The organism is Thauera sp. ZXT1-4 (assembly GCF_052598215.2).
Map to the genome: position 1 here is coordinate 114,049 of NZ_JBQWSN020000004.1, position 100,816 is coordinate 214,864.

General features: G+C 65.4%; 116 protein-coding genes, 1 tRNA gene and 1 riboswitch (1 of these 118 cut by a window edge). Of the genes, 53 read left to right on the plus strand and 64 right to left on the minus strand.

Annotation, left to right across the window (positions count from 1 at the left end):
* From gspD to ACUH78_RS05175, 11 genes are all read right to left on the minus strand, one after another.
* Positions 1-1,570: the 5' portion of a type II secretion system secretin GspD gene (gene gspD / locus ACUH78_RS05125; RefSeq protein ID WP_445332897.1), read on the minus strand. The gene continues 752 nt to the left of window position 1, outside the view; only the first 1,570 of its 2,322 coding nucleotides appear in the window; the start codon lies at positions 1,568-1,570; its stop codon lies beyond the left edge, outside the window.
* Between the two features lie 35 nt (positions 1,571-1,605).
* Entirely contained in the window at positions 1,606-2,163 is a 558-nt protein-coding gene (locus ACUH78_RS05130; RefSeq protein WP_445332898.1) for a hypothetical protein, read from the minus strand.
* The gene (gene gspM, locus ACUH78_RS05135; protein WP_445332899.1) at positions 2,160-2,729 is read right to left on the minus strand and encodes a type II secretion system protein GspM; all 570 of its coding nucleotides are present in this window, start codon (positions 2,727-2,729) and stop codon (positions 2,160-2,162) included. Before gspM ends, ACUH78_RS05130 begins: the two co-directional genes overlap by 4 nt.
* Positions 2,726-3,784 carry a PilN domain-containing protein gene (locus ACUH78_RS05140; RefSeq protein ID WP_445332900.1) on the minus strand — a complete coding sequence of 353 codons (1,059 nt, stop codon included), beginning with the start codon at positions 3,782-3,784 and terminating at the stop codon, positions 2,726-2,728. The genes gspM and ACUH78_RS05140 overlap by 4 nt, the downstream gene beginning before the upstream one ends.
* 6 nt (positions 3,785-3,790) lie before the next feature.
* Complete coding sequence (locus ACUH78_RS05145; RefSeq protein WP_445332901.1) at positions 3,791-4,690, minus strand: type II secretion system minor pseudopilin; 900 nt, start codon at positions 4,688-4,690, stop codon at positions 3,791-3,793.
* Entirely contained in the window at positions 4,687-5,340 is a 654-nt protein-coding gene (locus ACUH78_RS05150) for a prepilin-type N-terminal cleavage/methylation domain-containing protein (protein WP_445332902.1), read from the minus strand. The genes ACUH78_RS05145 and ACUH78_RS05150 overlap by 4 nt, the downstream gene beginning before the upstream one ends.
* Entirely contained in the window at positions 5,337-5,753 is a 417-nt protein-coding gene (locus ACUH78_RS05155) for a PulJ/GspJ family protein (protein ID WP_445332903.1), read from the minus strand. Before ACUH78_RS05155 ends, ACUH78_RS05150 begins: the two co-directional genes overlap by 4 nt.
* On the minus strand, positions 5,750-6,256 hold the full coding sequence (locus tag ACUH78_RS05160) for a GspH/FimT family protein (protein WP_445332904.1): 507 nt from the start codon (positions 6,254-6,256) through the stop codon (positions 5,750-5,752). The genes ACUH78_RS05155 and ACUH78_RS05160 overlap by 4 nt, the downstream gene beginning before the upstream one ends.
* The gene (gene gspG, locus ACUH78_RS05165; RefSeq protein ID WP_445332905.1) at positions 6,253-6,687 is read right to left on the minus strand and encodes a type II secretion system major pseudopilin GspG; all 435 of its coding nucleotides are present in this window, start codon (positions 6,685-6,687) and stop codon (positions 6,253-6,255) included. Before gspG ends, ACUH78_RS05160 begins: the two co-directional genes overlap by 4 nt.
* A 120-nt stretch (positions 6,688-6,807) precedes the next feature.
* The gene (locus ACUH78_RS05170; protein ID WP_445332906.1) at positions 6,808-8,052 is read right to left on the minus strand and encodes a type II secretion system F family protein; all 1,245 of its coding nucleotides are present in this window, start codon (positions 8,050-8,052) and stop codon (positions 6,808-6,810) included.
* Positions 8,045-10,000: a GspE/PulE family protein gene (locus ACUH78_RS05175; protein WP_510497552.1), complete on the minus strand. Its 1,956-nt coding sequence runs from the start codon at positions 9,998-10,000 to the stop codon at positions 8,045-8,047. The genes ACUH78_RS05170 and ACUH78_RS05175 overlap by 8 nt, the downstream gene beginning before the upstream one ends.
* A gap of 51 nt (positions 10,001-10,051) precedes the next feature.
* Here ACUH78_RS05175 and ACUH78_RS05180 point away from each other — a divergent pair, with 51 nt between their 5' ends.
* The 5 genes from ACUH78_RS05180 to ACUH78_RS05200 all read left to right on the plus strand — a co-directional run bounded on the left by ACUH78_RS05180 (position 10,052) and on the right by ACUH78_RS05200 (position 15,691).
* Positions 10,052-10,981, plus strand: coding sequence for a glycosyltransferase family 2 protein (locus tag ACUH78_RS05180; RefSeq protein WP_510497553.1), 930 nt, complete (start codon positions 10,052-10,054; stop codon positions 10,979-10,981).
* Positions 10,982-10,984: 3 nt separating this feature from the next.
* Positions 10,985-11,392: a GtrA family protein gene (locus tag ACUH78_RS05185; protein ID WP_445332909.1), complete on the plus strand. Its 408-nt coding sequence runs from the start codon at positions 10,985-10,987 to the stop codon at positions 11,390-11,392.
* Positions 11,386-13,311, plus strand: coding sequence for a hypothetical protein (locus ACUH78_RS05190; RefSeq protein WP_445332910.1), 1,926 nt, complete (start codon positions 11,386-11,388; stop codon positions 13,309-13,311). Before ACUH78_RS05185 ends, ACUH78_RS05190 begins: the two co-directional genes overlap by 7 nt.
* A 120-nt stretch (positions 13,312-13,431) precedes the next feature.
* Positions 13,432-13,845, plus strand: a complete 414-nt coding sequence (locus ACUH78_RS05195; RefSeq protein ID WP_445332911.1) for a hypothetical protein — start codon at positions 13,432-13,434, stop codon at positions 13,843-13,845.
* A gap of 1 nt (position 13,846) precedes the next feature.
* Complete coding sequence (locus ACUH78_RS05200; protein ID WP_445332912.1) at positions 13,847-15,691, plus strand: trypsin-like serine peptidase; 1,845 nt, start codon at positions 13,847-13,849, stop codon at positions 15,689-15,691.
* A 49-nt stretch (positions 15,692-15,740) separates the two neighbouring features.
* Here ACUH78_RS05200 and ACUH78_RS05205 read toward each other — a convergent pair whose 3' ends face one another.
* The 3 genes from ACUH78_RS05205 to ACUH78_RS05215 form a co-directional block, all read right to left on the minus strand.
* Complete coding sequence (locus tag ACUH78_RS05205) at positions 15,741-16,661, minus strand: glycosyltransferase family 2 protein (protein ID WP_445332913.1); 921 nt, start codon at positions 16,659-16,661, stop codon at positions 15,741-15,743.
* Positions 16,662-16,714: 53 nt separating this feature from the next.
* A complete protein-coding gene (locus ACUH78_RS05210) occupies positions 16,715-17,839 on the minus strand; it encodes a glycosyltransferase family 4 protein (protein ID WP_445332914.1) in 1,125 nt (374 codons plus the stop codon).
* A gap of 205 nt (positions 17,840-18,044) precedes the next feature.
* Complete coding sequence (locus ACUH78_RS05215; RefSeq protein WP_445332915.1) at positions 18,045-21,287, minus strand: glycosyltransferase; 3,243 nt, start codon at positions 21,285-21,287, stop codon at positions 18,045-18,047.
* A gap of 137 nt (positions 21,288-21,424) precedes the next feature.
* Here ACUH78_RS05215 and ACUH78_RS05220 point away from each other — a divergent pair, with 137 nt between their 5' ends.
* The 3 genes from ACUH78_RS05220 (at position 21,425) to ACUH78_RS05230 (ending at position 25,351) form a co-directional block, all read left to right on the plus strand.
* Positions 21,425-22,357: an NAD-dependent epimerase/dehydratase family protein gene (locus tag ACUH78_RS05220; RefSeq protein ID WP_445332916.1), complete on the plus strand. Its 933-nt coding sequence runs from the start codon at positions 21,425-21,427 to the stop codon at positions 22,355-22,357.
* Positions 22,354-23,421 carry an MraY family glycosyltransferase gene (locus ACUH78_RS05225; protein WP_445332917.1) on the plus strand — a complete coding sequence of 356 codons (1,068 nt, stop codon included), beginning with the start codon at positions 22,354-22,356 and terminating at the stop codon, positions 23,419-23,421. Before ACUH78_RS05220 ends, ACUH78_RS05225 begins: the two co-directional genes overlap by 4 nt.
* 67 nt (positions 23,422-23,488) lie before the next feature.
* Positions 23,489-25,351, plus strand: coding sequence for a polysaccharide biosynthesis protein (locus ACUH78_RS05230; protein WP_445332918.1), 1,863 nt, complete (start codon positions 23,489-23,491; stop codon positions 25,349-25,351).
* An 84-nt stretch (positions 25,352-25,435) separates the two neighbouring features.
* Here the strand turns inward: ACUH78_RS05230 and msbA are convergent, their stop codons facing one another.
* Genes msbA through polA form a run of 3 tightly spaced genes read right to left on the minus strand, consistent with a single transcriptional unit; the run spans position 25,436 to position 30,895 of the window.
* Positions 25,436-27,289, minus strand: coding sequence for a lipid A export permease/ATP-binding protein MsbA (gene msbA, locus ACUH78_RS05235; protein WP_445332919.1), 1,854 nt, complete (start codon positions 27,287-27,289; stop codon positions 25,436-25,438).
* Positions 27,290-27,329: 40 nt separating this feature from the next.
* Positions 27,330-28,130 (minus strand): BUD32 family EKC/KEOPS complex subunit, encoded by an 801-nt coding sequence (locus ACUH78_RS05240; RefSeq protein WP_418364538.1) that lies wholly within the window; start codon positions 28,128-28,130, stop codon positions 27,330-27,332.
* Complete coding sequence (gene polA, locus ACUH78_RS05245) at positions 28,130-30,895, minus strand: DNA polymerase I (RefSeq protein ID WP_418364537.1); 2,766 nt, start codon at positions 30,893-30,895, stop codon at positions 28,130-28,132. The genes ACUH78_RS05240 and polA overlap by 1 nt, the downstream gene beginning before the upstream one ends.
* A 23-nt stretch (positions 30,896-30,918) precedes the next feature.
* Here polA and ACUH78_RS05250 point away from each other — a divergent pair, with 23 nt between their 5' ends.
* The 11 genes from ACUH78_RS05250 to rng all read left to right on the plus strand — a co-directional run bounded on the left by ACUH78_RS05250 (position 30,919) and on the right by rng (position 39,002).
* Positions 30,919-31,644: an LOG family protein gene (locus ACUH78_RS05250; protein WP_445332920.1), complete on the plus strand. Its 726-nt coding sequence runs from the start codon at positions 30,919-30,921 to the stop codon at positions 31,642-31,644.
* Positions 31,645-31,737: 93 nt separating this feature from the next.
* Positions 31,738-32,061, plus strand: coding sequence for a DUF2782 domain-containing protein (locus ACUH78_RS05255; protein WP_418364535.1), 324 nt, complete (start codon positions 31,738-31,740; stop codon positions 32,059-32,061).
* Positions 32,058-32,708: a DNA-deoxyinosine glycosylase gene (locus ACUH78_RS05260; protein WP_445332921.1), complete on the plus strand. Its 651-nt coding sequence runs from the start codon at positions 32,058-32,060 to the stop codon at positions 32,706-32,708. The genes ACUH78_RS05255 and ACUH78_RS05260 overlap by 4 nt, the downstream gene beginning before the upstream one ends.
* A 35-nt stretch (positions 32,709-32,743) precedes the next feature.
* The gene (locus tag ACUH78_RS05265) at positions 32,744-33,700 is read left to right on the plus strand and encodes a homoserine kinase (protein ID WP_445332922.1); all 957 of its coding nucleotides are present in this window, start codon (positions 32,744-32,746) and stop codon (positions 33,698-33,700) included.
* A 27-nt stretch (positions 33,701-33,727) separates the two neighbouring features.
* Positions 33,728-34,540 carry a BPSS1780 family membrane protein gene (locus ACUH78_RS05270; RefSeq protein WP_445332923.1) on the plus strand — a complete coding sequence of 271 codons (813 nt, stop codon included), beginning with the start codon at positions 33,728-33,730 and terminating at the stop codon, positions 34,538-34,540.
* 18 nt (positions 34,541-34,558) lie between these two features.
* Positions 34,559-35,359 (plus strand): BPSS1780 family membrane protein, encoded by an 801-nt coding sequence (locus ACUH78_RS05275; RefSeq protein ID WP_418364532.1) that lies wholly within the window; start codon positions 34,559-34,561, stop codon positions 35,357-35,359.
* The gene (gene nadD / locus ACUH78_RS05280; RefSeq protein WP_435750969.1) at positions 35,349-36,053 is read left to right on the plus strand and encodes a nicotinate-nucleotide adenylyltransferase; all 705 of its coding nucleotides are present in this window, start codon (positions 35,349-35,351) and stop codon (positions 36,051-36,053) included. Before ACUH78_RS05275 ends, nadD begins: the two co-directional genes overlap by 11 nt.
* A gap of 30 nt (positions 36,054-36,083) precedes the next feature.
* Positions 36,084-36,434, plus strand: a complete 351-nt coding sequence (gene rsfS, locus ACUH78_RS05285) for a ribosome silencing factor (protein WP_418364530.1) — start codon at positions 36,084-36,086, stop codon at positions 36,432-36,434.
* Position 36,435: 1 nt separating this feature from the next.
* Positions 36,436-36,906 carry a 23S rRNA (pseudouridine(1915)-N(3))-methyltransferase RlmH gene (gene rlmH, locus ACUH78_RS05290; protein WP_435750970.1) on the plus strand — a complete coding sequence of 157 codons (471 nt, stop codon included), beginning with the start codon at positions 36,436-36,438 and terminating at the stop codon, positions 36,904-36,906.
* Between the two features lie 10 nt (positions 36,907-36,916).
* Positions 36,917-37,534: a Maf family protein gene (locus ACUH78_RS05295; protein ID WP_445332924.1), complete on the plus strand. Its 618-nt coding sequence runs from the start codon at positions 36,917-36,919 to the stop codon at positions 37,532-37,534.
* 13 nt (positions 37,535-37,547) lie between these two features.
* Entirely contained in the window at positions 37,548-39,002 is a 1,455-nt protein-coding gene (gene rng, locus ACUH78_RS05300; protein ID WP_435750973.1) for a ribonuclease G, read from the plus strand.
* Between the two features lie 73 nt (positions 39,003-39,075).
* On the opposite strand, the gene ACUH78_RS05305 is transcribed toward rng, so the two are convergent.
* From ACUH78_RS05305 to ACUH78_RS05325, 5 genes are all read right to left on the minus strand, one after another.
* Positions 39,076-39,789 (minus strand): ABC transporter ATP-binding protein, encoded by a 714-nt coding sequence (locus ACUH78_RS05305; RefSeq protein ID WP_435750974.1) that lies wholly within the window; start codon positions 39,787-39,789, stop codon positions 39,076-39,078.
* A 76-nt stretch (positions 39,790-39,865) separates the two neighbouring features.
* Complete coding sequence (locus ACUH78_RS05310; RefSeq protein WP_435750975.1) at positions 39,866-40,621, minus strand: ABC transporter ATP-binding protein; 756 nt, start codon at positions 40,619-40,621, stop codon at positions 39,866-39,868.
* A complete protein-coding gene (locus ACUH78_RS05315; RefSeq protein ID WP_435750976.1) occupies positions 40,618-41,571 on the minus strand; it encodes a branched-chain amino acid ABC transporter permease in 954 nt (317 codons plus the stop codon). Before ACUH78_RS05315 ends, ACUH78_RS05310 begins: the two co-directional genes overlap by 4 nt.
* 8 nt (positions 41,572-41,579) lie before the next feature.
* A complete protein-coding gene (locus ACUH78_RS05320) occupies positions 41,580-42,500 on the minus strand; it encodes a branched-chain amino acid ABC transporter permease (RefSeq protein ID WP_435750977.1) in 921 nt (306 codons plus the stop codon).
* Between the two features lie 21 nt (positions 42,501-42,521).
* A complete protein-coding gene (locus tag ACUH78_RS05325) occupies positions 42,522-43,688 on the minus strand; it encodes an ABC transporter substrate-binding protein (protein ID WP_445332925.1) in 1,167 nt (388 codons plus the stop codon).
* 307 nt (positions 43,689-43,995) lie between these two features.
* Here ACUH78_RS05325 and ruvA point away from each other — a divergent pair, with 307 nt between their 5' ends.
* The 3 genes from ruvA (at position 43,996) to ACUH78_RS05340 (ending at position 46,081) form a co-directional block, all read left to right on the plus strand.
* Positions 43,996-44,595 (plus strand): Holliday junction branch migration protein RuvA, encoded by a 600-nt coding sequence (ruvA, locus tag ACUH78_RS05330; RefSeq protein ID WP_418364521.1) that lies wholly within the window; start codon positions 43,996-43,998, stop codon positions 44,593-44,595.
* Between the two features lie 64 nt (positions 44,596-44,659).
* Positions 44,660-45,721, plus strand: coding sequence for a Holliday junction branch migration DNA helicase RuvB (gene ruvB / locus ACUH78_RS05335; RefSeq protein ID WP_445332926.1), 1,062 nt, complete (start codon positions 44,660-44,662; stop codon positions 45,719-45,721).
* A 9-nt stretch (positions 45,722-45,730) separates the two neighbouring features.
* Entirely contained in the window at positions 45,731-46,081 is a 351-nt protein-coding gene (locus ACUH78_RS05340) for a hypothetical protein (protein WP_445332927.1), read from the plus strand.
* 82 nt (positions 46,082-46,163) lie between these two features.
* On the opposite strand, the gene ACUH78_RS05345 is transcribed toward ACUH78_RS05340, so the two are convergent.
* From ACUH78_RS05345 to ACUH78_RS05370, 6 genes are all read right to left on the minus strand, one after another.
* Complete coding sequence (locus tag ACUH78_RS05345) at positions 46,164-46,706, minus strand: helix-turn-helix domain-containing protein (protein ID WP_445332928.1); 543 nt, start codon at positions 46,704-46,706, stop codon at positions 46,164-46,166.
* A gap of 167 nt (positions 46,707-46,873) precedes the next feature.
* Positions 46,874-47,794, minus strand: coding sequence for a tyrosine recombinase XerC (xerC, locus tag ACUH78_RS05350; protein WP_445332929.1), 921 nt, complete (start codon positions 47,792-47,794; stop codon positions 46,874-46,876).
* A 59-nt stretch (positions 47,795-47,853) separates the two neighbouring features.
* Positions 47,854-48,519: a DUF484 family protein gene (locus tag ACUH78_RS05355; RefSeq protein WP_445332930.1), complete on the minus strand. Its 666-nt coding sequence runs from the start codon at positions 48,517-48,519 to the stop codon at positions 47,854-47,856.
* A 119-nt stretch (positions 48,520-48,638) separates the two neighbouring features.
* A complete protein-coding gene (gene dapF / locus ACUH78_RS05360; RefSeq protein WP_418364515.1) occupies positions 48,639-49,472 on the minus strand; it encodes a diaminopimelate epimerase in 834 nt (277 codons plus the stop codon).
* Between the two features lie 21 nt (positions 49,473-49,493).
* Entirely contained in the window at positions 49,494-50,366 is an 873-nt protein-coding gene (locus ACUH78_RS05365) for a lysophospholipid acyltransferase family protein (protein ID WP_445332931.1), read from the minus strand.
* Positions 50,363-51,244 carry a lysophospholipid acyltransferase family protein gene (locus ACUH78_RS05370; protein WP_435750983.1) on the minus strand — a complete coding sequence of 294 codons (882 nt, stop codon included), beginning with the start codon at positions 51,242-51,244 and terminating at the stop codon, positions 50,363-50,365. The genes ACUH78_RS05365 and ACUH78_RS05370 overlap by 4 nt, the downstream gene beginning before the upstream one ends.
* Positions 51,245-51,646: 402 nt before the next feature.
* Here ACUH78_RS05370 and metK point away from each other — a divergent pair, with 402 nt between their 5' ends.
* Positions 51,647-52,810, plus strand: coding sequence for a methionine adenosyltransferase (metK, locus tag ACUH78_RS05375; RefSeq protein ID WP_435750984.1), 1,164 nt, complete (start codon positions 51,647-51,649; stop codon positions 52,808-52,810).
* 161 nt (positions 52,811-52,971) lie between these two features.
* Positions 52,972-54,051, plus strand: coding sequence for a calcium/sodium antiporter (locus ACUH78_RS05380; protein ID WP_445332932.1), 1,080 nt, complete (start codon positions 52,972-52,974; stop codon positions 54,049-54,051).
* A 15-nt stretch (positions 54,052-54,066) separates the two neighbouring features.
* On the opposite strand, the gene ACUH78_RS05385 is transcribed toward ACUH78_RS05380, so the two are convergent.
* Positions 54,067-55,701, minus strand: coding sequence for a methyl-accepting chemotaxis protein (locus ACUH78_RS05385; RefSeq protein WP_445332933.1), 1,635 nt, complete (start codon positions 55,699-55,701; stop codon positions 54,067-54,069).
* Between the two features lie 233 nt (positions 55,702-55,934).
* Positions 55,935-56,039: riboswitch (S-adenosyl-L-homocysteine riboswitch) on the plus strand.
* A 99-nt stretch (positions 56,040-56,138) separates the two neighbouring features.
* Between ACUH78_RS05385 and ahcY the strand changes: the two genes are divergently transcribed.
* From ahcY to ACUH78_RS05420, 7 genes are all read left to right on the plus strand, one after another.
* The gene (gene ahcY / locus ACUH78_RS05390; protein WP_445332934.1) at positions 56,139-57,554 is read left to right on the plus strand and encodes an adenosylhomocysteinase; all 1,416 of its coding nucleotides are present in this window, start codon (positions 56,139-56,141) and stop codon (positions 57,552-57,554) included.
* Between the two features lie 70 nt (positions 57,555-57,624).
* Positions 57,625-58,281 (plus strand): GNAT family N-acetyltransferase, encoded by a 657-nt coding sequence (locus ACUH78_RS05395; protein WP_418364508.1) that lies wholly within the window; start codon positions 57,625-57,627, stop codon positions 58,279-58,281.
* The gene (locus ACUH78_RS05400) at positions 58,278-59,153 is read left to right on the plus strand and encodes a carbon-nitrogen hydrolase family protein (protein WP_418364507.1); all 876 of its coding nucleotides are present in this window, start codon (positions 58,278-58,280) and stop codon (positions 59,151-59,153) included. The genes ACUH78_RS05395 and ACUH78_RS05400 overlap by 4 nt, the downstream gene beginning before the upstream one ends.
* Before the next feature lie 7 nt (positions 59,154-59,160).
* Positions 59,161-60,012, plus strand: a complete 852-nt coding sequence (locus ACUH78_RS05405; protein WP_418364506.1) for a TlyA family RNA methyltransferase — start codon at positions 59,161-59,163, stop codon at positions 60,010-60,012.
* Between the two features lie 32 nt (positions 60,013-60,044).
* Complete coding sequence (gene metF / locus ACUH78_RS05410; RefSeq protein ID WP_445332935.1) at positions 60,045-60,884, plus strand: methylenetetrahydrofolate reductase [NAD(P)H]; 840 nt, start codon at positions 60,045-60,047, stop codon at positions 60,882-60,884.
* A gap of 20 nt (positions 60,885-60,904) precedes the next feature.
* Positions 60,905-63,271 (plus strand): ATP-binding protein, encoded by a 2,367-nt coding sequence (locus tag ACUH78_RS05415; protein WP_445332936.1) that lies wholly within the window; start codon positions 60,905-60,907, stop codon positions 63,269-63,271.
* 105 nt (positions 63,272-63,376) lie between these two features.
* On the plus strand, positions 63,377-65,278 hold the full coding sequence (locus ACUH78_RS05420; RefSeq protein ID WP_435750992.1) for a diguanylate cyclase: 1,902 nt from the start codon (positions 63,377-63,379) through the stop codon (positions 65,276-65,278).
* Positions 65,279-65,299: 21 nt separating this feature from the next.
* Here ACUH78_RS05420 and ACUH78_RS05425 read toward each other — a convergent pair whose 3' ends face one another.
* Both ACUH78_RS05425 and ACUH78_RS05430 read right to left on the minus strand, forming a co-directional pair.
* Positions 65,300-66,811 (minus strand): helicase HerA-like C-terminal domain-containing protein, encoded by a 1,512-nt coding sequence (locus ACUH78_RS05425; RefSeq protein ID WP_445332937.1) that lies wholly within the window; start codon positions 66,809-66,811, stop codon positions 65,300-65,302.
* A 38-nt stretch (positions 66,812-66,849) separates the two neighbouring features.
* Positions 66,850-67,494 (minus strand): hypothetical protein, encoded by a 645-nt coding sequence (locus tag ACUH78_RS05430; protein WP_445332938.1) that lies wholly within the window; start codon positions 67,492-67,494, stop codon positions 66,850-66,852.
* A 132-nt stretch (positions 67,495-67,626) separates the two neighbouring features.
* Between ACUH78_RS05430 and ACUH78_RS05435 the strand changes: the two genes are divergently transcribed.
* From ACUH78_RS05435 to ACUH78_RS05460, 6 genes are all read left to right on the plus strand, one after another.
* Complete coding sequence (locus tag ACUH78_RS05435) at positions 67,627-68,352, plus strand: YebC/PmpR family DNA-binding transcriptional regulator (protein ID WP_418364500.1); 726 nt, start codon at positions 67,627-67,629, stop codon at positions 68,350-68,352.
* Positions 68,353-68,593: 241 nt separating this feature from the next.
* Positions 68,594-69,466, plus strand: a complete 873-nt coding sequence (locus ACUH78_RS05440; protein ID WP_445332939.1) for a DMT family transporter — start codon at positions 68,594-68,596, stop codon at positions 69,464-69,466.
* A 35-nt stretch (positions 69,467-69,501) separates the two neighbouring features.
* The gene (locus ACUH78_RS05445) at positions 69,502-69,819 is read left to right on the plus strand and encodes a heavy metal-binding domain-containing protein (protein WP_418364498.1); all 318 of its coding nucleotides are present in this window, start codon (positions 69,502-69,504) and stop codon (positions 69,817-69,819) included.
* A gap of 1 nt (position 69,820) precedes the next feature.
* Positions 69,821-70,369, plus strand: a complete 549-nt coding sequence (gene ruvC, locus ACUH78_RS05450; protein WP_418364497.1) for a crossover junction endodeoxyribonuclease RuvC — start codon at positions 69,821-69,823, stop codon at positions 70,367-70,369.
* Positions 70,370-70,511: 142 nt separating this feature from the next.
* Positions 70,512-70,587, plus strand: a tRNA-Lys gene (locus ACUH78_RS05455).
* A 389-nt stretch (positions 70,588-70,976) separates the two neighbouring features.
* The gene (locus ACUH78_RS05460) at positions 70,977-71,357 is read left to right on the plus strand and encodes a hypothetical protein (RefSeq protein WP_445332940.1); all 381 of its coding nucleotides are present in this window, start codon (positions 70,977-70,979) and stop codon (positions 71,355-71,357) included.
* A 9-nt stretch (positions 71,358-71,366) separates the two neighbouring features.
* On the opposite strand, the gene ACUH78_RS05465 is transcribed toward ACUH78_RS05460, so the two are convergent.
* From ACUH78_RS05465 to ACUH78_RS05540, 16 genes are all read right to left on the minus strand, one after another.
* Positions 71,367-72,077 carry a hypothetical protein gene (locus ACUH78_RS05465; protein WP_445332941.1) on the minus strand — a complete coding sequence of 237 codons (711 nt, stop codon included), beginning with the start codon at positions 72,075-72,077 and terminating at the stop codon, positions 71,367-71,369.
* 12 nt (positions 72,078-72,089) lie between these two features.
* Positions 72,090-72,251, minus strand: a complete 162-nt coding sequence (locus ACUH78_RS05470) for a hypothetical protein (protein ID WP_445332942.1) — start codon at positions 72,249-72,251, stop codon at positions 72,090-72,092.
* 27 nt (positions 72,252-72,278) lie between these two features.
* A complete protein-coding gene (locus tag ACUH78_RS05475; protein WP_445332943.1) occupies positions 72,279-72,491 on the minus strand; it encodes a hypothetical protein in 213 nt (70 codons plus the stop codon).
* Positions 72,488-72,652, minus strand: a complete 165-nt coding sequence (locus ACUH78_RS05480) for a hypothetical protein (RefSeq protein ID WP_445332944.1) — start codon at positions 72,650-72,652, stop codon at positions 72,488-72,490. The genes ACUH78_RS05475 and ACUH78_RS05480 overlap by 4 nt, the downstream gene beginning before the upstream one ends.
* Positions 72,640-72,855 (minus strand): hypothetical protein, encoded by a 216-nt coding sequence (locus ACUH78_RS05485; protein WP_445332945.1) that lies wholly within the window; start codon positions 72,853-72,855, stop codon positions 72,640-72,642. Before ACUH78_RS05485 ends, ACUH78_RS05480 begins: the two co-directional genes overlap by 13 nt.
* Complete coding sequence (locus ACUH78_RS05490) at positions 72,852-73,286, minus strand: DUF5681 domain-containing protein (protein ID WP_445332946.1); 435 nt, start codon at positions 73,284-73,286, stop codon at positions 72,852-72,854. The genes ACUH78_RS05485 and ACUH78_RS05490 overlap by 4 nt, the downstream gene beginning before the upstream one ends.
* Entirely contained in the window at positions 73,279-73,764 is a 486-nt protein-coding gene (locus tag ACUH78_RS05495; RefSeq protein WP_445332947.1) for a VRR-NUC domain-containing protein, read from the minus strand. Before ACUH78_RS05495 ends, ACUH78_RS05490 begins: the two co-directional genes overlap by 8 nt.
* A complete protein-coding gene (locus ACUH78_RS05500) occupies positions 73,731-74,102 on the minus strand; it encodes a hypothetical protein (RefSeq protein ID WP_445332948.1) in 372 nt (123 codons plus the stop codon). Before ACUH78_RS05500 ends, ACUH78_RS05495 begins: the two co-directional genes overlap by 34 nt.
* 170 nt (positions 74,103-74,272) lie before the next feature.
* Positions 74,273-76,282 (minus strand): AAA family ATPase, encoded by a 2,010-nt coding sequence (locus ACUH78_RS05505; protein WP_445332949.1) that lies wholly within the window; start codon positions 76,280-76,282, stop codon positions 74,273-74,275.
* 9 nt (positions 76,283-76,291) lie between these two features.
* Entirely contained in the window at positions 76,292-76,528 is a 237-nt protein-coding gene (locus tag ACUH78_RS05510; protein WP_445332950.1) for a hypothetical protein, read from the minus strand.
* Complete coding sequence (locus ACUH78_RS05515) at positions 76,525-76,722, minus strand: hypothetical protein (protein WP_445332951.1); 198 nt, start codon at positions 76,720-76,722, stop codon at positions 76,525-76,527. The genes ACUH78_RS05510 and ACUH78_RS05515 overlap by 4 nt, the downstream gene beginning before the upstream one ends.
* Positions 76,719-76,952: a hypothetical protein gene (locus ACUH78_RS05520; protein WP_445332952.1), complete on the minus strand. Its 234-nt coding sequence runs from the start codon at positions 76,950-76,952 to the stop codon at positions 76,719-76,721. The genes ACUH78_RS05515 and ACUH78_RS05520 overlap by 4 nt, the downstream gene beginning before the upstream one ends.
* A 121-nt stretch (positions 76,953-77,073) precedes the next feature.
* The gene (locus ACUH78_RS05525; protein WP_445332953.1) at positions 77,074-78,000 is read right to left on the minus strand and encodes a hypothetical protein; all 927 of its coding nucleotides are present in this window, start codon (positions 77,998-78,000) and stop codon (positions 77,074-77,076) included.
* Between the two features lie 96 nt (positions 78,001-78,096).
* Positions 78,097-79,470 carry a tyrosine-type recombinase/integrase gene (locus tag ACUH78_RS05530; RefSeq protein WP_445332954.1) on the minus strand — a complete coding sequence of 458 codons (1,374 nt, stop codon included), beginning with the start codon at positions 79,468-79,470 and terminating at the stop codon, positions 78,097-78,099.
* 440 nt (positions 79,471-79,910) lie between these two features.
* A complete protein-coding gene (locus ACUH78_RS05535; RefSeq protein ID WP_445332955.1) occupies positions 79,911-80,219 on the minus strand; it encodes a HigA family addiction module antitoxin in 309 nt (102 codons plus the stop codon).
* Positions 80,220-80,229: 10 nt separating this feature from the next.
* A complete protein-coding gene (locus tag ACUH78_RS05540) occupies positions 80,230-80,508 on the minus strand; it encodes a type II toxin-antitoxin system RelE/ParE family toxin (protein WP_445332956.1) in 279 nt (92 codons plus the stop codon).
* Positions 80,509-80,734: 226 nt separating this feature from the next.
* Between ACUH78_RS05540 and ACUH78_RS05545 the strand changes: the two genes are divergently transcribed.
* The 7 genes from ACUH78_RS05545 (at position 80,735) to ACUH78_RS05575 (ending at position 85,264) form a co-directional block, all read left to right on the plus strand.
* Positions 80,735-81,403: a methyltransferase family protein gene (locus ACUH78_RS05545; protein WP_445332957.1), complete on the plus strand. Its 669-nt coding sequence runs from the start codon at positions 80,735-80,737 to the stop codon at positions 81,401-81,403.
* A 33-nt stretch (positions 81,404-81,436) separates the two neighbouring features.
* Positions 81,437-82,537, plus strand: a complete 1,101-nt coding sequence (locus tag ACUH78_RS05550; RefSeq protein WP_435750996.1) for a VanZ family protein — start codon at positions 81,437-81,439, stop codon at positions 82,535-82,537.
* Between the two features lie 95 nt (positions 82,538-82,632).
* Complete coding sequence (locus ACUH78_RS05555; protein WP_418364493.1) at positions 82,633-82,956, plus strand: (2Fe-2S) ferredoxin domain-containing protein; 324 nt, start codon at positions 82,633-82,635, stop codon at positions 82,954-82,956.
* A complete protein-coding gene (locus ACUH78_RS05560; RefSeq protein ID WP_445332958.1) occupies positions 82,953-83,609 on the plus strand; it encodes an alpha/beta hydrolase in 657 nt (218 codons plus the stop codon). The genes ACUH78_RS05555 and ACUH78_RS05560 overlap by 4 nt, the downstream gene beginning before the upstream one ends.
* A gap of 179 nt (positions 83,610-83,788) precedes the next feature.
* The gene (locus ACUH78_RS05565) at positions 83,789-84,400 is read left to right on the plus strand and encodes a glutathione S-transferase (RefSeq protein WP_435750999.1); all 612 of its coding nucleotides are present in this window, start codon (positions 83,789-83,791) and stop codon (positions 84,398-84,400) included.
* Between the two features lie 184 nt (positions 84,401-84,584).
* A complete protein-coding gene (locus ACUH78_RS05570; RefSeq protein WP_445332959.1) occupies positions 84,585-84,836 on the plus strand; it encodes a type II toxin-antitoxin system Phd/YefM family antitoxin in 252 nt (83 codons plus the stop codon).
* Positions 84,836-85,264 carry a type II toxin-antitoxin system VapC family toxin gene (locus ACUH78_RS05575; protein ID WP_445332960.1) on the plus strand — a complete coding sequence of 143 codons (429 nt, stop codon included), beginning with the start codon at positions 84,836-84,838 and terminating at the stop codon, positions 85,262-85,264. The genes ACUH78_RS05570 and ACUH78_RS05575 overlap by 1 nt, the downstream gene beginning before the upstream one ends.
* Before the next feature lie 24 nt (positions 85,265-85,288).
* Here the strand turns inward: ACUH78_RS05575 and ACUH78_RS05580 are convergent, their stop codons facing one another.
* The 5 genes from ACUH78_RS05580 to ACUH78_RS05600 all read right to left on the minus strand — a co-directional run bounded on the left by ACUH78_RS05580 (position 85,289) and on the right by ACUH78_RS05600 (position 86,839).
* Positions 85,289-85,543: a Txe/YoeB family addiction module toxin gene (locus ACUH78_RS05580; protein ID WP_445332961.1), complete on the minus strand. Its 255-nt coding sequence runs from the start codon at positions 85,541-85,543 to the stop codon at positions 85,289-85,291.
* Complete coding sequence (locus ACUH78_RS05585; protein ID WP_004361138.1) at positions 85,533-85,799, minus strand: type II toxin-antitoxin system prevent-host-death family antitoxin; 267 nt, start codon at positions 85,797-85,799, stop codon at positions 85,533-85,535. Before ACUH78_RS05585 ends, ACUH78_RS05580 begins: the two co-directional genes overlap by 11 nt.
* 118 nt (positions 85,800-85,917) lie before the next feature.
* Complete coding sequence (locus ACUH78_RS05590) at positions 85,918-86,196, minus strand: Txe/YoeB family addiction module toxin (RefSeq protein WP_004361139.1); 279 nt, start codon at positions 86,194-86,196, stop codon at positions 85,918-85,920.
* Entirely contained in the window at positions 86,180-86,461 is a 282-nt protein-coding gene (locus ACUH78_RS05595) for a type II toxin-antitoxin system Phd/YefM family antitoxin (protein ID WP_445332962.1), read from the minus strand. The genes ACUH78_RS05590 and ACUH78_RS05595 overlap by 17 nt, the downstream gene beginning before the upstream one ends.
* A gap of 153 nt (positions 86,462-86,614) precedes the next feature.
* Positions 86,615-86,839, minus strand: coding sequence for an AbrB/MazE/SpoVT family DNA-binding domain-containing protein (locus ACUH78_RS05600; protein WP_445332963.1), 225 nt, complete (start codon positions 86,837-86,839; stop codon positions 86,615-86,617).
* Positions 86,840-87,125: 286 nt separating this feature from the next.
* Between ACUH78_RS05600 and ACUH78_RS05605 the strand changes: the two genes are divergently transcribed.
* Positions 87,126-87,554, plus strand: a complete 429-nt coding sequence (locus ACUH78_RS05605) for a pilin (RefSeq protein ID WP_445332964.1) — start codon at positions 87,126-87,128, stop codon at positions 87,552-87,554.
* A 298-nt stretch (positions 87,555-87,852) separates the two neighbouring features.
* On the opposite strand, the gene ACUH78_RS05610 is transcribed toward ACUH78_RS05605, so the two are convergent.
* The 11 genes from ACUH78_RS05610 to ACUH78_RS05660 all read right to left on the minus strand — a co-directional run bounded on the left by ACUH78_RS05610 (position 87,853) and on the right by ACUH78_RS05660 (position 92,383).
* Complete coding sequence (locus ACUH78_RS05610; protein ID WP_445332965.1) at positions 87,853-88,074, minus strand: type II toxin-antitoxin system RelE/ParE family toxin; 222 nt, start codon at positions 88,072-88,074, stop codon at positions 87,853-87,855.
* Entirely contained in the window at positions 88,067-88,312 is a 246-nt protein-coding gene (locus ACUH78_RS05615; protein ID WP_445332966.1) for a type II toxin-antitoxin system ParD family antitoxin, read from the minus strand. The genes ACUH78_RS05610 and ACUH78_RS05615 overlap by 8 nt, the downstream gene beginning before the upstream one ends.
* A 110-nt stretch (positions 88,313-88,422) precedes the next feature.
* Positions 88,423-88,857: a putative toxin-antitoxin system toxin component, PIN family gene (locus ACUH78_RS05620; protein ID WP_445332967.1), complete on the minus strand. Its 435-nt coding sequence runs from the start codon at positions 88,855-88,857 to the stop codon at positions 88,423-88,425.
* Positions 88,858-88,859: 2 nt separating this feature from the next.
* Entirely contained in the window at positions 88,860-89,153 is a 294-nt protein-coding gene (locus ACUH78_RS05625; protein WP_445332968.1) for a type II toxin-antitoxin system Phd/YefM family antitoxin, read from the minus strand.
* Between the two features lie 97 nt (positions 89,154-89,250).
* On the minus strand, positions 89,251-89,652 hold the full coding sequence (locus ACUH78_RS05630) for a PIN domain-containing protein (protein ID WP_445332969.1): 402 nt from the start codon (positions 89,650-89,652) through the stop codon (positions 89,251-89,253).
* Positions 89,653-89,658: 6 nt separating this feature from the next.
* On the minus strand, positions 89,659-89,889 hold the full coding sequence (locus tag ACUH78_RS05635) for a type II toxin-antitoxin system Phd/YefM family antitoxin (RefSeq protein WP_435751444.1): 231 nt from the start codon (positions 89,887-89,889) through the stop codon (positions 89,659-89,661).
* Positions 89,890-90,001: 112 nt separating this feature from the next.
* A complete protein-coding gene (locus ACUH78_RS05640; RefSeq protein WP_435751443.1) occupies positions 90,002-90,388 on the minus strand; it encodes a type II toxin-antitoxin system VapC family toxin in 387 nt (128 codons plus the stop codon).
* 2 nt (positions 90,389-90,390) lie between these two features.
* Positions 90,391-90,624, minus strand: a complete 234-nt coding sequence (locus ACUH78_RS05645) for a type II toxin-antitoxin system Phd/YefM family antitoxin (protein ID WP_445332970.1) — start codon at positions 90,622-90,624, stop codon at positions 90,391-90,393.
* Between the two features lie 101 nt (positions 90,625-90,725).
* A complete protein-coding gene (locus ACUH78_RS05650; RefSeq protein ID WP_435751441.1) occupies positions 90,726-91,142 on the minus strand; it encodes a type II toxin-antitoxin system VapC family toxin in 417 nt (138 codons plus the stop codon).
* Positions 91,142-91,381, minus strand: a complete 240-nt coding sequence (locus ACUH78_RS05655; RefSeq protein WP_039921103.1) for an antitoxin — start codon at positions 91,379-91,381, stop codon at positions 91,142-91,144. The genes ACUH78_RS05650 and ACUH78_RS05655 overlap by 1 nt, the downstream gene beginning before the upstream one ends.
* A 354-nt stretch (positions 91,382-91,735) precedes the next feature.
* A complete protein-coding gene (locus tag ACUH78_RS05660; RefSeq protein WP_435751440.1) occupies positions 91,736-92,383 on the minus strand; it encodes a hemerythrin domain-containing protein in 648 nt (215 codons plus the stop codon).
* Between the two features lie 230 nt (positions 92,384-92,613).
* Here ACUH78_RS05660 and cutA point away from each other — a divergent pair, with 230 nt between their 5' ends.
* The 6 genes from cutA to nusB all read left to right on the plus strand — a co-directional run bounded on the left by cutA (position 92,614) and on the right by nusB (position 97,732).
* Positions 92,614-92,982 (plus strand): divalent-cation tolerance protein CutA, encoded by a 369-nt coding sequence (cutA, locus tag ACUH78_RS05665; protein ID WP_435751439.1) that lies wholly within the window; start codon positions 92,614-92,616, stop codon positions 92,980-92,982.
* A gap of 70 nt (positions 92,983-93,052) precedes the next feature.
* Positions 93,053-94,915, plus strand: a complete 1,863-nt coding sequence (dsbD, locus tag ACUH78_RS05670; RefSeq protein ID WP_445332971.1) for a protein-disulfide reductase DsbD — start codon at positions 93,053-93,055, stop codon at positions 94,913-94,915.
* A 58-nt stretch (positions 94,916-94,973) separates the two neighbouring features.
* Positions 94,974-95,585 (plus strand): riboflavin synthase, encoded by a 612-nt coding sequence (locus ACUH78_RS05675; RefSeq protein WP_445332972.1) that lies wholly within the window; start codon positions 94,974-94,976, stop codon positions 95,583-95,585.
* Positions 95,586-95,623: 38 nt separating this feature from the next.
* Positions 95,624-96,715 (plus strand): bifunctional 3,4-dihydroxy-2-butanone-4-phosphate synthase/GTP cyclohydrolase II, encoded by a 1,092-nt coding sequence (gene ribBA / locus ACUH78_RS05680; protein WP_418364472.1) that lies wholly within the window; start codon positions 95,624-95,626, stop codon positions 96,713-96,715.
* A gap of 19 nt (positions 96,716-96,734) precedes the next feature.
* A complete protein-coding gene (gene ribH, locus ACUH78_RS05685; protein WP_418364471.1) occupies positions 96,735-97,238 on the plus strand; it encodes a 6,7-dimethyl-8-ribityllumazine synthase in 504 nt (167 codons plus the stop codon).
* Positions 97,235-97,732: a transcription antitermination factor NusB gene (gene nusB / locus ACUH78_RS05690; RefSeq protein WP_435751435.1), complete on the plus strand. Its 498-nt coding sequence runs from the start codon at positions 97,235-97,237 to the stop codon at positions 97,730-97,732. Before ribH ends, nusB begins: the two co-directional genes overlap by 4 nt.
* A gap of 50 nt (positions 97,733-97,782) precedes the next feature.
* On the opposite strand, the gene ACUH78_RS05695 is transcribed toward nusB, so the two are convergent.
* Entirely contained in the window at positions 97,783-98,772 is a 990-nt protein-coding gene (locus ACUH78_RS05695; RefSeq protein WP_445332973.1) for an META domain-containing protein, read from the minus strand.
* A 266-nt stretch (positions 98,773-99,038) separates the two neighbouring features.
* On the opposite strand from ACUH78_RS05695, the gene ACUH78_RS05700 reads away from it, so the two are divergent.
* Positions 99,039-100,199: a hydrogenase small subunit gene (locus ACUH78_RS05700; protein ID WP_435751433.1), complete on the plus strand. Its 1,161-nt coding sequence runs from the start codon at positions 99,039-99,041 to the stop codon at positions 100,197-100,199.
* A 1-nt stretch (position 100,200) separates the two neighbouring features.
* Positions 100,201-100,779: a hydrogenase 2 operon protein HybA gene (gene hybA / locus ACUH78_RS05705; RefSeq protein ID WP_445332974.1), complete on the plus strand. Its 579-nt coding sequence runs from the start codon at positions 100,201-100,203 to the stop codon at positions 100,777-100,779.
* Positions 100,780-100,816 lie beyond the last annotated feature (37 nt).

The following is a 100,816-nucleotide window of genomic DNA, read 5'->3' on the forward strand; positions in this document are numbered from 1 at the left end:
GCTGACCGATGCCGAAGCGGCCGCCGCCGTCGGCGCCGCCCTTGAAATACCACTGCAGGCCGTAGCGCAGCTGGTCGTTGAGGGTGACTTCAACGATGCTGGCTTCGATGAGCACCTGTACCGGGGCCACGTCCAGCTGGCGCAGCGCATCGGCAAGGCGGCGGTAGTCGTGGCCACTGGCGTAGATGAGCAGGGCATTGGTGCGGTCGTCAGCGACGACGCGAATGCTGGAGGAGAGGTCCACGCGGGTCAGCGCGGGCCCCGCACCTGCAGCCGTGCCCTGCGCGCTGCCGACACGCCCGCTTGTGCCGACCCCCGTCGCCGACGCACTGCCGCCGCTGACACCCGCGCTCCCGAGGCGCCCCACCTGGCCGAGCCCGGGCGCAACGCCGCTGTCCTGCTGAACCGACGCCGGGGCGCCCCCTTCCGCGCCGCCGTAGAGGGCATTGAGCAGACTGGCCAGATGCTGGGCATTGCCGTTTTGCACCGGATAGACGTAAAGGCGGGTGTCGGCCCCCAGAACACCGGGGCGGTCGAGGCGGTCGATCCATTGCCGCGCCAGCTGCAGGTAATGCGCACGCGGGGTGACGACGAGCAGGGCATTGAGCCGCTCGAGCGGCAGGATGCGGACCAGACCCGTGAGCGGACCAAGGCCGTGCGCTGCCCCCGCGCGCACTACCGGCGGCGCGCCCGACGGATCGGTCCCGCCCGCGGGGGCGCCGATGGATGAGGCGCCAGCCGCCCCACCCCCCTGCTCGCCGAACAGGGTGCGCAAGGTGGTCTCCGCGTCGGCAGCGCTGACATTGACGAGCGGGAACAAGCCGACAGAGAGCCCCTTGAGGAAGTCCACGTCGAAGGTGGCGACGAGTTCGAGCCAGCCTTCGATCTGGTTGCGGGAGCCTGCAAGCATGATGAGGTTGCGGACCGTGTCAACACGCACGATCGCCGCCTCACTGGCCACCGGACGGAGAATGTCGGCCATTTCGGCCGCACCGACGTATTGCAGCGGGACGATGACACTGCCGGTGCCAGCAGGCAGCGTCGCGGGCCGGCTGGGGGGCGGAATGCTGCCGCTCACGAGGTCGATCTTGCCGATGCGGTAGCGCCCGGCCGCATCCTGGGCGATGCCGAGCCCGTTGGCCTGCAGCAGCGAATCGATGAGGTCGAGCACCTGATCGCGGGCCACCGGGCGCTGGGTGTAGACGGTGATCTCTCCGGCAAGCGGGCTCACGATCGCATAGTCGAGACCGAGCAGGTCGCCAAACACGGCATGCACGACCTCTTCCACGGGCGCCTTTTCGAAACGCAGGCTGACCTTTTCGCCCTTGCCGCTGATTGCGCCACGCGAGGAGGGCGTGGCGATCATGATGTCGTCTCCGGTGACAAGCAGCGGCTCCATGCGGGGAGCGAGGAACTCGCCCGCCGGAAGCGGGGCCGCCGCGCTGCGCGCAACGGGGAGGAGTTCCTGCGCGCTGGCCACGGGCCGGTCGATCGGCCGGTCGGTGGCGCACCCGGCAAGCAGGGCTGCGATCAGCACGGCGCAACAAGAGGAGGAGTGCGAATGGGTCATGAACGGGGTCTGTATACGACGGGTGATTGGGACCGTCAACGGTGCGGTCGTGGCGGCTTGCCTACGAGCGGTTCCGGTTTGCGGACGAAGGGCAACTGTCGTTCTTCGATTCGGGGCTTCTCGCGATCTCCGATCTCCCGCTCGAAGCTCGCCCCGAGCGTATCGATCGATACCAGCCGCCAGCCGCCAAGCTCTTCGCCGATGCGCAGCCGCCTGCTGCCTGCGGGAAGATGCACGACCGCGACGCTCTCCACGCCCACGCCAAGAACGCCAACCAGCTTGGCCTGGTCGAGCAGTTCCGGAGCACGCTTGACTTCGGCCACAGGCGCCGGAGTCGGTTCCGCTGCGGGCGGACGGCGGTCGGGGGCGAACAGCGGGCGGGCGGAAACGGCACCCTGCGCATCCGGCAGTGCCGGGCGGACGAACAGACGTCCTGCCGCAAGGGCAGAGCGTTCGGGCAGCAGCGCCTCGGGTGCCTGCCAGCGACTTCCGGCGGACCAGGCGAGCGCGATCAGGGCGGATACAGCGAGTGCCGCAATGGGCAGGAGCCGATGCGCCGCAAAATATCGACGAACGTTTGCGCGGGGCTTCATTCGATCACCCGAAAGGCGATGAGCCTTGCCTGGACGTTCAGCCGCTGCCCTGCATTCGCGCCGCGGACGGGCTGAATGCCCAGACTTTCGACATGTATCGCGGGCCGCTGCTGCCGTAGCGCGTCCAGCATGCCCTGCAGCGCGGGGAGGTCGGCTTCGAAGTTGATATTGACGATGATGCGCTCGAAGGGCTCTGGCGGTGTGCCCTCGCGAGCGACGGGCGGCGGGGCGGCGACGATCTGGCTGCCCTGGATGCTGAGACCCGCCTGCTGAGCCGCTGCACGCAGGCGTTGCTGCAAATCGGCACCAGCACGGTCGGCATCCAGGCTGGCAGGATAGGCCTGCTCTGCCAGCACGCCCTCCGCCTGCACGCGGGCGCGCTCGATACGGTCGGCCATTTCTTCCAGCCCGAGCAGACGCGCGTAACGGGGCTCGACCTCTTCAAGGACGCCCCTGGCCCAGAGGTGCTTGTTCAGCAACAGGCTCAGGGGCACCGCCAGCATGCCAGCGCAAAGGATGAGTGCAAGCCCGAAGCTCATGCTGGCGCGCATTCGACTGCGGTTCATTGTGCGCGCCCTCCTTCGGTATCCGCGGTGTGGTAACGGAGCTGGATGACGAAGGTTTCACGGCCGCTCGCCGGGTTGCGGACGATGGCAGAGGCCGGACGAACCTCGCTGATACCGGGGGCGGTACCGAGCAACTCGATCAACGCGCCCGCATTGTCTGCGGTGCCACGGATGGTCGCTTCGACGCCCCGCGTGTCGAGCTGGGTCAGATGAACACTGTCGGGGAGCAGGTCGGTGAGCGTGACAAGCAGCCAGCTTGGGTCGGGCAGCACGTCGATATGCTGCTGCAAGGATTCAATACGGGCGTTTGCGCGCCCGAGCGCCTCGCGGGCCGCGGCGACCGGCGCGGTTCGTTCCGCCAGCCCCTGGTAGTCGGCATGGGCATCGATGGCGCGCTGGCGGCTGTGGAGCACAGGTACGGCGGCCAGAACGAGGAGAAGAGACGCCAGCAGGACGACGAGCGCGCCAACCTTGAGCAAATACCGCCGCCGGCTTCGCTGGCGAAGATGCTCGCCATACCCGGTGAGCACGACCGGCGCGCCCGCAACCCAGGCCCATGCTTCGGCATCAGCGGGATGTCGCTGCGCCTTCCAGCGCTGGGCCAGGCGGCGGCGGGAGGCAATTGCGTAGTGTACGACCGGGCCGACCGCGCCTTCACCAGCCGTTTCGATACGAAGTCCCGAGGCCGTGTCATCGGCCGGAAACGGGCTGTCGGCCTGGATCGCGAGCATTGCGGCGCGGACGCAGTCGTCGCGGCTGGCATCGGCAGGCAGGCGCAGCGACGCGGCCAGGACTTCTTCATCGGGGAGCAGGACGGCCGAGAGCGATCCTGCTGCGCCAGGGGGCTCGGGCGATACTTCTTCAGCCACGCGCCGGCCGGAGGGCAGCATGATGACCACGCGTCCATCGGGCTGATGAACGCGCAGCGGGTCGACCGGCAGCAGGCATTGGAACAATGGCCAGCGCGCCACGTCGGCAAGCCCCTGCCGTGCCTCTTCGTAGAGCCGGTAGAGATCGAATCCGAACAGGTTGAAATTACTGCGATCGAGAGGCATGAATGCTCAGTTGGGTGGTGCGGGCAGGTAACGGGCCGGCTCGGTTGCGACCGCCTGCCACGGCGTGCCATCGGGCCCCGGCCAGATTTCCAGCCAGCGGCTACGGGCAACGCGCGCCCCGTCTTCCATCGTTACCGTGGCCCGCGCATGAAGAACGCTTGCGCCCCCACCACCGACATGGGCGGGATTGAGGGCACTCGTGTCGAGCGTAGCGCCGCCGCGGCTTCGCTGCTCCATGATCGCGGCAACCCGGCCTGCATCGCCCTGCGCCAGCACGAAGAGAACCCGCTCGGGCGCGAATTGGGGGTCGACACGGCCGGACGCTCCCCACACGGTGATCAGCGGCTCGATTCTAGCAAAGAGATCGAGCCCGATGCCGGCCACCTGCAAGAGATCCTCCTTGCCGAGGAAGGGGCCGTTGCGAGGCCTGACCGACAAGCCTGCAGCCAGATAGGGGGCGAGTTCGCTCCCTCCGCCCGGGGATGCGCGGTCGTCAGGATCCCGCCAGTCCACGATGCGGGCGGCGAGCGTTTCTGCTGCAGCCGGGTCCAGCCCGCCCGCAACGACCAGCAGCGCCTGCAACAAATCCAGCGGCGCGGTGCTGATGTCGATGTAGGCGCTCGATGGGATCAGTTCCACATCGACGACCCTGCCGCCGAACACGTAACGGCGGACGAACAAGCGATCGTGCATGGACGGCTCGTGGCGCCACTCGGTGAGGGCGAGCTGTATCCCCGCGTCGCCGATGGCGGTCGCCCGGACCAGTGCGGTGTGATTCTGCGCGCTCTGCGTGCTGCCACGAGAGACTGCAATCACACTGGCCACGAGCAAGGAAAGCGCAGCGACCATCCAGAGCACCGCTACCAGTGCAAGACCACGATGCCATAGGGCGTCCCGGTGCATCATGGCTGCTCCCCCGCGACGATGCGTCCTGCGGCACTCCGCCCGGCAGCGGAATCGAGCGCGATGATGAGCGGCGGACGTGCCTGCCCCGCAATGCTCAGGTCGATGCGGACCCGGCCAGGGAGCCTTTCGGTTTCGGACCAGTGGTCGCGCCATTCGGCAGGCTCGTCCAGGCGGCCAGGCCTGACCTGATAGGCGATACGCAACTGATCCAGCTGATCGCTGAGCAGATGCGCTGGCGCCCTGGACCACTCGGGCGGATCACTGGTTCCGGGATGAGGCAGGTACTGCAGGTAAAGCCTGCCCTGTTCCGCGAACAGCCGCATGTGGTGAATGCCCCCCGCACCGTGGCGGGCGGGAAAATTCCCCAGCCAGCGGAGTTCGCCAACGCTGCCGGCGAAGGGAACGACGGCGCCCGTCGCGGGCGTCTGGATCCGCGGTTGGGGGGTCGCGCGAACGAGCGTTGCACGCAGGAAGTCGGCCAGCAGGCGGGACTCAAGACTTGCTCCACTGCGGGCGTCAAGGCTCGCGGCAGTCCCCCCGAAGGTACGCAGGGCACTGACGAGGCCAAGCATGATCAACGCGACGAGCGCGAGGGCGATGATCACTTCGACCAGAGTGAAACCCGAGGCAGCGATCCGTGCCCTCGTCATTGCAGCACACGCAGACTGTTGGCATTGACCGGCAGCAAGGTGCCTAGGCTGATACGCCCGCTGGCGCTGCCCGCCCATGTAACGGTCACTTCGACATGATGCAGGGGCCAGCCGGGAGCCTGACTGAACGCGGTGGGGTACGGCGCCGACTCGAGCTGCCACTTGAGCCCCCCCTCGCTGCCTTCGAGGCTCAGTCCGGCCACCGGCACCGTGTCATACGCATCCAGCAAGGACTGCGCCAGGAGCAGCGCTTGCGTGCGCTGATCGGCGAGTTGCACACTCCGGACACTGCCGCCTGCAGCCTGATAGAGCGCACCGAGCGATAGCGCCATGATGCTGGTGGCAACCAGCACTTCAAGCAGCGAGAAGCCGTGAATACGGCGAGAGACAGAAGTAAGAGGATGCAGGTTCACTCGGGCCATACCTCATGGCTGATGCGCCCGAGCAGCCAGTCGACGCGAATGCGGACACCATGTCCGTCGGCCCGCGCAAGGATAATGCTTCCCCCCGTCGAGCTGCCGTCTGGATAGAAGCGCAATCGTCCGCGCCCTGCAGAGTCCATGTCCTGCGCGGCGAGCTGCATTTCGACCCGCAGCCCGTCGGGAATCCGCGCCTTGCAGGCGCCGCCGATTCCGTAACACCGCCGGGTGAGATCCAGCGTGAAATGGGTTTCGCGCCCCTGGCGCTGCGCAAGGTTGCGCGCGGCGTGGAGCGTCGAACCCAGCTCCCTCAGTGCGGCTCGATAACCGAGGGTGTCATACAGGCGCGCATAGCTGCCGTTGAGCACGCCGAGCAGCATGGCCGCCAGCGCAAGGGCGACCACCACTTCCACCAGTGTGAACCCCGTCTGCTGGAGCGCATCGGGGCAGGGGTTTCGATCGACCTGCCGCCGGATGCGTCGATGCGCGAGATTCACTGCCAGTTGCCGATGTCGGCACGCTCGCCCTCTCCGCCAGGTGCGTTATCCGCGCCGTAGGTGTAGATGTCGATGTCGCCGCGGCGACCCGGGCTTTCGTAGCGATAGGCATTGCCCCAGGGATCTGCCGGAAGTCCCTTGCGCAGATACGGTCCGTTCCAGCCCGGAACGCTGACCTTCTCGACCAGTGCGTTGAGCCCTTCCGCCGTCGTGGGGAAGCGGCCGACGTCGAGCTTGAAGAGCTCGGCCGCCTGCTCCAGGTCCTTGATCTGGACTGCAGCCGTCTTGCTCTTCGCGCCATCGAGTTGGCCGAGAACACGGGGGCCAACGAGGCCGGCGAGCAAGCCGAGGATCGCCAGCACGACGAGCAGTTCCACGAGCGTGAAGCCCGCGGAGCGGAGCGATCGCGCGGGATGGGTGAAGCAATTCATGGGAGTACCTTCGCGAGGGTGTGCATGGGCGCGGATTTTACCCCCAAGTGACCGGAGCCGCCGCTGCAGATGCTACAGATGATTGCCGGCACGGCCGTAAACCGCCACCGACCGGAACGGTCAGCCTGCGAGGTCGTTCACCGAAAGGATGCCCAGAAGAATGGAGACGATGATTGCTGCAATCACGCCCCCGAGAACCAGGATCAACAAGGGCTCGAGCATGGTAAGTCCCCGCTTCACGCCGGCCTGCACGTCTCCGTCGTAGACACGGGCCAACTCGAGCAGCATGGCATCCAGGCGGCCCGTTTCCTCGCCAAGGCGGACCATGTTCAAGGCGAGCGGCGTCATGAGCCCAGTGGCGGCAAGCGCGTCTGCAAGCCTCTTACCCTGCTTGATGTCTGCCGGGACACGGTCGATGGCTTCACGCAGGATGCTGTTGCCCACGGTGTCTGCGGCGATACGCAAGGACATGACCATGGGGACGCCGTTACCGAGCAAGGTTCCCATGCTGCGCGCGAAACGGGTGAGTTCGTACTTGCGCATGATCGGGCCGAGCAGCGGTAGCCTGAGCAGGAGCGTATCCCGCCACACAGCGCCTTGCGGGGTTCGCAGCCAGCGCCGGGCTCCCCAGATCGCAAGTACTGCCAGACCAAGGAGCAGCCACCATCGACCCGCGACGAAATCCCCCAGCGCAACGATGACGCGGGTAGGCATCGGCAACGCCTCGCCCATGTCCTCGAACAGGGTTTCGAACTGGGGGACGACGAAGCCCAGCATCAGCACCACCGAAATGCAGGCGACGACAATCAGAATGGCTGGGTAGATCAGCGCGGATACGACCGACTCGCGCAGGCTCTTGACCCGCTCGAGATGCTCGGAGAGCCGGGTGAGCACATCGCCGAGCTGCCCACCTGCCTCTCCGGAACGCACCATGCTGATGTAGAAATCGCCAAAATGCTGGTGGTGCGCCTGAAGCGCTTGCGAAAACCCCTTGCCCGCCTTGACCGACTCGAGGATGTCGTGGAGCAGGTCGGCCTGCGCGGGCTTGTCGGCCATGCCGAGCAGAACACGCAAGGCGCGATCGAGCGGCAACCCGGCACGCAGCATCACCGCGAGCTCCGTGGTGATGTTATGAATGTCTTCGGCCTTGATGCCCGCATCCCGCCCAAAAGCCAGACGACGCGAGCGCTTGCCTTGGTCGGGACGATGATGAACGTGCGCCGTGGCGCCTGCACCATCGACACTGACTGGCGTGAGTCCGCGTGCGCGCAACTGGCCGACTGCAGCCTGCAAGTCTGCGGCCTCGATAAGGCCGTCCGTGAAATGGCCACGAGCATCAACGGCGCGATATGCGAACTCAGGCATTGCCCTGATCCTGCGTGACGCGCAGCACCTCGTCGAGCGAGGTCACGCCAGCGGCCACCTTGCGCAAACCATCCTCATACAGCGTGAGCATTCCCTCTTGCCTTGCGACATTGTGCAGGGTAGTTGAGTCGGCACCGCCGAGAATCGCCTTGTGCGCCGCCTCGTTCATGACAAAAAGCTCATGAATCGAGGTACGTCCAACGTATCCGCTGTGCTTGCAGCGCGGACATCCGACCGCCACCTGCACCGCTCTGCTGCCACCCGTCATGAAACGCTGCAAACCCGTCTGGACAAGCACATCTTCGGGGAGCGTTGCCGTGGTTTTGCAGTCGGGGCACAGGGTCCGAATCAGCCGCTGGGAGAGCACGCCATTCACCGTCGATGTGATGAGATAGCGCTCGACCCCCATGTCCTCCAGGCGGACGATCGCCCCGGCTGCAGTATTGGTATGCAGCGTGGAAAGCACAAGGTGGCCTGTGAGCGAGGACTGCACGGCAATCTGCGCGGTTTCGGTGTCGCGCATCTCACCGATCATGATCACGTCCGGGTCCTGACGGAGGATCGAACGGAGGGCGTTTGCGAAACTCATGCCGATCTGGGCATGGACCTGCACCTGATTGACGCCCGCAAGCTGGTACTCGACCGGGTCTTCCACGGTGATGATCTTGTGCGCTACAGCATCGAGCTTGGCAAGGGCCGCGTATAGAGTGGTGGTCTTGCCGGAGCCGGTCGGCCCGGTAACGAGCAGGATCCCGTGCGGGCGGTCGATGAGGCTGCGGAAGCGCGCCAGCGTATCCGCAGAGAAGCCCATGTCCTCGAGCTCCAGCCGGATACTCGAGCGGTCAAGCACGCGCATGACGACGCTTTCGCCATGCACGGTTGGCAGGGTGGAAACCCGCAGATCGATCTCATGCCCCTTTACGCGGGTCTTGATCCGGCCGTCCTGCGGCAGACGGCGTTCAGCAATGTTCAGATGCGCGAGCAGCTTGATGCGGGATGTGATGGCTGCTGCAAGCTCGACCTTTGCCACTTCAGCCCGATGCAGCACGCCATCGACGCGGTAGCGGATGTGGACTCCGTCTTCATATGGCTCGATATGGATATCCGACGCGCGCAGATCGATGACCCGAGAGATGATCTGATTGACCAGGCGTATGACCGGGGCTTCGGTCGCCAGGTCCTTGAGATGCTCCACGAACTCGCTATCGCTTCCGAGCACACCCTCCAGCAGGCCTTCGGCCTCTTCGTCCTCCTCGGGTGTGGCGTATAGCCGCTCGAGCGCCGTGCGGAGTTCAGATTCGAGGGCAAGGCGGGGCTCGATCTGGAGCCCGGTCGCCAGCCTCAGCGCCTTGAGAAGAAACGTGTTCTGCGGTTCGGCAAGGGCGAGCAGCAACAGCCCCTCGTCGAGTGCGAGCGGGAGTACGTTGTGCGCAACCAGATACTCCGGCGCCAGCCCCGGAACCTCAGGCGGCTCCAGAGGAAAGGACGCCGCAGGCACAAAGATGACCCCCAGTTGCTCGGCGAGCGCATCAACGACGTCGCTCTCGGCAACCAGGCCCAAGCGGATCAAAACCTGTCCGAGCAGCCCGCCCATTTCGACCTGGGCGGCGAGCGCCTGCTCGAGGTCGCGCGCGGCAAGGCGCCCTCGTTGCACGAGCAGCTCTCCAAGTCTTGGGCGGCCGGCAGGCGGGTCGAAAGACATGATCTGCATTACGGGCGTGTCTCGATTCATGAAAACTTCGGAGAGGCAGGACAGAATGGGGCGAGCAGAGCCTGATTGGCGCTGCCGCGAGTCTACTGGAAATACGGCCGGATGCATTGATGGGTCTTGCGCGCCGCCACGCGCTAGGCCCCTCCCGTTCCCCACCTGCCGCCGCTCGCCCAGGCGGGTAGGGTAAAATCGCGCCATTCCGCACCATATTGAAGACGCGAAGGTATTGTGACCCACACAGACATCAAGACCACGGCCGGTTCTGGCTGCACGGACTGGCCGCAGGGTTTGCGCGTCGCCGTCCTCCTGCCCTGCTTCAACGAGGCCGCTGCCATTGAGGCAGTCGTGCACAATTTTTCGAGCGCTCTGCCCGGCGCCCGCATCTACGTATTCGACAACGCATCGACCGACGACACTGCCGAGCGCGCGGTCCGGGCGGGCGCGCATGTGCGACACGTTGCCTTGGCAGGCAAGGGCAACGTGGTCCGCAGGATGTTCGCGGACGTCGACGCGGACATCTATGTACTGGCCGATGGCGACGACACGTATCACGCCCCCAGCGTGACCCGGCTGATCGATGCGCTGCTCCAGCGCGGCCTCGACATGGCGGTTGGAACCCGGGTGCACGAGGCCGAAGAGGCCTATCGGCCAGGCCATCGGTTTGGCAACCGCATGCTGACAGGTGCGGTGGGGAGCATCTTCGGCGGGCGCTTCACGGACATGCTTTCGGGCTATCGCGTCTTTTCGCGACGCTTCGTGAAGTCCTTCCCGGCGATGTCGCACGGCTTCGAAATCGAAACCGAGCTGACCATCCATGCGCTGGAACTGCGCATGCCCTACGCCGAACTCCCCACGCCTTATGGTGTGCGCCCCGAGGGCTCAACGAGCAAGCTGCGGACCTACTCCGATGGCATCCGCATTCTATCGACGATCCTGCGGCTGTTCGCCGTCGAGAAACCACTGCGTTTCTACGGCCTGGCGTCGGTACTGCTCGCGATAATCTCATTCGGTCTCGCCGTGCCGCTGATCCTGACCTGGCTGGATACGGGCCTCGTACCCCGCTTTCCGACCGCAGTTCTTAGCGCCGGCGTCGGAATACTGAGTGGTTTGAGCCTGACGGCGGGACTGATTCTTGAAACAGTAACCATCGGTCGGCGGGAGAACCGGCACCTGCATTACCTGTCCAGCGGCCCTGCGCCAGCCGATCTGCGGGAATGATTCGTGCGCGCCTTGTTGTTCTTCGGCCTCGCGGGCGCCCTTGGCTACGTGGTCGACGCAGGCGTTCTGATGCTTGCTGCCCCCGTGGCCGGCCCCTATGTCGCTCGGCTGCTTTCATTCTTTGCCGCGGTGTTCACCACCTGGATTGTGAACCGCCGCCTGACATTTGCCGATCGCCTCAGCGAGTTGCCCCTGCATCGCGAGTTCCTGCGTTATCTGGTCGTCTGTCTGGGCGGCGGAAGCGTGAATCTGGTCGTCTACTTTTTTATCGTGTTCCTGTTCGAACTCGCCGGCTGGTGGTTACTGATCGGGGTTGCGATCGGATCGCTGGCAGGCATGGGAATCAACTTCGTATTCAGCAAACGCTACGTGTTCTCCGCAAAGAAGCCGGCATCAGGTGACAAATGTTGAGCGGAAGCACGCGCAGCCCGATCGGCTTGCGCCTGTTCAGCGTCATGCTCGCAGCAGCGTGCGCCGGGCTGGTTCTGCACGCAAGCTACCCCGGATACCTTAATCCGGACACATTCTGGCAGCTGAAGCAGATTGAGGAGGGGCAATACAACGACTGGCACTCTCCGTTCATGACCTTCGTCTGGTCGCTCGCGCACGATCTGCTGCCCGGGCCGGGGGGCTTCGTCACGCTCGACAACGCCCTGATCTGGGCGGCGCTGGCGACCATTACGGTTGGCGCTGCGCGCACGGCGGGGTCGTGGGCGCTGCTGATCCTGACGGTGCCGTGGCTACCCGGTGTGTTCAACTACCTTGGGCACGTTCACAAGGATGTCATGCTGTCAGCCTGGCTGCTGGCCGGCTTTGCATGCGCATTCTGCGCCAACGATCCCGGCGCAGGCCCACGCGCTCAGAGGATTTGGCAAGTACTGTCTAACCTACTGGCACTGGCGGCCTTTCTGACCCGGTCCAACGCAGTTTTTGCACTCATACCGCTCCTTGTATACGCCAACCTGCGCCTGGGATGGCGTCGCAGCTCCGTTGCTGCCCTACTGGTGATGGCCCTGATGCCTGCGGCTCAGACTGTTCAGAATCGCCTCCTGAACGTCCAAGCCACACATCCCGCGGACAGCATCAAGACCTTCCATCTACTCGCACTGTCGTATGTCGAGGGTCGAAACCTCTTTCCCGGCCGCTGGACTGGCGACGATTCCCGTACGATCGTCAACGCCTGCTATTCGCCGGTGCAGTGGGACACCGCCGCACGCTGGGGCCAGTGCTCCGGCATCCATCGGAACCTGGAGCGCCAAGGGATATGGGGGAGCAGGCAAATGACTGAAGCGTGGATCAGGGCGCTGCTCTCGAATCCACTCGGGGCGTATTCGGTCATGGCCGCCACTTTCGAGCGAAGCATGCATGACCCGAACTCGCGTGCCATGCTTTTCGAACAGCCCGCCTCGGAAACGATCCAGTTCCCATTCAGCACACCGCCACGCAAGACCACGGAGCTTGCCCGGGCCTATATCGAATCCGGGCTCAACGACAGACTAGGCCGCCCTTGGGTATTCAGCGTCGTCTTGGCCCTCTCCTTGGCATGGCTGTTCGCTCTGCGCGTCGAAGCCACCCGGTTCGGTCTGCTGAGCTGCGCCTTGATCGCCAGTGGCTCGATCTATCTGCTGACGTACTTTCCCCTTAATGTTTCAGCGGAGTTCCGCTATTTCCACTGGACAGGCTTTGCTGCTTATCTTGGATTCGTGAGCGCAGCGCTCGCCTGTATCGTCAGGCTGCGCGTGCAGGCGGTCCACGATGGCAGCGATCGGCCTCTGCCCGACCCGATACGGCTTGGGCTGTGTGCGACTCTAGCGTTGATGATCTCGCTTGTTTTTGGTGCAACCCGCTTGCCGCAGGAAACGCGCACCGTGCAGCTCACGCCCATGGGCGATGGCACCATCATCATCATGCAGTTGCGGACAGCCTCTGTTCCACAATGGATGGTGCCGGACATCCAGGGAGAACTGGTGGCGCCAGGATGGGAGCGCGGTGCCGGCCCCGGGCTACGGAGCGGAGACGACGCCCGGCCGCTGATCTCTCGCATCGAAACCCTGCACCACACGATACGGCTGCGCTTTCTCGCGGGGCCAGATGGCGGCCGCGTTTTGCTGCAGGACGGGGCGTACAGCCGTGTCGTCGACACGCACGCGCCCCAGACGGGTGAGTTCGTCGTCGAACTCCCTCCGAACGGCCCCCTGGCCGCGCAGCGGCGCCACGCCTCCTGGCACGGCCCCGCGCGTGCATTGCTGTGGACCCTGCTCCTGACCCCCTTGCTGTTCTTTGTCGGACGTCCGGTTTCTACTCGCCTGCGCGTCCGTTCAGCCTCCTGATCTCGAAGCCCGAACCCCTGACCTCCCTTGACCTCACACCTCATCGTGCCGAATCCAATTGCCTTTCTCCTTTGCTGCTCACTTACCCTGAGTTACAACGCTGCAGAAGGCGCCGAGCCCATGCTGCTGCGCGACGCGGCGTATCTGTATTCGGAGCGCCTCGGTCCGACGCCGGGCATAGAGGTCATCGGGGAAGACTGCGATGTCCTCCAACTGCTGCTGGATGTAGAGGAGGGGTTCTCCGATCTGTCGATGCATGAGGGCCCAGACTCACGCGCCTACCCCGATCGAATTTTCCATGACCACGAGCTGTTCGCTTACGCACTCTACAGCCAGACCGTCCGCTTCAAACGCTTCACCCTGTCAGGCGACAGTACAACGACCGCAGACGCCACAGGCCTTGCAACCATATTCGCCTACTGCTACTCGACGAAGAAAACCGCTCGCGTTTTCAAGTATGTCAGCGACCAGAAAGCCTGCATCCGGGAAGACAGACTCATACCCTGCCCGAATGGCGGAACATGGACCGAATGACATGACTCTCTTCCGTATTCTGATTGCACCCCTGCTGATGTCAGCCGCGGGACTCGCCGTAGCGGATGATCTCTACCCGGCGAGCCGCGCCGAGTCCGCCATTGCCGTTCCGAATACCCGGCCGGCGGAGGATCGGCAGCGCCCTCTGAAATCACTGTTGCCGACAACGAAGCGGTTTTCCGCTGAAACGCCAGGGTCGGAAATACCCGTAATGAAGAAGCGGCCATCAGGCGGCGGCATTGGGCCTGAAACGATAGGTCACAAGCGTCGCGTTCAGGCCCTTCAAACTGCGGCGAGAGTTCGGGAAGAACTCGACTGGCAGCAGACCCCCGAGGGGGGAAGGCTTGCAACACTGGCCATCTCGTCTCCAGGATCAGCGGCGCTACGCCTCGGCGTCCGGATTTTCGCCATGCCCTCAGAGGCACGAATCAGAGTGCACCGACCCGGCGCCACCGATGGAATTGAAGTCACCGGAGCAGAAATTCGGGACATCATCATTCAGAACCAGACCGCAGGCGCCCCCACTGAACTGGCGAATACTTGGTGGTCGCCGATGGTAGAAGGAGACGAAGCATCGATCGAAATCGAGTTGCCACCGGGAGTCGACGATACCCAGGTGCGTTTCGCACTGCCCCAGATTTCTCATCTCACCACCAATGCGACCCGCAATTGGATCACCCAATCTTCAGGCGCCTTGGCCTGCCACAATGACGTGCGCTGCCATCCCGATTGGGACGGCCCAAGCCGGGCGACCGCCCACGTCGTTGTTACGGACGATGGATTCTCGTACCTTTGCTCCGGAACCTTGCTGAACGATAAGGACGACGCCTCCTTCATTCCGTATTTTTTGTCGGCAGAGCATTGCGTCTACAGTCAGAGCGTTGCCTCGACCGTCGAAACGCACTGGTTTCACCGGTCCGCGTGGTGCAATCACTCCTTACCCAGTACGGAGCGAGCTACCCTGATCGGAGGCGCAAGACTGCTGTACACGAGCGCCGCCACCGATACTGCATTCATGCGCCTGAGCGCTCAACCACCACTTGGCGCGGTTTTCGCAGGTTGGCGAAGCGGCACGCCCCGCATCTGGGCGACCGTGGCCGGACTGCACCACCCTCAAGGCGAAATGCAGAAAATCAGCTTCGGCACTCTTCAGTCGTATCAGAATTGCGAAACGATCGATACAGAGAGTTTTGGCTGCATGTCGTCCAGCGCGCTCGACTCCAATCACGTCGAGGTTCAATGGTCATCCGGCACAACCGAAACCGGAAGCAGCGGTTCTGGCCTGTTCGACGCAGGCCAATACCTGATAGGCAGTTTGCACGGCGGCACGGCGAGTTCGTCCTGCAGCGGAACCCGCGCGTATTATGGCCGCTTCGATCTCGCCTATGAGGACAAGCTGCACGAGTTTCTGGCAGCTCCCACGGCGATAACCCAGGAGGTCATGAGCCTGCGTGACGCCATATACCTGTACAACCAACCCATCCGTTCGAACACCTCGCTCCACATTGCGGGGGATAAGTGCGACGTGCTGCAGCTGGTGCTTGATGTGAAATCCGGATTCACAGAATTGCGCATGCAGGACAGCGCCTCTTTTGCATACCCGGACCGGATTCATGACAGCGCAGCCATGTTCGCCTACGCGCTGTACTCAGACGCACAAACGAAGGCCTTCTCGATGCAGGAAAATGCGCCCATAGGAGCCGACCGGGAAATCGGAACTGCGACGGTCTTCGGATACTGTTTCTCAACCAAGGCCGATGCAACCGTGTTCATCTACGACTCGAAAAGTGGCCTCTGCCGCCTCTCCGACGGGACCAGCAATGCCTGCACCCCAGCTCTACACTGACCGCAGGCTGTATTTTTTTGTATCTACAGCGCACGCTGGCAATCGCTGATCAGGATATACGGCCGCCCCTTCCACGCAGTCCATCCTGCCATCCTTTGAGGATGTAGCGGAGATAACTCGCCCTGTTCGAAACGAACACCAGAAACGCCATTACACGAGACACCGAGTAAAAAACCTCGCGGACCTTGTACTTCCATGGAACATAAGGAAGCTTGAGCAGCAGGACACTATTCCTGGCGAGGTAGTATCTCCTGAGGGGGGAGTGAACGCTGATCTCCCTACCGAGCACTTTCAACCTGCTGTCACCAACAGCATGCTCCATCGACACAGCGGGCACACCGTATAGTTTGTAACCCAGCGAGCCCGCCCTCAGACACCACTCGATATCCACGTAGTCGATGAAGAAATCCTCCCGCATCTCTCCCACGACATCCACCGTTTGCAGGTTGATCAGAGACCCAGAGGAAATAAGGATACTGACTTCGACTGGCTCGCTCTCCGGCACAGGATAGAGGCTCTGTAGCGAAAATCCATTGATCCTCGCAAACGGATACTGCCTCCCCGTCCGTGGATCGTGAAAAGCCGGGCCTACGGCAGCAACCCTCGCCCCCGATCGCATCAATGCCGCTTCAGCCTCCAGCAAGGTCTTGACGAGGTCAATAGGGGCCTTGCTGTCATGGTCGAATATGAGCACATGCGTCGCGCCTGCCTTCCTTGACTCGACGATGCCCACGTTGTGCGCCTTCGCCACACCAAGGTTCTCGCCCAACGAGATCAATCGTAGATTGGCGACCTCTTTCTCAAGGGCTGCTGCAGCGGCGATGTTCCTGCTGCCGTTATCGACAAGCAGAATGCAATCGACCTGCCCCTCGACACTGAGAACGAGACTCCTCAGAACGGACAGGTCTGGATTATACGAAACAACGACAGCATATACGCGTGCTAATGCATCAGGCGTTTGAACTTGCATCTCTCTCACTCGAAACCATTCGGCTCGAACTCATTCCTTCAGCACGGCGCATCTCATTGGGAGAGACCCATTTCCTTTTTGATCTTTGCATTACAGGATTTGGCATCAAATTTCTCGAGTGCAAAGCTTTGCGCGGCCGAACCCATAATTGCCGCGCGCGGTGGATTCTGAATAAATACACGCATCGTATCGACAAGAGCCTCGATGCTGCGAGGCTTGATCAGAAATCCGTTTTCTCCGTGCACTACGGTGTCGCGACAGCCAGGCATATCCGTAGTGATAACCGGGCGCCCCATTGCCATTGCTTCCTGGATGCTACGCGGAACACCTTCGCGGTAGTATGAAGGAAGTACGAACACGCTTGCGCGTTCCACTATGGGCCGAACGTCTTCAACGTGGTCGATCCATTCTATGCAGCCATCGCGAACCCATTCTTCAAGCTGCCCGCGTCCGATGGAATTCGGATTTAAATCGGGCCCGCCAAGGAGAATGAACCGAGCCTGTCCTCGAAGCTCCCTTGCCGCCTCGACAAACTCCCGAACACCCTTTTCTTCAATCAGTCGCGCCGCGAGCAGGAAAACAATCGGCTCAAGCGGAACCGGCTGAGGTGCGAAATGCGCCAGATCAACGCCGATGGGCCCCAGCAGAAACGCCTGCTCAGGCACCAAAATGCCCGCTAGAAAAAGCGCCTCGTCCTCACGATTGAGAAAAAAAACCCGCTCCGCTCCCTTCAAGGCGTTTCGGTACAGCAAGGTAACGCCTTTTCTCAAGAATCGACGATACATCGATGGAGGGGTCTCTGCGAAGACGTACCCACCGCCCTCTATCATGGAGAACCTGCGCTGAACCCCTGCAAGGCGTGCAGCCATATTCCCGTAGATCACCGGCTTGACGAAATAGCTGAATACTGCGTCAACGTCCAAGCGCTTGAGTAGCCGAAACAGCGCCCACAAAGCACGGAGGTCGTGCAACGGAGACATCCCGGTACGACGCAACGGATAGTCGACTGGCTCCGCACCGAGCCCCCTGACCTTAGCTCGACTCGCTTCATCATAGTCCGGGGCCAGTGCATGAACTTTCAGACCCAGGTCGGCCCACTCACGGACCAAGCCTCCTCTGAAATTGTAGATTGAAAACGCTTGGCTGCTGATCAGAGCCAGCGACCGGATATTGTTCACTTGAATATTCGGAGGAATCGGATCACCAGATATTTCACTCTGTCACGGTCAAACAGAATGCTCTTCAAGACTCTCGCCCCATAGAAGACCGCATTCCTCACACCAGGAGCAAAACCCGCTCCAGCATGCCTATAGATACGGAAGGGAGCATGCATCAGGACGAGCTTCCATACCGGCAAAATCAGGCGCTTTCTTTCGTCGCTCCTCATGACTCTTTCCCTTTGGCATTGGCGAGGTGGGCTGTTCTGACCACTGCATTGAGTGCGGAAACCCGGAAACGTGCAAATGGGGCATACCGCCACGGAAGATGTCCGAGCTTCTGCATCAACTGGCGCGGGCGCAGCAAATCTCCGAGGCGTAGTTCAGCAGCAGCCAGATCAAGTAGGTGGTCATGTCCGAAATCCTCTGTGTGGGCAAGGCGACCGATGTGCGCCACTTCCGCAACGGAAGGATACACGACAGCACGCTCAGCCATAGCCATGACATACGGCTTGATCTCCTCGAAACGGAATCCGGTAAGGCGCTGGGCTGCAACGAAATGTTCGAGACAGAGCAACGCCCCCCGCTGCATGGCTTCTATATCCGGGTTGGCGCGTAGCTCGGCTTGCCGGTCTAGGGCATCGTCGTCCTTCAACACCGGCTCCACCCCAGACGCGGAGCGCCGATACCCTACGGTGGTTGCGTGTAGCGCCCGCGCGCCCTGCTCGAACAACTCCTCGAAATCGAAGGGCGCACGTTCGTGTGGCGAATTCCGGCTTTGATCAAGGAGGAGCCCTTCCGCCGAGCCATGCCGCAGCGCGGTGCCGTGCATGGCGCTCACAAGCGCGAGATAGTAGCCATCGACATGCGGATACCGGCAGGATGGACGCTCGCCAAACGCCTGCTCCATGAAGCGCTGGATGGTTGCATTCCAGCCAATGTCAACAAGCGCAACGCGGGAGGACGAGAAGAACCCAAGTTGCTCGAAATACTCGAACAGAAGTTGGCTCGAAGCCTCTCCGACAGGCCGAATACGCTCCTGAACCCGTGTGTCACCGAGGAAATCCAACAGGCGTGAATCATGCCAGTCCTGCAATGGCTCATCGAGCTTCTCAAATCCATGCTCGCGTGCGAGGTCTGAAAACGCATCCGGCGCCAGCCCATACGTCTTTAGAATCGACTTCAGCCCACACTGTTTTGGATTGTAAAGGGCAACCAGCGCCTTGACATGATCCAGCCCTCCAGCGACTGCAGCACAAGCAACAACCCTGCGACTCGCGTAGGCGTATTTCGCTGGAGGAAGCTCTGTCCCAGCCAAGGCACTCCAGCGCTCGTACATCCGTTGAAACAGATCACCATCTCGTGCGAGGAAGTAGACACATTCAGGCGCAGTTGCTCGGACGCGCTCCACAAGGCCCAAGGTGAAACAGCTGAATATGGGCCCCAAAACCTCGAGTCCATACTGGAAAAAGAATGCCTCATTGGTTGCGCGCTCATCGTCATGCAAGCGTTCGCCGATGATCTCAGCGAGCATTCGGCCGGGCCACACGCCGCCGCTGCAGGCAAGTTCTGCCGAGATCTGCTGCCGGCGCCTGCGATGACGCTGGTAGGGCTCATCGAGAAATACGCCTGTGACACCGAGTTTAGACGGTGCGATCATATCGGAGTGGAGGTTGTCACCAACATGCAGCAGTTGCGATGGCGTGACACCCTCCGCCTCGAGCACCGCGTTGAACAGACGCCCGGAGTACTTTCCGACTCGATGCTCAGACGAAACGTAGACGCGATCGATGAGCCCTTCATAGCCAAGGCAGTCCAGTAGCATCTTCAAGTGGCGCTCACCGAGATACATATCGGATACGGCGATGAGACGCAACCCGCGGGCATGAGCCCATCTCAGGAACTCGATACCCTCGGGTTTGGCCCTTAAGGCAAGCCGCTCGTATGCCAATTCAACTTCTTCTACTTGAGCAGCAAGCGCCTTTTGCTTCTGCGCTGACAGACCGGGGGCGATACGCGCAACCCACTCGGCGATCAAGTCATCATGATGACACTCATGATCCCCACCGTCCGAGGTGGCTTCCGCGCGCAGCGCAGCCTCAGCTTCGGTCCGCGCAGCAACGAGTGCCTGCGCGTCAGGCCCGTCCGGGAGAAGGGCCGCCACATCCTCCGCAACGCGTTTGACTATCCAGCCCGGAGGCTCGATGCACCGGGATAACAGGGTATCGAACACATCGAACGATATCGTTTTCAGATTCGAAGCCCTAGACTCGACCAGCCGCTTCAGCGCAGGGAAGCTCGTGACGCGGGAAACCGGAGCAGCTGAGAGTTCAGACAGCACTACCTTTCGAGTGCGCCCCCTTCCAATAAAATGGCGGGCCTTGCCAAAATATACGCTAAGCGCGCTTCGCAACGGTCGTCTGATAAACCTCGCCACCTCCGCACCAAGCCTGCTCATTTCCTGACCTTGCTGCGCGATCATCTCTTGCTGTTCCGCAATCAGCGCATCTCGCTCGGCGATCCACCCATCTCGCTCGGCGATCCAACCATCTCGCTCGGCGATCCAACCATCTCGCTCGGCGATCCAACGATCACGATCATCCACCAGGCGCTTCCACTCTGCATCCTTACGGACGAGTGCATCATGTTGGAGGGCAGCAAGTATTTCGTTCTCGTAGCGTTCAATCCGGCCCCACTGCGAATTCAGATGCCGGATTCTCGACGCTAGTCCCCTGCCATCCCCAAGAAGCGCCGCAAGGTGCTCGCGAAGCAGAGCAGATGCCTCGAGGTTCGCCTCCAGAGGACGAGTGCTGATGGTGTTGTAATCATGCAGGCGATAGTTCAGCAATTTCTCTTCAATCCAGCCGAGCTGCCCCCCTCCCGCCAAGACCCTGAGAACAAAGTCATAGTCATGAACGTACCGGTGGGAGCTGAACGGGCCAAAGCGCTCCCATGAAACACGACTGAACACAAAATTCGAGGTAGTCATGAAGACGTTGCCCTCGAGCAAGGTGCCCACCCAATCGCCCGTCTCATTCCAGACGCTTTTCAGCTCCTCGAAGGCATCGACCCACCAGTGCTCGGCAACTGCCTGCCCCGAGGCATCGATCAACTGGATGTCAGTGCCAACAAGATCGAATCCCTCCGACTGTATTAGGGACACACAACGCGACAAGCGGTCGGGCCTGAAGCGATCATCGGAGTTCAGAATCGCAAGGTAGTCGCCTTGAGCGACTTCGAGCGCTCGATGCAGGGTGTAATGAGCCCCCCGGTTTGACGCGTTTCGATACACCCGAACCCTTGGATCGTCGATCGCCGTCAAGATGCTCCAACTGTCGTCCTGAGAAGCATCGTCCCATATGATCAGTTCAAGCGGCACCGATTGCGCCAGCACGCTTTCGATCGCATCCAGAAGGAAGCGCGCATGGTTGAAGGATGGAATGACCACACTGACTAACGGGCAGGACATGCACGATCTACCTATGGCTCCGGCAGGCCGGAAGAGGGCGAATGATACCGCGCCAACGCCAACAATTCCCGGCCAGCCCGCCCTGACAACCATGGAGGGCTGGTAAGCTTGGGCGTTTGCTCGACGGTTAAGCTCGCATGTCCATTCTTGTCACCGGTGCCAACGGCTTCATAGGATCCGCACTTGTCAAGGCGCTCTCCGAGGCAGGGCATACGGTCACTGCAGCGGCACGTTCGGCCGGCAATAGCTCCGGGCTTGTACAGTCTCCTTCGTTGGGCCCGGCAGCAAACTGGCGCCATCTCCTTCGCGGTCAGTCCGCGGTGGTTCACACTGCAGCGCGGGTGCATGTAATGCACGAGAGGGGGTCAGACTCGTCGGATCTGTACCAGGTGGAGAACACGCTTGGCACACTCGCCTTGGCGGATCAGGCCGCTGAGGCAGGTGTCGGGAGATTCCTGTTTATCAGCACCATCAAGGTAATGGGTGAAGCATCAACGCACCCCCTTTGCCCCTCTGAAACGCCTTCACCAGCAGACGCTTACGCGCGCTCAAAGCTCGCGGCCGAGGAGGGCTTGATGAGAATCTGTCGCGAAAAGCGGATGGAGTTCGTAGTCATCCGGCCCCCGCTGGTCTATGGACCAGGAGCAAAAGGCAATTTTCAGACGATGATACGCTGGCTCCAGCGTGGCCTTCCGATCCCCCTGGGTGGATTTACCAGCAATCGGCGCTCATTTCTGGCGCTGGACAACCTTGCAGACCTTGCCGTCACGTGCGTCACCCATCCGGCTGCCGCAAACCAGGTTTTTCATGCCGCTGACGGCGAAGATCTGTCGACAGCAGAACTCCTCCGGCAGCTCGGTTCGGCGATGGGGCTCAACCCTTGGCTACCGTCGATACCGCCTGAGATCATAGGGCGACTCGCTGCACTGGCGGGAAGAAAGGATCTGATGACCCGTCTTTCAGGGAGCCTTCAGGTCGACATCTCCCACGCCTGCACGACGCTTGATTGGCAGCCCCCGATAAACGTCCGCGAAGGCCTCAGGCGGAGCGTTGAAGGATTCGACCGATGATCGACTGGCGTTGCAGCACAGCCATCATCGCAGGCATTGGCGTGGTCGCGATGGTCATGACGGGAGTACTTCGCCGATATGCGTTGGCACGCAATTTGCTTGATATCCCAAATACCCGGAGCTCCCACTCCGCGCCTACACCTCGGGGCGGTGGAGTGGCGATCGTACTCAGTACCCTCCTGGGGGTCGTCTGGCTTCGCTCTTCCGGCTTTATCAGCCCTAACGAGTTCTGGGGGATCCTGGGGGCGGGAGGGCTTGTTGCCTTGATAGGCTTCGTGGACGACCATCGGCACATCGCCGCCCTTTGGCGCCTGCTTGCGCATTTTGTGGCAGCTGCATGGATTGTGCTCTGGCTGGGGGCGCCTTCATCACTCACTGCCTTCTCTGGCCGCTTTGATCTCCTGTGGTTAGGCTACGCCCTGACCGCCGTCTACCTCGTCTGGATGCTCAATCTCTACAACTTCATGGACGGCATCGATGGCCTTGCCAGCATGGAAGCAATCACCGTCGGCTTGGGCGGGGCTCTTGTTCATTTCCTCGCGGGTCAAACCGAGCCGGCAATGCTCCCTCTCTTGCTTGCTGCAGCGGTGGCCGGTTTCGCGATCTGGAACTTTCCTCCGGCGAGAATCTTCATGGGGGATGCAGGCAGCGGTTTTCTCGGAATCATGTTTGGAATCCTATCCGTCCAGGCAGCCAGCACATCCATCACATTATTTTTTGCATGGCTGGTGTTGCTCGGAGTATTCATCACGGATGCTTCTCTTACCCTCCTTCGACGCTTGTTCCGAGGAGAACGAGTTCACCAAGCGCATCGGACCCACGCATACCAGCACGCAGCGCGCCGGTACGGTGGACACCTGCCCGTCACGCTTACGGTCACCGCCTTGAACCTGATCTGGCTGCTTCCGCTTGCGGTAGCCATCACAATGGAATGGCTCGACCCGGTCGTGGCGCTTGTGCTCGCCTACACCCCGCTGCTTGCCTTAGCAGTTCATCAGAACGCAGGAGGGGAAACCCAGGCCGACGATCAAAACAAGAGCAAGTCTTTATTGCGCAAGATGTGACCTGCAGCAGGAGCGAGTAGAATTCTGCATCCCGACAGATGGGCCTATCGCTCCTCGCGGGCTCGACATGATCAACACCAGCCTGCTCTCATCCCTCGTTTTCCTTTTCGACCTGCTCGCGGCTGCTCTTGCTTTCGGAGGGGCTTTGCTGCTTAGCTCAAACCTGCATTGGCCCCCGGGTTACGAGACCCGCCTCATACCTACGGGCTTGCCCCTGCTGGCAGTCCATATCGTAGCCTGTCGGGTGGCAGGTCTCTACCGGGGGATGTGGGTTTTCGCAAGCCTTCCCGATCTAAAACGGGTACTCAAGGCAGTGGCGATGACCTCCGCTGCAATGCTGCTGATGCTTGTCTTGGACCACGCAACTCCGACACTGCCAAGATCCATGGCCGTGTTGTTCCCGATCCTCCTCCTGGTGATCATGAGCGGTGGCCGCGCCACATGGCGCATGTGGAAAGAGTATCGCCTTTATGGTGGGCTCGTAGGTGCCGGCAAACCCGTCATCATCGTCGGGGCGGGCAGCGGCGGTGCGATGCTGGTACGCGAGCTTGAGCGAAGTCCCGATTGGCAAGTCGTAGCACTGGTGGACGACGATTCCAGCAAATGGCGCCGCGAACTTTACGGACACCCGGTGGTGGGCGCAATCGATCTTCTTCCACGTGTTCTGGAGGAAACCAAGGCCCAGCACGTCATACTTGCCATGCCTTCGGCTGCGGGCGCAGAAGTAAAGCGGGCCACGGACCTCGCCGTTCGCGCTGGCGCCCATGTGTTCACCGTCCCAGGGCTGGAAGACCTAATGAACGGAAAGGTCGCAATTCACACCATGCGCCCGGTGGACATCGAGGACCTTCTTGGCCGGGAGCCAGTCTGCATCGACTCAGAGCATGTAAGCAGGATGATCACCGGCAAGACAGTACTGATCACCGGAGCCGGAGGGTCAATCGGCAGCGAGCTTTGTCGCCAACTCGCCCGCTATGAGCCAGCTCGGCTAATCTTGCTGGAATCCAGCGAATTTGCGCTTTACAACATCGAGCAGTGGTTCGCCAACATGCAACAGGCCACGGACATTGTGGCACTTTCGGGCGACGTAAAGGATCCGGAACGGATAGAGACCATTTTCAAGCAATGGAAACCCCAAATCGTGTTTCACGCCGCGGCCTACAAGCACGTTCCGCTCATGGAGGTCGGTAATGCTTGGGAGGCAGTGCGTAATAACGTTCTTGGTACGCTGCGTGTGGCGTCAAGTGCACATCGCCATGGGGTCGAGCGCTTTGTCCTCATATCGACGGACAAGGCAGTGAATCCTACCAACGTCATGGGCGCCACCAAGAGATTGGCTGAAATGGTCTGTGAAGCCCTACAGCGTACGACTCGTAGCGCTTTGGAGACTCACGAAACCGTGACGGGAACCCAGTTCGAAATCGTGCGCTTTGGCAATGTCCTCGGCAGCACCGGAAGCGTGATTCCGAAATTTTCTGAGCAAATTGCACGTGGCGGGCCTGTTACCGTCACGCATCCGGACATTACGCGCTTCTTCATGTCGATACCCGAAGCAGCGCTACTGGTTCTTCAGGCGTCAGCGATGGGGCACGGTGGAGAGATTTTCGTGCTTGACATGGGAAAACCTGTACGCATTGCAGATTTGGCTCGGAATATGATTCGTCTGTCAGGCTACACAGAGGACTCAATTCGTATTGAGTTTATTGGTCTGCGCCCGGGCGAAAAACTGTATGAGGAGTTACTCGCGGATGCCGAGCAGACAAGAACGACACCGCACCCAAAGCTCCGGATCGCGCGTTCGCGGCCAGTGCCCCCTGGCTTCATCGAAGAACTCGAATGCTGGCTGTCGGAGCCTGGCCCCTCGACCGACTGTGACGTCAGGCTGGCATTGAAACGCTGGGTACCAGAGTACAAGCCCACGAGTCATTGATCTTGCAATAACGCAAATAGCAAACATGGTCCCTGTACTCCGACAACTCGAACCAATCCGAGAGCGCTGAGTCAGACCGGAGCCTTACATGCCTCCAACCTCACCCCCGATCGCCTGCAGTCGCGCATACGTCCCGCCCTTCGCCACAAGCTCGGCATGCGTTCCGCGCTCCACGATCCGTCCAGAATCCATAACCAGAATCTGATCCGCCTTCTCGATCGTCGATAGCCGGTGGGCGATGACGATGGTCGTGCGCCCGGCCATCAGCCGCTCGATTGCTGCCTGGATAAGCCTTTCCGACTCGGTATCCAGCGCAGACGTCGCCTCGTCCAGAATCAGGATCGGCGCATTTTTCAGCAGCGCACGCGCAATCGCCAGGCGCTGACGCTGGCCGCCGGAGAGGAGTACGCCGTTTTCGCCGATCTCGGTGTCGAAGCCTTGCGGCAAACGGTCGATGAACTCGCGTGCGTTGGCAGCTTCGGCTGCAGCGACGATCTCTTCGCGGCTGGCGCCGGCAAGCTCGCCGTAGGCGATGTTCTCGGCCACCGAGCCATTGAAAAGCGTGACCTGCTGCGTGACCAGCGCGATATGGCGGCGCAGGTTGGCGAGCGTGTAGTCTTCCACCGCTACCCCATCGACCAGCAGCCGGCCTTCATCGTGCTGATAGAAGCGCGGGATGAGGTTGGCAAGCGTGGACTTGCCGCTGCCCGACTTGCCGACCAGGGCGATCATCTGACCCGGCGCCGCCGTGAAGTCGACGCCCTCCAGAGCCCTGCCCTCGGCGCCGGGATAGGTAAAGCCCAGGCCCTGCGCTTCGACGCGTCCGGTGATGTGGGTGCGCTCGACGCTGCCGGCGTCCGGCTCGGGCGCCTCGTCGAGTTGCTCGAAGATGCTGTCGGCCGCAGCCACGCCGCGCTGGATCTTGGAACTGACCTCACCCAACAGGCGGATAGCACGCGGCAACAGGCCGGCTGCGGTCATGAAGGCGACCACGTCACCCGCGGTAGCGTCGCCTCGCACCTTGAGCACCATGAACAGCAGCAGGCCCATCGCGCTATAGATGATGAGATTCATCAGCGCCGAGAAGACCTCCTCGGTGCGTACCATCTTGAGCTGGCGCTTGGTGTTGTCTAGGCTGGCATGCCCGAAGCGGGCGCGCTCGTAATCCGCGCCACCGAAGCTGCGCACCACACGATAGCCCTGAATGGTTTCGGAGGCCACATGGGTGACCTCACCCATGGCGGTCTGGATGTTCTTTGACAGGCGGCGGAATTTGCGGCTGGCGTTGGACACCAGCCAGCCGATCACAGGCAGCACCACGAGCAAGGTGAGAGTGAGTTGCCAGTTCATCCAAAGCAGGTAGCTCAACAGCGCAATGACGGTGAGCCCCTCGCGGAACAGGGTCTTCACCGCATCGGTGGCGGCGCCGGTGACCATGGTGACGTTGTAGGTGAGCTTGGAGACCAGGTGGCCGGAGTTCTGCGCGTCGTAGAAACGGTTGGGCAGCACCAGGAAGCTCTCGAAGAGCTGAGTGCGCAGGTCATGCACCAGTCCAAGCGACACCTTGGAGATGGCGTAGTTGCCGAGGAACGTGCCCACTCCCTGCCATAGCGCGATCAGCATCACCATGACCGGGATCGCGAACACGATGTCGAGCGCATCCAGCCACGCGATGCCGGTCGCGACCGGTTCGTCGGGCGTGGCCAGCCCGTCGACGAAGAACTTGAACACCGCCGCAAGGCCCGCCTTGGCAGCGCCCGCAATGGCAAAACCCAGAATGCTGAGCAGAAAGAAGCCCAGGTATGGCTTTGTGTAGCCGAGCAGGCGGGTATACACCTTGAGGCTGCTGGTCTGGGCCGCAGCGTCGACCGGCAGGGGTGGCCGCTCACGGGTTTCGGGCGCGGGCGTCGGCTCGGTGTTCGGGGGGGCTGTGTTCATGGCGCTGAATGATATGCCAAGCAAGGGAAGTGCTCGCAGCTCACTCCGGCAAACCGTGCAGAAGCCAGGCAACCGTACGCAGGCGCTGCCCATCCCGCCCGAAGCGGCGCCCGCGCGGCAGATGGCGCAGCCAAGCCAGGCGGCCCGCCGTACGCAACACCTGCGCACGGATCTCGGCATCCAGCCCGGCGAGGGTGTCGCACACCCGGAGGCCCGCAGGATCGAGCAGGTCCCGCTGGTCCAGGATCAGCGCGGTCGAATGCAGGTAGCACAACCAGTCACGCGCCTGGCACTGTGCAAGGTCCAGTGCGCGACCGGGGTCGTCCTCGAAGTCGATGAAGGCAATGCGGCCGTCGGCAGCGCGCACCATGTTGCGGGCGAAGCCTTGGCTCAGATAGCCGCCGCGGCGATGCAGATCGGCAAGCGCCGCAAGGCCCTCGTCGAACAGGGCGAGGCAGGCGGGCACATTCTTGGCAGTGGCCATTTCCTGCTGCAGGCTGAGGCCCGGCTCGCCTGTGCTGCCCAGATCCTTGAGCATCAGGCCGGCGTCGCTCCAGGCCAGCACCTCAGGCACGAACGCGCCCTGCGCAGCCAGGACCTGCAGGCGGCGCACCTCGGTATTGATGGCATCGGCACCGCCAAAATTGGGCACCGGGCTGAGCACTCCAAGACCGAGCGCACGTGACAGGAAGCCCATCGCCAAGTAGCGCCAGCGCGGGTTACGCGGCCCCGCCTTCTTAACCCACACGCGCTGCCCCCCGAAATCATGGGCACCGACATTGTGGGTCTGGCGCGCCAGCGCCTCTGCCAGGAAGCGTTCGGCAGTGGTCTGCACCACCATCAGTGCGCTTCATCCCAGTTGTCGCCCGCACCGACTTCGACCAGCAACGGCACCTTCAGCTCGGCAACGCCGCCCATCAGCCTAGGCAGCGCCTCACGGATGGTGTCGAGTTCGACCGCCGGCACCTCCAGCACCAGCTCGTCATGCACCTGCAGCACCAGCTTCGACTTCAGACCCGACGCCGCAAGCCAGTCGCTCGCCGCGATCATCGCCTTCTTGATCAGGTCGGCTGCGGTGCCCTGCATCGGCGCGTTGATCGCCGCGCGCTCGGCGGCCTGGCGGCGGCCAGCCTGGCTGGCGCGGATGTCGGGCAGGTACAGCCGGCGGCCGAACACGGTCTCGACATAGCCTTGCTCGCGCGCCTCGGCGCGGGTGCGCTCCATGTACTCTGCAACGCCGGGGTAGCGGGCAAAGTAGCGATCGATCCAGGCCTGCGCGGCGGCACGCTCGATGCCCAGGTTCTTTGCCAGGCCGTGCGCGCTCATGCCGTAGATGAGGCCGAAGTTGATCACCTTTGCGTAGCGGCGCTGCTCGCTGCTGACCTCCGCCGGCGGCATGCCGAAGACCTCGCCGGCGGTGGCGCGATGCACGTCCTCGCCTTTCGCGAAAGCCTCGAGCAGGCGGGCATCGTCCGACAGGTGGGCCATGATGCGCAGCTCGATCTGCGAGTAGTCGGCCGACACGATGAGGTGGTCGCGCGGCGCGATGAAGGCGGCGCGGATGCGGCGGCCTTCCGGCGTGCGGATCGGGATGTTCTGCAGGTTGGGCTCGGAGCTCGACAGACGGCCGGTGACGGCAGTGGCCTGCGAGAAGCTGGTATGCACGCGGCCCGTCCTGGGGTTGACCATGCGCGGCAGCTTGTCGGCGTAGGTGCTCTTCAGCTTGGCCAGGCTACGGTGCTCGAGCAGCAGCTTGGGCAGCGGGTAATCTTCGGCGAGCTTCTCCAGCACCTCCTCGTCGGTGGAGGGCTGGCCGGTGGCGGTCTTCTTGACCACCGGCAGGCCGAGCTTGCCGAACAGGATCTCGCCGAGCTGCTTGGGCGAGCCGAGGTTGAAGGGCTGGCCGGCGAGCGCGTGGGCCTCGCCTTCGAGCGCGTGCAGGCGGCGCCCGAGTTCCTCGGAATGCTGGCTGAGCAGGAAAGGGTCGATCAGCACGCCGGTGCGCTCCATCTGCTGCAGCACGGACAGCACCGGTAGCTCGATTTCGCGATACAGCGCGGCGAGCTGCGGCGTGGCCTCGAGCTGCGGCCACAGGCGCTGGTGCAGGCGCAGGGTGACGTCGGCGTCCTCGGCCGCGTACTCGGTAGCGCGGTCCATGGCGACCTCGTCGAAGCCGATCTGCTTGGCCCCCTTGCCGCACACCTCGGTGTAAGGGAGGGTTATCAGCCCGAGGTGGCGCTTGGCGAGCGAATCCATGTCGTGCGGCTTGTCGCTTTCGAGCACGTAGGACTGGAGCAGCGTGTCGTGCGCGATGCCGCGCAGCGTAATGCCATGGTTGGCGAGCACGTGGGCGTCGTACTTCAGGTTCTGGCCAACCTTGGCGTGCTGGTCCGACTCCAGCCAGGGACGGAGCTTCGCCAGCACCTCTTCCAAAGGCAGTTGCGCCGGCGCGTCACCCCCCCGGTGCGCCAGCGGCAGATAAGCCGCCTCGCCCGGTTCAACCGCAAACGACATCCCCACCAGCTTCGCCGCCATCGGATCGAGGCTGGTGGTTTCCGTGTCGAAGGCGGTGAGTTCGGCCGCGAAGATCTTCGCCAGCCAGGCGTCGAAGCTCGGCCAGTCGAGGATGGCAACGTAGCCCGCACGGTGCGCGCCGGGCGGGTCATCGGAAATAGCGGAAATTGGGTTCTGTCCCCTATTTCCTTGGTCATCGAACCGGCGAGCCTCGGTTGCTGCCTTCGACGCAGCGACACTCTCCGCGCCGCCATCCAGATCCTTCAGCCAAGACTTGAACTCGAAGCGCTCGTACAGTGCGCGCAGCGCTGCCTTGTCGTCCTCGCGCGCCGGTAGCTCGTCGAGCGCCACCGGCAGTTCGACATCGGTCGCCACCGTCACCAGCCTGCGCCCGAGCGGCAGGAAGTCCAGGTGCTTGCGCAGGTTCTCGCCCACCTTGCCGCCGACCTTTTCGGCGTTGGCGACGAGATTGTCTAGGGTGCCGTATTCGGTCAGCCACTTTACCGCGGTCTTGGGGCCACACTTTTCCACCCCCGGCACGTTGTCCACCGTGTCGCCGACCAGCGCCAGGTAGTCGACGATACGCTCGGGCGGCACGCCGAACTTCGCCTCGACGCCGGCCGCGTCCAGCACCTCCTCGCTCATGGTATTGACCCAGCGCACCCCGGGACGCACGAGTTGGGTGAGATCCTTGTCGCCGGTGGAAATCACGACTTCCCAGCCACGCTCGAGCGCCTGGCGGGTCAGGGTGCCGATGACATCGTCGGCCTCCACGCCCTCCACCGACAGCAACGGCCAGCCCTCGGCCTGCACCGCTTCGTGCAGCGGTGCGATCTGCACACGCAGATCGTCGGGCATCGGCGGCCGATGCGACTTGTACTCGGGATACCAGTCGTCGCGGAAGGTCTTGCCCTTGGCATCGAACACGCAGGCGCGAAATTCTGCCTTGTAGTCGCTTTCCAGCCGCCTTAGCATCGACAGCACCCCCCGGATCGCGCCCGTCGGCTCGCCTTGCGAATTGCGCAGGTCGGGCAAGGCATGGAAGGCGCGATAGAGATAGCTCGAGCCATCTACGAGCAGCAGCGTGGGCATTCTGGATCCTAGAGAACGACAACATGACCGCGAAAGAAAAACTCCCCCGCAGCGTTCCCGACAGCAGCGCGCCGCGATACAACGCGCGCGAATCCTGGCGGATCTTCGGAATTATGGCAGAGTTCGTCGAGGCGACCGAACGGCTGTCCTCCATCCGGCCGGCCGTTTCGATCTTCGGCAGCGCACGCACGCCGCCCGACCACATGTACTACATTCTCACCGAGCAGATCGCCCGTCAGCTCTCCGACGCCGGCTTCGCGGTGATCTCTGGCGGCGGGCCGGGCCTCATGGAGGCGGCAAACAAGGGCGCCTTCTTCGGCAAGAGCCCCTCGGTGGGCCTGAACATCCAGTTGCCACTGGAGCAGAACGCCAACCCCTACCAGGACATCTCGCAAACTTTCCAGCACTTCTTCGCACGCAAGTTCATGTTCGTGAAGTTCGCGACCGCCTATGTGGTGATGCCGGGCGGTTTCGGCACCCTGGACGAGTTGCTCGAGGCGATGACGCTGATCCAGACCCGCAAGAGCCGCCGCATCCCGATCATCCTGGTGCACCGCCCCTTCTGGCAGGGCCTGATCGACTGGTTCCGCGACCGCTTGGTAAGCGAGGGCATGATCAAGGTCGAGGATCTCGACCTGGTGCAGATCATCGACGAGCCGGGGGAGGTCGTCGAAGCGATCTTCAAGCACTACGAACGCCGCGGCTTCCAGCCCCTGCCCGCCGAGCGGGAGATGATGCTCAACCTGTAAATGTAAAGGGGCTCACAGACCCCAGCCTGCAGCCGGCCCGCGGGCGAAGCGCGCGCATTGCAGCTAGAATTCCACCATCTTCAGGAGATCATCATGCGTCGCACCCTGTTCGCCCTCTTGCTGGCCGCCAGTGCCCCGGTTTTCGCCCAGCAGCCTGCCGGCCTCGAGCCCATTCCCGAGCCGCCGCCGATGCCCGCCGAGGATGCGCTGGCCGACGAGCCGGAGGTCACCATCGTCAAGCGCGGCGACGACACGGTCACCGAATACCGCATCCGCGGCAAGCTCTATATGGTCAAGGTCACGCCGCCGCATGGCGTGCCGTACTATCTGGTCGACAAGGAAGGCAACGGCCAGATGGTGCGCGACGACCGCGGCCCCGAGCTGGCCGTGCCGATGTGGGTGATCAAGTCCTGGTGAGCACGCCGTTCGCGAGCCGCTGCGTTCGGAATGACAGCGAGCCGCCACCGCTTGCTGGCGCCGCGCCCGGCTCTGCCACGCCTCGGCTCTGCCACAGCTTTCCGCCGGTCTGCTCGGCCGATGCCCGGGTGCTCGTGCTCGGCAGCATGCCGGGAGCCGCCTCGATCGCCGCGGCCCAGTACTACGCTCACCCACGCAATGCCTTCTGGCAGATCATGGGCGCACTGTTCGGCGCGAGCCCGGCCCTTCCCTACGAACAACGCCTGCAGCGCCTGGCCGTCGCGGGCGTGGCGCTGTGGGACGTGATCGCATGCGGTGAGCGTGAGGGCAGCCTGGACAGCGCAATCCGCCCGGACAGCATCGAAGCCAACGACTTCGCCCGTCTGTTCAGCGATTGCCCGCGCATCGGTCATGTGTTCTTCAACGGTGCCGCTGCCGAAACCATCTTTCGCCGCCATGTGTCTCCGCGGATGGCCCTGCCTGAGTTGCGCTTCACCCGCCTGCCCTCGACCAGCCCTGCGCATGCAGCCCGCAGCTTCGATGCCAAGCTCGCCGCATGGCAGGCAGTGAAGAGCGCGACGTGTGACGGCGCAGGCCCCCGCCCGTCCAGCGCCCGGGTGCCCGCGGCGATCGCCGCCAGTGCCTGACCCAAACCTCGCCGAACGTCCCTTCCGGAGCCCGCATGTCCGTCTTCACCCCCGTCCCCGAATCCGTGCTCGCCTGCTGGCTCCAGGACTATGCCGTCGGCCGCCTGGAGGAACTCAGGGGCATCTCGGCCGGCGTGCAGAACAGCAACTTCTTTGTCACTACCACGCTCGGCCGCTACGTGCTGACGCTGTTCGAAGGCATCCCGCGCGCCGAGCTGCCCTACTACCTGCACCTGATGGCCCACCTCGCGCGCCATGGCTTGCCGGTTCCGGCGCCGATCGCCAACCGTCACAACGAATACCTCGGCACCCTGCAGGAGCGGCCCGCCGCGCTCGTGGTGCGCCTGTCGGGCAGCTCCGAGATGAATCCGGGCCTGCCCCATTGCGAGCGCGTCGGCGCCATGCTCGCCGGCCTGCACCTGGCCGGCCAGTCCTACGGCCGCCGCCAGGAAAACCCGCGCGGTGCCACCTGGCGCACAGCCACCGCAAGCGTCGTGCGCCCCTTCCTGCCCGCCGACGAGCAGGCGCTGCTTGACGCCGAACTCGCCATTCAGGCCAGGACAGACCTCGCCACCCTGCCCGCAGGCGCGATCCACGCCGACCTCTTCCGCGACAACGTGCTGTGGGACACCGACGCCGATGGCAACGTACGCATCGGCGGCGTCATCGACTTCTACTTCGCCGGTTACGACGCACTGCTGTTCGACGTGGCCGTGACCGTCAACGACTGGTGCTCCGCCGCGGACGGCAGCCTGGACGAAACCCGCACTGCAGCACTGCTCGCCGCCTACCATGCCGAGCGCCCGTTCTGCGACGCCGAGCGCACCGCCTGGCCAGCGATGCTGCGCGCCGCTGCGCTGCGCTTCTGGCTGTCGCGCGCAGCGGATTTCCACCTGCCGCGCGCAGGAGAAATGGTTCTGGTGAAGAATCCGAACGAGTACCGCGACATCCTGCGCCTGCGCAGTGCGGGCGTGCCCGACCTTCCGCGCTGAACCGCCGCCTGCCCCGATCGACACCCAATGGACCAGGATCCGCAAGCGCCCCGCCGCCCCCACCCGCCACCGCCGCCCGCTCCGGGCGACGTCGCGCCCGGCCACGCCCTGAACTGGCTTGCCGAAGGCTGGCGCCTCTTCATGCTCGCTCCCGGCGCCTGGGCCATCCAGGCGCTGATCTTCTTCGTCATCGTCGCCGCACTCGGCATGCTGCCCTTCCTCGGTTGGGCCGCTGCGCCGATCGCGCTGCCGGTGCTGGTCGGCGGCATGCTTTCAGGCGCGCAGCGCCTCGATCGCGGCGAAACCCTGAGCATCGACGCACTCTTCGACGGCATCCGCAAGCAGGCCAGTAGCCTGCTGCTGTTAGGGGTGTTCCACCTTCTCGGCATGCTGCTCGCCGCAATCACCGCCGCGGCCATCGGTGGCAGCGCGGCGCTCACCGGCATCGCGGTCGGGGCGCTTGCAGGGATGGGTATGGCCGCCGGGGGCATGATGCTGGGCGTCGTCGTGTTCACCGTGCTCTGGGCGCTGCTGATGATGGCGCTGTGGTTCGCCCCGGCGCTGGTGATGCTGCACGAGGTGGCGCCGCTCGACGCCATGAAGCTCTCGGCCCGCGCCTGCATGCACAATCTGCTCGCCTTCATCGTGCTCGCCGTGCTGCTCTATGTCAGCGTGTGGGTGGCGATGATTCCCGCCGGGCTGGGCATGCTGGTCCTGATCCCGGTGATCACGGGCGCACTCTACGCCGCCTGGAAGGAAACCTTCTCGCCACTGCTCGCACTGCCGCCCCCGGGCGGGGCGACACCGAGTGAGCCTTCCCCTCCCCCGATATCCGAATAGCGACTACAAGACTCCGACATGCAAGCACGACAACTCCCGATGCAGCGCGGCTGGGCCTGGTTGCGCGAGGGCGTGGCGATCTGGCGGCGCAACCCTGCGCTGGTCACCTTCGCTACCTTCGGCTACCTGCTCTCCATCGTCCTCCTCAGCATCGTCCCCATCCTCGGACAACTGGTCGCCTCGCTGCTGATGCCGGCCCTGTCCGTAGGCGTGCTCAACGCCTGCCGCGCAGTCGATGCGGGGCGCAAGGCCGGGCCGGACGTGCTCTTTTCCGGCTTCAAGAGCAACCTCCCGTCGCTGGTCGCGGTCGGCGGCCTGTATCTGGCTGGCACCATCCTGGTGCTCCTCCTCGTGTCGCTCGTCGATGACGGTAGCCTGTTCGCCCTCATGCGCGGCGAGGACATCGAGGAGCAGATGCGTGGCGACTCCACGCTCGGCTTCACCCTGCTCGTGGCTCTGGTGCTGAGCACGCCGGTGATGATGGCCTACTGGTTCGCCCCGGTGCTGGCCTCGTGGTGGCAGGTGCCAGCGGCGAAGGCCCTGTTCTTCAGCTTCTACGCCTGCCTGCGCAACTGGCGCCCGTTCCTGGCCTACGCCATCGGTCTGGCGATCTTCGGTGCCATCCTTCCGGGCATCGTCATCGGGGTGCTCGGCCTGGTCTCGCCGACGCTGGGCAGCGTACTCTCGCTGCCGATCCCACTCATCATCCTGCCGGTGATCTTCTGCACCTTCTACACCGCCACCCGCGACGTGTTCGGCCTGCCGGAAGGCGAGCGCCGCCGCATCGACACCCGCCCCGAAGACGCCGATGCAGGCTGAGCAAGCCCTCTCCGGCGACACTGCAGCAGACCTGCCCCTGGGCCTGCTCGGCGGCACCTTCGATCCGATTCACTTCGGCCATCTGCGTCTGGCCGAGGAAGCGCGCGAGGCGCTCGGCCTGGGCGAGCTGCGCTTGATGCCCGCAGGCCGACCGCCGCACCGCGGCGAACCCGGCAGCACGCCTGAAGACCGCCTTGCCATGGCCCGCCTGGCCGCTGCCGGCAATCCCGCGCTGCGGGTCGACGACACCGAAGTGCGCGCGCAGCAGAAGAGCTACACCGTGCTCACGCTCGAGCAACTGCGCGCCGAAAGCGGCCCCCTGCGCCCGCTGGTGCTGATCCTGGGTGCCGATGCATTCGAGGGGCTGCCGGGCTGGCACCGCTGGAAAGAGCTGTTCGCGCTCGCCCATATCGCGGTCGCCAACCGGCCGGGCTACGCCCCCCACGGCCGGCGCTGGCCCGCCACACTCTCGGCAGAACTCGCCGCTGCCTGCCGCGACCGCCACAGCACCGACATCGCGGACCTGCGCACCACACCCGCCGGGCGCGTGATCGCCTTCGACATGACGCCCCTGGCAATCTCTGCCTCGCTGATCCGCGACCTGGTGCGGGATGGCCACAGCGCCCGCTATTTGCTGCCCGATTCCGTTCTCGACTATATTGCCGCGCACCGTCTTTACCGCAAGGGAAGATAGGCCCTATTTTCCCGCCTCACCAGGAAGCACATGGACACCCCCACCCTCGAGAAGATCGTCATCAACGCGCTGGAAGACATCAAGGCGCGCGACATCGAAGTCATCGACACTTCGACGCACACCCCCCTCTTCGACCGCATCGTCATCGCCAGCGCAGAATCCGGCCGCCAGACCCGCGCGCTGGCGCAGAACGTGCATGACAAGGTCAAGGAGGCCGGCGGCGAGATCATCGGCACGGAAGGACAGGAAACCGGCGAGTGGGTGCTGGTCGACCTCGGCAACATCGTCGTACACGTGATGCAGCCCGCAGTGCGTGCACACTACAAGCTGGAAGAGCTCTGGAACACGCCCTCCGCGGGCCGTCGCGCCACCGCCCGCTGAAATGAAGCTTTTCGTCGTCGCCGTCGGCCATCGCATGCCCGCCTGGGTGCAGGCCGGCTTCGACGAATTCGCGCGCCGCATGCCGCGCGAGTTGCCTCTGCAACTGGTCGAGGTCAAGGCCGAGCCGCGCACCAGCGGCAAGACGGTGGAAGCGATGATGGCTGCCGAAGCCACCCGCATCGAAGCCGCGCTGCCGCCGCGTTGCCGCCGCGTCATCCTCGACGAGCGTGGCACCGAGCTCACCACCCTGGCGCTCGCGCGCAGGCTCGAAGCCTGGCAAGGCGAAGGCCAGGACATCGCGCTCATCGTCGGCGGGCCGGACGGGCTCGCGCCCGAGTTCAAATCCGGCGCACACGAGGCGATCCGCCTCTCCAGCCTGACCCTGCCCCATGCCCTGGTGCGCCCGCTGCTGGCCGAGGCGCTGTACCGCGCGTGGACGGTGCTGCGCAATCACCCCTATCACCGCGAATAGCCAAGCATCCATGCCGCTCACGCCACGCATCTACCTGGCCTCAAAGAGTCCCCGCCGTCGCGAACTGTTGCGCCAGATCGGCGTGAACTTCGACGTCCTCACTTTCCGCTCCGGCGAGCGCGGAGAGGATGCGGATGTCGATGAAACCCCGTTCCGGGACGAGGCGGTCGACCGCTACGTTGAGCGCCTAGCGCTCGCCAAGGCCGAGGCGGGCACACGCCGCGTGATCTGGCGCAAGCTGATGCTCCGGCCCGTCCTGGCGGCAGATACCACGATCGAGCTCGACGGCGCCATCATCGGCAAGCCCGCCGACGCGGCCGAGGCGCAGGACATCCTCAAGCGCCTGTCCGGGCGCAGCCACCGCGTGCTCACCGCCGTGGCGATGAGCGACGGGGAGCGTACACGCAGTCGCCTATCGGTCAGCGAAGTGCGCTTCCGCACCCTCCCCGAGCAGGAGATTCGCCGCTACGTCGCCAGCGGCGAGCCCATGGACAAGGCAGGCGCCTACGGCATTCAGGGTCACGCCGCCCTGTTCGTCGAGGAGATTCGCGGCAGCTACTCCGGAATCATGGGATTGCCACTGTTCGACACCGGCATCCTGCTCGAAACCTTCGGCTACACCCTGTGAGCGCAGACAGCACATGAGCATCGAATTCCTCATCAACTTCACGCCGCAGGAAACCCGCGTCGCCCTCGTCGAACAGGGCGTGGTGCAGGAACTGCACGTCGAACGCACCGCCAGCCGCGGTATCGTCGGCAACATCTACCTCGGCAAGGTGGTGCGCGTGCTGCCCGGCATGCAGTCCGCCTTCATCGACATCGGCCTGGAGCGCACCGCCTTCCTGCATGTAGCCGATATCTGGAGCGACCGCCAGAACGGCGAATCGGCGCGGCCGATCGAGAAGATCCTCACCGAAGGCCAGAGCCTGATGGTGCAGGTGCTCAAGGATCCGATCGGCACCAAGGGCGCACGCCTGTCCACGCAGATCAGCCTGGCTGGCCGCCTGCTCGTCTATCTGCCGCAGGAAAAGCACATCGGCATCTCCCAGCGCATCGAGGACGAGGCGGGGCGCGAAGCCCTGCGCGGGCGACTTACGGCGCTGGTACCCGAGGACGAGCCCGGTGGCTTCATCGTGCGCACCATGGCCGAGTCCGCATCGGACCCGGAACTCGCCGCCGACATCGCCTACCTGCGCAAGCTGTGGCGCGAGGTTTCCAGTTCCACCGTGGGACTGTTTCCGCCCAAGCTGCTGCACGAGGATCTTGGCCTCGGGCAACGCACCCTGCGCGACCTGGTCAACGACGAAACCGACCGCATCCGCGTCGACTCGCGGGAGAACTTCCAGAAGCTCACCGCCTTCGCCGCCGAATACACGCCCAAGGTGCTGCCCCTGCTCGAGCACTACAGCGGCGAGCGTCCGCTGTTCGAGCTCTACAATGTCGAAGAGGAAATCCAGAAGGCGCTGGCGCGACGCGTGGACCTGAAATCGGGGGGCTACCTGATCATCGACCAGACCGAAGCGATGACCACGGTCGACGTCAACACCGGCGGCTTCGTCGGTGCGCGCAACTTCGACGACACCATCTTCAAGACCAACCTCGAAGCCAGCCAGGCCATCGCCCGCCAACTGCGCCTGCGCAACCTCGGCGGCATCATCATCATCGACTTCATCGACATGGAAAACGTCGAGCACCGCGAGATGGTGCTGGAGGAGTTCCGCAAGGCGCTGTCACGCGATCACACGAAGATGACGATCAACGGCTTCACTGCGCTCGGTCTGGTGGAGATGACGCGCAAGCGGACCCGCGAGTCGCTCGCCCACCTGCTGTGCGAACCCTGCCCGACCTGCAGCGGCCGCGGCGAGGTGAAGACCGCGCGCACGGTGTGCTACGAGATCCTGCGCGAGCTGCTGCGTGAGGCGCGCCAGTTCAATGCGCGTGAATTCCGCGTGCTCGCCGCGCCCAACGTCATCGACCTCTTCCTCGACGAGGAAAGCCAGTCGCTTGCAATGCTGTCCGATTTCATCGGCAAGAAGATCTCCCTGCACGCCGAGGCCAGCTACACGCAGGAGCAGTACGACATCGTGCTGCTGTGAGCAGCAGACGAGCCGAAAACAGATCGGCCCCTTCTGATGCTCCGTGGGCGCAGGCTTGCACGCAAATGGGCGCCTACACCCCGAGATAACGCGTCCACAGCTCGCGCCGGGCATACAGCTCGGTCGAGCCACCCTGCCATGCGATGCACCCGCGCTCCAGGATGAGGTTGCGGTCGGACAGCGGCAGCAGCTTCTCGACGTACTTATCCACCACCAGCGTGGTCTGCCCCTGGGCCTTGAGCAGCGCCAGGCAGCGCCAGATCTCCTCGCGAATCACCGGCGCCAGGCCTTCGGTCGCTTCATCCAGGATCAGCAGGCGCGGGTTGGTCGACAGCGCGCGCGCGATGGCCAGCATCTGTTGCTCTCCGCCCGAAAGCTGATTGCCCATGTGTCCAGCGCGCTCAGCCAGGCGAGGGAAGAGCGCATACAGGCGCGACAGCGTCCACGGCTCAGCCACGCCGTTGCGGCGATCGGCGAAGGCGACCAGGTGCTCACGCACGCTGAGATTGGGGAAGCACTGTCGGCCCTCCGGCACGATCGCCACGCCGAGGCGGGCGATATGGTCGGCGCGCGCGGCGTGGATCGGACGGCCGTCGAACAGGATCTCACCACGCTGCGGGCGCAGGCCGCCGACGATGGTCTTGATCGTCGTGCTCTTCCCCATACCGTTGCGTCCGAGCAGGGCAATGACCTCGCCGGGCTGGATGTCGAAGTCGAGCCCGAACAGCACCTGGCTGACCCCATAGCCCGCCTCGAGGCCGCGGCACCTCAACAACGGCGGGCTCATCGTGCGCCTCCGCGGTCGCGCGTGCGCAGGGATCGCGCCTGCAGGCATGGGCTTGCCCGTTCCCACCGGGAACGCGTCATCCGCATGCCGGCACCTCCGTGCCCAGATAGACCGACTGCACCTCGGGATGCCCCTTCACGTGCGCCGCATCCCCCGTCGTCAGCACGCGGCCATAGACCAGCACCGAGATGCGGTCGGCAAGTTGAAACACGGCATCCATGTCGTGCTCGATGAGCAGGATTGCGGTGTCGGAACGCAGGCTGTGGATCATCGCCACCATTTGCTGCGAGTCTTCCGGCCCCATCCCGGCCATGGGCTCGTCCAGCAGCAGCAGCCTGGGCCGCGCAGCAAGCGCAAGCGCCACGTCCAGCCGCTTCTGCAGCCCGTGCGGCAGGGTGCCGGCGTTGCGGTCGAGCACCTCCGCAAGGCCAGTACGCACGGCCAGCGCCTCGGCCCGCGCAGCCAGCGAGCGCTCAAGCTCGCGCCGGCGCAGGAAGCGGAAGCTCGACCCGGCCTGCGCCTGGACCGCGAGCAGCAGATTGTCGCGCACGCTGTCGTTACGGAACACGCTGGTGATCTGGAAACAGCGCGCCAAACCATGGCGCACACGCTGGTGCGGCGACAGGGTGCTCAGATCGACACCATCGAGCACGACACGTCCGGCATCGGCCGGCAGCAGGCCCGAGATCAGGTTGACCAGAGTGGACTTGCCCGCACCGTTCGGGCCGATGAGGGCATGGATCTCGCCCGCCTCCACGGCAAGCTCGACGTGGTCGGTGGCAAGCAGCCCGCCGAAGCGCTTGACCAGGCCTTGCGCATGGAAAAGGCTCATGTGCGCGCCCCGCGGCGCTCGAGCAGTGCCGCCAGCCCCTGCGGGGCGTGGAACACGACCAGCAGCAGGAGCAGGCCGAGTGGCCAGTGCCAGTAGTCGGTGTACAACTTCAGCACCTCCTCCAGCGTCAGCCACAGCGCCACGCCTAGCGGCGCGCCCCAGCGCCGCCCGGCACCACCCAGCATCACCATCACCAGCAGCAGTGCAGACTGCGTCCAATGCATCATGCCGGGACTGACGAAGGCGTTATGGCTGGCCAGCAACCCGCCCGCCAGCCCTGCAACCGCGCCGGCCGCAACGAAACCCGCGAGCTTGAGCCAGAACACCGGATAGCCGAGCGCCACCATGCGCGTCTCGTTGTCGCGGATGCCGCGCAGCGCATGGCCGTAGCGCGAATGCGCAACCCGGCTGAAGAGGGCAAACACCCCCGCTGCAATCGCCAGTACCACCCAGTAGAAGATCTGCGCATGCGCGGCGTCCAGCCAGGCCCCCATCACCAGCGGCGTATAGATGCCATAGCCGTCGTCCCCGCCCCAGGTACGCAGCGACACCGCCAGGTAGTACAGCATCTGCGCGAAGGCGAGCGTGATCATGATGAAATACACCCCGCGCGTGCGCAGCGACACCGCACCGATTGCCGCCGCGGCCAGGCCGGCGACCAGCGCCGCACTCGCCCACGCCAGCCAGGCCGACGAGAACCCCGCCTCGACCAGCGCCACCACGGTGTAGGCGCCGACGCCGACGAAGCCCGCGTGCCCGAGCGCCGCCATGCCGCCGTAGCCGAGGATGAAGTTGAGACTGGTCGCCGCGATTGCCACGATCAGCACGCGACGCACGAAGCCGACGTAGTACTCGAGACCGAGCGCAGGCGCAGCGAGCGGAAACAGCACCAGCAGGATCAGGACAACCCAGGGCAGACGACGCGCCAGTCCGGGGAAACGTTCGTGCATACCCACCCTCACCCGCGCGCGGGGAACAGCCCCGCGGGTTTGAGCGTCAGCACGGCCGCCATCAGCACGTACATGGCGATGCCGGCGAGCGCCGGGCCAAGGTCTGCCGCCACCGAAGGCGGCAGCACCGCCCGCAGTGCCGGCGGCAGGAAGGCGCGTCCGGCGGTATCCACCAGCCCGACCAGCAGCGCAGCCACGAAGGCACCGCGCACCGAGCCGATACCGCCGATCACGATCACCACCAACGCCGGGATCAGGATCGCCTCGCCCATGCCGACCTGCACCGAACTGATCGGTGCCATCAGCGCTCCGGCCAGCGCCGCCAGCCCGGCGCCGAGCGCAAATACGAAGGAGAACACCGCGCCCACGCGCACGCCCATGAGCTCCGCCATCTGCCGATTCGACGCGCCGGCGCGCACCAGCATGCCGATGCGGGTGCTGTTCACCAGCAGATACAGCCCGAGCGCCACTGCCAGCCCGGCGCCGATCAGCAGCAGACGATAGGACGGATAGGGCAGACCCTCGAACAGCTGCACCGGCCCGGCGAGCGCCGCGGGCGTGGAGGCCAGCAGCGGCGCCACGCCCCAGATCGCCTTCACCGCGTCGTCGGCAATCAGGATGATGCCGAAGGTGGCGAGCACCTGTACCAGATGGTCGCGCCGGTACAGGCGGCGGATGACGAGGAGTTCGAGCACCCCCGCCACCGCCACCGTCAAACCAACTGCGACCAGCACCGCGAGCGCGAACGAGCCGCTCGTTTCATGGACACGCGCGGCCACGTACGCGCCGGCCATGTAGAGCGAGCCGTGGGCGAGGTTCATGGTGTCCATGATGCCGAACACGAGCGTGAGCCCGGCGGCGATCAGGAACAGCATGAGCCCGTAGCCCAGGCCGTTGAGCAACTGCTCGAAGACGAAGATGGCATCCATCGGGCGAAGATAGCGTCCAGCTTACATCTTGCACTCGCTGACGTAGGCGTCCTGGTGCTGCTCGAGCACGGTGCCGACCAGCTTGTTGGTCAGGCGGCCCTCAGCGTCCTTGCCTACCTCGCGCAGATAGTAGTTCTGCACCGGGAAGTTGTTGGCGCCGTACTGAAACGCACCCCGTACCGAGGCAAAGCTCGGGTTCTTCAGCGCCTTCAGCACTGCCTCGCGGTCCTCGAGCTTGCCGCCGACATCGCGCACCGCGGCGTCCATCGCCATCAGCGTGTCGTACGCCATCGCTGCGTACACCGAGGGGTAGCGGCCTTCGTACTTGTTGCGGAAGGCTGCGACGAACTCGGCATTGGCCGGCACATCGAGGTCGTGCGTCCAGTGCGCGGTATTGAGCACGCCGAGCATCGGCTCGCCCACGGCCTGGATCACATCTTCGTCGGCGGAGAAGCCGGGCGCGATGAGCGGAATGTCCTTGAGGCCACCACCGACGAACTGCTTGACGAAGTTGATGCCCATCGCGCCCGGCAGGAAGAAGAACACTGCGTCCGGCGCAGCCGCACGGATCTGCGCGATCTCGGCGGCGTAGTCGATCTGTCCCAGCCGGGTGTAGATCTCGTCCTTCACCGCGCCCTTGTACAGGCGCTTGAAACCGTTCAGGTGGTCCTTGCCGGCCGGGTAGTTGGGCGCGATCAGCACCACGTTCTGGTAACTCTTTTCGTTGGCGACCTTGCCCGCTGCCTCGTCGTAGGTGTCGTTCTGGTACTGGGCGAAGAAGTACGGGCTGCACTTGGCACCGGCGTAGGCGCTCGGGCCGGGGTTGGCAGACAGGTAGGGCACCTTGGCGGCAAACAGCGCGGGCCCGACCGCGAGCGCGGCATTGGAGCCGATCGGGCCAGTGAAGAAGTCGATCTTGTCGCGCTGCAGGTAGCGCGAGACGAGCTGGTTGGCCTGCTCCGGGTTGCCACCGAAATCGGTGCGGATGAACTCCGCCGGCCGCCCGCCGAGCTGTCCGCCGAGCTTCTCGATCGCAAGCTCGAAACCGTCGCGCGCCTCGGCGCCGAGCGCCGAGAACGGCCCGGAGATGTCGAGCGCGATGCCGACCTTGATGTCGTCAGCGTGTGCGGTGGCGACCATCGCACCCAAAAGGGCAAGAGCGGCGGCGAGTTTCTTCATCGGCTGCATGGGAGTCTCCTCTTTGATTATGGCCGTCAGGCATCGGCGGCCCTCCACGGGCTGGCGTGCCGGCCGGCAAATTCGGGCGCTGGCCCGCGAAACCGCTGGATTCTAGCCTGATAAGCGAATGGCTGTGGATGCGCACGCCCCTGCAAGCGCAGCGGTCCCGCTCCGCAGCCACCGGGCGTGGACCGCCCAGGAGGCCCCGCCCTGCTGTCCAGGCGCTGTATGAAATCCCACCCTTGCTGCTGCGGCAGGGCCCAGCCCTGATAGACTTGCGCATCGCGCCATCGAGGCGTTCTTCCCGAAGCCCCCCATGATCGGACGCATCACCGGCACCCTGCTGGAAAAGAACCCGCCGCAGATCCTCGTCGACGTGCACGGCGTCGGCTACGAGATCGACGTGCCGATGAGCACCTTCTACAACCTGCCCGCCACCGGCGGCGCAGTGAGCCTGCACACCCATCACGTGGTGCGCGAGGACGGCCATTTCCTGTTCGGCTTCGCCACCGAAGAGGAGCGCGCTGCGTTCCGCCAGCTGCTCAAGGTCTCCGGCGTGGGCGCGCGCATGGCGCTGGCGGTGCTCTCCGGGCTCTCGGTCAACGACCTCGCGCAGGCGGTGGCCTTGCAGGAGGCCGGGCGCCTGGTGAAAATCCCTGGCATCGGCAAGAAGACCGCCGAGCGCCTGCTGCTGGAGTTGCGCGACAAGCTCGGCAAGGCGCTGCCCAGCATGGCTGGCGCGCGCCTCACCGCAGCGCCGGGCGCCGCACCCGACGCGCGGAGCGACATCCTCAACGCTCTGCTCGCGCTCGGCTACAACGAGCGCGAGGCACTGTCGGCGATGAAGGCGCTGGCCGAGGGCGTCGGCGTCTCCGACGGCATTCGCCAGGCGCTGAAGGCGCTCTCGAAGCCATGATGCACAGGCTCCATGCGTCCCGCGCTGCGGGGCGCCGCCCGGTGATCCCGGTAAGGACACACCCATGATCGAAACCGACAAGCTCAAGGCCGCCCCCCCCGCCGAGCGCCTGATCTCCGCCGCCCCCGCCGACCGCCAGGAAGACGCGATCGAGCGCGCGCTGCGGCCCAAGCGCCTCGCCGAATACGTCGGCCAGGCCAAGATCCGCGAACAGCTGGAGATCTTCATTCAGGCCGCGCGCAACCGCAGCGAGGCGCTCGACCACGTGCTGCTGTTCGGCCCGCCCGGGCTGGGCAAGACCACACTGGCCCACATCGTCGCCGCCGAGATGGGCGTGAACCTGCGCCAGACCTCCGGCCCGGTGCTCGAACGCGCGGGCGACCTCGCCGCGCTGCTCACCAACCTCGAGCCGCACGACGTGCTGTTCATCGACGAGATCCACCGCCTGTCGCCGGTGGTCGAGGAAATCCTCTACCCGGCGCTGGAAGACTTCCAGATCGACATCATGATCGGCGAGGGCCCCGCGGCACGCTCGGTCAAGCTCGACCTGCCGCCCTTCACCCTGGTCGGCGCCACCACCCGCGCCGGCATGCTGACCAACCCGCTGCGCGACCGTTTCGGCATCGTGTCGCGGCTGGAGTTCTACACGCCGGAGGAGCTCGGCTTCATCGTCGGGCGCTCGGCACGCCTGCTCAACGTCGAGATCGACGACAAGGGCGCACTCGAGATTGCCCGCCGCGCGCGCGGCACGCCGCGCATCGCCAACCGACTGCTGCGCCGCGTGCGCGACTATGCCGAAGTCAAAGCCGGCGGCCACATTACCGCGGCGGTGGCGGACGCGGCGCTGCGCATGCTGGACGTGGACACCCTCGGCCTCGACCTGATGGACCGCAAGCTGCTGTCGGCAATGCTGGAGAAATTCGCCGGCGGTCCGGTCGGCCTGGACAACATTGCCGCGGCGATCGGTGAATCCACCGACACCATCGAGGACGTCATCGAGCCCTACCTGATCCAGCAGGGCTACCTGCAGCGCACCCCGCGCGGGCGCATGGCCACGCACGCCATCTGGCAGCACTTCGGGCTCGCGCCGCCGCGCGCGGGCGGCGACCTGTTCGACGCGCGCTGAGAGTGACCGGTGCGTTCGCTGCAGGTGGTGGCACTGACGCTGTGCCTGCTGGGGGGGCTGTATCTGCTCACCCAGGCACCGGCATTCTTCCTGCCCTCGCGCTGGGATCCCTCCATGGGACACGACTTCGACCCAAGCGCTGCGCGCCTGCTGGGCGCCGGCATGCTGGCGCTCGCGCTGGCAGGCATGCGCTACATGAAGGAGATGTACTACAGCGCGGCACGGCATCTGCCCGGTACTGCAGGGCAGCGCCAGTATTTCGCGCTGATCGTGCTCGCCATCGTCCTGATCGCGAGCGCCTTCCAGACAGCCGAACCCGGCCCGAACCCGGACTATCGTCCGCCCTCGCATACGCGCTGATGGCGTGGCCGACCACCCAGGCCTTCACTGCCGCGGGCTAGCGCGGCAGCACCCGCTCAACGGATGACGTGAGCCTGAGACCTCAGGCTGCCGGCCCTTCGATCAAGGCACGCAGGCGGTCCGCGGTCTCAAGCAGTTCGCACAGCGCGCTTGAACTGAGCAGGGCGCCGAACTGCGCCAGCGCCGACTCGGTGATGTACAGGTGGCCGTTCCCGTTGCGGACGATCCAGCCCATCTCGATCAGGCGGGCGATCTTTCGTCGCACGGTCTCTCGCGGCAACCCCGTCGCTGCAGCGATGGAGTAGGCATTACAGGGGTTCATCTTGCGCATGAACGCCTCGGCGAGCACATCCTCGCTATCGGCCTCGTCGTGCCCATTGCCATTGTGCCCGCGCCGGGCAAGGCCATGCTGCAGCGCGCCGACATTGTGGAGCGCGATCTCGCCGAGCAGGATGGCCAACAGGATGTCGCGATCGAACTCCTCGAACCACCGACGCACGCTGCGAATCTCGTGCTGAGCCAGAATGAGCGCTGCAGAACGCAACACGCGGCGCGCGTCGCTGCCTGACGGGCCATTATCCTGCGGTGCATTGTGCAGAGGAGCGGGGAGAACTGGAGGAGGCATGGTTTCCATATTGCTGCCTTGCCCTGCTTTACCACTTTTGCAGGCTTGAGGCGGTATTGGAATAGTTATGGAGTCTTTAGCGACTACTTGGACACCATGAGCATATCCGATCGGAGAATATGCTTACTTTCCAAACTACCCAATATGGGGATTGTCAAGGGCGTAAGCTATTTTTTCGCGCGCGGATGGGTTGCGTCATAGACCTTCGCCAGGTGCTGAAAATCAAGGTGAGTGTAGATCTGCGTACTGCGAATGCTCGCATGACCGAGCAACTCCTGCACCGCGCGCAGGTCGCCGCTCGACTGCAGCAGATGGCTCGCGAAGCTGTGCCGCAGCATGTGTGGATGGACGTGCACGCTGAGCCCCAGCGTCCGTGCCCGCTGGCCGAGCCGGTTGGCAATGCCGCTGATGCTCAGACGGCCGCCGCTGCGGGTGACGAAGAGCGCGGGCTCTCCCGCAGGCGCAAGTTGTCCCCGCACTGCGAGCCAGGCGCGCAGAGCGTGCACGGCCCGGCTCCCCACGGGCACGCTGCGGTTGCGGTTGCGCTTTCCGCGCACCGTGACCATGGCCTCGGCAAGATCCAGTCCGCCCTCGATGTCGAGGCCGGCGAGTTCGGAGACACGTAGACCGGATGAATAAAAAAGCTCGAACATCGCGATATCTCGCGTTTCGAGCAGATTTTCTGCCGCCGGCTCAAGCAATGCCGCCGCCTGGTCGGGCGACAGCACACGCGGCAGCGTGGAGGGCGTCTTGGGCGGCCGGACACCCAGCACCGGATTGGCGCGCAGGCCGCGGTGACGGATCAGCCAGCGGTACAAACCCCGCCAGGTCGAAAGGTGGCGGGCGATACTGCGCCCCTGCAGCCCCTCCCCATGCAGACGGGCGACGAAGCGGCGCACGTCCTGGCTTTCCAGCTCCGCAACCGGGCGCCCGTCAGCCATGCGCAACAGCGCCTGCAGGCCCACCCGGTAGGCCTTGAGCGTAAGCGGTGAAGCCCGCCGCTGCGTGGCCAGCCAGTCGAGCCAGGCCTCACAATCCGCTGGAAGCGGCACGGCCGCATCTTGAGCGCTGCGGAGCGACGCTTTCATCGGCGAGGTACGCAGGTCACGGCGTGCGGCCGGCATCGCCGGACGGCCTGTGCGCACACTCAGCGCGCGCGCGCCGCCAGCGCGGCGGCAGCCATGTCGCCAATGCGGTCGAGGTACAGCGTGCCCATCTCCGCATAGAAACGCTCGGCCTCCTCGCTCCCCAGGGCGAGCAGACCGAAACACCCACCCGCGTCACGCAGCGGCATCAGCGCCAGCGAGCGAATGTGGGGAGCAGCCTCGCCGAACCAGCTCGCCATCTCCATGCTTTCGGGCGCACCGCAATAAGGGTGGCGCAAGGCATCGATCTGCCGGCGCACCGCCTCGCTGACCGCCATGTCGCCCAAGGGCGAGCCCTCGCCTACGGCCTCCGCAACCGCGCCCCACAGCTTGAGGCTGACATGCGGGACTGCGAAGTCGTCGCGCAGCCCATCGACCAACGCGGCACGGACCGAAGCTTGCGAGCCAGCCAGCAGCAGCGCGACCGCAAGCCGGTGCACCTTGGCGCTGATGTCGTCGTTCTCCTCGCCGAAGCGGATCAGTTCAGCCAGCTTGACCTCCAGCGCGCGGATCTTGTCGCGCAGGGCATGGAGCTGACGCTCGGCGAGCGAGATCGCCTGCCCGCCATGCTGTGGATGCGGCACGGTCAACTCGGTGAACAGCTCGTGATGCTCGTTGAGGAAATCGGGGTGCTCACGCAGGTAGCGCGCGACATCTTCGGCATTCATTCTTTTCACTCCAGTGCTGCAAAAGGTACGGCGACAGTCGGCAATCCTCAGTGCTGCCATCCGGCGCGGGGCGGGCCGCAAAAACCGGGGCCCGCGCCTGGTGGGCAGTCCTGCCCCCTTCAGTCGAGCGTCATTTCGCCTTCGAATACGGTCACTGCCGGTCCGGTCATCGACACCGGCGCACCTGGTCCGGCCCAGGCGATTTCCAACTCGCCACCGCGGGTGTGCACCCGCACCGGCGATTCGATCAGGCCACGCAGGATGCCCGCGACCACCGCCGCGCAGGCGCCGGTGCCACAGGCAAGCGTCTCGCCTGCGCCGCGCTCGAACACGCGCAGGCGCACGGCATGGGCGTCCAGCACCTGCAGGAAGCCGGCGTTGACCCGCGCCGGGAAGCGCTCGTGGCGCTCGATCAGCGCCCCTTGTTCGACCACCGGCGCAGCATCGACATCGGCCACGACCTGCACCGCGTGCGGATTGCCCATCGAAACTGCCGTGATCGCAACCACGCGCTCACCCACCGCGAGCGGCTGCACCACCGCATCCGAATCGGACACGAAGGGGATCTTCGCCGGTGCAAGCTCGGGCACTCCCATGTCCACCGTAACCAGTCCGTCGGCACGCAGGCGGGGGGCGATGATCCCGGATTTCGTCTCAACCCGGATCTCATCCTGGTCGGTGAGCCCCTTGTCGTGCACGAAGCGCACGAAGCAGCGCGCGCCATTGCCGCACTGCTCGACCTCGCCGCCATCGGCGTTGAAGATGCGGTAGCGGAAGTCAACGCCGGGACGACTCGCCGGCTCGACCACCAGCAACTGGTCGCAGCCCACACCGAAGTGTCGATCGGAAATCGCCCTGACCCGAGCAGGCGTGAGTTCGACGGGCGTGCGGGTGGCATCGATGACGACGAAGTCGTTGCCCAGGCCATGCATCTTGGTGAAGCGCAATTTCATCTCGCAGGTCTTTCCAGTGTCTCAGTAAATCCGCGGCTGACCCTCGGGCCGGGTCTTGAAGCGGCGATGCACCCAATAGTATTGCTCGGGCATGGTGCGTACCACACCTTCGAGCCAGGCATTCATGCGCAGGGTGTCAGCCTCGACGTCGTCCGTGGGATAGTCGGCCCACGGCGCGCCGAGTTCAAGCAAATATCCGCCACCGCCCGGCAGCATTCGCACCACACAGGGCACCACCGCCGCACCCGCCAGCCGCGCCAGCCGCGGCAGGCCGGTGATCGTGGCCGCCTGCACGCCGAAGAAGGGCACGAAGATCGACTCCTTGCGGCCGTAGTCGAGGTCGGGCAGGTAGTAGAAGGGACGGCCGGATTTCATCGCCTTGACCGTAGCACGCACGCCGTCATGGCGCGAAAGCAGCAACTGATTGTTGAAGCGGCTGCGGCCGTGATGCAGCCAGCGATCGAAGACCTTGTCCTTCTGCGGCGCATACACGCTGACGAAGTCGCCTTCCAGCGTGAGCCGGGTGCCCGCCATGTCGAGACCGAGGAAGTGTGGCGCGAGCAGCAGCACCGGTCGCCCCTCGGCGCGCAGCCTGTGCAGATGCTCGAGCCCGTCGATGCGCACCGTCGCCCGCAGGCGCGCGGGACCGGCCCACCAGGCGAGGCCGCGCTCGAGCATGCTGCGTCCGGCGAACGCGAAGTGACGCCGCGCCAGCCGTCGCCGCTCGGTTTCGGACAGTTCGGGGAAGCACAGGCGCAGGTTGGTCAGCGCCACCTTGCGGCGCGGCACCACCACCCAATACAGCAGCCAGCCAAAGCCCGAGCCCACGCGCGCGAGCACCGCCAGCGGGAGCCAGTGCAGGAGCCAGATCAGGGCGATGACGAGGCGGCTCACGATGCGCGCTCCGCGTCCGCTCCGGGCACATCCTCCTCGCGCTCACGGCGCGGCCCCTTGTAGCGGTTGTAGCCCCACAGGTATTGCTGCGGACACTGCAGGATCATGCGCTCGACCTCGCGATTGATGATCGCGACATCGGCTTCCAGTTCGCCGGTCAGCGCCTCGGTAGGCGCCTGCAGGCGGAACACATAGCCCTCGCCACGCGGCAGGCGCTCGGCCCAGGTGTAGATCACGCGCACGCCCTTCACCGCCGCCAGGCGCGCAGCCAGCGTCATCGTCCATGCCGGCTTGCCGAAGAAGGTGGACCACACCCCCTCGCCCGCGCCCGGTACCTGGTCGGGCAGCATGCCCACCGCCTCATGGCTGCGCAGGGTCTTCACCAGCTTGCGCACGCCCGACAGGTCCGCCGGCGCGGTGCGCATCTGCCCGCGTGCGCGACCGGCTTCCATCAGCGGCTGCAGCACTGCCTTGCGCGGCGGGCGGTAAAGCACGGTAATCGGAATCTGCGCCGCAATGCACTGCGCGGTGATCTCGAAGCAGCCCAGGTGAGGAGTGATGAAGAGGATGCCCGCGCCCTCGGCGCGCGCGGCCTCGACCAGCGCCCAGCCTTCGGTGCGCACGGCGCTCGCCACCACCTCGGATGCAGGCCGCCCCCAGATGAAGGGCAACTCGAGCGCCTGGCGCCCGGCCTCGACAATCGCCGCGCGCAGCACCGCCTCGTCCTCGCGACCGAGCGCGTTGAACAGGTTCTCGCGCAGGCGGCGGGCGTAGGACGGTGAGGCCTTGTAGGTCAGCCAGCCCGCCCAACCGCCGAGGCGGTGCAGCCAGGACAGGGGCAGGCGCGAGAGCAGTCGAAAGAAGCTTTGAAGCAACACGAACGGGATCCCATGAAAGTGCCCGAAGCGTCGCGGCACGACAACGACGAGAGAACGAGAAACGACAGCGACAAGTGACCGCGACAAGAGAGATTGTGGGCGCGGGCGTATCTGCGAACATCGCCTGTTCGGTCGCAGCCATTCGCACGCCAGCCCGCCTCCACAGCCGCTTTCACGGAGAGACGCAAATCACCGTGCGCCCCGAATGCTTACACACCCGGCCGCTTCGGTCTATAATCCGCGACTTGCCGCCGAGTTAACTCGACAACTTGCAGGGCGGCATGGCAGCGGGACTGCCTCACAAATACTGCTAAAGCGTCGGCTGCTCGACGAAATCCCCGGAGCTGGCCGCAGACGCAAGGCCAGAATGGCGGGGATTTTTGCTTTTCAAGGAGCAGCAGCATGGCTGAGTTTCTCTTCACCTCCGAGTCGGTCTCCGAAGGCCATCCCGACAAGGTCGCCGACCAGGTGTCCGACGGCGTGCTCGACGCCATCCTCGCCGAAGACCCCAAGGCGCGCGTCGCCTGCGAGACGCTGGTGTCCACAGGCCTCGTCGTGATCTCGGGCGAGATCACCACCACCGCTCACCCCAATTACCGCGAGATCGCGCAGGACGTGATCCGCCGCATCGGCTACGACAACTCCGACATCGGCTTCGACTACAAGAGCTGCGCGGTGCTGGCCGCGATCAACCGCCAGTCGCCCGACATCGCTCAGGGGGTCAATGCTGCCAACGACGACCCGCTCGACCAGGGCGCCGGCGACCAGGGCCTGATGTTCGGCTACGCCACCAACGAGACCGACAGCCTGATGCCGCTGCCGATCTACTACGCCCACCGCGTCATGCAGCGCCAGGCCGAGGTGCGCAAGGACGGCCGCCTGCCCTGGCTGCGCCCCGACGCCAAGAGCCAGATCACGGTCAAGTACGTCGACGGCAAGCCGGTGGCGATCGACACCGTCGTGGTGTCCACCCAGCACGACCCCGACGTCACCCAGGAGCAGATCCGCGAGGCGGTGATCGAGCTGATCATCAAGCCGGTACTGCCGCCCGAGCTGATGAAGGGCGACGTCCGCTACCTCGTCAACCCCACTGGCCGCTTCGTGGTCGGCGGCCCGCACGGCGACTGCGGCCTGACCGGGCGCAAGATCATCGTCGACACCTACGGCGGCGCGGCCCACCACGGCGGCGGCGCCTTCTCGGGCAAGGATCCGTCCAAGGTCGACCGCTCGGCCGCCTACGCCGGCCGTTACGTGGCCAAGAACATCGTCGCCGCGGGCCTCGCCGACAAATGCGAGGTGCAGGTGGCCTACGCAATCGGTGTCGCGCGTCCGGTGTCGCTGATGGTCAACACCTTCGGCACTGGGAAAGTGGCCGATGAGAAGATCGTCGAACTGATCGGCCACCACTTCGATCTGCGTCCGAAGGCGATCATCCAGGCCCTGGACCTGCTGCGCCCCGTCTATTCCCGCACCGCGGCCTACGGCCACTTCGGCCGCGATGAGCCGGGCTTCACCTGGGAACAGACCGACAAGGCGGCCGCCCTGCGCGCCGACGCCGGGCTGTAAAATACTGCCCCGTACCGCACGCCCCTCTCCGGCAACGGTGAGGGGCGTCTTCTTTTGATCGTCCGCGCAGGACCGCGCAGGATCGTACTCGCGTGCGAACCTCTGGCCTGCGCAACAGTCTGCACTGTCCCGCCCCAAACCAGAACGCAAGACTCTTCCTCATGCTCCAGCAAACCCTGATGTTCGTCCTCGGCCTCGTCGTCCTCGTCATCGGCGCCGACGTCCTCGTGCGCGGCGCTTCACGCCTGGCGGTGTCCTTCGGCGTGTCGCCCCTGGTGGTAGGCCTGACTGTGGTCGCTTTCGGCACCAGTGCGCCAGAGATGGCGGTTTCAGTGGGCTCCGCGCTCTCGGGCAGCCCGGATCTGGCGATCGGCAACGTGGTCGGCAGCAACATCGCGAACATCCTGCTGATCCTCGGCATCTCGGCCCTGATCACGCCGCTACTGGTCGATGAGCAGATCATCCGCCAGGAGATCCCGATCATGATCGGCGCCTCGGCGCTACTGGTGGTGGTTGCGCTCGACGGTCGGATCGGTCTGATCGAGTCGATCACGCTGTTCGCTCTCGTGATCGCGTACACGGTGTTCCTGGTCGTTCAATCGCGGCGTGCCTCGAAGAGTGTTCAGGATGAGTTCGAAACCGAGATCCCCACCTCGAACTGGGACCGCCACTGGAGCGTGCAGATCGGGCTCATCGTGGTCGGTCTGGTGATGCTGGTGGTCGGTGCCAACTGGCTGGTGGATTCGGCGGTCGCCTTCGCACGCGCCTTCGGCGTCAGCGACCTGGTGATCGGCCTCACCGTGGTCGCGGTCGGCACCTCGATGCCCGAAGTCGCCACCTCGATCGTCGCCGCGATGCGCGGCCAGCGCGACATCGCGGTAGGAAACGTGGTGGGCAGCAACGTGTTCAACATCCTCGCCGTGCTCGGCCTCACCGGCATCGTGTCGGGTGCCGGCCTGCCGGTGTCGGAGGCGGCGCGCAATTTCGACCTGTGGGTGATGCTGGCGGTGGCCTTCGCCTGCCTGCCGATCATGATCAGCGGGCGCGAGATCGCACGCTGGGAAGGCGGCGTGTTCCTGGCCTACTACGCTATCTACACCGCCTGGCTCGTGCTGCAGGCGCAACAGCACGACAGCCTGCCGGCCTTCTCGGGCGTGATGCTCGGCTATGTGCTGCCGATCACGGTGATCACACTGATCGTCAGCATGCTCCGCCAATCCGACAGCAACCCGCGCCGCTGAACGCAGCGCCTGCCCTCAGGCCGATACGCGGAAGCGGCGCACTGCCTGCTCGAGCGCGTCCGCGAGCTGGCTCAGCTCTCCGGCGCGCTGCAACGAGTCGCGCGTGGCGCCGTGGCTTTCTTCGCTCATGCGGGCGATGCTCTCGACGCGCTGAGCAATATCGGAGCTGGCCTGACGCTGTTCGCCAAGGGCGGCGTTGATCGACCCGACCACCTCCCGCACCTCGACCGCGCCGCCCTCCAAAGCAGCCACAGCGGCGCGCGCGCGCTCGGCGTTCTCGGCGCCGCGCTCTGCCAGTTGGCGCCCCTCCTCCATCGTCCCCACGGCTTGACGGGCATTGGCCTGAACGCGCTCGATCATGGCATTGATCTCGTGTGTCGACTGGCGGGTACGCTCGGCGAGCTTGCGCACCTCGTCCGCCACGACGGCAAAACCACGTCCCTGCTCACCCGCGCGCGCCGCCTCGATCGCGGCATTGAGCGCCAGCAGATTGGTCTGGTCAGCAATGTCCTGAATGACCTGCGCGATGTTGGAGATGCTCTCCGCACTGATGCCGAGGTCCGCCACCACCGCGGCTGACGCGGTCATGCGTTGCTCCACCAGGCCGATGGTTTCGACCGCCTGGTTGATCACCTTCACGCTGTCGTGCATCTGAGCTTCGGAGTTGCCGCTGAGGCGGTCAGCGTCGTTCGCATGTTCAGCGACGACCGAGATGCTGGTGCTCAGTTCCTCGATCGAAGCCGCGATCGCCTGCGCCGCGTCGGTCTGCGCCAGGGTAGCGGTTGCCACCTTCTCCTCGTTGTTGCGCAGCGCGTCCGCCGCGGCGACGAGCCGCCCGGCGTCCGCGCGAATCCCCCGAATGATGGTTTGCAGTCCGCCCTGCATGTCCTGCATCGCGGCCAGCAGGCTGCGCCCGTCGCCGCCGCGGATCTCGACACGCTGCTGAAGATCCCCGTCCGCGATACGCTGCGCCACCTCCGCCGCGTAGGCGGGCTCGCCGCCCAGGCGGGACAGCACATTGCGCGTCACCAGCACCGAAGCCACCACGCACACCAGCAGCGCAAAAGCGCCCAGCCCGAGAACGACGAGCCGACTGCGCTCCAGTGCCTGTGCCGAATCCGATCGCATTCCGGCGGTCAGCTTTTCGAGATGCGCGATCTGCTTCATCAGCTCGCCGCGGATCTCGCGCCAGGCCGGCGTCTCGCTGCGCACCAGCACCTCGCGTGCAGCCTGCAGGTCCTCGGCGCGCACCCTTTCGATCACCTGCGCCTGCAGCGGCGCCCAGCGCTGGACGATCTCCTGCATGCGTGCGGCCGAGGCCGCACCCCCCTCGAGGACGTGTCCGCGCGCGACGATCTGCGCCAGCATCCCGTCGAACTGGTGCTTGGCCTGATCGAAGTTCTCGTAGGCCTTGGGGTTACCGGGATCGAGCAGGATATTGCGCAAGGCTTGGCCCATCTGCAGGCCTTGCGCATAGGTGCGCGTGACATCACGCTCAACGGCGAGCTCGGTCTCGATGAAGCCGGACAGGCGCTCGCCCGCAAGCTGCATCTGCCACAGCGCGCCGCCCAGGGCGAGCAGGAAAAGGCCGCAGGTCGAAGCGGCCAGCAATACGAGCTGGGATCTTACGGACAGGGTCTTGGAAGCCATCTTCGTTCTCGTGCGTGCAGTCAGGGGGTCGGCCCGGCTTCATCGCCCCGGCCGTCATAAGCGTATCCTGATGAGGATATCGGCAAGGCAACGAAAGCCTTTAGGCACGATGTCACATCCCGGGGGCCGTCCGGCACGGAGCGCCACCACCTCATCGATCACCACCTCATCGTCTCTTCCTGCACCGTCTCTTCCATCACGGTCCACGCGGACATCCATCGGATATAATGACGCGCTACCGAGGAGCGCTGCGAGGCGCCCGCCGGCTTTGCCGGCTGTGGCCCCCAGGCTCGGACCCCGCCGCCCGGCGGGTTGCAGTACAACGGCGCTCACCTGCTAATCGTCTCAACCCCTGCCGGGTCCGGGATGTCGGGTGAGCCGCCTGCAGCGCCATGCTGCCCTCCCCCGTCCCGCCCGGCCATAGCATGGAGCTTTTCATGAACGCTGTGGCTGACACCCGTTTCACCGATTTCGTCGTCGCTGACCTGTCGCTCGCCGACTGGGGCCGCAAGGAAATCCGCATTGCCGAAACCGAGATGCCCGGCCTGATGGCGATCCGCGAGGAATACGCCGCCAGCCAGCCGCTCAAGGGCGCGCGCATCACCGGTTCGCTGCACATGACCATCCAGACCGCGGTGCTGATCGAGACGCTGACCGCGCTCGGCGCCCAGGTGCGCTGGGCCTCGTGCAACATCTTCTCGACCCAGGACCACGCCGCCGCGGCCATCGCCGCCGACGGCATCCCGGTGTTCGCGGTCAAGGGCGAGTCGCTGACCGACTACTGGGACTACACCCACCGCATCTTCGAATGGAAGGACGGTGGCTACTCCAACATGATCCTCGACGACGGCGGCGACGCCACGCTGCTGCTGCACCTGGGCGCACGCGCCGAGCAGGACCTTTCCGTGCTTGCCAAGCCGGGCTCGGAAGAGGAAACCGTGCTCTTCGCCGCGATCAAGGCCAAGCTGGCGCAGGACCCGACCTGGTACTCGACCCGCCTGGCGCAGATCAAGGGCGTGACCGAGGAAACCACCACCGGCGTGCACCGCCTGTACCAGATGCACGCGCGCGGCGAACTCAAGTTCCCGGCGATCAACGTCAACGATTCGGTGACCAAGTCCAAGTTCGACAACCTGTACGGCTGCCGCGAATCCCTGGTCGACGGCATCAAGCGCGCCACCGACGTGATGGTGGCAGGCAAGATCGCCGTGGTGTGCGGCTACGGCGACGTAGGCAAGGGCTCGGCCCAGGCGTTGCGTGCGCTGTCGGCCCAGGTGTGGGTGACCGAGATCGACCCGATCTGCGCGCTACAGGCCGCGATGGAAGGCTACCGCGTAGTGACCATGGAGTACGCCGCCGACAAGGCCGACATCTTCGTCACCGCCACCGGCAACTACCATGTCATCACCCACGACCACATGGCGAAGATGCGTGACCAGGCCATTGTCTGCAACATCGGCCACTTCGACAACGAGATCGACGTCGCCAGCGTCGAGGGCTATCAGTGGGAGGAGATAAAGCCGCAGGTGGATCACATCATCTTCCCCGATGGCAAACGCATCATCCTGCTCGCCAAGGGCCGCCTGGTGAACCTCGGCTGCGCCACCGGGCACCCGAGCTACGTGATGTCGAGCTCCTTCGCCAACCAGACGATCGCGCAGATCGAACTCTTCACCCGCACGGCGGACTATCCTGTAGGCGTCTACACGCTGCCCAAGCACCTGGACGAGAAGGTCGCCCGCCTGCAGCTGAAGAAGCTCAACGTGCAGCTCACCGAGCTCACCGACGCGCAGGCGGCCTACATCGGCGTACCGAAGCAGGGCCCGTACAAGACCGACCAGTACCGCTACTGATGCCGCGCCGGCGCCGCGGGCAGAGCCTCTCCGGGCCGCCCGCCCGCGGCGCGCAACGAGGAGGATCAGCATGCCGTACCCGAGGGTTCGCAACACCCGGGTGGAGGACATCCCCGCCCTGATCGCGCTGCAGGCGCGTGTCTACCCGACCATCCCGCCATGGAGCCAGCGCAAGCTGCGCGAGCAACTCGACGTGTTTCCGCAGGGCCAGATCGTGGTCGAGACCGACGACGGCGTGGCCGGCTGCGCGAGTTCGCTGATCGTGCTGTGGGACGATTGGGCCGAGTCCCACACCTGGCGCGAGATCACCGGCGCCGGCACCTTCGATCAGCACAACCCGGACGGCCGCACGCTGTATGGCGCCGAGGTCTTCGTCGACCCCGAGGTGCGCGGCCTGGGGCTTGGTCATCTGCTCTACGAGGGCAGGCGCAACCTGTGCCGGGCCATGAACCTCAAACGCATCATCGCCTGTGGCCGGCTGCCGGGCTACGCCGCACACGCCGACGCGATGAGCCCCGAGTTCTACGCGCAGAAGGTGGTGTGGGGCGACTTCACCGACCCGGTGCTGAGCTTCCAGTTGCGCGAGGGCTTCTCGTACTGCGGCGTGATCCCCGACTACCTGCCCGAGGACGTCGAGTCGCATGGCAACGCCTCGCTGATCGTTTGGCTCAACCCCGACTACGACCCCACCCGGCCCACCGAAATCAAGGAGGATATCCACCCATGATCGTACGTATCGCCGCCGTTCAATACCTGCTGCGCTCCATCCACGACTGGGCGGGCTTCGAGAACCAGGTGCGCTTCATCATGAAGGCCGCGGGCGACTACAAGCCCCAGTTCGTGCTCCTGCCCGAGATATTCACCACCCAGCTGCTGTCCTTCATGGACACCACGGACGTCTGCGCCGCGGTGCGCAACATGAACGACTACACCCGGCGCTACAAAGAACTGATGCTCGAGCTGGCGCACGAGTGGAACGTGCACCTCATCGGCGGCAGCCACCCCACGCTGCACGAGGATGGCCGCCTGCTCAACACCGCCTACTACTTCACCCCCGGAGGCGAGGTCTTCGAGCAGGACAAGATCCACCGCACACGCTGGGAGCGCGAGAAGTGGAACACCGACGCCGGCGACCAGCTGCGCCTGTTCGACACGCCCTTCGGACGCATCGCCATCCTGATCTGCTACGACATCGAGTTCCCCGAGCTCGCACGCATGGTGTGCGAGGCGGGCGCCGACATCCTGTTCGTGCCCTCATGTACCGATGACCGCCAGGGCTTCCTGCGCGTGCGCTACTGCTGCCACGCACGCGCGATCGAGAACCAGGTCTTCGTGGCCATGACCAGCACCGTGGGCAACCTGCCGGTCGAGGGCCTCGGCCTGCACTACGGCCAGGCGAGCATCATCACGCCCTCGGACTTCCCCTTCGCGCGCGACGGCATCGCCGCCGAGGGCACGCCGAACATCGAGCAGATCGTGGTCGCCGACGTCGACCTCAAGGACCTGCAGAGCAACCGCCTGAACGGCACGACCATCCCGCTCTACGACAAGCGCAAGGACGTATACGAGCACCCCGTCGAAGTGATCAAGATCGGTTGAGGCAGCCTTGAAGTCCTTCCACCGCCGCAGCAGTCGCCCGCCCCCCACGCCGCACCCGCATACCTCGGCCCCGGCTGGGCATGGGCTGCCGCGCGCCGACCATCTGCTCGTCGCGCAGGGCCTTGCGCCCTCGCGCACCGCAGCGCGTGCCCTGATCGAGGCCGGCCGGGTGAGCTGCGAGGGCAAGCCAGTGAGCAAGCCCGCTCAGCTCCTGCCGCCGTCGGCGCGGCTGGCGGTCACGTCCGACCCCGACGACCGCTTCGTGTCGCGCGGCGGGCTCAAGCTCGCCGGCGCGCTCTCCCGCACCGGGCTGGACGTGCGCGGCTTCACCTGCCTGGACGTGGGCCAGTCTACTGGCGGCTTCACAGACTGCCTGCTGCAGGCGGGGGCGGCGAAGGTCGTCGGCATCGAGGTCGGCCACGACCAGCTCCATTCCCGGCTGCGGCAGGATCCGCGCTGCATCACGCTCGAAGGCTTGAATGCCCGCTATCTGCGCGCTGCCGACCTCGGCGAAAACATGCCGGCCCATGGCTTCGGGCTGATCGTCTGCGACGCCAGCTTCATCTCGCTCGCCCTGCTGCTGCCGCAGTGGCCGGCGCTGCTTGCGCCGGGCGGCCACGTTCTCGCACTGGTCAAACCCCAGTTCGAAGTCGGGCCTCAGGGCCTGACCAAGGGTGGCATCGTGCGCGACACCGCCCTGTACTCCGGGGTTGAAACCCGCATCCGCGCCGCCGCTGGGGCAGCCGGCATCGACGTGCTCGACTGGTTCGACTCGCCGATCACCGGCGGCGACGGTAACCACGAATTCCTTTTTCATGGCAGGCTGGCGGACGCCACCCTGTCCCCACGCATTTCCTGACACCCTTCGCGCCCCCTGCGGGCAAAGCCGACATGACCCCCGAGATCTCCATCGAATTCTTCCCGCCCACCACCCCGGAAGGTGCCGACAAGCTGCGCGCCACCCGCGACCGCCTGGCAGCCCTGCAGCCCGCCTTCTTCTCGGTGACCTACGGCGCCGGCGGTTCCACCCGCGAGCGCACCTTCAACACGGTCAAAGAGATCGCCGCCGCCGGCTTCGAGGCTGCACCGCATCTGTCGTGCATCGGCTCCACGCGCGAGAACATCCGCGAGATCCTGCAGGACTACACCGCCGCCGGCATCCGCCGCATCGTCGCGCTACGCGGCGACCTGCCCTCGGGCGTGCAGGATCCGGGCGAGTTCCGCTACGCGAACGAGCTGGTCGAGTTCATCCGCGCCGAAACAGGCGACCGCTTCCACATCGAGGTCGCCGCCTATCCCGAGTGGCATCCGCAGGCGAAAAGCCCCAGGGACGATCTGGCCGCCTTTCAGCGCAAGGTCGAGGCCGGCGCCACTTCGGCGATCACGCAGTACTTCTACAACGTCGACGCCTACCTGAACTTCGTCGACGCGGTGCGCAAGCTGGGCCTGAACGTCCCCATCGTGCCGGGCATCATGCCGATCGGCAGCTTCAGCAAGCTGGCACGCTTCTCCGACGCCTGTGGTGCCGAGATCCCGCGCTGGATGCGCAAGACCTTCGAGAGCTATGGGGACGACACGGATGCCATCCGCGCCCTGGGCCTCGACGTGGTCACGCGCCTGTGCGAGAAACTCCTCGCCGCGGGGGCGCCGGGCCTGCACTTCTACAGCATGAACGCGGCTGGGCCGACGCTGGAGATCTGCAGGCGACTTGGCCTGACGGCCCAGGCCTGAGCGTCGCACACTCCGCACCCATGGAAGAACGCGCCCGCCACGAAGCCCCCGCACGCCGGGTTTCACTCGGTCACGCCTTGCGGCGGGCGAACCTCATCGCGCTCGGCGTTGCAGTAGGCCTGGTCGCCGCCCTGCTGATCGTCGGTAATGTGGTGATCAGCGCCATGGCCCTGAAATCGAACAGCCATGCAATGGCCCGCGTGCTGGCCGGAAACGCCGCAGCCAGCCTCGCCTTCGACGACGCCGACTCGGCGCGCCGCGTGCTGGAAACCCTGCAGCACGCGGCGAGCGTGCTGCAGGCAGAGCTTCACGACAACCGGGGCCTGCGCATCGCCCGCTATCCTCACGAAGAAGGCGATGCGCCTGCGTGGCGGGCCGGGCAGACGGCGGAGGGCTCCGACAGCCGCATCGGTGCTCGCACCCTCCAGGTTTCGGAGCCGGTGACCCTGCATGGCGAGAAACTGGGCGTACTGACGCTCGAGGTAGATCTCGGCCCCATCCACCTGCAGAGCCTCGCCTATGCCACGATCACCCTGTTCGCCGCACTGATCGCGATGGCGGTGGCCGCAGCCCTGCTGCGCAACCTCAACGGCGCGATCCTTGCGCCGCTGGCCAACCTCACCCGGCAGATGGGCCGGGTCGCCGACCACGAGTACGACCAGGGCGCGCGCGCCGACACCAGCCACATCGCAGAACTCGATGCCATGGCGCAGCGCTTCAACTTCATGCTCGAACAGCTTGCAGAGCGCGACATCCGCCTCGCCCAGCACACCGAAGCACTACGCCACGCCAAGGAGGCGGCGGAGGCGGCCAGCCTTGCCAAGAGCAGCTTCCTGGCCACGATGAGCCACGAGATCCGCACACCGATGAACGGCGTGCTCGGCATGACCGAACTGTTGCTCGACAGCAGCCTGAACCCCGAGCAGCGCAGCCATGCCGAAGCCGTCCGGCGCTCCGGCCGCCACCTCCTCAATCTGCTCAACGACATCCTCGATTTCTCCAAGATCGAGTCAGGCCGGCTTGCACTCGAACGCATCGAGTTCGAGCTCGGCCAGGTGCTCGAAGAAGCCTTGGCGCTGTTTGCCCACTCCGCGCGGGAGAAAGGACTGCAACTGTTGCTCGAGCCCGGCTCCGGCGCACCCTGCATGTTCTACGGCGACCCCTTCCGCATCCGGCAGATCGTCGCCAACCTGCTCAGCAACGCGATCAAATTCACCCCGACCGGCAAGGTCGTGCTGAGCGCTCGCTTTGCCGAAGGCGCCGGCGAGGACTGCGCGATAACGATTCGCGTCGTCGACTCCGGCATCGGCATCGCCCCGGAAGCCCACGCGCGCATCTTCGAGCACTTCGCCCAAGCCGACGGCTCCACCACCCGCAGCTACGGCGGCACCGGGCTGGGGCTGGCCATCTGCCGCCATCTGGTGGAGCTGATGCACGGCCGCATCACGGTCGACAGCACGCCCGGCCAGGGCGCGCGCTTCAGCGTGGAACTGACCCTGCCCAGGGGGCGGGCGCTGCCCCTGCCGCCAGCCCCGGTGGCCGAAGCACCAGTCCAAGGCTCCGCCCCGACCGCGCCCACAACCCTCAGCGGCCACGTGCTGCTGGCCGAGGACAACCCGGTCAATCAGTCGCTCGCGAGCGCGATGCTGAACCGGATGGGCCTGCAGTGCAGCGTGGTCGAGGACGGTCTCGCTGCGGTGCAGGCGACACAGCAGCGAGACTTCGACCTGATCCTGATGGACTGCCACATGCCGCGGATGGATGGCTACGAGGCGAGCCGCGCGATCCGCGGCGCACAGCAGCCTGGCGCGCCACGTACGCCGATCATCGCGCTCACGGCCAACGTCATGGAAGGCAATCGCGACCGCTGCATCGCCGCGGGCATGGACGATTTCCTCGCCAAACCCTACACGCTCGCGCAGCTGCGCGAGACCGTCGAGGCATGGCTCCCCACGCGAAGCGAAGCGGCCGGGGCGAAGCGCCCGCCACCCACCGGCCCCGGCGGGGGCGAGGACACTGGCGCCCCTTCCGCATCGGCGATCGACCCCGCCTGCATCGCACAGTATCGCGAACTCGACCCCGAGGGCGGAACACGGCTTGCCGCACGCATACTCCGCATCTACCTCGAATCCACTCCGGCCCTGTTTGCCGAACTCGAAGCCGCCGTCCATGCAGGCGACGCCGCGGGTGTCCAGCGCACGGCGCACAGCCTCAAGTCTGCAGCGGGCAACGTCGGCGCCCATGCGCTGCAGTCCGCGATGCAGGCGCTCGAGCAAGCCGGGCGCACAGACGATCGCGCATCCCTGCCGACCCTGTTCGCCCAAGCCTCGTATCTCAACACCGAAGCGCTCACTGCGCTGGAAGCGCTGGCGCGGACGCTTCGATGAGTCTGAGCAAGCAAACCGTGAACTACGGCGCATGCGTTGCAGCGCAGAGCGTGGCATAGTGCTTCGGAACGCTGAAAAACACACGGCCACACAATACGGGCCAAAATGATAAAAACGCTTGAACACATTCCGCTCGAAGGCGAGTTGCCGAGCCCGAAAGGGGCTGCGCTCGCCATTCTGGAGGCCTGCCGCCGCGACGACACCACGACTGCGGAGATCGCACGCATCTCGCAGACCGACCCCGCACTGGCCGGCCGCCTCATCCGCAACGCCAACACCGCCGCCAATGGCCGGCGCCCTGTGGTGTCGGTCACCGACGCGATCATGAAGCTCGGCACGGGCACGGTGCGCAACCTCGCGCTCGGCTTCTCGCTCATTGACCAACATCATGCCGGCCCGTGCCGCGGCTTCGACTACGACGGCTTCTGGGCACAGTCTCTGCTGGGCGCGCTCGCCATGCAGCATTTCAGCGCCATGGCAGGCATCGGCGTCGCCGAAGAACTCTTCGCCTGCGGCCTGCTGTCGCAGATCGGCAGGCTGGCGCTCGCCACCGCCTACCCCGGCCCCTACGCCGAACTGATCGGCCAGGCCGACGCCCCCGGCCGCCTCGCCACCCTCGAGCGCGAACGGCTGCACACCGACCACAACGAGCTCACCGCAGCCCTGCTCACCGACTGGGGGCTCCCCGGCGCGCTGGTCGAGCCCATTCTGCATCACGAGTGCCCGGACAGCGCGCCCTTCCTTGCCGGTTCGCGGCCGTACCAGCTCACCCGTCTGTTCCACCTTGCCCAGCGCGTGGGCGGGCTCGCCACAGCGGCCGAGGCCGAGCGCAACCGGCTCGTTCCCGAACTGCTGCTGCTGGGCGGAAGAATCGGCCTTGACGCAGAACAGCTGGCCACGCAGATCGACGAGGTCGTGCGCAACTGGCAGACCTGGGGCGAGCTGCTCAACGTGCCCGCCCGCGCCCTGCCGGGATTCGCCGACATGGCGGCCGCGCCATCGCCCGGCAATTCACAAGGTCCGGAACAGTCCGGACTGCGCGTGCTGCTGGTCGATGACGACCCCACCGCCCGCGCCATGCTTGCGGCCGCGCTTGGGGAGACCCTCGGCCATCAGGTGGTCACCGCCTCGAGCGGCGAAGACGCGCTTGTGGCTGCCCTGCAGTTCTCCCCCCAGATCGTGATCACCGACTGGGTGATGCCGGGGATGAGCGGCCTCGATCTCTGCCGTGCCCTGCGTGCGGCCGAGTGGGGAAAGAAGATGTACATCCTCATGCTCACCGGCCTCGATGGGCGCGAGGACGTAGCAGAAGCCTTCGAGGCGGGGGTGGACGACTACCTCGGCAAGCCGGTCGACCTGCGCATGCTGCGCGGACGGCTACGCGCGGCAGCGCACTACGTGCAGCTGCTCGAGGCCTGGGAGCGCGACCGCGCGCAGCTGCGCGAATTCGCCGCCGAGCTCGCGATCTCCAATCGCAAGCTCATGCATGCGGCGATGACCGATCTGCTCACCGAGTTGCCCAACCGGCGCTCAGGGCTGGAGAGCCTGTCCAAGGCATGGGCCGCAGCGAGCCGCTCGGGGCAGCCGCTGTCGGCACTGCTCATCGACGTCGACCACTTCAAGCGCATCAACGACGGTTTCGGCCATGCTGCGGGCGACCTGGTACTGCGCGAGGTTGCGGCAGCCCTGCAGGCGGCCGCGCGCAAGGACGATGTGGTCTGCCGTCTGGGCGGAGAGGAGTTCCTCGTGATCTGCCACAACGCCGACCTGCGCTCGGCGGTAAGCGCTGCCGAGCGTCTGCGCAAGCTGGTGGAGGGCCTGAAGGTGCAGGTCGGCGAACGCAGGCTGGCGCTTTCGGTCAGTGTCGGCGTGGCCAGCCGTGAAGACTCGATGACCGACCCCGACGCGCTCGTCAACGCGGCCGACAAGGCACTCTACGGCGCCAAGGAATCCGGCCGCAACCGCAGCTGCATCACCATCCAGGGCCGTCTGCGCTGCTTCTCCTGAGCACGGGCGGCCCTGGACGCCTCAACGGCGGCTGCTGCCACCGAGCAAAGAGCCCAGGATACCCCGCACGATCTGCCGCCCAAGGTTGCTGCCGATGGTGCGCGTGACCGTTTTGGCGGCGATCTGTACCAGACCGTCGCGCTTGCCGCCGCGCGGGCCGGTGGAGCCGAACAGGATCTCGCTGACCATACCGCCGGTGTCCTCGCCACCGACCTCCTTCGCCGCTTCACGACCGGCTTCGACCGCAGCCTTTGTGGCCGCGCTGGCCTTGAGCATCTCGTAGGCGGATTCGCGATCGACCGCCTTCTCGTAATGCCCGTAGAGCACTGAGCCGGCGATTGCCGTCTTGCGTTCGGCTGCGTCGATCGGGCCGAGGCGCGAATCGGGCGCGATCACGAAGCAGCGCTCGGTGACCTGCGGACGGCCCTTTTCATCGAGGAAGGAGACCAGCGCCTCGCCCACGCCCAGTTCGGTGATCGCCTCCGCCGCGTCGAAGGCGGGGTTCGGGCGCATGGTGTCGGCGGCGGTCTTCACCGCCTTCTGGTCGCGCGGAGTGAAGGCACGCAGCGCGTGCTGCACGCGGTTGCCGAGCTGGCCGAGCACCCCATCGGGCACATCCAGCGGATTCTGGGTGACGAAATACACGCCCACGCCTTTCGAGCGGATCAGGCGCACGACGTGCTCGATCTTCTCGACCAGCGCCTTGGGTGCGTCGTCGAACAACAGGTGGGCCTCGTCGAAGAAGAACACCATCTTCGGCTTGTCGGGGTCGCCCACCTCGGGCAACTGCTCGAAGAGCTCGGACAGCATCCACAGCAGGAAGGTGGAGTAGAGCTTGGGCGAGTGGTAGAGCTTGTCCGCCGCCAGCACATTGATCACACCGCGGCCGTCGGCGCCGGTCTGCATCAGGTCGGCGATGTCGAGCATCGGCTCGCCGAAGAATACATCCCCGCCCTGCTCTTCCAGTGCCAAAAGATTGCGCTGGATGGCACCGATCGAGGCGGTGGAGATGTTGCCGTACTCGGTGGTGAAGCTCTTCGCGTTCTCGCCCACGTACTGCACCATCGCACGCAGATCCTTGAGGTCGAGCAGCAGCATGCCGTTGTCGTCGGCGACCCTGAACACCAGCGTGAGCACGCCAGTCTGTGTGTCGTTGAGATTGAGCAGACGCGCGATCAGCAGCGGCCCCATGTCGGAGATCGTGGCGCGCACCGGGTGGCCCTGCTCACCGTAGACGTCCCAGAACACGACGTTGTTGGCGCGCGGCGTGTAATTGGTGATGCCGATCGCCTCGAGCCGCTGCAGCAGCTTGGGCGAGGCGGTGCCGGCGGCACCGATACCGGAGAGATCGCCCTTGATGTCGGCCACGAACACCGGCACGCCAATGCTGGCGAAGGACTCTGCCAGCTTCTGCAGCGTCACCGTCTTGCCGGTACCGGTGGCGCCGGTGATCAGGCCGTGACGGTTGGCCAGACGCGGCAGCAGGTAGATCTCCTTGTCTGCGGTCTTGGCAATCAGCAGCGCATCGGTCATCGCATCACCTCGGAGTTGTCAGCGTGCGCCCGAGTGTATCAGGGCACCCCGCAGCCCGCGATGCAGGCGGCGTACGCCGACTCGCAGTCGGCACACTGACCAGCCGCGCAGCGCGCCTGACAGCGATAAAGCGGCGCGGCACACGCCCGGACGCAGACATTCCAGCCGGCCTGGCCCGCCGCGGGCGTGCCATAGACCCCACGCCCCGATCCAGCAGCGCAGGCGGCGAGGGCAAAGTCACGGCGCGGCCCGGGTACCCGGGCCCACTCGTCGTCCGCAAGACGCAGGTCGGCCGCCAGCGCGCCCAGCCCTTGCGCATCGAGGAACCCCGCGCGGCGCAGGCTATCGACCGCGGCGCAATCTGCGCGCCGCGCACGGTCGGCATCGAGATCCCCATGTGCCGGGTAGCCGAGGTGGATGCGCGCGCAGGCCTGTGCGAACAGGAAGGCCCGGGTGAGCGGCAACAGGCGCGGAAGCATGCCAGGGTTGTAGCGGATCACCGCAAGCCCCCCTTCCACCCCGGTCGTCACCACGGCCGGCAACTGCTCGTCGCGCAGCGCCGGCACCGGCGCGCCACGCGCATCCACACAGCCGCCATAGACAGGCTCGACGCCATCGGCCGCACACGCGCCGCCCGTCACGAGCGCAGCCATGCACCCCAGGATCCAGATCAACTTGCGCACAGCCTCCCCTCCTCACCTCGTTCGTTGCGCGCCGCGGTCGGCCACACGCAACGCATCGCGCGGATGCAGCCGACCTTCGTCGGGTTGTATACTGCGCCACTTTCAACCGATTACGGCAGTATCGAGGGTCATATGGCGGGTCATTCCAAGTGGGCCAACATCCAGCACCGCAAGGGTCGTCAAGACGAAAAGCGCGGCGCGGCGTTTTCCAAGCTGGCGAAGGAGATCACCGTCGCCGCCAAGATGGGCGGAGGTGACCCGGGCTTCAACCCGCGCCTGCGCCTGGCGGTGGACAAGGCCAAGGGCGTGAACATGCCCAAGGACAAGATCGACAACGCGATCAAGAAGGGCACCGGCGAACTCGAGGGCGTAAGCTACGAGGAGATCCGCTACGAGGGCTACGGCATCGGCGGCTCGGCGGTGATGGTCGACTGCCTCACCGACAACCGCACCCGCACGGTCGCCGACGTGCGCCACGCTTTCTCCAAGTACGGCGGCAATATGGGCACCGACGGCTGCGTGGCCTTCCAGTTCAAGCACTGTGGTCAGCTGCTGTTCGCCCCCGGCACCAGCGAGGACGCGCTGATGGAAGCCGCGCTCGAAGCCGGCGCAGAGGATGTCGTCCCCAACGACGATGGCTCCATTGAGGTCATCACCGGGCCGTGGGAATTCACCGCGGTGAAGGAAGCGCTGGAGGGGGCCGGCTTCACCGCCGAGTTCGGCGAAGTCACGATGAAACCCGAGAACGTGATCGAACTCGCTGGCGACGAGGCCGTCCGCATGCAGAAGCTGCTTGACGCGCTCGAGAGCCTGGACGACGTGCAGGAGGTCTACACTTCGGCGGAATTCTCCGAGTAAGACGACCGGCCCCGCAAGACTCGAAGCGGCGCGCGGCGCCGCTTTTTCTTTTGTGCGGGGCGCAGGGTGCATCGGGTCCCGTTCAAGCGGCCTCTCTGGCTGGGGGGCCTGCCCGCGAGGGCGGCGCCGAGCCCGCGCCAACGAGCCGCCCCTCGATCCGGGCCGCCCCCCCCCAGCGAAACCCTCCCAGCACGATCCTCCCAACGCAACCCGTACAAGCAGCATCCATCCGACCCGCGCCATGTCCGCCCTCTCCCGCCTGCTCCCCCTGTTCTTCGTGCTGCTGTGGAGCACCGGCTTCATCGGCGCAAAATACGGCCTGCCCTACGCGGAACCGCTCACCTTCCTGGTGACGCGCTATGCGCTGGTGATCGCCTTGATGACGCTGGTCGCGCTCGCGATGCGCGCACCCTGGCCGGCAAACGCGCGCGAAGCCACGCACATCGCCGTCACCGGGCTGCTGCTGCACGGCATCTATCTGAGCGGCGTGTTCATCTCCATCGACCGCGGCCTGCCTGCGGGCATCTCGGCACTGGTGGTGGGGATGCAGCCGCTGCTCACCGGCGCGCTGGCCGGTTTGCTGCTCGGCGAGCGCGTATCCCGGCGACAATGGATGGGTCTCGCGCTCGGCTTCGGCGGCGTCGCCCTGGTCGTGGGCAGCAAGGCAAGCGTCGACAGCCTCGCGCCCGAAACGCTCTGGCACATGGTGATGCCAGCGGTCGCGGCGCTGTTCGGCATCACCGCCGGCACGCTGTACCAGAAGCGCTTCTGCCCGCGCTTCGATCTGCGCACCGGCTCGGTCGTGCAGTTCCTGCCTACGCTTGCGGTATCCGCGATCATCGCCCTGAACACCGAGACCATGCACATCGAATGGACGGGCGACTTCATTTTCGCCCTCGGCTGGTTGGTGGTGGTGCTGTCTGTGGGCGCAGTGAGTCTGCTCGGGCTGCTGATCCGCAGCGGCAGTGCGGTGAATGTGGCCAGCCTGTTCTACCTGACCCCGCCCGCAACCGCACTGATCGCGTGGTCAATGTTCGACGAGCGCCTGTCCGCGCTGGCGATCGCCGGCATGGGGGTTGCCGTGGGCGGTGTATGGCTGGCGCGCAAAGGCTAGAATCGGGCCTCCACCCCACCGCGCAGGAGCATGCCATGCTGATGACCACCACCTCGAACCTCGACGGTCGCCCGATCCGCCAGTACCTCGGCGTCGTCAATGGCGAAGCCATCATCGGCGCCAACCTGTTCAAGGACCTGTTCGCGTCGATCCGCAACGTGGTGGGCGGCCGCGCCGGCGCTTACGAGCGCACCCTGGCCGACGCGCGCAACATCGCCATGGAAGAGATGCAGGAGGCCGCCGCCAAGCTCGGCGCCAACGCGGTGATCGGCGTCGACGTCGACTACGAGGTCCTCGGCCAGGACAACGGGATGCTCATGGTGTGCGTCAGCGGCACTGCGGTGCAGATCTGACTTGAGCGCGGCCAGCCAGACCGTCGCCACCCGCATCCTCGGCCTCGATCCCGGGCTGCGCATCACCGGCTTCGGACTGGTGGATCAGCTCGGCAGCCGCCTGCGCTACGTCGCCAGCGGCTGCATCAAGACGCAGGACGGCGAACTCCCCGGGCGCCTGAAGACCCTGCTCGACGGTGTGCGCGAGGTCATTGAAACCTACCGCCCGGACGTGGTTGCGGTGGAGAAGGTCTTCGTGAACGTGAACCCGCAGTCCACCCTGTTGCTGGGCCAGGCCCGCGGCGCGGTGATCTGCGGCGCGGTGTCATGTGACCTGCCGGTGGCCGAGTACACCGCACTGCAAGTCAAGCAATCGGTGGTGGGCTACGGCAAGGCGCACAAGGAACAGGTGCAAGACATGGTGCAGCGCCTGCTGGCGCTGGACGGCAGCCCCGGCGCCGATGCCGCCGACGCGCTCGCCTGCGCCATCTGCCACGCCCACGGCAGCCAAGGACTGGGTGGGCTGGCCGGCGTCGGCAGCCGCCGCCGTGCCGGGCGCATTCTCGGCTGAAACCCGCCAGCGCCGGCTTCACCGTCCCGAGCCTGTACAGGTCAACGAGACCGGTTTGTGCAAGACCTATTGCGCCACCGCGCCCGTCGGAGTAAGATCCGCGCTCTTCGACCGGGCACCAATCCGGTCCGCCGCAAGGCACGGGGGTATAGCTCAGTTGGTAGAGCAGTTGACTCTTAATCAATTGGTCCTAGGTTCGAGTCCTAGTGCCCCCACCAACAAATTCAAGTACTTAGGCCAATCCTCCGGGGTTGGCCTTTTTGTTCTTCGCTTCCATGTAAGCCTTTTGTAAGCGCCAGAAGGAAGTCAGGCCACCGTGTAAGCGGCCTGCCTCGCTGGTGCAAGTCGTAGCCTCGCCCCCCTCAAAGCGGGATTTTCTGCTCAGGCTAGACCACGGCCCCACACTCCGCGCGGCCAGCTATGCGCACGTTTCACCGCCAACGCCAGCCAGACTCCGGGCGAATCGGTGCGTAACCTGCAACCTCCGGTGAGTCTCGGGCAAGGAGCGCAGCGCATCGGTCCGCGCTCGAATCTGGCGGTTTTGTAGCGCACCCCTGCGCCTTATGGCTGCCTACGATTCCCTTCGTCATCAAACGTGGGGACCGCCATGCAGAGCACATCAATCCCGAAAGTCCGGCAGCGGTACGCCGACGTTGCAGCCCTGTTGGTGTTGTCGGTGACGGGCTCGGAGTGGGTTAGCGCGGTTGCTGCTGCGGACAGGGTTGGTTCAGGGTATCGGCCCTTAGCCTTCGCCTTTCGTCGGCTGGTGGAGCGCGGCCTCGCTGTTGAACGGGTTGTGACTTACAAAGGGTCCGCACGCAGCAAAGAGGAGAAGCGCGAATACCGGCTGGCCGATGCGGTGCCGATTACGAATCCGTTCGTTCCTGTCGCGCTCCCCAAGGCGGTCACGGGTCGCATCATCCGCAGCAAGTGGTCGATGTGCGACAGGTGGGGACGCCAAGGGCAGCGCCAGCAATGCCACCCTTGACGATGTGAGTCAGGAAGCCGGCAGCACCCGGTTCTGCGCCAGGGTGGCAGCTTTACGCACCTTGAACTGTTGAGCGCGCGGACCGACGTGCTTCATGCGCTCTTGCTCCATTGCCTCGGCAGCCTCACGGCGGCGGGCTGCACCTTCCTCTGCGATTCGAAGTCGCTCAAGCGAGCGGGCCTCGGTGCCATCGACACGCTCGCGCTTGAGGCGAAGGATGGTTTCATCGGTGCGGACCTCGAACATATCGCGCACGCGGGCGAGTTCGGTAAGGTTGGCGTCGGATGTATCGAGTTCGATGCCAGCAAGGAAGCTAGCCCACCCGGATTCGAGGGAGGCCAGTTCATCCGCCAAGGTGCGCAGCTCGGCGCGCACTTTCAGCACCTCGGGCATGGCGGTGTCACCCTTTGCGACCGCAGCGGCTTCAGCCACACGCAGCGCAGGCTCGCGGCGGGCAATCTCGGCCCTCAGTTCCTCGATGCGGGCGGGCGTCGGGTTCTTGTCGATTTTGGCGCGTGCGGCCTTGGCTGCCTTCAGTTCAGCGGTGGCGGTCGCCAGCTTGTTGCGCAGGTCGATAACCTCGGGGTGGTCATCGAAGGCGTTGTCGGGGATAGCGTCCATCGCGGCCTCAAGTGCGGCCTGTTCGGCGGCTTTCATCGCATCTTCGGCCTCGCGTTCGGCGGCGAGTTGGGCAGGGTTGATGTAATGACCAAGTTGCATGATGTGGTTGTCCTAACGGTTGGTGTCGGGGGTGGGGGGCATGGAGTCAAGCAGCGTCTTGGCAATGTCCAGCCTTACGTCATTGGGCAGGGTGGCGATGATTGGATTGGTGTTCTCTGCGCCAAAAGCGATTAGTTGCAGAATCAGGTCGTCGGGCTTTATTTCGTCGTCCATTGTTTCTATCTCCACAACAATCGGCTGTCAGTACGGGTCCGGCTCTCGCTCGGGCGGCGAAACGAAGTGGATGTTCGTCACGCGATGCCCTTCAAGCGGTCCGTCATACGGCCGGCCCTCGCGCTGCATCCCGGTCAGGTTGCCGTCCATGTAGAAGCAAACGACGCTCGGCAAGTCCCAATGGCTGCCCTGCTCTCGGCCCCCTTCAAGTTTTTGGACGCGGCTCTCAAGTCGGCTCATGCTGGCACCTCGGTTTCGTCGGCCCACCCGATGATGGTCACCGGCCTGTCGGGGGGTATCTCGGCAGACAGGGTGCCGTCCTCGGCCTGCCACAGGAACACATGCTCCTGCTCGGGCTGCCGCGCTTCCAGGCGCTCGATACGGTCGGTCAGGCGGCGCATGTCCGTGTCTCCAGGTGGCGTAGCACATCAACAAACGCATTGCGAACCTCGGCCTCGGTGATGCCATCAGGCAGTGCCGGTGTCGGCAGGTACTCATCCGTCGCACGCAGCACAGCCAGCACATGAGCGGCTGCACGCTCCGCCACATCGACAGGACGGGCGATGCCCTCCAGGGCTTGAATACGGGCGTTCAGGCGGCTCATTTGCGGTTCTCCAATGCAAGGATGCGCTGCTCAAGCTCGTGGGTTTCCAGCGCCTTCCGACGGCTTTCAAGGATGCTGCTGAGTGTGCCGCCTTCGCCGGGCGTAATCCCGCCATCGGCCACAGCCTCAAGGATGCGCTGCTGCGCTTCGGACACGCCCGCGACGTTGTGAGTGCTCGGCAGGTCGGGCAAGTTGATAGGCCGGTCCTTCGGTGCAGGACTCACGCGCTCCAGCACCAAGCGACAGGCTTGCAAGTCGCCTTGCAGGGCTTCATCAATGACGCGCTGCGCCACAGCCTCCGCGTGCTGGCCCATCAGCGCGACGATTGGGCGCTCGATTTTGTTGCGCGTACCCTTGGGCTTGCCTGCGGGATTCCCGCTCACCCCTCTCTGAAAAGCATGGGGCGGGGGCGGTCGTTTTCTCTCACTCACTTTGAATCCTCTCTGAATCGTTCAGAAAATTCTCTGCTTTCAGGCTGAGTAGGGGTGCGCTAGCGTTTGCCGACAACTTTTGATGCACGTCGGCGCAGTTGCGAGCAACGAAGGCGCACCCACCGGCCTGATTCACCGTATCGAGGAACTGCTGCTGCTCGGGACTGAGGCGGCCTTTCGGCGCTTTGCACTCGACCGCCAGAAGGCGACCGTCCCGTAGCTGCCCGATTACATCGCTGCATCCCTTCCAGCCGAATCGCACAAACTGGCCCTCGGGTGTTCGGAAAGCGCCGGAGTTCTGACGCTCGGCCCAAGCCACAGCCGGGTGGTTGCGCAGCGCCCGTAAGACTTCGTACAGCGCAGCGGCCTCTGGTCGGTCGTGCTGTCTCGGTGCGCGCTGCTGCGGGTCGCCAAAGAGGCAGGTCTGCTCTGGTCGCTTCCTGGTCACCGGCTGACCTCCCGCTGCTCCAGAAGCCACGCGGTCGCCTCATTGGCGGCCTTGCTGCTGCCGTGCCGGTCTGGATGACACAGGCGCACCAGTCGGCGCAGCATGTCGGGCGGGATGCCCTCGGGCTTGGCGCGTTGTGCGTCGAGTTCCAGCGCCAGCACACGAAGGCGCAGGCGGTCACGTTCGGCGCGGGCCTCGGCAAGCTCTGCGGTCAGTTGCGCCAGTCGGTCGGGTGCGGACTTCCTTGCGGCCGGGCTCGCCTTCCAGCACGGCAAGCAAAGGCGCTTCCAGCTTTCGCCAGGGGTGCGGGTGAAGGTGTCCCCGCACTCCTCGCAGGTCGCGCGCTCCAGGGTGTCGGCTCGGCTCATCGGCGGGCCTCCTGCATCAAGCGGACAACGAGCGGACAAAAAGCAGACAACGAGCGGACATTTCGGACACCACGCGAGCGGACGGACAGGACAACCCCCTTTAAGGGGTTGTCCGTGTCCTCCCGTGTGTGGGCGTTTGTCCGTTCGCCAGGGTGAAACGGGGTCATTCCTCACCCCCCGCCACTGGCGCATAAACCCCCCGGGCGCATGCCTTGCTCTACTTCCCCGGCGGCCGTCAGGGCGCGCAGGATTCTTTGCATGGCTTTTTCCTTGGCGTCCGGGCTCTTGCCGGTCAGCAGGCCGGCGGCGTCGCATGCCTCGCGCCAGTCCTTTAGCTGCGGTGCCTCGGTAGTCGAAAGCTCGCGCAGCAGGTCGAGGGCTTTGCGCTCTCGGGTGCCGATGGTGCCGGCCTCGCTCTCGGCAAGTTCCGCCAAGCTCAACAGGCCACCCGCTCCACGCTTCAGCCATACCGGCACAAACGCATCCGGCGGCGCAGCGTTGGATTTGGTCAGGGTCAGTTGCACATGCGCCTTGCGCTCGGCGGTGTCGCTGATGCCGTATTTCCGGGCCTCTGCGGCGGTCATCGTGCGCAATGCAAGCTCACCCCTTACCGCGTCCGTAATCGCGCCAGAACCTCGGCTCGTATGGCTCCCGAGTTCGTCGGCTTGGTTCGTCGCCTTGGCGGCATGGCTCGCCAGCACCACGCATGCGCCGGCCTCCAGTGCCAGCCGGTCGGCAAGCTCCCCGAGTCGCCTTTGATGCGCCGGGCTCATTTCGTCGCCTTCGGTCAGGGCCAGAGCGGGGTCAAGGGCGATGAATCGAAGCTCCGGGATTCGCTTTGCAAGGGCGAACAGGCCGGCGGCTTCCTTGGTCTCGTGAAGGGTGCCATTCGGGCCGGCGGCCAGCAGGCGGCAGGCTTGCCCGGCCATCGGGAAAACCTTCAGGCGCTCGGCAATCAATCGGCGCTCGTGCGGGCTCAGGTCGGCATGGCGCGCATGGTTGGCAATCACGCGATGCACGTTAGCGGCGTCATCTTCGGCCAGCAGCAGCAGGGCGGCTCCCGTCCGTTCGATTTGCCACCCCCACGGGAGGCGGCCAATCACGGCGGCGATGCCCAGGTGATAAAGCGCGGTCGTTTTGCTCGTGCCTCCCATGCCGGTCAGCAGGTGCGCGCGGTTGGCTAGCAGGCGCTCATGCGCGAACCAATGCAGGGCCGGCGGCGGGGTGTCGAGGTAGTCGGCAATGCTCCCCGAGTCGGCAGGCCACAGGGTCGGCGGCGGCTCTACTGCGTCGGCAATTGCCCGGCGTACTGCCTCCAGTCCATGCGCGGCGGCGTAATCGTTCCAGTCCGTGCCCTCGGGGCTGTCGAAGCTCGGGAAAACGGCGATGCCCTGCACCACCTTGGCGGCCTCAAGGGCTTTCGTGCGGCCGGGATTGCCCTCGGTCGCGCGGTCGTCGTCGCCAGCAATCACCAGCTTGGCGCGCGGGAATTGCTCGCGCACGTCGCAGGCCACAGGGCGAAGGTTTCCGGCGGTGAAGGTCACGCACACAGGCCAGCCGGTCGCCTCGTGAATGCTCGCGGCGGTCGCGTAGCCTTCAGCCAGCACCAGCGGGCCGGCGTCGGTCGGCTCGCCAATCCAGCATCGGCCGCCGGCCATCTTTCCGCCGGGCATGAATCGCTTCTCCCCGGTCGGGCTCACGCTCTGCACCGATTGAATCCCGCCGTCCTGGTCGAACACGGGAATCACCAGCCATCCGCCACGCTCACGGGCGATGTGAGCGGCGATGCCCTTGCGCTCTAGGTAGGCGTGCGCCGTTGCAGGTTCGGCCGCCTGCCACGTTGCAGCGGCCTTCCTTGCGGCTTCCTGATAACCCTGTTCGCGTTCGGCTTCGGCCTGCTTGCGGGCTTCCTCGGCACGCGCACGAATGGCGGCAAGCTCGCCAGGATTGGGCGGCGGGCCGTCCTTCTGGCGCTGCCATGTGAAGGCGCTTCCGTCGCGCCAATTGCCAAAGGCTGCGCCGTCCTGGTCGGGAAAGATGCGAAGCCAGCCGGCGGCATCGTCCTTGCGGCCGTTCGTCGGGAATCGGCACAGGCGGCCGGGCTCTGGTTCGCGCTCGGGATATGCCATGCCGGCACGCTCAAAGGCGCTCGGCAGGTCGGGGGTGAATAGCACTTGCATAGCGCGGCCTCACCTCCAGCCGGCGAGGGTTGCGGCCACAGCCAGAAGCGCCAGCCAGCCGGCCAGCTCGGGGGCGATGAATCCGCCTTGCTTGCGCTTGTCGAGGGCGTCGGCTTTGCGGGTGCCAGCGGTCGGCCAGATAGCGGGCGCTGCGGCGGGCAAGGCGTCCGGGGAAAGGTCGGACGCGGTATCATGGCGCTGATCTAGGGCGCTCTCGATTGCTTTGCGGTCGAGGGCGTTTGTCATTTCGCGCCCCCTTCGATGGACTCGGCCACCTTCAGCAGTTCGGCGGCAAGGCTGCGCATGCCACGCGGGCCGATGGTCACGAATACGGGGCGCTCTTGCTCCGCATCGGACACAATCAGGCGAAGGTTTGCGGGGTCGGCAACAATGGTGCCTCGGCCCTCGCAGTGCCGGTAGAGGATGGCGGGCGCGTTCATGCTGCCACCTCGCCAGCGGTCAGGCGGTCGATAGCCTCGGCAGGCCACGCCAGGAAGCGGGAAGGAAGTTTGTGCGGCCGGACGCCGGCGTAGTGCCCGGCGCGGCAAACTGCGGCGCGCAGGGTTTGCGGCTTGATGTGAAGGGCGGCGGCGGCCTGCTCGGTCGAGTAGCTGCGGCAGGCGAGCGGCGCGTCATTGCGCCGTGCGGTCGGGATGGTTTGGGCTTGCATTCGGGGTACTCCGTCGAGTGGTGACGGTCACCATTGAATACAGCTCAATTCCACCGCATAACGGGGGCAGGTCGTAAACTGCCCTAGGGTGCCCCAGGATGAAGCGATAAAAATCAGCGGGTTACGATTTTCCGCGTTGCTGCGAAACTGCCCCAGGTACGCGGATGCGTGCCTCTGGAAACAGGCGGGCGTAAAGGGGTGCGGCGCTCGGTTGTCGGCCTCCTTCCCACTGATAGCCGTTTAGGTAGCGGTCGAGACTGCCGACGCTCTTGATGGTCCGCAATCCTGCGTCGAGAGCGTGTAACAGGTCGAGGAAATCCGCCTTGGTGCCCGGCATTCGCGCGCGGTCGAAGGTTTCGCCAAGCTCGGCGGCGCGGCGCTCGCACTCGCTCACATACAGCGCGATGCGGCCGGCTTGGGTTTCGCGCTTGGGCTTTGCTGGCGCTGCTTGCTCTTGGGCAGCAGGCCGGGCCTCGGGCTGCTCCGCTGCGACAATCTCGGCAAACTTGACCAGTTGGCTTCTGCGCACGGCCAGCATGTCGGGCGTGACGTCGACGGGGTTACCGAACTGAATGGGCCTGCCTATCCAGCGATTGAAAATAGACACAGCCCGGCCTAATCGCACCTCTCCGTTGGCAGCCAGTATGCTCACGTCCTCATCCGACAGCAGATAGACGCTTTGCTTTTTGGCTGCTTGCTCCCACTTGTGGAGAAGCGCAATGTCGGGGCGCATACGCCGGACGGCAACCTCTGCAATAGCTTCGGGGGTGAATAGTCCGCGCGGCACGCCAGCATCGGCGGCGGCCAGCCCGCCAAGCGACCTCGGGTGTGACTTGGTTAGCCGCTCGACCTCGATGGCCTTTTCACGAAATTCACGCAGGACTGGCTCAGAGTGCTCCGGGTTGCACTTCGACTCAGGTATCACTGCATAGACTGGCAGCCTGTCGTGCGCGTCGATTAGGTCGTCAGCGGTGAATGTCCTGCCGGTGGTTTTCGACAACCACTCGGCGGCGGCGTCGAGCCGCACAGTGCCGTGCTTGGGTTCCATTTGCGCTCCTTCGTTGCGCGCCTTCGTTTGGGTGCCGCGCCAGGGGGCGAAGGTGTCCCCCTTTTCGGATGGCCGTCCTAGGCGCGGCATGCTCGGTCAGGCGGCGCGCAGGTGTCGCACGTTCGCGGGTTGTCTCTCGGCTTGCGCGATGGCCTCTAGCCTTGCCTCCCAGGCCACCAGCGCCGCGCGCTTCTCGTCGGTGTATGCATGCCGGTCGTAGTGCGCGGCCTGCACTCCGCTGATGCCGTGGGATAGCAGTTGTGCGCGGGTGTCCTTGCTGATGCCCAGGGCGGCAAGCATGGTTTCCACGGTGCGGCGAATGTCGCGCACATTGAAGGGCTCGCCACCGATGCCGGCGCACACTTCGGCGGCGCGGTTGCTCACGGTCTCGGGGTTCATTGCCACGCGGCCATGCGTCGAGAAAAGCCACAGGCCGGCCAGCTCGGGCGCGCGGCCTTCCTGCTTGGCGCGCTCGGTCTCTCGGGCCTTGGCACGCTCCACCAGCGCGGCCACCATCGCGGCGGCGTGCGGTGCCAGCGGTAACAGGTGCTCGCGCGGTTGCGTGCGCTTGCCCTTGCCATCCCACAGGCGAAGCGTTGCGGTGTCCTGGTCGAAGTCTCCCACCTTGGCGCGCAGCAGTTGCGCCATGCGTTGCCCACCCGCGTACAGCGCCAGCAGCAAAGCCGTGTCGGAAAGCTCGGGGCCGGTCTCGTTCCCGATGCGCAGCAGGTGCCCGATGTACGCGCGCAGTTCGGCGGCGCTCAGGGTACGGTCGCCTCGTTGCACGGCAATCGCCGGGATGGCGTCGACGGGGTTGTGTTCGATGCCGAAGGCAATCAGGTCGGCAGGAAGGGCGGAATCGAAGGGCGCACGCTTGGCGGCATTGAATGCGGCGCTCAGGTAGCTGCGCAGGACTCCGGCGGCGCGCTCCTTGCCGGCTTCCCTCACCCGGCGCACCAGCGCGGCTACCTCGTGCGCGGTCACGGCGCGGGCGGGCTTGTTCGCGGCCTCCTGGTCGATATGGCACTTGAACAGGCTCCGCGCTCCGGCGGCGCTCTTGCCCTTGCCGGCACGCTCCAGGGCGCTCAGGTAGGCATCGCACAGGGCGCGCAGGGTGTAGCGGGCCTGTCGGTCGGCTTCGGCCTTGGCGGCCTCTGCTGCGGCTCGCTTGGCCTCCGCTGCGGCGATGCGGTCGCGCTTCTGCTCGCGCGGGTCGGCTCCCTGGTCAATCAGGGTTTGCAGGCGGCGGGCTTCGGTGCGGGCGTCATCAAGGTTCCAGGCGCGCACGTCGCCAATGGTCACGCGCAAGTCCTTACCGTTCAGCTTGCCTTGGAAGATGTACGCCTTCGCTCCAGCAGTCGCACGCACGGCGAGGCCGGGCGCTTCGGTGTCCCAAAGGAAGGTTTGGGCCTTGTCGGTCGGGCAGGTGAATTCCCGGATGCGGCCAGCGGTCAGTTTGATGCGGGGCATGGTCTAGCTCTCCGTCATGAGCGCTTACACGGGAATCCATGTAAGCGCTATGTAAGCGGATTCTAGCAACGTCGCTCAACATCAATCAACCAACTGACGCCTGTAATCCTATATTTTTCAGCGCTTTGCGACCTATGCGACGATGAATCGCAGTAATGCGAATGCACGCATAATGTGACTCTTAATCAATTGGTCCTAGGTTCGAGTCCTAGTGCCCCCACCAACGAATACAAGCACTTGGGCCAGTTCTCGCGGACTGGCCTTTTTGCTTTCCGGGGCCATGTAGCCACCATGTAGCCAAATCCGGGCGGTGTAGCCACGCGGCCAGCGCACGGGGCGCGCTCTAGGTCAGCGCTTTCGTTGAGAAGGTGACAGCGAAGGCGATTGCTTCCAACTCGGCAAGTTTGCGACGTACTTCAACAAGCCTGTGCAGGCGCTCATCATCTCGGGCGCATCTCGGGCGCACGCTGCACCGCGGGCATGCCGGCTGCGCGGGCCTTACACAGGTCATAGGCGGCCTGCTGCGCAATCCAGGCGTCTGCACTGCCACCGTTGGCCACACCAAGCCAGCCTTCAATGCGCAAGGCCATTTCGGGCGAGATTGCAGCGCGCCCATTGAGCACGCGAGACAGGGCGGCGCGGGTCACTCCAAGTTGCGCGGCGGCGTCGGTCACGGTCAGGCCAAGGGCCGGTAGTACATCCTCGCGCAGCGTTTCGCCAGGGTGCGGCGGGTTGAACATCGTCGTCATGGTCTTGCCCTCAGTGATAGTCCTGGTAATCGACCAGAACCGCGTCTCCGCCGTCAAAGCGGAACGTCAAACGCCAGTTTCCATTCACGAAAACCGAGTAGTGGCCTACCAGACTTCCGACAAGCGGATGCAGACGCCATCCCGGCACGTTCATGTCCTCGGGCACTTTGGCGGCGTGCAGTCGTGCCAGCAATCGGGCTAGCTTCGGCGCGTGATGCGGCTGGATGCCTGCCTTGCTGCCAGTCTCGAAAAAGGCCTGCAGCCCTTTGTGCTCAAAGCTCTTTATCATGGCCTATTGTATAGCGTAGCGTTTCACAACTCAATGAATCCAATCAAGCGACCACGCGCAGCGCAGGGGCGGCGCGCTTCGGGGTCCCACAGGAAGGATTGCGCGGTGCCATCGGCGCAGGTGAAGCGGCGGATTCGTTCTGGGGTCAGGCGCTCGCGTATCTATGGTCGATGTATACCTCAATGCGCCGCGCGACCTTCGCCGCGATTCATGGTGTACTCCCCCCATGACCCTCACCCCCCTCCAGATCGCCGCACTCGTCCTGGCCTGGCTCGGCTACGCCGTCCTGCATTCGCTGCTCGCGAGCCTGTGGCTCAAGCGGCGCGTGGCGGCGCGCTGGCCGCAGCTGGCACCCGCGTACCGGATGATGTTCAATGCACTCGGCGCGCTGCTGCTGGTGCCACCACTGTGGCTGACCTTTGCGTGGCACGGGCCGCTGCTGTGGGCATGGGAGGGCGGCTGGGCCTGGCTGGCGAACGGCGCGGCACTGGCTGCGATCGGGGGCTTCATCTGGTCGACACGCTACTACGACATGGCGACCTTCCTCGGCAGCGCGCAATGGGCGGCGCATCACGGCGCAGCCGAGGATCCCGGCGGCTTGCGCCTGTCGCCCCTGCACCGCTACGTGCGCCATCCATGGTATGGCCTCGGACTGGTGATCCTGTGGACGCGCGACATGGACGAAGCCCGCCTGGTGAGCAGCCTTTGCATCACGCTCTACCTGTGGCTGGGCTCGCTACTGGAGGAGCGCAAGCTGCTGGCGTTTCACGGCGAAGCCTATGCACGCTACCGTGCGCGGGTGCCGGGACTCCTCCCACTGCCCGGGCGCGTGCTGCGCGCAGACGAGGCGCGCGCACTCGAGCAGCTTGCCCGCACGCCCATCCGCAAGGTCTAGCCCGCTACCCCCCAAGCCGGGCACAATGCGGCGATGTCCGACCGCGCCACCCGCTCGCTCGCGCCGCCGCTCACCCTGGCCTACGCCCTGCTCGTGGCCTATGCGTGCCTGCACCCGCTGACCGGGTGGCGAGACAGCGGGCTTCCGCCCTTCGACTGGCTGTGGGCACCGTGGCCGAAGTACTTCATCCTCGAAGACTTCGTCTTCAACATTCTCGGCTACCTTCCGCTCGGCCTGCTGCTCGCGGCCGCACTGCCCGCACACTGGGGCTTTGCGAACAAGGTGGTCATGACTGCGCTGCTCGCCGGCCTGTTCAGCCTGGGCCTGGAAACGACGCAGAACTACCTGCCGACACGCATCGCCAGCAACCTCGACCTGGGCGGCAATACTGCGGGGGCGCTGCTCGGCGCGCTCGCAGGCGCCGGCTGGGGGCCGGCCCTGTTCGGCCCCCAGGGCCGGCTGCAACGCTGGCGCGCACGTTACGTGATCGGCGGACGTAGCGGCGAGGCAGGCCTGCTGCTGCTGGCGCTGTGGCTGCTCGGACAGCTCAGCGCCACCGACCTGCTGTTCTCCAGCGGAGACCTCCGCAGTCTGCTCGGCATCGCCGCCCCCCTGCCCTTTCGTGCCGACCGCTTCATCGCCTTCGACACCGCCCTCACCGCCAGCGCCCTACTTGCCGTGGGCTTATTCACCCGCTGCATGACACGCGGCGCCAACCCCTTTCCGGTGCTGTGGGTGCTGGGACTGGGCGTGGGCGCCAAGACGCTCGCCACCTGGTCCTTCTTCGACCCCGGCACGCCGCTCGCCTGGCTCACGCCGGGGGCGGAGCGCGGCCTTGTGATCGGCGCCGTCCTGCTGCTGCCATGCCTGCTGCTGCCGCGGCTGGCGCAGCATGCCATCGCCGGCACCAGCCTGCTGCTCGCCACGGCGCTGGTGAACCTGATCCCCGAGAACCCCTATCTGCCGTACGGCCGTCAACTGGCCAGCTACAGCAACGTGCTCAACTTCCATGGCCTGACCGAGCTCGTGGACAGCCTGTGGCCGTATCTGGCGCTGGCCTACCTGTCGGCGCTCGGGCTGTGGCGGGGCGAGCACCTGGGCGGCCCGCCGCTGCGCAGCGGGCGGCGCCTATAATCGGGCCAGGCCGCACGCCTCCCCCTCACCTTCAACCCCGCGCCTCCAACCCCTCGGCCCCACCCCTCAGCCCCAGCCCGAAACCGGGAGACCCCATGAGCTACTTCACACACCACGTCTTCTTCTGCTGCAACCAGCGCCAGCCAGGCGATTCCTGCTGCAACAACCACGACGCCTCGACACTGCAGACCTACGCCAAGGACCGCAGCGCCGCGCTCGGACTCAAGGGCAAGGGCAGTGTGCGCATCAACAAGGCCGGCTGCCTAGGCCGCTGCGACGACGGCCCGGTGCTGGTCGTCTATCCCGACAACGTCTGGTACACCTATGTCGACAAGGACGACATCGACGAGATCATCGACAGCCACCTGGTGCAGGGCCGCATCGTCGAGCGCCTGCGCCTGCCGGATGACGCCGCATGAGCCGCCCGCTGCCCACCGAATCCGCCCTGCTGCGCGGTCCCGCCGGCAACATCGAGGTGCTGATCGACGCGCCCGCCACCGTCCGCGGCATCGCGCTGGTCTGCCACCCGCACCCGCTCTTCGGCGGCGCCAACACCAACAAGGTCGCGCACACGCTGGCGCGTGCCTACCGCGACCTCGGCTACGCCGTGATCCGCCCGAACTTCCGCGGCGTGGGCAGAAGTGAGGGCGAGCACGACCACGGCGAGGGCGAAACCGAGGACATGCTCTCGGTGATCAGCTGGGCCGAATCACGCTGGGGCGTGCAGCCACTGGCGCTGGGCGGCTTCTCGTTCGGCGGCTACGTGCAGGTGCGCGTCGCCACCCGCCTTGCCGACGGCATCGCACCGCCGCGCCAGCTCATCCTCGTGGGCATGGCTGCGGGCGACACCACCGGCAGCGGGCGCAACTACGATACCCCCCCCGTGCCCGCCAACATCCCCACGCTCGTCGTCCATGGCGAACAGGACGAAACCGTCGCCCTCGCCAACGTCCTCGGCTGGGCACGCCCGCAGGAGCTGCCGGTGGTCGTGGTGCCGGGCGCAGACCATTTCTTCCATGGCAAGCTGCACGTGATCCGCACGCTGATCGCACGCAACGTCGATCCGGCCTGAAAGCCCCGGAGGTCGGTCTTCTCGCGGGCAACGCGGCCTGAGGGTGCCGGCGCGCACGAATCGGGTACTCGGCGAGGCTGCTTTCACGACAAAGCCCGCGCCCCCCCATCCGCTTTCCCTAATTCCCGCCCCCTAATGTGCGGCGTATCTTCACCTCACCCCACGGGAGACACGTCACCATGAAATTGCTCGCCTCGCTCACCAGCCCCTACGCCCGCAAGATCCGCATCCTCCTCGACGAAAAGGCGCTGCCCTTCGAACTCGTCGTCGACTCGCCCTGGGAAGCCAACACCCGCATCCCCGAGCTGAACCCGCTCGGCAAGGTGCCGGTGCTGATCGCCGACAACGGCGAGACCTTCTTCGACTCTCCGGTCATTGCCGGCTACCTCGAAACCCTGGGTGCACCGCCCGCGCTGCTGCCCGCCGACCCGCTCGACGCCGTGCGCGTACGCCAGACCGAGGCGCTCGCCGACGGCGTCACCGATGCCGCCGTCGGCGCCCTGCTCGAATCCCGCCGCCCCGACGGCGAACGCAGCGATCGCGAGATTGCCCGCCAGAAGGACAAGATCGACCGCGGCCTGGCCGAACTCGAACGCCGCCTCGACCACCGCCACGCCTTCAACGGCGCCGACATGCAGCTCGGCGACATCGCCGCCGCAGTCGCCCTCGCCTACCTGGACCTGCGCTTCCCCGACATCGACTGGCGCGCCCGCCATCCGGGGTTGCTGCCCTTCGCCGAGCGCATGTTCGCGCGCGAGAGTTTCAAGCGCACGCAGCCGCCGGCGGGGTGAGGGCATGAGCAAATGAAAGACCTATCCCCGGCCCCCCCGCGCTGCCTGCGCGCGACCATCCACACCGTAATCAGGGAGATGGTGGTTCAACTGGCTGTGTAGAGGCCCCTGGTTTCCCCAAGGGTGACACACTCACCCGCCCCGACTACACTACAGTTAGTCAGATAGTCACGAAGGCACCGTCATGCGCACCCTCACCCTCGCCGAAACCAAATCGCACCTGTCCGCAGTCGTCGATCAGGTGATCGCCGGCGAGGAGATCGTCATCACTCGCCGCGGCCGGCCGGTCGCCCGCATCATCGCCGAGCCCGTGCAACCGGCCGCCGACGCCGCAGCCATCGCCGCCGAGCTGCGCGCCTTCGTGCTCTCCCAGCCTCCGCAAGCCCGCACGGCAGCGGAAGTCGTGCGTGAAGCGCGGGACGGGGCACGCTACTGATGGCCTTGTACGCGGACACCTGCATCCTCCTGCCCCTGTTCTTTCGCGACGCCAGCACCGATGCCGCGCTCGCGTGGCTCGAAGCCAGCGCCAGCGAAACGATCCTGATCAGCCCATGGACGCGCACCGAGTTCGCCAGCGCCGCGGGGATCATGGCGCGCCGGGGCGATATATCCGCGGATCTCCATCGCGAGGGGCTCGAGCGCTTCGACAAGCTCGTCAGTGCACGACTCGCTGTGGAAGCAGTCGATACCACGGACTTCGACCGCGCCAGAGGCTGGATTGCCGACTACCGCAGCGGACTACGTGCGGGCGATGCGCTGCATCTGGCCGTATGCATGCGCTTGAGCGCGACACTGTGCACAGCGGACGACACGCTGGCGCGGGCGGCAGACAAGGTCGGCGTGGCCGTGCAGCGGGTGGGGTAAGCAGATGAAAGCGCTCAGCCCCTGTCAGTAATGATCCCGAAACTGCGCGATCAGCAAGACCTCGCCCTCGACCGCATACACCAGCCGGTGCCGGTCATCGATGCGCCGCGACCAGAACCCCGCTAGCTGGTACTTCAAGGGCTCGGGCTTGCCGATCCCCGTAAAGGGGTGCCGGCGGATGTCCTCGATCAGTGCGTTGATACGCTTGAGTTGCTTGCGGTCGGTCTCGTGCCAGTAGAGGTAGTCCTCCCAGGCGTGATCCGAGAACCTAGGCTGCATCGTCCGTCTCGATCAACGCACGCGGCTCGCCACCGCCTGCGCGCAACTGCTCCACCGACTCCATCAGGCGCTTCGCACCCTTCGGTGAGCGCAGCAGATACGCCGTCTCTTCGAGCGCGTTGTAGTCGTCCAGCGACATGATCACCACCGGCTTGCCGCGCTGCGTCGTCACCAACACCGGCGCGCGATCCTCGTTGACGCTGCGCATCACCTGCGCAAGGTGCGTGCGGGTGTAGCTGTAGGTCAGGGCTTCCATCGTGCGCTCCAAGTCAAAACTTTGTACAAACTTTAGCACAATCCTCACACGCTCGCGCCGACGGCGTGGCACGAGCGCGTGAGCAGATGAAAGACCTGACCCCAGTGACCCCACAAAATCAATAGTGATAACGCCCTTGCAGGAACTCGATCCGATCCGCCTTCACCAGGTAAACGCAGCGGTGCTCCTGCGTGACGCGACGTGACCAGACATCCGAGCCCAAGTACTTCAATGGCTCCGGGCTGCCGATGCCCTTGAAGGGATCGCGCAGCACGGCCTTGACGAGTTCCAGCAAGCGTTTGGCCGTGCGGCGCTCCGTCTCCACCCAGTAGCTCAAATCTTCCAGGAACTCGGGCTGGAACACGGCGACGCGCTTGGAATCAGGCTTCGAGACCATGGAGCTTCTCGAGAGCATCGGCTGTAGTGGGGGCCACCTCGCCGGCTCGGGCGCGTGCCAGAGCAGCCAGCAGACGCTCGGCATTCCTGGGAGAGCGCAAGAGATGGGCCGTTTCCATCAGGCTCTGCAATTCATCGGCGGCAATCATTGCGACCGCCCCCCCGGAGCGGCGGCGGACCACAACCACTTCACGGTCATCGACAGCACGGTCCATCAGCGTCTTGAACTGTTCACGGGCTTGGCTGTAGGTGGTTTCGATGGTCATGGCGACCTCCTTTACTTGTACGTGGCTATTGTACAACCCTTCATGCGCCCGACACTCCGTCACCGCCCAACAGCGCCTGCCAGGCGAAGCGACCGCGGGAAAAGATGAACGCCGACACCAGGCAGTTCGTGTCGAGCACGACGCGCGGCCGCGTCACGCGCGTTTTCTCGCCCAGGCAATTGCATCCTCGACGTCATCCTGCGTGATGCCGAGCGCCTCAAGCTTCGCGCGCACGGCATCGGCTTGCTGCAGCCGGACCGGCGTCAGCACGATCCTTCCATCCTGGACCGTGACGTCGTAGTAGTCGGCTTCGCCTACGCACTGGACGATGGCCTTGGGCAAGGTGATCTGGTTCTTGCTTGTCCGCTTCGCCAACATGATCGCCCTCGAAAAGTAATGAAGTAAGGAATTTCGTTCTAGCTGCTTTGCGGCGGGAAAGCACTGAAGCGGCTCGAAGACGGCACTCCCGGCCTCGCGCACCGGCCAGCACACCCCCTTTGTCACATGTTGACAACCCGTTCCGGGGGGCTTGTCACATTCAGACCGGAATCGTGTCAAGTCAGCGGTACTACGTCACGGAAATCCAGGGGCCAGAAGTTGGCACGGGGGTTGCTTATGAGTAGGCAAGCGGGCTTTCCGTGGTTTCTCATCGAGGAGAACTGACATGAAAAAGATTCAACAAGGCTTCACGCTGATCGAACTGATGATCGTTGTGGCGATTATTGGTATTTTGGCGGCCGTGGCGCTGCCGGCGTACCAGGATTACACGGTGCGGGCACGGGTCACTGAGGGTCTGTCCCTCGCGTCGGCTGCTAAAACGGCAGTGGCAGAAAACGCGGCAAACGGCACGGCTCTCGACCTAGGTTGGACGGCGCCTGCAGCTACAGATAACGTTACATCCGTCGGCGTTGCGACCGCGACGGGCGTTATTACGGTTACGTACACTGCCGTGGCTGGTGGCGGCACTATTACGCTTGTCCCCACCTCCGCCGGAGCCGCACTAGCCAGCGGCACCATTCCTGCGGGAGCTATCGAGTGGGACTGCACCGGCGGCACTCTGGTCGACAAATATCGTCCGGCAGTCTGCAGGTAAAAAGAGGAAAGTGGAAGATAGGGGTCAGGTCTTTCATCTACTCACCTAACCCCTCCTCGCCTCACCCCCAAGCCCGCCGCGCTAAAGCCCGGCGGGCTTTCTCTTTCTTGACGCGACCGCGGCCCAACTCGCCCTTCACACCACTGGCGAGCACTTCTCCATCCTCTGCAGCGCCGCGTAGGCGATAGCGGGCAGACCGCAATTTCCCCTGCTTCCCAGCGGCCTCTGATCACAAGTGGCGAGGCGCGTCCATCCGCTCATGCAGAACACGAACCACGGCGATGCCGTAGTCGGTTGCTCAAAAGTAGATCATGTGGCGCTCGACGCTCCCTCTGCGGTAGCCTGGCCGGATGTGATCACAGGCTGGGGCAGCCCGGGGCGAGGCAGCCAAGCTGGCGAAGGCCCTCGTCAGCAAGTCGATGTAGCGCACGGCCTGCTCGACACCCCATTCCCGCACCGTATGAACCCAGATTGACTCGAGGTCGCGCTCAGCCGCCGGGGTCAGGCGATATTCAGCCATGCTCGGCAAGCATCCGATGCTTGAAGGCTGCAGCGTCGAAGCGTCTCGGCTCGCCGCTGGCCTCCCCCTCGATCAGCGCGGCGCGAATCGCCTCGATCTCGGCGCTGCGCTCCTGCTCGCGGCGGATCAAATCCCGGATGCACTCGCTGTCGTTGGTGTAGTGACCTGCGTTGATCTGTGCCTTGACCCAGTTGTCCTGCTGATCGGTCAGGGTAATCGTCTTGCGCACGGTGCCCATGACGTGCCTCCTGGAGTTACGCCAAAAGTGTGATTAACTCATACGAATGGTGCATTGTAGAAGAAATAGGGGACAGACCCCAATTCCCCAAATTCCGCCCCGCGCCGGCGCTACACGCCCCCGTGCCGACGCCAGAACTCGGCGGGCGTGAGGATGGGGTAGGCGTTTGCCAAGGCGAGCAGGTCCTTGTCGCCGGTGATCAGATAGTCGAGGCTTCTCGTGCGCATGCCCGCCAGCAGGGTGCCGAGCACGGGCTGGTCGTTGTCGTCGCGCAAGGCCTCGTCGGCAACCGGCTCCGGCTCGACGAGCTCGGCCTGGATCGACAGGATGTCCACGAGGTCGTCGATTTCGCGGCTGGAAAGGCCGTGACGGGCGGATAGCCGTGGCAGCACGCGGCGCAGTTCTTCGAGGATGAAGGTCGACAACACCACGTCGACGGAGCCGTGCCGCCAGGCGGCGACGATGCAGCCCGGAACGCTCCCCGGGTAGGCCAGGCCGGACAGCAGCACATTGGTGTCGAGAACGACACGCAGGGCGGACGGCACGCTCAGCCCGCCGCCCGCTGCTTGAGCTCGCCTCGCTCGGCAGCGACCGCAGCCTCGATCTCAGCGATCCCCTCGTCTTCGGGAACGCCGTCATATCCTGCCTCGATGCGCTGGCAAAGCGCATCGAAACGCGCCTGCATGCGGCGAATGCGCTCGAAAAGGCGCGCATCGACGAGTGCTGCGACGGGCTTGCCGTCCTTGTTGATCACCACGCTGTCGTGGCGGTATTGCACTTGGTTGAGCATTTCACCGAGGTTCTGGCGAAAGCTGACGGCGCTGGCTTGCGTGATCATCATGCGACTCCTGCTGACTGTTATGGTCATTATGGTCATGGAGGTGTGTTCGGGCAAGGTGAGCGAACCAGGGGTCCATCCCCTGCACCGTGCCTCTCAGTCACGGCGACAGCCAGTTCTCGACCGCCAGGCCTGGAACGCGGCTGAATTCCCTCACGTTGTCCGTCACCAGTACGGCACCGAGTGCAAGCGCCTGCGCCGCGATCCACAGATCGTTGCCGCCGATCGGCGTGCCTTGCCGCTCGAGCCCGGCGCGAATCCTTGCGTAGTGCGAACTCGTCGCGGCGTCGAGCGGCGGCACCGCAAGCCCCGCCACCACCTCTTCCAGGCGCGCCCGGTTGCGCTCGGCCTGTGCGCTCTTCTCCACCCCGGTCTGGAGTTCGCCCAGCACGATGGGCGAAAGCACGAGCGCGGACGCCGGCAAGGACTCGAGCCGCAAGCGAACCGCAGGCTGCGCCTTGAGCGCGGCGATGAAGATGTTGGTATCGAGCAGGTAGTGCATGCCGCGTCAATCCCAGCCGGCGACCGGCTCGGCAGGCGCATCGGGCGGCGCCTCCAGCTCCAGCCCGCCCGCCTGCCAGCAGGCCCTGAATACGTCTGCCGCGGAACGCGGCGTATCCGGTATGAGGCGGGCGATCACCCGACCGCGCCGGGTGATCGCCACCTCCTCACCACTCTCTACCGCCGCCAGCAGCGCTGAAAACTGGCTCTTGGCCTCGACAACTGCAACCGTGCGCATGACGCCTCTCCAGATGACCACATGGACAGATGATAGCAGCGATTGAGAACCCCCCCGGGGTCAGGTCTTTCATTTACTCGCCTAACCCCTCCCGCTGGCACGACTCCGCCCCTCACCAGAACGTCGCAACCCCGAACAGCCCCAATGCCGGATCGCGCGTCACCAACACCAGGCCTTCCAGCTCCGTCTGCGCCGCCAGCATGCGGTCGAAGGGGTCGCGGTGCTCGACCGCATAGCCGCCCGCCTTGAGGCAGTGGTAGTGGTTGATCGGCACATGCTGGAAGCCATCGGCCACCACCAGCTCGTCGAACCGGCCGACCGCCTCCGCTGCCTCGCCGAGTTTGCCGAGCCGGTGCTTGGTAGCGAGTTCCCAGGCTGTGGCGGCGCTGACGAAGACGGCGTTGGCCGGGTCCGAGATGGCGTCGCGAGCCCGGGCGGACAGCTGCGGATCATCGGTCCACCACCATAGCAGCGCGTGGGTATCGAGCAGCAGGCGCATCGTCATTCCCAGGCGGCGAGTTCTTCGGGCGGCAGCGGCTCGAAGAAGGCGTCGGGCAGCCGCCTGCCGGCCAGACGGCCCGGCTTGCGGACGGTGCCCGCGTCGGGGGCGAGCGGCACGAGGCGTGCGTAGGGCTTGCCCGCCTTGGCGAGGATGATCTCCTGGCCGGCATGCGCCTGCTCGAGCAGGCGGGAAAATTGCGTCTTGGCTTCGTGGACGTTGACGGTCAGCGGCATCGCACACCTATCGGACTAAGTTGATGGACTAAGTCTAGTCTGAAGCCGCAGACCGCAGCAAGACCGGCACGCAGAGAAACCCTCAGGGTCAGGTCTTTCATCTACTCATCCTTCCGCTCCAGCCAATCCTCCAGCAGCAAGCCCGGAACGCGCTCGAATTCACGGAGCTTATGCGTGACGAGGGTGAGGTTGAGCGTGCGAGCATGCGCCGCGATCAGCAGGTCGTTGGCTCCGATGGTGCTCCCGGCCCGCTCCAGCGTCGCGCGAATTTCGGCGTACTCGCGATCTGCATCACCCTCGAAGGGCAACACCTCGATGGCACCGAGCAAATCTTCCACGCGCTGCGTCAGGGCGACCGAGCCGCGCTTCGCCGCGCCATAACGAAGCTCGCAGGCCACGACGATGCTGGTGCAGATGGCATCGGCGTCGAGTTGGGCCAGCCGCTTCGTTACCGCTCCCTGCGGATCCTTGATCAGGCTCGACAGGATGTTCGTGTCCAGCAGATAGCGCGCCGCCATCAGAACACGTCCTCCGGTTCAGGCGGCGGGTCGGCGATTTCGGGGAAGGCTTCCTGCAGCGGGGCCCAGCCGGCCAGCAAGGCCAGGAGCCTGTGACGCGGGCCAATGGGCTCGATGATCAACCTCGCCCCTTCCTTGCGGATGATGGCCTCGGTGCCTTCAAGCTCGAACTCGCGCGGTATCCGGACCGCCTGGTTGCGTCCGTTGCGAAAAAGGGAGACGTGTCGTTCGCTGTTCATAGTGATCCCCTGAAAGGCATATGTCAAAGCCTATGCCTTTCAGGGGATCGGGTCAATCAGCAAAAATCGGGGACAGACCCCAATTCCCGGTTGTGGGGTTCGCCGGTGGGTGAGAGAGCCTCCATGACGCCTGCCGAATGATCTTTGACGCGGCTGGCGCCGGGCCTACCGGAACGGTAACGTCGCCAACGGCACCTTTCGTCCGCGGCGACGGTCCAGAACGCCAGTCTCAACTCCTTTTTTGCCGACCGGGGCAACGGGGCTGCGAGCACGCAGGCGACGCGCGCCTTGATCGCTGAACACAGCGTGCCGGGTCGTGCGCTGGTGCTGGTGACCCATCAGGTAAACATCACCTCACTCTCGGGGGTTTTCCCCGCCGCGGGCGAGATCATCGTGATGCGGATCGCTGCCGATGGGCTCGAAACCGTGGGCCGGATCCGAAGCGCGGACTGAAGCCTCGGTGATGCACCCGGTCGCGTAGAGGGGGTAGAGGATCTCCTCCTCGCGCTGGATACGGTGTGCGAGGCCGATGATCACGCGCTCGAAATCATCGAAGAAGCTCTCCTCGAGCGCCGGCTCCTCGCTTACGTGGGCGTATCGAGCGAGAAAGGCCAGCGCTTCCGCGCCCACCTCGTCCATGTCCTCGCGGAACGCCTGCATCAGCGCGCGCATTTCCGGGTCTTCGGCAAACACATGGTCGAGATGGAAGTAGAAGCGCACGTTCTCGACCAGCACATGGCCCTGGAGCGTAACGCGCAAGCGGTCGAGCAGAGGGCCGATGCTGCGCAGCAAGCCATCCGCCGCAGCGCCCTGGATGGCCCCGATGGCGTCAAGCATGCTTCGGTGCTCGCGTACGAGACGCACCAGCAAGTCAGCGTGGTAACGGGCGGCCAGGTCGAGCGCACCTTCATCGTCACCCTCGTCAGCGGAACACGCCCACTCGGGGAGCGCCTCTTCGCGCCCACGGCGGACTCTGGCAAGTAGCCAATCGAGCAGAAACATGTGTCCCCCATGTCTTGCCGCGTTGCGGCCGATGACCGAAAGCGGGGGTTTAGCCCATTGGCATTCATGAAACGCTGAGCCATATCAAAAAATGATCAATAACTTTCTAATGAACGAATAAGCGCAGACTCAGCGGATTGCACGCACTTGATCGCGCGCAGATCGGTCCACGCCCATTTCTGAGAAAATGCCTCCCCCATCCGAGGCGATCCGACGCCGACCGACTGACCATGTCCGTTCCTGCCCCCACCGCACACGAAACCCTGGACGACCGGCGTGTCCTGCTCGTCCTTTCCACGCTGCCGGACCACGATAGCGCCGAGCGCCTCGCCGCCGCGCTGGTCGAGGCCGGCCTGGCCGCGTGCGTGAACGTGATGGCGCCGTGCACCTCGGTCTATCGCTGGCAGGGCGCGGTGGAGACAGCCAGCGAGGTGCCGGTGCTGATCAAGACCACAGCCGCACGCTATGCGGAACTGGAAGCGGCGATCCGCGCCCGCCACCCGTACGAACTTCCCGAGATCGTGGCGGTCCCTTTCGAGCGGGGGCTGGCGACCTACCTCGACTGGGTGGGCGCCGAAACCCGGCCACCGGCCGGCTGAGGACGCCGCCAGGCCAAGCCGCCCGCACGACTCGCATGCGCCCCTCCCGACAACCCTCCGAAGAGCCCCGATGTTCTCCTCTGCGCGCCTCCTCTCCCCCCTGTACGCCCTGATCCGCCTGTTCGCGCTGCTGGCCAGCTTCATCGCGCTGGTGCCCGCCGTCCAGGCCGATCCGATCGAGCCGGAAAAGGCCTTCGCGATGCGTGCGCAGGCGCTCGATGCGCACACGGTGGAGGTGGTGTTCCAGGTGGCGAAGGGCTACTACCTGTATGGCGACAACTTTCGCTTCGAGGCCGAGCCGGAGGGCGTGCGCTTCGGGACCGCAGAGAAGCCTGCGGGCAAGCTGAAGAAGGACGACTTCTTCGGCGAGGTGGAAACGCATCGCGGCGAACTGCGCATCCTGCTTCCGGTAGAGGCGCCCGCGGGACTCACGCGTTTCGAGCTGTTCGCGACCAGCCAGGGTTGCTGGGACGGGGGCATCTGCTATCCGCCGACCACTCAACAGGTGTCGATTGACCTCAGCGCGCCGCCGAAGAAGTCCGGCGGCGGCTTCCTCGACAGCGTCCTGGGTGGAGGCTCAGGCGCAACAGGCTCCGCCTCGAGCACGCCGGCACCGGCCGCAGCGGCCGCGCCCACCGTCTCCAGCAACGAGACCGGCGACATCGCCCGCCTGCTCTCCGGTGCAAGCGTCCCCATCATCCTCACCAGCTTCTTCGGCTTCGGCCTGCTGCTCGCGTTCACGCCCTGCACCTTCCCGATGATCCCGATCCTGTCGGGCATCATCGTCGGCCAGGGCAACAAGGTGTCGCACATGCGCGCCTTCGTGCTGTCACTGGCCTATGTGCTGGGCATGGCGGCGACCTACGCACTCGCCGGCGTCGCGGCAGGGCTGTCCGGCACCATGCTGACCGCCGCGCTGCAGAACGTGTGGGTGCTGTCGGCCTTCGCCCTCGTCTTCGTGCTGCTGTCGCTGTCCATGTTCGGCTTCTACGAGCTGCAACTGCCCACCGCGCTGCAAAGCAGGCTGGCCGACACCGCGAGCCACGGCAAAGGCGGCAGCCTGGGCGGGGTGGTCGTGATGGGCGTGCTGTCGGCGCTCATCGTCGGCCCCTGCGTGGCAGCACCGCTGGCCGGCGCCCTGCTCTACATCGCGCAGACCGGCGATGCGGTGCTGGGCGGCTGGGCGCTGTTCGCGATGGGCCTGGGCATGGGTGCGCCGCTGCTGGCGGTGGGCGTGGCCTCGCGCAGCCTGCTGCCCAAGGTCGGGCCCTGGATGGAGGGCGTCAAGAAGGCCTTCGGCGTGATGCTGCTCGCGGTAGCGCTGTGGATGATTACCCCGGTGATTCCGCCGCTGGCGATGATGCTGGGTTGGGCGGCGCTGCTGCTGTTCTCCGCCATCTTCCTGCACGCGATCGACCCGCTGCCGCCACAGGCCAGGGGCTGGCAGCGCTTCTGGAAAGGCGTGGGCGTAGTGCTGCTGCTGGCCGGCGCGGCGATCCTGGTGGGCGCGCTCGCCGGCTCGCGCGACCCGCTGCAGCCGCTCTCGGTGCTACGCGCGCAGGCCGCGGCGCCGTTCAACGTGCCGCAGTTCGACAAGGTTAACTCCGTCGCCGAGCTCGACGCGCGGCTGGCCGCTACCGACCGCCCGGTGCTGCTCGACTTCTATGCCGACTGGTGCGTGTCGTGCAAGGAGATGGAGCGCTTCACCTTCACGGACGCCGGCGTGGCCGAGCGCATGGGCCGCATGCTGCTGCTCAAGGCCGACGTCACCGCCAACACCGAGGAGCACAAGGCGCTGCTCAAGCGCTTCGGCCTTTTCGGCCCGCCGGGCATCATCTTCTTCGACGCCGCGGGCAAGGAGCGCGAGGGCATGCGGGTGGTGGGCTTCATGAAGGCAACGCCCTTCGCGACCGTGCTGGACCGGGCGCTCTGAGCGAGGCGGGGTTTTTTCCCCTACAATCCCGCCTTTCCCCTTTCGGTTCAAACCCTTCATGTTCTCCGGCATCGTCGCGGCCGTTGGTCGCATCGAACACATCGCGCCGCTCGCAGACGGCATCCGCATCACCGTCGACACCAACGGGCTGGATCTGTCCGACATCATCGTCGGCGACAGCGTAGCGCACAGCGGCGTGTGCCTGACCGTGGTGGCGATGGACGGCGCCAGGCTCCGGTACGACGTCTCGCGCGAGACGCTCAACTGCACCGTAGGCCTGGATGCCGTCGGCAACGAGGTGAATCTCGAGAAGGCGCTGCGTCTGGCCGACCGCCTCGGCGGCCACCTCGTCACCGGCCATGTGGACGGCGTGGGCGAGGTGGTGAAGTTCGCCCCCGTGGGCGAGAGCCACGAACTGGTGATCCGGGCGCCTGCCACGATCGCCGGCTACATCGCAAAAAAGGGCTCGATCACCGTCAATGGCGTCAGCCTCACCGTGAACCGCGTCGAAGGGCGCGACTTCTGGATCAATCTGATCCCGCACACGGTGGCGATGACCAACCTCAAGCATCTGCAAGCCGACAGCAAGGTCAATCTCGAGATCGACCTCATCGCGCGCTACGTCGAGCGCATGCTCGAGTGGAAGAAGGACGAGGCCGCACAGGCCTGAGCCAGCGCGCGCCCGCAACACAAGACAAAGGACACAGCATGAGCGCACTCGCGCCGATTACCGAGATCATCGCCGACATCGAGGCCGGCCGCATGGTCATCCTGGTCGACGAGGAAGACCGCGAGAACGAGGGCGACCTCGTGATGGCGGCCGAATTCGTCACCCCCGAGGCGATCAATTTCATGGCCAAGCATGGCCGCGGGCTGATCTGCCTGACGCTTACCGACGAGCGCTGCCGCCAGCTCGGCCTGCAGCAGATGGTGCGCGACAACCGCACCCCGCACGGCACTGCCTTCACCGTGTCGATCGAGGCCGCCACCGGCGTCACCACAGGCATTTCGGCCCACGATCGCGCGCGCACCGTGCAGGTCGCGGTCGCCCGCCAAGCCCGGCCGGAAGACATCGTCACCCCCGGCCACATCTTCCCGCTCACCGCCCAGAAGGGCGGCGTGCTGATCCGCGCCGGTCACACCGAGGCCGGCTGCGACCTCGCCCAGCTCGCCGGGCTGGAGCCCGCCGCGGTGATCTGCGAGATCCTCAAGGACGACGGCACCATGGCGCGCCTGCCCGATCTCATCGAGTTCGGCAAGGCGCACGGCCTCAAGATCGGCGCAATCCGCGACCTGATCGAGTACCGCGCCGCCAACGACCACCTGGTCGAGAAGGTCACGGAGAAGGACGTGGATACCGCGCACGGCCCCTTCCGCCTCACCGCCTTCGAGGACAAGACCTCGGGCGACGTGCACTTCGCGCTGTCGCGCGGCGACATCACCCCCGAGCGCGAGACCCTGGTGCGGGTGCATGAGCCGATCTCGGTGCTCGATTTCCTCGATACCGGCAGTGGCCGGCACAGCTTCCCGATCAACAAGGCGCTCGCCACCCTGGCCGAGGCCGAGGCGGGGGTGATCGTGCTGCTCTATCGCCCGCAGTCGGGTCGGGAATTGCTCGCCAGCCTCAGTGGCAGCCAGGCCCGCCCCACGGTGAAGTGGGACGCCCGGCTCTTTGGCGTCGGTGCCCAGATCCTGCGTGCGCTGAACGTCGGCAAGATGCGTGTGCTCGCCAGCCCGCGCAAGATCCCCAGCATGACCGGCTTCGGGCTGGAGATCACCGGCTTCGTCGACAAGAACTGAACGAATCACAGAGAACCGCATGCAACGTAACGAATCCGAAAACGCCCGCCGCCAGTCGCGCTACGACGGCGTCACCGAAACCGACCCCAGCTTCGCCGGCGCCGGCGTGCGTGTGGGCATCGTCATGGCGCGCTTCAACCTCGACATCTGCGAAGGCCTGCTGTCGGCCTGCGTGGACACGCTGCTCACCCTCGGCGTGGCGCGCGAGGACATGCACATCGTCACCGTGCCCGGCGCGCTGGAGATCCCGCTCGTGCTGCAGACCATGGGCAGAAGCGGCCGCTTCGACGCGCTTGTGGCGCTCGGCGCGGTGATCCGCGGCGAGACCTACCACTTCGAACTGGTTTCCAACGAGATGGGCGCGGGCGTCACCCGCGTCGGCCTCGACACCGGCATCCCGATCGCCAACGGCGTGCTGACCACCGAAGACGACGACCAGGCCATCGCCCGCATGCATGAGAAAGGCGCCGATTGCGCCCGCACGGCGGTCGAGATGGCGAATCTGCTGAAGGTGATCCGATGAGCGAAATGAACGATCCGCAGGCAGAGGGCGCCGGCGCCCCCAACCCGACGAGCAAGATGGCTCGCCGCCGCGCGCGCGAACTCGCGCTGCAGGGCGTGTATCAATGGCTGCTGTCGGGCAACACAGCGAGCACGGTCCAACGTCACCTGGAATCGGAAACCGAGAACCTCGACAAAATCGACCGTGAGCTGTTCGTCAGCCTGCTGCGCGGCGCAACCGGTAGCGCCGACGAGCTGCGCGACTGCTTCACGCCGCTGCTGTCGCGCCCGGTCGCGGAGCTCTCGCCGATCGAGCACGCCATCCTGCTGCTCGGCACCCACGAACTGCGCCACAACATCGACACGCCGTACCGCGTGGTGATCAACGAGGCCATCGAACTCGCCAAGGGCTACGGCGGCACCGACGGGCACAAGTTCGTCAATGGCGTGCTCGACAAGCTCGCCGCACGCCTGCGCCCGGAAGAGGTGGAGGCGGCACGCCAGGCACGCCGCTGATTGCAGCAGGCTTTGCCGTGGGCGCAGGCGCGCCCGCGAGCGCAGTGTCCTCAGCGCCGCCTCGCCTGCATCCGCACCCGCCCGCCGGCCAGCAGGCGCAGCGTGCCATCCGCCGCAATGGCAAAACCGTCGACCTGCCCGGCGGCCTGCATGAAGCGATGCTCCTCATCCATCGCACGCGGTTCGCACGCCATCTTCGTCGCACCCAGCGGCGACAGTCGCAGCCCTTCGCCCGACAAGGCGTATTCGCCGAAATAGCGGTTGCACGCGGCGAGGCCGGACAGGCGCCCCTCGGCACCAAAGCCAATCGTCATGCGCGCGGGTTCGGCCACGGGCTGACCGTCGAGCTCGACCACTTCCCAGGGCTCGCCCTGCAGCAGCGCCGCAGGGTCGCCACCGCAGCCCTGGAGCACCCGGTCCTGCCAGCGCACTTCCACCCTGTTCGGGTGCGGCATGCCGCTCATACCGTCCTCGCAGTAGCGGTCGAACACCAGCGCGCTGAGCGCCCCACCGGCGGACATCGCCTCGTAGCTGCGCAGGCCCTCGCCGTCGACGACGAGGGGGCTGGGCGCGAACACGTGCGTATCGCCCTGATCGAGCAGCAGCGACAGCCCGTCGGCGCGCACATCCAGCCGCCAGGCCGGTTCATTGCCCACCGCGCGGAACAAAGGCTTCTCCACCGCCAGGCCGCACTCGGGCTGAGGCGCGCCGTCCAGTTCAAGCATCGCCGCATCACCCTTGACCCAGATCCAGGTGCGATCGTCATCGACCGACACCATCCTCGCACCCGACGCAGTGCGCTCGGGCCGCAACGTCCAGCTCCGCCCCTCCACCGTAAGCGTGGCCAGTTCTCCGAAGTGGCGCAGCGTCACCGTCCGCTCGCCGCAGCGGAAGCGCATCGGCGCCTGCGGATCGAGCAGTGCGACGGCAGCACGCTCCGCAGCCCCCTCCACGGCCGGGCGTGACGCGCTGAAAAGGCCGCAGCCAGAGAGAGCGGAGGCGGCGAGCAGGACAAGCGCCTGGCGAAGCAGTGCGGGCATGGATCAGTTCCAGAAACGGTTGATGGTTCGGGATTCTAGAATTCGCGCGCCACGGAGGCCAGGCAAACGCGCCCTGCCCGCAGGTGAAAAGAAACTGATCGTTTCTGCACGCAGATGAGCGCAGCGCGTCCACCCCCTTTGCAGCCTCGCAGGCTGCAGGCGTTGCCGCCCGGGGTTTCAGGGCCATGCGGCACGCTGGCACGCTTCTTGATCTCCCTTACCCGATCTTGCGGCAAACGCCGCTTCTCGAACGCGAGGGGAGACACATGCTTACAGCACCTACGACAAGCGCCACCGAGCCCGGGCGTCCGATCGAATCACGCCTCGAAATGAGCCGGCGCAGCTTCCTGCAGTTCTGTGCCACGCTCGCCACCACGCTCGGCCTGCCCAAGGGCGCCGAGGCTGCGGTCGCGAAGGCCATGGAAGCCGCCGAGCGCCCGTCGGTGATCTGGCTGCACTTCCAGGAGTGCACCGGCTGTACCGAATCCATGCTGCGCGCCGAGCACCCCACGCTCGAAAAGCTGATCCTCGACGTGATCTCGCTCGACTACCACGAGACCCTGTTCGCCGCGGCAGGCCATCAGGTCGAGGCGGCGCGCAAGGCGGCAATGGAACGCCACAAGGGCAAGTACCTGCTGGTCGTCGAGGGCGCCATCCCCACCCGCGATGGTGGTGTGTATTGCAAGGTAGGCAACCAGACCGCGATCGAACTCACGCGCGAATGCGCGCAGGACGCCGCGGCAGTGATCGCGATCGGCTCCTGTGCCTCCTGGGGCGGCATGCCGGCGACCGACCCCAACCCCACCGGCGCGGTGGGGGTGAACAAGATCATCGACAAGCCGGTGGTGAGCATTCCCGGCTGCCCGCCCAACCCCTACAACTTCCTCGCCACCGTCGTTCACTTCCTCACCTTCGGCGCCCTGCCGCCGGTAGACGCGCAGGGCCGCCCACTGTTCGCCTACTCGCGCCTGGTGCACGAGAACTGCGAGCGCCGCGCGCACTACGACGCCGGCCGCTTCGCGATGGAATTCGGCGACGACGGGCACCGCAAGGGCTACTGCCTGTACAAGCTGGGCTGCAAGGGGCCGGAAACCTATGCCAACTGCCCCACCGTGATGTTCGGCGACGCCGGCGCCGGCACCTGGCCGGTCGGCTGCGGACACCCCTGCATCGGCTGTACCGAGGAAGGCGTCGGCTTCACCAAGCCGATCCACATGCTCGCCAAGGTCAAGAACGTAGAGCCGCCCGCGCTCTACCCCGGCATCCACGAATCCCAGGGCCAGGGCGCCACCCTCGGCTCGGCCGCAGTGCTGGCCGCCGTCGCAGGGGCTGCGGCCGGCGCAGGCGCGGTGCTGGCCCGCAACCTCGGCAAGCAGCACGCCGCCAGCGAGGCCGCCGCCAAGCCGACCGAACGCGAGGGCGCCTGACATGAACGGCCGGCGCGATTTCTTCCGCCTCGCCCTTGCCGGCGGCGCGGCGGCGGCGGGGGCTGCCGCCAGTCCTTCGGTACAGGCCCGGGGCAATGCAGAGATCTCCCCCGATGCAATCGGACTGCTGTTCGACTCCACCCTGTGCATCGGATGCAAGGCCTGCGTGGCCGCCTGCAAGGAAGCCAACGACCTCCCGCTGGACTACAACACGCCCACCCACGGGCTGTGGGACATGCCGCTCGACACCACGGCGCGCACCTTCAACGTGATCAAGGCCTGGCAGTCGGGCACGGGCATGAACCGCGGCCAGGAAGAGGACGGCTACGCCTTCATGAAGGTGTCCTGCCTGCACTGCGTGGACCCGAGCTGCGTGTCGGCCTGTCCGGTGTCGGCGATGACCAAGGACCCGGTCACCGGCATCGTGCAGTACGACGCCGACGCCTGCATCGGCTGCCGCTACTGCGTCGCCGCCTGTCCCTTCGGAATCCCCAAGTACGACTACGACTCGCCCACCGGCCAGATCGGCAAGTGCGAGCTGTGCCGCCACCTCCTGCCCGAGCAATGCCGTTTAGTTTAGCCCACGGTCAGCGCTTGGGGGCTGTCGGCTCATGCCA

Excerpts from the sequence above, each read along its gene's own strand:
- ACUH78_RS05230 (WP_445332918.1), top strand. The coding sequence starts at position 23,489 with ATGATCAACACCAGCCTGCTCTCATCCCTCGTTTTCCTTTTCGACCTG.
- ACUH78_RS05195 (WP_445332911.1), top strand. The coding sequence starts at position 13,432 with ATGCTGCTGCGCGACGCGGCGTATCTGTATTCGGAGCGCCTCGGTCCG.
- ACUH78_RS05555 (WP_418364493.1), top strand. The coding sequence starts at position 82,633 with ATGAGCTACTTCACACACCACGTCTTCTTCTGCTGCAACCAGCGCCAG.
- ACUH78_RS05660 (WP_435751440.1), bottom strand. The coding sequence starts at position 92,383 with ATGTTTCTGCTCGATTGGCTACTTGCCAGAGTCCGCCGTGGGCGCGAA.
- ACUH78_RS05425 (WP_445332937.1), bottom strand. The coding sequence starts at position 66,811 with ATGACCGATGCGCTGCTGATTGCCAAGACCGCAGACAAGGAGATCTAC.
- ACUH78_RS05635 (WP_435751444.1), bottom strand. The coding sequence starts at position 89,889 with ATGCGCACGGTTGCAGTTGTCGAGGCCAAGAGCCAGTTTTCAGCGCTG.
- ACUH78_RS05505 (WP_445332949.1), bottom strand. The coding sequence starts at position 76,282 with ATGCAAGTGCTATTCACCCCCGACCTGCCGAGCGCCTTTGAGCGTGCC.
- ACUH78_RS05560 (WP_445332958.1), top strand. The coding sequence starts at position 82,953 with ATGAGCCGCCCGCTGCCCACCGAATCCGCCCTGCTGCGCGGTCCCGCC.
- ACUH78_RS05275 (WP_418364532.1), top strand. The coding sequence starts at position 34,559 with ATGCAAGCACGACAACTCCCGATGCAGCGCGGCTGGGCCTGGTTGCGC.
- ACUH78_RS05535 (WP_445332955.1), bottom strand. The coding sequence starts at position 80,219 with ATGACGACGATGTTCAACCCGCCGCACCCTGGCGAAACGCTGCGCGAG.
- ruvA (WP_418364521.1), top strand. The coding sequence starts at position 43,996 with ATGATCGGACGCATCACCGGCACCCTGCTGGAAAAGAACCCGCCGCAG.
- ACUH78_RS05540 (WP_445332956.1), bottom strand. The coding sequence starts at position 80,508 with ATGATAAAGAGCTTTGAGCACAAAGGGCTGCAGGCCTTTTTCGAGACT.
- ACUH78_RS05220 (WP_445332916.1), top strand. The coding sequence starts at position 21,425 with ATGTCCATTCTTGTCACCGGTGCCAACGGCTTCATAGGATCCGCACTT.
- ACUH78_RS05485 (WP_445332945.1), bottom strand. The coding sequence starts at position 72,855 with ATGAGCCGCCTGAACGCCCGTATTCAAGCCCTGGAGGGCATCGCCCGT.
- ACUH78_RS05640 (WP_435751443.1), bottom strand. The coding sequence starts at position 90,388 with ATGCGCCTGCTGCTCGATACCCACGCGCTGCTATGGTGGTGGACCGAT.
- ACUH78_RS05145 (WP_445332901.1), bottom strand. The coding sequence starts at position 4,690 with ATGATGCACCGGGACGCCCTATGGCATCGTGGTCTTGCACTGGTAGCG.
- xerC (WP_445332929.1), bottom strand. The coding sequence starts at position 47,794 with ATGAAAGCGTCGCTCCGCAGCGCTCAAGATGCGGCCGTGCCGCTTCCA.
- metK (WP_435750984.1), top strand. The coding sequence starts at position 51,647 with ATGGCTGAGTTTCTCTTCACCTCCGAGTCGGTCTCCGAAGGCCATCCC.
- nadD (WP_435750969.1), top strand. The coding sequence starts at position 35,349 with ATGCAGGCTGAGCAAGCCCTCTCCGGCGACACTGCAGCAGACCTGCCC.
- ACUH78_RS05700 (WP_435751433.1), top strand. The coding sequence starts at position 99,039 with ATGCTTACAGCACCTACGACAAGCGCCACCGAGCCCGGGCGTCCGATC.
- ACUH78_RS05510 (WP_445332950.1), bottom strand. The coding sequence starts at position 76,528 with ATGACAAACGCCCTCGACCGCAAAGCAATCGAGAGCGCCCTAGATCAG.
- ACUH78_RS05520 (WP_445332952.1), bottom strand. The coding sequence starts at position 76,952 with ATGCAAGCCCAAACCATCCCGACCGCACGGCGCAATGACGCGCCGCTC.
- gspG (WP_445332905.1), bottom strand. The coding sequence starts at position 6,687 with ATGAATTGCTTCACCCATCCCGCGCGATCGCTCCGCTCCGCGGGCTTC.
- nusB (WP_435751435.1), top strand. The coding sequence starts at position 97,235 with ATGAGCGAAATGAACGATCCGCAGGCAGAGGGCGCCGGCGCCCCCAAC.
- ACUH78_RS05475 (WP_445332943.1), bottom strand. The coding sequence starts at position 72,491 with ATGAGCCGACTTGAGAGCCGCGTCCAAAAACTTGAAGGGGGCCGAGAG.
- ACUH78_RS05345 (WP_445332928.1), bottom strand. The coding sequence starts at position 46,706 with ATGCCTCCTCCAGTTCTCCCCGCTCCTCTGCACAATGCACCGCAGGAT.
- ACUH78_RS05150 (WP_445332902.1), bottom strand. The coding sequence starts at position 5,340 with ATGACGAGGGCACGGATCGCTGCCTCGGGTTTCACTCTGGTCGAAGTG.
- rsfS (WP_418364530.1), top strand. The coding sequence starts at position 36,084 with ATGGACACCCCCACCCTCGAGAAGATCGTCATCAACGCGCTGGAAGAC.
- ACUH78_RS05570 (WP_445332959.1), top strand. The coding sequence starts at position 84,585 with ATGCGCACCCTCACCCTCGCCGAAACCAAATCGCACCTGTCCGCAGTC.
- ruvB (WP_445332926.1), top strand. The coding sequence starts at position 44,660 with ATGATCGAAACCGACAAGCTCAAGGCCGCCCCCCCCGCCGAGCGCCTG.
- ribBA (WP_418364472.1), top strand. The coding sequence starts at position 95,624 with ATGAGCGCACTCGCGCCGATTACCGAGATCATCGCCGACATCGAGGCC.
- ACUH78_RS05650 (WP_435751441.1), bottom strand. The coding sequence starts at position 91,142 with ATGGCGGCGCGCTATCTGCTGGACACGAACATCCTGTCGAGCCTGATC.
- ACUH78_RS05545 (WP_445332957.1), top strand. The coding sequence starts at position 80,735 with ATGACCCTCACCCCCCTCCAGATCGCCGCACTCGTCCTGGCCTGGCTC.
- ACUH78_RS05305 (WP_435750974.1), bottom strand. The coding sequence starts at position 39,789 with ATGAGCCCGCCGTTGTTGAGGTGCCGCGGCCTCGAGGCGGGCTATGGG.
- rng (WP_435750973.1), top strand. The coding sequence starts at position 37,548 with ATGAGCATCGAATTCCTCATCAACTTCACGCCGCAGGAAACCCGCGTC.
- ACUH78_RS05630 (WP_445332969.1), bottom strand. The coding sequence starts at position 89,652 with ATGCACTACCTGCTCGATACCAACATCTTCATCGCCGCGCTCAAGGCG.
- gspM (WP_445332899.1), bottom strand. The coding sequence starts at position 2,729 with ATGAACCGCAGTCGAATGCGCGCCAGCATGAGCTTCGGGCTTGCACTC.
- ACUH78_RS05460 (WP_445332940.1), top strand. The coding sequence starts at position 70,977 with ATGCAGAGCACATCAATCCCGAAAGTCCGGCAGCGGTACGCCGACGTT.
- ACUH78_RS05200 (WP_445332912.1), top strand. The coding sequence starts at position 13,847 with ATGACTCTCTTCCGTATTCTGATTGCACCCCTGCTGATGTCAGCCGCG.
- ACUH78_RS05310 (WP_435750975.1), bottom strand. The coding sequence starts at position 40,621 with ATGAGCCTTTTCCATGCGCAAGGCCTGGTCAAGCGCTTCGGCGGGCTG.
- ACUH78_RS05395 (WP_418364508.1), top strand. The coding sequence starts at position 57,625 with ATGCCGTACCCGAGGGTTCGCAACACCCGGGTGGAGGACATCCCCGCC.
- ACUH78_RS05215 (WP_445332915.1), bottom strand. The coding sequence starts at position 21,287 with ATGTCCTGCCCGTTAGTCAGTGTGGTCATTCCATCCTTCAACCATGCG.
- ACUH78_RS05440 (WP_445332939.1), top strand. The coding sequence starts at position 68,594 with ATGTCCGCCCTCTCCCGCCTGCTCCCCCTGTTCTTCGTGCTGCTGTGG.
- ACUH78_RS05445 (WP_418364498.1), top strand. The coding sequence starts at position 69,502 with ATGCTGATGACCACCACCTCGAACCTCGACGGTCGCCCGATCCGCCAG.
- ACUH78_RS05170 (WP_445332906.1), bottom strand. The coding sequence starts at position 8,052 with ATGCCTGAGTTCGCATATCGCGCCGTTGATGCTCGTGGCCATTTCACG.
- ACUH78_RS05130 (WP_445332898.1), bottom strand. The coding sequence starts at position 2,163 with ATGAAGCCCCGCGCAAACGTTCGTCGATATTTTGCGGCGCATCGGCTC.
- ACUH78_RS05585 (WP_004361138.1), bottom strand. The coding sequence starts at position 85,799 with ATGGAAGCCCTGACCTACAGCTACACCCGCACGCACCTTGCGCAGGTG.
- ACUH78_RS05270 (WP_445332923.1), top strand. The coding sequence starts at position 33,728 with ATGGACCAGGATCCGCAAGCGCCCCGCCGCCCCCACCCGCCACCGCCG.
- ACUH78_RS05420 (WP_435750992.1), top strand. The coding sequence starts at position 63,377 with ATGATAAAAACGCTTGAACACATTCCGCTCGAAGGCGAGTTGCCGAGC.
- ACUH78_RS05320 (WP_435750977.1), bottom strand. The coding sequence starts at position 42,500 with ATGGATGCCATCTTCGTCTTCGAGCAGTTGCTCAACGGCCTGGGCTAC.
- ACUH78_RS05590 (WP_004361139.1), bottom strand. The coding sequence starts at position 86,196 with ATGGTCTCGAAGCCTGATTCCAAGCGCGTCGCCGTGTTCCAGCCCGAG.
- ACUH78_RS05325 (WP_445332925.1), bottom strand. The coding sequence starts at position 43,688 with ATGCAGCCGATGAAGAAACTCGCCGCCGCTCTTGCCCTTTTGGGTGCG.
- ACUH78_RS05565 (WP_435750999.1), top strand. The coding sequence starts at position 83,789 with ATGAAATTGCTCGCCTCGCTCACCAGCCCCTACGCCCGCAAGATCCGC.
- ACUH78_RS05645 (WP_445332970.1), bottom strand. The coding sequence starts at position 90,624 with ATGCCGCTGACCGTCAACGTCCACGAAGCCAAGACGCAATTTTCCCGC.
- ACUH78_RS05525 (WP_445332953.1), bottom strand. The coding sequence starts at position 78,000 with ATGGAACCCAAGCACGGCACTGTGCGGCTCGACGCCGCCGCCGAGTGG.
- ACUH78_RS05265 (WP_445332922.1), top strand. The coding sequence starts at position 32,744 with ATGTCCGTCTTCACCCCCGTCCCCGAATCCGTGCTCGCCTGCTGGCTC.
- ACUH78_RS05435 (WP_418364500.1), top strand. The coding sequence starts at position 67,627 with ATGGCGGGTCATTCCAAGTGGGCCAACATCCAGCACCGCAAGGGTCGT.
- ACUH78_RS05250 (WP_445332920.1), top strand. The coding sequence starts at position 30,919 with ATGACCGCGAAAGAAAAACTCCCCCGCAGCGTTCCCGACAGCAGCGCG.
- ACUH78_RS05465 (WP_445332941.1), bottom strand. The coding sequence starts at position 72,077 with ATGCAACTTGGTCATTACATCAACCCTGCCCAACTCGCCGCCGAACGC.
- rlmH (WP_435750970.1), top strand. The coding sequence starts at position 36,436 with ATGAAGCTTTTCGTCGTCGCCGTCGGCCATCGCATGCCCGCCTGGGTG.
- ACUH78_RS05610 (WP_445332965.1), bottom strand. The coding sequence starts at position 88,074 with ATGGCTGAATATCGCCTGACCCCGGCGGCTGAGCGCGACCTCGAGTCA.
- ACUH78_RS05675 (WP_445332972.1), top strand. The coding sequence starts at position 94,974 with ATGTTCTCCGGCATCGTCGCGGCCGTTGGTCGCATCGAACACATCGCG.
- ACUH78_RS05190 (WP_445332910.1), top strand. The coding sequence starts at position 11,386 with ATGTTGAGCGGAAGCACGCGCAGCCCGATCGGCTTGCGCCTGTTCAGC.
- ACUH78_RS05415 (WP_445332936.1), top strand. The coding sequence starts at position 60,905 with ATGGAAGAACGCGCCCGCCACGAAGCCCCCGCACGCCGGGTTTCACTC.
- ahcY (WP_445332934.1), top strand. The coding sequence starts at position 56,139 with ATGAACGCTGTGGCTGACACCCGTTTCACCGATTTCGTCGTCGCTGAC.
- ACUH78_RS05295 (WP_445332924.1), top strand. The coding sequence starts at position 36,917 with ATGCCGCTCACGCCACGCATCTACCTGGCCTCAAAGAGTCCCCGCCGT.
- polA (WP_418364537.1), bottom strand. The coding sequence starts at position 30,895 with ATGCCCACGCTGCTGCTCGTAGATGGCTCGAGCTATCTCTATCGCGCC.
- ACUH78_RS05255 (WP_418364535.1), top strand. The coding sequence starts at position 31,738 with ATGCGTCGCACCCTGTTCGCCCTCTTGCTGGCCGCCAGTGCCCCGGTT.
- ACUH78_RS05550 (WP_435750996.1), top strand. The coding sequence starts at position 81,437 with ATGTCCGACCGCGCCACCCGCTCGCTCGCGCCGCCGCTCACCCTGGCC.
- ACUH78_RS05205 (WP_445332913.1), bottom strand. The coding sequence starts at position 16,661 with ATGCAAGTTCAAACGCCTGATGCATTAGCACGCGTATATGCTGTCGTT.
- ACUH78_RS05695 (WP_445332973.1), bottom strand. The coding sequence starts at position 98,772 with ATGCCCGCACTGCTTCGCCAGGCGCTTGTCCTGCTCGCCGCCTCCGCT.
- cutA (WP_435751439.1), top strand. The coding sequence starts at position 92,614 with ATGTCCGTTCCTGCCCCCACCGCACACGAAACCCTGGACGACCGGCGT.
- ACUH78_RS05575 (WP_445332960.1), top strand. The coding sequence starts at position 84,836 with ATGGCCTTGTACGCGGACACCTGCATCCTCCTGCCCCTGTTCTTTCGC.
- dsbD (WP_445332971.1), top strand. The coding sequence starts at position 93,053 with ATGTTCTCCTCTGCGCGCCTCCTCTCCCCCCTGTACGCCCTGATCCGC.
- ribH (WP_418364471.1), top strand. The coding sequence starts at position 96,735 with ATGCAACGTAACGAATCCGAAAACGCCCGCCGCCAGTCGCGCTACGAC.
- ACUH78_RS05400 (WP_418364507.1), top strand. The coding sequence starts at position 58,278 with ATGATCGTACGTATCGCCGCCGTTCAATACCTGCTGCGCTCCATCCAC.
- ACUH78_RS05580 (WP_445332961.1), bottom strand. The coding sequence starts at position 85,543 with ATGCAGCCTAGGTTCTCGGATCACGCCTGGGAGGACTACCTCTACTGG.
- hybA (WP_445332974.1), top strand. The coding sequence starts at position 100,201 with ATGAACGGCCGGCGCGATTTCTTCCGCCTCGCCCTTGCCGGCGGCGCG.
- ACUH78_RS05385 (WP_445332933.1), bottom strand. The coding sequence starts at position 55,701 with ATGGCTTCCAAGACCCTGTCCGTAAGATCCCAGCTCGTATTGCTGGCC.
- ACUH78_RS05595 (WP_445332962.1), bottom strand. The coding sequence starts at position 86,461 with ATGACCATCGAAACCACCTACAGCCAAGCCCGTGAACAGTTCAAGACG.
- ACUH78_RS05140 (WP_445332900.1), bottom strand. The coding sequence starts at position 3,784 with ATGCCTCTCGATCGCAGTAATTTCAACCTGTTCGGATTCGATCTCTAC.
- ACUH78_RS05355 (WP_445332930.1), bottom strand. The coding sequence starts at position 48,519 with ATGAATGCCGAAGATGTCGCGCGCTACCTGCGTGAGCACCCCGATTTC.
- msbA (WP_445332919.1), bottom strand. The coding sequence starts at position 27,289 with ATGAACACAGCCCCCCCGAACACCGAGCCGACGCCCGCGCCCGAAACC.
- ACUH78_RS05500 (WP_445332948.1), bottom strand. The coding sequence starts at position 74,102 with ATGAGCCGAGCCGACACCCTGGAGCGCGCGACCTGCGAGGAGTGCGGG.
- ACUH78_RS05530 (WP_445332954.1), bottom strand. The coding sequence starts at position 79,470 with ATGCCCCGCATCAAACTGACCGCTGGCCGCATCCGGGAATTCACCTGC.
- ACUH78_RS05605 (WP_445332964.1), top strand. The coding sequence starts at position 87,126 with ATGAAAAAGATTCAACAAGGCTTCACGCTGATCGAACTGATGATCGTT.
- ACUH78_RS05655 (WP_039921103.1), bottom strand. The coding sequence starts at position 91,381 with ATGAACAGCGAACGACACGTCTCCCTTTTTCGCAACGGACGCAACCAG.
- ACUH78_RS05315 (WP_435750976.1), bottom strand. The coding sequence starts at position 41,571 with ATGCACGAACGTTTCCCCGGACTGGCGCGTCGTCTGCCCTGGGTTGTC.
- ACUH78_RS05480 (WP_445332944.1), bottom strand. The coding sequence starts at position 72,652 with ATGCGCCGCCTGACCGACCGTATCGAGCGCCTGGAAGCGCGGCAGCCC.
- ACUH78_RS05380 (WP_445332932.1), top strand. The coding sequence starts at position 52,972 with ATGCTCCAGCAAACCCTGATGTTCGTCCTCGGCCTCGTCGTCCTCGTC.
- ACUH78_RS05225 (WP_445332917.1), top strand. The coding sequence starts at position 22,354 with ATGATCGACTGGCGTTGCAGCACAGCCATCATCGCAGGCATTGGCGTG.
- ACUH78_RS05240 (WP_418364538.1), bottom strand. The coding sequence starts at position 28,130 with ATGGTGGTGCAGACCACTGCCGAACGCTTCCTGGCAGAGGCGCTGGCG.
- ACUH78_RS05615 (WP_445332966.1), bottom strand. The coding sequence starts at position 88,312 with ATGGGCACCGTGCGCAAGACGATTACCCTGACCGATCAGCAGGACAAC.
- ACUH78_RS05470 (WP_445332942.1), bottom strand. The coding sequence starts at position 72,251 with ATGGACGACGAAATAAAGCCCGACGACCTGATTCTGCAACTAATCGCT.
- dapF (WP_418364515.1), bottom strand. The coding sequence starts at position 49,472 with ATGAAATTGCGCTTCACCAAGATGCATGGCCTGGGCAACGACTTCGTC.
- ACUH78_RS05515 (WP_445332951.1), bottom strand. The coding sequence starts at position 76,722 with ATGAACGCGCCCGCCATCCTCTACCGGCACTGCGAGGGCCGAGGCACC.
- ACUH78_RS05600 (WP_445332963.1), bottom strand. The coding sequence starts at position 86,839 with ATGTTGGCGAAGCGGACAAGCAAGAACCAGATCACCTTGCCCAAGGCC.
- ACUH78_RS05625 (WP_445332968.1), bottom strand. The coding sequence starts at position 89,153 with ATGATGATCACGCAAGCCAGCGCCGTCAGCTTTCGCCAGAACCTCGGT.
- metF (WP_445332935.1), top strand. The coding sequence starts at position 60,045 with ATGACCCCCGAGATCTCCATCGAATTCTTCCCGCCCACCACCCCGGAA.